The sequence below is a fragment of the Propionibacterium australiense genome (genome assembly GCF_003666605.1).
Classification (GTDB): domain Bacteria; phylum Actinomycetota; class Actinomycetes; order Propionibacteriales; family Propionibacteriaceae; genus Propionibacterium; species Propionibacterium australiense.
On record NZ_RCIV01000006.1, the window covers coordinates 54,668 to 138,977 of the forward strand.

An 84,310-nucleotide genomic window follows, 5' to 3' on the forward strand; every position below is an offset into this window, starting at 1 on the left:
TGGTGCTGGAAGCGTTCGGTGGGCAGCCGGCTGTAGGTGTCCCAGCCGTTCGGGTCGGACTCGGTCATCCACGAGTCGCCGATGTGGGTGAAGATGATGATCTCGTTCTCCAGGTCGAGCGAGAGCACCCGGACGAGTTGCGGGATGGCGCGGTGGCTCATGCCGGAGTGGCACATCGGGCCGTCGTTGGTCTTCCAGGTGACTTGCAGGATGCCGTCCTCGCGGTACAGGTCCGCGAAGTCCTTGAACCACTCGCTGTACTCCTCGATGCCGGGGAGCTTGACGTACGGGGCCAACGGCTTCTTGTCTTCGGACATGGAGATCACTTCCTTCGGTTGAGAGATGTTCTGTGTGCGCACCGGCTGGTGCGCGTGAGGTTCAGGCCGCCCGCTCCATGAGGCGCCGTACGCCGCCGAGCCGCCACGAGGCGACGACCAGCACGACCATGAGGGCGCAGGAGAGGGCGAGGGCGAGGGTGGGCAGCTCCCAGGACGAGGCGCCGTCCCCGGCGAGCGAGACGAGTACGGGGGTGCACAGCAGCGCCCCGAGGTAGAAGCAGGCGGAGAGGAGGCCGCTCGCCTGCCCCACGTACGCCGGACGCTCGGCGAGTCGCGGGGCGATGACGAACATCGCCGTGACGCCGATGCCGCCGGCGAAGAACGCCGTGCCCAGGATGCAGGCGACGTAGACCGCGCTCGGCACGTGGGCGAGCGCCGCGCAGACCAGGCCGGCCCCCACGCCACCCACGATGGCGCAGACGTACGGGCGGCCGCTCTTCGCCACGATGGCGCCCGAGACGAGCCCGATGGGGATGCCGAAGAGGCCGTTCAGGCTCGAGTAGAAGTTCGCGGTGCCGGGCTCGATCCCGAACGAGACGAAGATCTGTGCGTAGCAGGTCACCAGGCCCTGGACCACGAACGAGAGGAAGACCATCGCCAGGCAGGCGCAGATGAGCGCCGGGTTCTGGAAGGCGCGCAGGGCGAAGGCCGGCTCGGAGCGCTCCGCCGCGCCGTCCGTGGTCGCGCTGTCGCCCACGGTGAGGAAGAGGGCGACGAGCACGAGGCAGACGACGGCGATCGCGGCGAGGCCCCACCAGACGGCCCTCATGGTGCCCGTCGCCTCGGTGATGGCCGGCGCCGCGTTCATGACGATGAAATTGGCGCCGGGCGTGGCCACCATGAAGCAACCGGTCGCGATGCTCGCCTGCTCCCGGTTGAAGAGCTGGGCGATGAAGGTGAGGCCCACCGGGAGGATGAGCGTGCACGACAGGCCCTCGATGATGCGCGAGAGCATCATGACCTCGAAGCCCGGGGCGACCGCGCCAAGGATGTTGCCGGCGGTCAGGGCGACGAGCAGCAGCATGAGCATCCGTTTGAGGCCCACCCGGGCCATGAGCGCGACCCCCGGGATGGCGAGGACGACGCCGGCGATGTTGAAGATGCTCGTGAGCAGCGCCGTCTGCTCGGGTTCGGCGTGCAGCGTCGCGGAGACCTGGGCGAAGAGCGCGGGAACCTTGAGCTGGGAGATGTTGATGGACAGGGCCGCGACCATGAGGAGGGCGAACATCGCCCAGCTCCTCAGGCCGCCTCGCGGCGTGTTCTCGGCGGGTGCCGGGTTCGCGGCCGGGGCGCTGCGCGTCTCGTCGGCCGCCCTTGCCGGGCGGTGATCTGAGGACATGGGCGTCTCCTTTCTGCGTCCATGGGGCTCAGGGCGGGCGGCGGGGCCGGCCGGCCCCGCCCTCGCGTCGTCCGCGCGAGGGGATGGGGGCCTGGGCCGGGCGCGATGGCCGTGGGCGCCGGTGCCGCGCCGTCCGCCGGTGGTTCAGAGGCGCTCGACGGTGCCTTCCCAGAAGTCCAACTTCTTCGCCGGCTTGGCGCCCTCTGCGAACCAGTGGGTCGTCACCGTGGTCGCACGGGTGTAGAAGCGGTAGCCGTCGATGCCGAGGACGTGCTGGTCGCCGAAGAAGGAGTCCTTGTTGCCCGAGAACGGGTAGTAGGCCGAGGGCACGGGGATGCCCACGTTGATGCCGACCATGCCGCCGTCGGTCTCCATCTGGAAGCGGCGGGCGAAGTAGCCGTCCTGGGTGAAGATGCTGGATCCGTTGGCGAAGGGGTTCGCGTTCATGATCGCGATGCCCTCGTCGAAGTCCTTGACGCGCTTGATGGACAGGACCGGCCCGAAGATCTCGTCGTGGCCGATGGTCATGTCCTCGGTCACGTTGTCGAAGACGGTGGCGCCGATGAAGTAGCCGTTCTCGCAGCCCTCGGGGACCTCTGGGTTGCGTCCGTCGAGTGCGAGCGTGGCGCCCTCGTCGATGCCCTTCTGGATCCAGCCCTCGACGCGCTCCTTGTGCGCAGCGGAGACGACGGGGCCGAGTTCGGTGTCGGGGTCGTAGGCGCGGCCGATTCGCAGGGCGGCGGCCTTCTTCACGACCATGTCGACGAGCTCGTCGGCGATCTCCTCCTGGACACAGACCGCGGGCAGCGCCATGCAGCGCTCCCCCGCGCAGCCGAAGGCGGAGTTGACGATGGCCGAGGTGGTGGCGTCGAGATCGCAGTCGGCGAGCACGAGGGCGTGGTTCTTGGCCTCGGTCTGGGCCTGGACGCGCTTGCCGTTGACGCCGGCCTGGGCGTAGATCTGCTTGCCGACCCGGGTGGTGCCGACGAATGTGACGGCCTTGACCCGCGGATCGGTGAGCAACAACTCCGACTCGTTGTGGGTGCAGGTGACCAGGTTGACGACGCCCTTGGGGAAACCGGCCTCCTCGTAGAAGAGCTCGAGGATGCGCATGGCGGTGAGCGGGGTGGGCGTGGCTGCCTTGAGCACGACGGTGTTGCCGCAGGCGATGGCCAGGGGCACCATCCAGCCCCAGGGGATCATGGCGGGGAAGTTGAAGGGCACGATGCCGCCGATGACGCCGAGCGGTTTGCGGTACGTGGTGCAGTCGAAGCCGGTGGTCACCTGGAGGGCTCCCGAGCCCTGGATGGCCAGCGGCAGTGAGCAGGCGAGCTCGGTGGGCTCGATGGCCTTGAGGATGTCGCCGCGCGACTCGTTCATGTTCTTGCCGTGCTCGCGGGCGCAGAGCTCGGTGAGCTCGTCGAGGTGTTCGACGAGCACGTCGCGCCAGGTGAACATGTACTGCACGCGCTTTGAGAGGGACTGCCCGGACCAGGACCCGAACGCCTCCTGGGCGCTCGTGATGGCCTCCTCGACCTCCTGCCTGGTGCAGCGGGGGACCTCGGCGATGACCTCGCCGGTCGAGGAGTCGGTCACCGGGATGTAGGTGTCGGTCGTGGACTCGCGCCACTTCCCGTCGACGCAGTACTTCTTGCGTTCGGCCATGGGGATGGCTCCTTTCTCGCGGCCGGGGCGTGCCGGCCTGCGGCTAGCGCAGGCGGTACACGTGGTTGTAATCGGTCGGGTCGTTGTAACGGGAGAACTGCGCGCCCACCCAGCGCCGGACCGGCAGGCCGGCGAGCGCCGCCGGGATATGCCAGTACATGGGCATCTGCCACGGCTCGGGCGCGTGGAAGTGGGCCGTGCCCGAGCAGAAGTGCGTCTCGGGCTCCATGAGCTCGAAGGGGTAGTCCTCGGGCAGGCCGGGCGACTTGGGGTTGAAGGTGGGATAGCTCGCGTCGGCCCCCGCCTCGTGGTACTGGTGCCCCTTCTCCGGTGTCGCCTGGATGTACTTGTAGTTGAACTTGCCCTGGCTCTCGGCGGCGAGCCGCCTCATGAGCTCCTCGTCGGCGGGGCCGCCCTCGAGATCGAGCTCGACGTCGAGGAAGGTGAAGCCCCAGTCGCCCGCGGAGGTGCGGACGTGTCGTCCGTCCTTGGCGAACCGGGGGATGTCGGCGTAGGCCTTCGCGTATCCCATGAGGTCACGCCCGCCCAGGATCGGGTCGGCGTGGTTCTCGTACATGACGAGGACGAGATCGCCGCGCAGGTGGTCGCGGTCGCCGTCGAAGCTCACGGGCACCGAGACGTTGACGAGGTAGTACGTGTTCCCGCTGAAGTTGCCCAGTGTGCCGAACTCGCAGGCCGCGACCGAGAGCACCGGGGCCGCGAGAGTGAAGCCCTTCGGCAGGAAGGCCTCGAGCCTGTCGGGGTCCGTCTCGAACACGACCGTGGCCGCCTCGACGGTGGCCGGCTTGTTGAGCCGGTAGACCCCGTTCTCGTCGGGGTTCTTGGTGCCGGGGGACGGCCCGAAGAAGACCGGCATCTCGTAGACCCGGTCGGGACGGATGATGAGTCCCATGGCGCGCTCCTCAGCCGACCGCGGTGAGGCCGCCATCGGGGTAGATGGTGGAGCCGGTGACGAAGTCGGAGGCGGCGGAGGCCAGGAAGATCGCCGGGCCCTTGCAGTCCGCCGGGTAGCCGATGCGCTGGGCGGGCATCGCCTTGGCGATGTCGTTGCGGGTGGCCTCGTCGTCGGGCAGCAGGCCGACCATCATCGGCGTGTAGGTGATGGTGGGGCCGATGGCGTTGACCTGCACGGCGGGGCCGAGGTCTGAGGCGTAGGCCTTGGTGAGCATCTCGACCGCGCCCTTGGTGGCGCAGTAGCCGACGTTGCCCATCCCGCCGTTGCCCACGGCGCGGATGCCGCGGACCGAGCTCACGTTGATGATCTTGCCGTGGACTTCGTTGTCCTTGAAGTACTTGCCGAAGTGCTTGCAGGTGAGCATGAGCGACTTGACGTTGGCGTCGAACATGGCGTCCCAGTCCTCGACGGGGAACTCGGTGCCGGGGTGCTTGCGGTTGAATCCCTGGGAGTTCACGAGGATGTCGACGGCGCCCATCCGCCCCACCGCGTCGGCGAGGAGGGCCTCGACGTCCTCCTCCTTTGCCGCGTCGCCGGCGTGGATGAGGACGTCGGCCCCGCAGTTGGCCCTGATCTCGCCCTGCGCGCGTTCGAGTGAGGGCTGCTTGCGACTGGAGATCATGACTTGGGCGCCGGCCTCGGCGAGGCCTTCCGCTATCGCCTGGCCGATACCGCCGGCGCCGCCGACGACGACCGCCTTCTTGCCGGTGAGATCGAAGAGATCAGTCATGGTTGGTCCTGCCTTTCTCGTGGTCGTTGGGCCGTGCGTCACGCCTGCTGCGGAGGGAGCAGCACGACGAGCATCTGCGTGGTGATCGGCCCGTTGTTCTGGATGCCTTTCGCGGTGTTGGGGCCGCAGTGGAACGAGTCGCCGGCGTGCAGGGTGGTCTTGGTCCCGTCATCGCACTCGATGTCGATCTCGCCCTCGACGATGTAGTAGATGCTCTCGAGGGGATTGGCGCCGTATTCACAGCCGCCGCCGGGCAGGAAATGAGAGAGCCCCATGATGATCCTGCCGTCGTTGACGTCCTCGGGATTGTGCAGCCGCGTCGGCCGCATGTCGTAGTGCCCCGGGGCCTCGTAGAAAGTGGCCTCATTCTTCCGGACGATCTTGTAACTCATCGCGCCCGCTCCTTTCATCCCCCACCGGCACCAATAGCCCGCGGATGCCGTGACGAGAGCTCGATTCAACTGCGTTTCACCTGGTCAGAGCGTGATGAAAAAGACGCCGACGGTGCGCCTTCACATACCCATCCTCACGCCCGGGGAAAAATCATCAGAAATTCTGCGAAATGCAGTCGACGTACGCCCCGATGCGCTCGCCCTGCCCTTGTTCTGGCACCATTATTGCGACGCCCCGGTATCCGTGTGAAATACTTTGTTCCGATCGTGACGCGCCCGACGATCGATGTCATCGATGGTCCACGGGAGGGCTTTGTTCACACCCCGGACGCCGCTCGCATTCCTGCGCCGTGGATGCCCGGCCGGTGCCGCCGGGGCGAGTGTCCCGGACGGGCCGCACTCGATGGCACGAGTGACCCCGGACCCGGATCGGCAGCGCGCCGTGAAGGACCGCGGTCAACGTCCGTAGTGGTAGCGACAGGCAGCGACGAGGATGCGTTCACCGTCGATCCTGTAGACGAGCCGGTGCTCGTCGGTGATCCGCCGCGACCAGTAGCCGGCGAGGCCGTGCCGCAGTGCCTCGGGCTTGCCGATGCCCTCGTTGCCGTTGCGCGCCACGTCGACGATGAGACGGTTGATGCGCTTGAGCCCCGTGCGGTCCTGGGCCCGCCACCACAGATAGTCGTCCCAGGCGTTCTCGTCCCAGACGAGGAGCACGTTCAGTCCCCGGGGAGGAGCTCGTGCGGGCGCCCGCCACCGGACTCGAGACGTTCCACCGCGTCGAGCAGCCGCCTGGAGTTCTCCGGGGAACGCATCAGACAGGCCGTCTCGCGCAGCGATTCGTAATCGGCGAGCGAGATCATGACGACTGGCTCGTGCCCGGCCCGGGTGATGATGACCTCCTCGCGGTTGTCGGTGACCGCATCAAGCACCTCGGCGTACCGCGCCCGTGATTCGGTGTAGCTGATCGTCTTCATCGCGGCCTCCTGTACGGAAAAGTGTACAGGCATGTCGTCGCGCACGTCGCTCCGCCGCCGGGCCCCTTCGGCGGCTGCACCCCTGTCGCCGTTCTCGCCTCGCCCGCTCACCGCGACCCGAGGGCGACCCGGGTCAGGTCCGGCGTGATCGCCCACGGCCCGGGAGATGAGGGATGGGGCCGCCCGCAGTGGGAGCGCACATGTCCGGCGACCCGCACCGACGGGAATGAGCGGGGGTGCCGCCCCTGGTGGGACGGCACCCCCTGTCAGCGGGATGGGTCAGTTCCTCAGGCGGCCTGCTGGTCGGCCGCCTCGTCGGCCGGTTCGGGCACGTAGGTGGGCCGCAGGCCGGCCCAGACCAGGAAGACCGCGCCGACGACGATGAGGGCGATGCCGCCGATCAGGTTGGCGTTGACGCCACCGGTCTTGTCGAGGGCCTTGTCGGCGAAGAAACCCATGAGGGTGAGGATGACGCCGTAGACGCCCAGCAGGATGCCGATGACGTTGCGAATGTCGAACAGGCCCGCGGTGTGGCGGCGTGTCTGGGTGGATTCACTCATGTCCGACTCCTCCTCAGAAGGCGATGTTGAGAACGATGACCAGGACCAGGGCGATGAGCGCCAGCGGGACGGGCCGCTTCAGCAGGGGCAGCTTGTGCTCGTCCGGGTCACGGAAATGGGACTTGGGCGTCTCGGAGTAGACGAAGCCGACGAGCTCGGAGGACGGCTTCGGCTTGGTGTACAGCGAGACGACGATGCTCACCAGGATGTCCACGACGAAGCCGGTGGAGGCCGCCACGAACGCCGTGCCCTGGCCGGGCAGGGTCACGATGTCGACCAGGCTGAGCAGCCAGACGACGACCGCCGAGAACGTGCCGGCCAGCAGGCCGCTCCAGCCTGCGGCAGGGCTCATGCGCTTCCAGAACATGCCGAGGATGAAGGTGGCGAACAGGGGCGCGTTGAAGAAGCCGAACAGCGTCTGCAGGTAGTCCATGATGTTCGAGAACTGGCCTGCGATGAGGGCGGTGAAGATGGCGATGACGGTCGCGCCCAGGGTGGCCGCGCGGCCGACCTTGACGTAGTAGGCGTCATCGCGGTCCTTGACGACGTAGGTCTGCCACAGGTCGACCGAGACGACCGTGTTGAACGCCGAGATGTTGGCGGCCATCCCGGCCATGAACGCCGCGAGCAGGCCGGTGATGGCCAGGCCCAGCAGGCCGTTGGGCAGCAGATCGCGCATGAGCAGGATGATCGAGTCGTTGTACTTCACGTCGCCCGAGGCACCGCCGGCGACCTCCATGCCCGACTTCACCTGCATGATCTCGGGCACCAGGACGGCGGCGAGCATGCCCGGCAGGATCGTGATGAACGGCACGAACATCTTCGGGAAGGCGCCGACGATCGGGGTCTTGCGGGCCGCGGTGATCGACTCGGAGGCCATGGCGCGCTGCACCTCGACGAAGTTCGTCGTCCAGTAGCCGAAGGAGAGCACGAAGCCGAGGCCGAAGACGATGCCGATGACCGACAGCACCGGGCTGTTGAACCCGGACAGCGCCTGGCCGGGCCAGGAGTGCAGCTGCTGGGAGGCGGTGGCCACCTCGGCGCCGGCGGGGGCGGTGTCGGCGAACTCGGTGATCCTGGCCTTCAGGCCGTTCCAGCCACCGACGCGATGCAGGCCGATGAGGGTCAGCGGCAGCAGCGAGGCGACGATGACGAAGAACTGCAGCACCTCGTTGTAGATCGCCGCGGACAGGCCGCCGAAGCTGATGTAGGCGAAGACGATGACGGCGGCGACGACGAGCGCGACCCACAGCGGCCAGCCGAGCAGGGCGTGGACGATGGAGCCGAGCAGGTACAGGTTGATGCCGGCGATGAGCAGCTGGGCCAGCGCGAACGACAGGGCGTTGACCAGGTGGGCGCCGGTACCGAATCGCTTGCGCATGAACTCCGGCACCGACCGCACCTTGGAGCCGTAGTAGAAGGGCATCATGACGACGCCCAGGAAGAGCATGGCCGGCACTGCGCCGATCCAGAAGTAGTGGACCGTCGGGATGCCGATCTGCGCGCCGTTGGCCGACATGCCCATGATCTCGACCGCACCGAGGTTGGCCGATACGAAGGCCAGGCCCGTCACCCAGGCCGGCAGTGACCGGCCGGACAGGAAGAACCCGATGGTGTCGGATGCCTGCCGGCGGGCCGCCAGTCCGATGCTCAGGACGGCGGCGAAGTAGATCGCGATGATCAGATAGTCCACGAAGTTCGCATGGATGATGGTGTCCATCGTCCCTGATGTCCTCTCTCGCAGGAGACGCCACCCCGAATCCACTCGCCGCGATCCGGGATGTTTACGCCACCATGTAATTTGACGCCAGTCTGCTCGTAGCATTGCCTCTCTGTCAAGGGGTACAGAGAGGCTTGCAAAAAGGAAATGTTTACGTCACCATGTTGTTGTGCGGTCACCCTGACCGCTCGAAGGAGACGCAACGATGACGTACGAGATCTCTTCCTGGCCCGAGGCCGAGGGGGCCGCCAGGGCCACGGCACTGTTCACCGGCGCTTTCGACGCCGCACCGGCAGGGGTGTGGGCCTCACCGGGGCGCGTCAACCTGATCGGGGAGCACCTGGACTACAACGGCGGCTCGTGCGTGCCGATCGCCCTGCCGCACGCCACCTATGTGGCGTTGAGCCCTCGTGAGGACGACCGGGTGCGCATCACCTCGGCCGGCGCCGATCCCGAACTGTGGACCGGCACCCTGGCCGACATCCGCCCCGGCGGCGGGCAACCGACCTGGGTGAGTTACGCACTCGGTGTCGCCTGGGCGCTGGCCCGGGCCGGCCACGAACTGCGCGGCGTCGACGCCGCGGTCGTCTCGTGCGTGCCCACCAGCGCCGGGCTGTCGAGCTCGGCGGCCATCGAGTGCGCCGTCGGTCTCGCCCTGGTCGACACGTTCGACCTGCCCCTCACCCGCCCCGAGCTGGTCCTGGCGTGCCAGCAGGCGGAGAACGACGTGGTGGGCGCGCCCACCGGGACGATGGACCAGTCGGCCTCGCTGCTCGCCGATGAGGGCCGGGCGCTGGCGCTCAACACCCTGGACGGCTCGACCGAGCTCGTCCCCTTCGACCTGACGGCGCACGGCCTGAGCCTGCTGGTCATCGACACTCGCGCCTCGCACGCCCTCGTCGACGGCCAGTACGCGTCCCGCCGCACGACCTGCGAGACCGTCGCCGCCCGCGAGGGTGTACGGCTGCTCGGCGAGGTCACCGACGCCGACGAGCTGCTGGGACGCCTGGACGACCCGGTCGAGTTCAAACGGGTACGCCATGTGATGACCGAGATCGGCCGCGTCGAACGGTTCATCGAGCTGGTCAGAGCCGGGGACTACGACCGGATCGGCCCGCTGCTGGACGCCTCGCACGCCTCACTGCGCGACGACTACGAGGTGAGCTGCCCCGAACTGGACGCGGCCGTCGAGGCCGCCCGCGCCGCCGGGGCGCTCGGCGCGCGGATGACCGGCGGCGGTTTCGGCGGCTCGGCGATCGCGCTGGTGCCCACCGAGCTGCTCGCCCAGGTCGAGCAGGCCGTCGAACAGGCCTACGCCGAGCACGGCTGGGCCGAGCCGCGGTTCATCCCCGCCGTCGCCGCCAAGGCAGGAAGGAAGGTGCGGTGATGAGCGCCCAGGGTCTCGCCCGCGCCGCGGAGCGCATGGCACAGGCCGGCCTCCCCCGGCTCGCCATCGACGTCTTCAGCGACTACTACCACCAGCTGGAGCAGGGCCGCACCGGCCTGATCGGCGAGGACACCATCACCCCGATCACCCGGGTCGACGACCTCGCCGACGCCGAGTTCAGCGCCGAGGAGCAGGCCCGGGCGCTGAGCCGGACCGTCTTCATCAGGCTCAACGGCGGCCTGGGCACCTCCATGGGCATGGACCGCGCGAAATCGCTGCTCCCGGTGCGCGACGGCCTGAGCTTCCTCGACATCATCGTCCGCCAGCTCCAGGCCGTGCGCGCCGGCACCGGGGTGCAGGCGCCGCTGATCCTCATGAACTCGTTCCGTACGAGGGATGACAGCCTCGAGCTGCTGTCCGGCTACCCGCGGCTCAACCCCGACGGCATCCCCGCCGACTTCTGCCAGCACCGCGAGCCGAAGCTGCTCGTCGACTCGCTGGAACCGGTGGACTGGCCGGCCGACCCCGAACTCGAGTGGTGCCCGCCGGGTCACGGCGACATCTACGTCGCACTGCAGACCACCGGCATCCTGGACGCGCTCATCGCCGGCGGCTACCGCTACGCGAACACGGCGAACGCCGACAACCTGGGGGCCGCCCCCGACGGGCGGCTCGCCGCATGGTTCGCCGCCTCCGGCGCGCCCTACTCCCCCGAGGTCTGCCTGCGCACCCCGGCTGACCGCAAGGGCGGCCACCTGGCCATCCGCACGAGTGACGGCCGCATGATCCTGCGCGACACGGCGCAGACCCCCGAGGCCGACATGCGCTGGTTCACCGACGAGCACCGCCACCGCTTCTTCCACACGAACAACCTGTGGTTCGACCTGGTCGCCCTGCGGGACGCCCTGGCGGCGCGCGGCGGCCTGCCCGGGCTGCCGCTCATCCGCAACCGCAAGCACGTCGACCCGTCGGACCCGGCCTCCCCCGAGGTCTTCCAGATCGAGTCGGCGCTCGGCGCGATCGTCGAGGTCTTCGACGGGGCCCGCCCGGTGCTCGTGCCCCGTGAGCGCTTCCTGCCGGTCAAGACGACCGACGATCTGGCCCTGGTGCGCTCGGACGTCTACGAGCTGGGCGCCGACTACCGGCTGCGCAGGAGGACCGAGAGCACCCCGCTGGTGCGTCTCGACCCGCAGCACTACAAGCTGATCGCCGATTTCGAGGCCCGCTTCCCCTCCGGGGTGCCGTCGCTGCGGGAGGCCACGAGCCTGACGGTGCAGGGCGACTGGACCTTCGGGGCCGGTGTCGTCGCACGCGGCGACGTCGTGCTCGGCCCGACGACCCGCCCCATGCGGGTCGAGGACGGGGCACGGCTGTGAGCAGCGAGCTGATCCTCACCCGCGGGCACCAGCAGGCGGTCGTGGCCGGCCGGGGCGGCGCTCTGCGCGCCTACCGGGTGGCCGGACGCGACGTCATCGTCCCCCTCGGCCCCGGCCTGCCGAACTCGGGACTGCACGGCGCCGTCCTGGCCCCCTGGCCGAACCGCCTGGACGGCGGCCGCTACGTCTTCGACGGCGTGCAGCACCGGGTCCCGGTCAACGAGCCGGCGCGCGACAACGCCAACCATGGCTTCGTCCACGACATGGACTGGCACCTGACCCGGGCCGGGGAGGACACGGCGACGGCGACGGTCCTGCTCGAGACGCCCCCCGGCTACCCGTTCACGATCGAGCTGGCCGTCCGCTACGCGCTCGCCGAGGACGGCCTGACGGCCACGACGACCGTCACCAACCGGGGCGGCACACACGCCCCGTTCGGCATCGGTTTCCACCCGTGGCTGTCGCCCGGGGACGCCGGCGTCGACGACTGCGAGCTGAGCATCGACGCGTCCGGCTGGATCGAGACCGACGAGCGGCTGCTGCCGGTGGTCGCCCGACCGGTTCCCGCCGAACTGGACTTCACGAGGCCCCGACCCGTGGGCACCGTGGTGATGGACGACGGTTTCACCGGCGCCACCCGCGACGAGGACGGCCGTTCCTGGGTGCGCCTGGCCTCGCCGGACGGGTACGCCGCGGCCATCTGGTCACGGGCCCCGCTGGACTTCTGGCAGGTCACCACCGGGGACTTCCCCGATCTGGGGCCGCTGCGGCGTGCCGGTGTCGCCGCCGAACCCATGTCGTGCCCGGCCAACGCCCTGGCCAGCGGCGATCACCTGATCCGACTCCGCCCGGGACAGGAACTGGCCTTATCGTGGGGACTGTGCCTGAACCGGATCGCATGAGCGCGCGGCGCCCCAGGGCGTCGATGCGGGACGTCGCGCGGCTGGCCGGCGTCTCGGCGCAGACGGTCTCGCGCGTCGCGCGCGGTGAGGACACGGTTCGTCCCGCCACGACCGAGAAGGTCCGTGCGGCGATGCGCCAGCTCGGCTATGCGCCGAACCGCGCCGCGCAGGCGCTGCGCAGCGGCGCCTTCAACACCGTCGGCGTGATCGGCCACCGGCTCGCCCGGACCGGCGAGGCCCACATCACCGATGCCGTGACCGCGGCGCTGCGCACCGAGGGTTTCGGCGCCATGTTCGTGGACGCCCCGTCCAACAGCGTCGAGGACTTCATCGAGGCGCTCAACGCCCTGTCGCAGTCGGTGGACGGGGTCATCGTACTGAGCCTCGAGACGCCGAACGCCTCGACGGTGAGCCTGCCCGACGGCATCCCCCTCGTCGTGGGCGACTTCCGCTACACCGACCGGTACACGGCCGTCGGCGCGGACCAGGCGACCGGCACCCGCGACGCGGTGCGCCACCTGCTCGATCTCGGGCACGAGACCGTGCACCACATCGCCGGCCCGGCCACCTCGGTGCAGGCCAAGGCCCGCGAGGAGGCGTGGATCGCGGCCCTGTGGGAGCACGGGCGCGCCGTGCCGCCGCTGGCGCGGGGCGACTGGTCGCCCCGGTCCGGCTACGAGGCCGGTCTGCGGCTGCTCGAGGATCCCGGTGTGACGGCCGTCTTCAGCGCCAACGACGAGATGGCCCTCGGCCTCATCAGGGCCTGCCACGAGACGGGCCGGCGCATCCCCGAGGACGTCTCGATCGTCGGTTTCGACGACATCATGGCCGAGTGGATGTGGCCGCCGCTGACCACCGTCGCCCAGGACTTCACGACGATCGGCACCGAGCTCGTGGCCGCCCTGCTGCCCCAGTTGCGGGGCGAGTCCGATGAACCCCGCGGGGTCCTGGTGCCCGCTCCCCTCGTCGTCCGGCGCAGCACGACGGTGCCGCACGGCACCTGACCGCGCGGCACCGCCGGACGGGGTGGGTAGTTCAGTCGCGTCTGCGCCGCCTGGTCACCAGGGATGCGGCGGTGCCGACGGCGACCATGGCCGCACCGACGAAGGACATGATGGTGCCGCCGGTGCGCGGCAGACCCCAGGGACGACTGGCGGGCTCCTCCGAGCCGGGCTTCGGGGCCTCCGCGTCGTCCCCGGCAGGATCGGCGGGCAGGGCCTCATCGGTCCCGGCGGGCTCGGTGGCCTGGGTCGAGCTGGGCTCGGCGGTCGGCGCCGGCCCGGGTACGGCGGACGTCGTCTCCGAGGACGGCTCCTGGCCGGTGCCCGCCGACTCGTCGGGGGACGTCTCCTCCGTGGTGACGGCGTAGGGGCGGGCGACGAACGAGAGATCGTCCCGCAGCGAGGCCGAGAAGTCCTCCTCGACCACCCCGGCGCCCGATTCGGGGCCGTAGGAGTGAATGATCCGGCCGTCCCCGACGTAGAGGGCCACATGGTAGATGTTCGCGAACTGGTTCGGTTCGGTGCTCGGTGTGGGGCTGCTGTCACCGCTGACGGACTGCTGGGAGAAGAACAGGACGTCGCCCGGCTGGTACTGGCTAGAGCCGTCGTCCAGCCAGGTCCGGCCATGAGCGTGGAACCAGCGGGCGAGGTTGGCGGCGCCCGACAGCTCGCCGCTCTGCGCGGCAGAACCGAAGTCGACGCCCTCGCCCACCCGGGTGTTCTCGTCCGCGACGTAGGTGGTGTGCTCGTAGTCCCAGCCCATGAGGACCATGTTGACGAACGAGGAACAGGTCACGGCGTAGGGCTTCGTGTCGGTGGCGTGGATGACCTTCCCGGACAGCGGGGTGATCCGCGAGCTGTCCCAGATCAGGTCGGTTCCGGCTGCCGCGAAGCTCTGCGCGCGGGCGAGTTCCTGCTCGACGGCCGAGTCGTCGGCCGGAGCGTCGGGCTGCTCGTCCAGGCCCTGGGGCACGGCCCAGCTGCCGTCGGCGAGAGGCACCGCGATGTCCCCGTAGGCGCCCTGCGGCTGGGCGGCGGCGACCGTGTAGGTCATGGCGCCGCCGTCACCGGCTTCGGCGTAGCCGGCGGTTCGCACGGTGCCGCTCAGACCGCTCGCCTCGCTCATCTCCTCAACGGTCTGGAACTGCCTGACATCGTCCCCGCTGGAAGGGTTCGCGTAGGCGGTGCCCGGGATGAGCAGCGCGATCGCGCTGATCAGTACGGCGGGTATGGCACGCTTCTTCACAGGTGCTGCTCCTCGGTTGGGGGTTCTACTGGGGGTGAACCTGACTAGGTTCGCACAGAATCGGACCGGATGCCGAATCTGGAAGCCACCGAGAAATCCCTGAGATTCGCGGTGGCTCCTGCCGCCGCGGACGGCGCGTGGCTGCCCGGCACACCGTGAACCTGGGGCTGACCAGGGAGATCGCCGAGAGCAGTGCGAGATGGCCGCTCGTGGCGCGCGGGTCGTTCTCGGGTGGGATCGGACCCGGAGTACGTGGCGGGGCCGACGATGGAGCCAACTGCGGGAATCGAACCCGCGACCTACGCTTTACGAGAGCGTCGCTCTACCGACTGAGCTAAGTTGGCATGCCGCCCGCGAGGGACGGCGCGTTCACTATACCGGGCGAATCGGGCTGGGACGAATCGGCTGGCCGGAGCATCGGGCGGGACGGGCCGGTGCGCTGCTCAGCGGCGGGCCGGGAGAACGGGCCGGCGCGGATGAGGGCGGGCGCCCGTCCAAAGCACCCGCCCTCGATGGTGCCGGCCTTGAGTGGATGGATGAGTGGTCACCGGCACCTGTTGAGCCGCTCCGTGGCTCAAGTCTCTGCGCGCGGACAGCTCCGCGGTGTCCCGCGGGTCTGTCCGCACCGCCGGGGCCGCGCAGGGGGCCGTGCGGCGAACCGGCTCAATAAGCCTAGGCTGGGATGCCCGCCCGCGCCGAGGGCGGCAGGAGCCGTGACCCTCTCACTCGGCCGGTTCCGTCCTGCGCCGTTCCGGGCGTGCGGCCAGGGGGTTCAGTCGGTGCAGACCAGGCCGTCCCGGGGCACCGTGCCGTCGTTGAGGAAGGCGGTGACGGCGCCGTCGAGGCAGCTGCTGCCCCGGCCGAAGGCGCCGTGCCCTTCGCTCTCCCGGCTGACGAGCACCGTGGTGGGCATCTGCTGACGCATCCAGTGCGCGTACTCGTGGGGCGTGGCCGAGTCGCCCGTGTTCGAGACGATGAGGATCGTCGGGGCCCGCGCGGCGGTGATCTTGATCTGGGGCGCCGGCCGGGCCGCCCAGGTGGGGCAGCTCAGCTCCAGGCCCAGGGCCCGACCGAGCACGGGGGTGCTGGCGAAGTCGTCGCTGCGCCAGTCGCTGATGGCCTGCTGCACACCGTCGTCGGTGGCGTCCGCGCAGCCGATGGCCGGGAACGAGTAGGTGAGCTGCGCATAGCCCTCGTCGCTGCGCCCGGTCATCGCGTCGGCGACCCGGAGCAGGTACGCGCCGGACCCGGACCTGGCCAGCATGATGGCCTGACTGAGGTCGGTGTAGGCGCTGGAGTCCTGGTAGAGGAACAGCAGGATGCCGTTGACGGCCAGGCTCTGGGTGAGTTCGCGCTCACCCACGGCCAGTGGCTGGGAGTCGAGGCCGTCGAGGAAGGACGAGATCGTTCCGAGCACCTCCGACCGGCTGTCGCCGAGCCGGCAGGCGGTGTCGTCGCCGCACCACTGCGCGAAGGCGCCGAGGGCCTGCTCGAAGCCGTCGGCCTGCCGGACACTGTCCCGGTCGGTGACGTTGACGGCCGAGTCGAGCACCATGCGGCCGACGTGCTCCGGGTAGAGCTCGGCGTAGACGGCGCCCAGCCAGGTGCCGTAGCTGACGCCGTACCAGTTGAGCTCGTCCTGGCCGAGCAGCGCCCGGACGAGGTCCATGTCGTGGGCGGTGTCGATCGAGCTGATGTGGTCGAGCAGCGCCCCGGAGTTCCGGCGGCACTGGGCGGCGAAGTCACGGGCCGCAGCGACGAGGGCGTCGGTCTCCGACTGGTCGTCGGGCGACCAGTCGGAGACCTTGAAAGCATCGGTCTGCTCCAGGTCGCCGCAGACGACCGGCGTGGACTCGCCCGAACCGCGCGGGTCGACACCGACGATGTTGTAGTCCTCGAGTCCGGTGGTCTCGACGTAGGTGACGAAGTCCTGGGCGCTGGCGCCGGGGCCGCCGGGGTTGATGAACAGGTACTGGTCGGACTCGCCGCCGGCGGCCGGGCGCATGCGCAGGGCTAGGGTGATCGCCTGCCCGTCGGGATCGCGCCAGTCGAGGGGGGCGATGACGGTGGCGCACCGGTCATCGGCCGCCTCCCGCTGCTCGTCCGCGTCGGCGTCCTCGAGCGGGGCGCACTCGCCCCAGTCGATCCGCTGGTCCGCGTAGCGTTGCAGGCCCCGGCCGCTGGGGGCGTCGGTGAAGCCCGGCACGTCCGGCTGGACAACGTCGATCCGTTGCCGGTCCGGGGCCGTCCCCAGCCCCTCCCAGGTGGCCGAGGGCGTGGGCAGCTGCCGGCTGTCGCCCGGGGAGGGCGTCGGCGACGGGGACCGGGGCGACGGGCTGCCGCCGCAGCCGGCCAGCAGCAGAGCACAGGCCAGGACGATCGAGCAGAGGCGGGGGCGGGAAGCACCCATCATCCCTCCTGAACGTCGTGGCGCTGGATCCGTCGGCGCGCCGGGCCCCGGCGGGCAGCGGCGTCCCGGGGCCGGACCGGGCAGACCGTCCCGAGCGGGCAGCTGCGGCGCTCACCACCGGCGCCCGCCACGACGACCGCGTCGAGCGGCACCTGATAGCCCACGACACGTCCCTGCCCTCCTGGCGTGGTCACAGCCGAGTCGAGACGCGGGGCGCGGGCATGGAAGTCCTCGTAGACGTCCTGCTCGTAGTGCAGGCAGCAGGCCGGCCTGCCGCAGACGCCGATGCACTGGGTGCCGTTCGCCGCGAGGTCCTGGGTCCGGGCCAGGCGCAGCGAGACGGGGTCGAGCGTACGCAGGTGACTGGCGCAGCACAGGGGACGCCCGCACATGCCGACACCGCCGAGCAGCCGCGTCGCGTCACGATCGCCCACCTGACGCAGGTCGATGCGGGTGCGCAGCACTCGGACCAGGTCGCCGAGCAGCGCCCGGAAGTCGACCCGGTCGGGCGCCTGGTAGTAGAGGACGGTGAGCCGATTGCCCTCGCCGTCATCGTCCATGTAGTCGGTGGCGAGCAGCTTCATGTCCAGCCCGTGCCGCTCGATGAGAGCCCGCGCGACCTCCGCGGCGCGGGCACGGCGCCGCTGATGCTCCTCGTCACGGGCCAGATCGGCTTCCGTGGCGGGGCCCGCGCAGGTGGGCACGCCCGCACCGAGGTCCGCTTGCCCGCACCAGACGACGGTGGCCACCTCGAGGCCCCCCGCTGTGGGGTAGAGGACCTTGTCGCCGGGCGCACAGTCCTGCCCGGCGGCAGCCAGGAAGTGCAGCTGCCCGTACGGCTCGAAACTCACGGCCAGGGCCTTTGTCATGCCTGCACGATACAGCGGGCCACCGTAGGCCCCGTGCCGCTGCGGCCGCGCGCGCGGCACGACGGTTCAGGGCGGGCACGAGAAAACCCGCCCGGCACGCCATGGGCCGGGCGGGATGGTCGGGACGGACGGCTCAGACCTTGGCCCTGGCCCGGGCCTTCTTCCTGGCGCGGGAACGCCGCAGGCCGCCGTCGATCGACCAGCCGCCGGCGCCGAGGAACAGGAAGCACAGGCCGATGCCGGCCAGCAGGAACTCGATGTCGCCGGAGAAACCGGCCTGGCCGGCGACGAACGGGTTGAACCTGCCCCAGCGGAAGAACGCCAGGGTGGCCCCGGTCAGCGCGACGAGCAGGGCGGCGGCGATGCGGGTGCCCAATCCGAACAGGAGCATCACTGCGATGGCCAGGCCGAGGACGCCGACCCCCATCGAGACCATGTCGGCCTGCGGTACGCCGATGCCCTGCAGGGCCTTGATGACCGGACCGGACTCGGTGACGATCTGGAAGCCGAGGGCGCCGACGGTGGCAGCGGCGACGACGCGCAGGAAGAGCAGCCCCAATGAGCCGGCGAACTTGTCGGTGGTGCGCTTGGCCGGGGGCTTGGCGGTGGCGGTGGCCGCGGCAGCGGGTGCCGCGGCAGGTGCGACGGTGCCGAGGCGACGATCACGCTCGGCCTTCTGGCGGGCCCGGGCGGCGGCCTCGGCCTGCTGGGCGCGAACCTCGGCCTCGCGGGCGGCGCGTTCGGATGCCTCGGAGGCCGCCTTGCCGGTCTCCTCCGTGGCGGCCTCGTCGCCGCCGGTCTCGGCCTGGCCCGGCGCGTCGTCCTCCTCGGCGGCGGGCAGGTCCAGGGAGACGGTCCTGTCGGCGGCGGGCAGATCCAAGGAGACCGTCCTGTCGACGGTCGGGGGCGCGAGAAGAGCGGTCTGCTCCGCCTCGTCCTCCTCGGGAAGCCCAAGGACCTGCGTGGCATCGGCCTCCTCGGCGGGCTGGGGCTCGTCGGCGACGATCTCGTCGAGTTCGTCCAGCGCGGCGGTCTCCTCGTCCTCGGCGGCGCGAGCCGCCCCGCGCGGCTCGCCGAAGCCACCAGCGACGGCCGCGTTCGCCTCGTGCGTGGCGCCGACGCTCTGGTGAGGCTGATCGGTGGGCGTGCTCACGCTGTCATACAGACCCTCGTTCTGGTCACTCACGGGCTTGGTCCTCTCGCTGCTGATGCGCTGCACCCGCCAGGCACATGGATGCATGATCAATCTTCGCGGAGGCCCCGGTGAACGTACCGGTTCAACACGCCCGACAGGCTGATTCATCCATGGGAGAGCAAGGCCGTTCAGCGTCCGGGGGCGCTGAGCTGAACGAGCATCGCCTCCACGGCGAGGACCTCGGCGACGTTGTGCATGAGGGCCTCGCGGCAGGCCAGGATCGCGTCGATGCAGGCCAGCGTGCGCTCGGGTGTCGAGGCGGCGGCAGCGGCCCGGACCTCGTCGCGCATGTCGATGTTGATGAGGCCGGGGAGCTGCTCGCCCGCACCGGCCGCCGCCGCACCGCCGGAGTCGACGGCGCCGGTCTGCACCGCCAGGACGTCGCGGTACCACGTGGTGAGTTCGGTGAGGCTGCGGTCGAGGGCGTCGCGGCGCAGGCGCTTGGCGCGCGCCGTCTGCTGGTCGGTGAGCGACTTGAGGGCCGCTGCGGCGTTCCGCGGGCGGGCGCCCTTGGTGCCGTAGCCGAGAGCATCCTGGAATTCCTTCTTCTCGCGCTCATCGAGGGCGTCGGTGACCTTCTTGGCCTCGTCGGCGGCGGTGTCGACGAGTTCGGCGGCGATCGACAGGGCGGCGGTGAGATCGGTCAGGCGCGAGGGCACCTTCAGGACCGCCCGGCGGGCGGCACGGGCCTCCTCGCTGCGGGCGAGCGCCTTGGCGCGGCCGATGTGGCCCTGGGCGGCGCGAGCGGCGTACTCGGCCATGGCCGGATCGACACCATCGCGGCCGATGAGCAGACGCACGACGTCGGCGTCGGCGGGCGTGCGCATGCCCACCTGGCGGCAGCGCGAGCGGATGGTGACGATGACGTCGTCGGCGGTGGGCGCGCACAGGATCCAGACCGTCCGGGCCGGGGGCTCCTCGATGCTCTTGAGGAGCGCGTCGGCGCCCTGGACGGTGATGCGGTCGGCGTCCTCGACGACGATGACCTGGTAGCGCCCCATCGTGGGGCTCATGGCGCCCTTGCGGACGAGATCGCGCACCTCGTCGACGCCGATGGACAGCTTCTCGGTGCGCACGAGGGTCACGTCCGGGTGGGCGCCCGACAGGGCCGAGCGGCACTCGCGGCAGCTGCCGCAGCCGCCGTCGGGACACTGCAGCGCGGCCGCGAAGGCGCGGGCGGCATTGGAGCGGCCCGAGCCGGGCGGCCCGGTGACGAGCCAGGCATGGGTCATGGCGTGCAGGCCGCCGGCGACGGCCCGGCGCAGGATGGTGACGGCTTCGGACTGGCCGACCAGGTCGGCCCAGACCCCGGTGAGCGGGCCGGACTGGGGCTCGGGCGCAGCAGGGGCCGCTGGCTGCCCCGATGGTGACTGCGTCATGGCCCTCCCCTGAAGTGTCCGTTGTGCCGTCACGTCGCGTTGGACGTCACCATCCATACTGCCAGCAGGCACCGGCGATTCCTGGTTCTTCCCGTGCCCGAGCGCACCGACACGGCACGGGCGGTGGATCTCACGTGATCGTCCTCGACACGAACGTCGTCTCGGAAACTCTCCGCCCCCACCCGAACGCGAGGATCGTCGCATGGCTGGAAGGACTCACAGACGACGTCGCCATCACCACCATCACACTCGCCGAGCTGCTCGCCGACGTGTGAAGACTTCCCGCCGTCCGACGACGGACAGCGTTGACCGCGATGATCGAGGAAGTGCTCGAGCCGCACCGCGGGACCCGCGCCATCGTGCCATTCGACGAGCCCGCAGCCGAGCAGTACGCCGAGGTCCTTGCCGCCGGTGAGCGCGCGGGATCACCGATCCACACCGCGGACGCCCAGATCGCAGCGATCTGCCGGGTGCACCGGGCGATCTGCGCCACCCGTCACACGGAGGACTTCGCCGACACCGGGATAGACCTCGTCAACCCCTGGCCGCCATGACCGGTTGGCGTCACCGATGATCTCCGTCGTGTCGCTCCGTCGCCGTCCGGCGTCGATCGAATCGGCGGCCTTCGACCCTGCCAGGCGATCGGATGTCCCGGATCGTCAGGGCCGCGCACACGGTCATGGCGACTGCTGCGATGAGGGAGACGATGTTCGCCCCATGATCCAGCCCGCGGGCCACGGCCCAGATGGCCTGCAGCACCGCGATGACCAGCACTGCCGAAGAACCCGCCAGGGCGAGCCTCGGGCTCGTGGCCGAACTCCCCATCACACCTCCACTTCCAACCGTTTCTGCGCGGTAACAAGGCATGACGACACGGCGTCAAGGGCGATCGACCCTGCCGGGTGCCCCATTCCGGCTCACCGGCCCCGGCCCTGATGAGCTCGGGGAGGAGGCTGCCGTCGCCCTGGCGACCCTGCGGGAGTGCCAGATGTTGAACGCCAGCGAGACGAGGCAGCAGCCGAAGAGCACGCTCTCGGTGAGGACGAGCGCCGAGGGGTTCGAGCGGAGAACGATCATGCAGACCAGGGCGACACCACTGACCCCGACGAGGTCGACCCTCGCCAGATGCAGGGCCGCCTCGTACCCGGCCTGGCGCGCGTCCCGCGAGTCCGGGCCCGCCGTGCCGGACCGCCCGGTGGAGCCGGCCGCCGGGCGGCTCCTGCGGTAGAAGATCGTCGTGGCCACCACCGGCACCACGACGTCGGCGGCGAACATCACCCATGCGATGACTGGGATTCCTGACATGACATCACTTCCCTGGATTCTCGAACTTTCCTGTCCCCTTGCGCCCCCTGGGCCGGACCGCCGTGATCGCGGCGAGAAAAATGGCGAACCGGTCAACCTCGCCGGAGGCGATGATTCCCCAGGCGGCCATGAAGATGACCCGCCTCGTCGCCACGATCCCACCCCGCCCGCAGCGAGTATCCGGCGGTTCAGAAGACGAACATCTGCCTGCTCCATCTCGTCATTCGGCACGGTGACCCGGCTCATCAGAGCCTTGGAGCAGCCCAGCCCGCTGATCTCCCAAAACGTGGATCACTGGTGAACAGACCGGAGCGGTCCGTCCTGTTGAGCGTCAACCATGGCCCTCGCCACCTTGCAGGCATGCCGGGCATTGAGCCCGAGCGGAATGAGATAGCCACCGAAGAGAATGCTCTCGGCGAGCACCAGATGCCACGACCGAAGAACGAGCAGGCAGACCACCGCGGTCCCGCAGAAACCGATGAGGATGAACTTCTCCCATCGCAGGGCGGCCCGGTGCGCAGCCCGCCACACCTCCGGGGAACTCGCCACCACCCTGATCCTAATACCAGCCCACCGATTGGGCTTGGCGTTGGGGCGGCTCTGGGCACAATAAGTCACAAAGCCAGCCATTGGAAGAGTAATGGCCCCCACAAACATTATCCATCCAGTAGTCGTGATGCCAGTCATCGCATCACCACCCTTCATTCCTGTCAATTCCTACATGACCTGCCCGCCGCGTCCAGCGACCCGACCGCCTCGGCCGCCTTGACGGCGTGCCACGTGTTCAGTGCGAGCGAGACGAGGCAGCAGGCGTAGAGAACACACTCGGCCAAGACGAGCCACCGCGCCCGAAGAAGGAGCAGGCAGATCAGGGCGGCACCGCAGACACCGATGAGATCGAATCTCGACCACCGGAAGGCTGCCCGGTGCGCAACCCGCCACGCAGCTGGGGATCTCATCGTCGCCGCGACACGAATACCGGCCCAGTGAGTGGGTTTGGCCTTCGGGCGGCTTTGAACCAAGCTTGTCACAGCGACTGACACCGGTGTCACGATGTTGAGCCCGAACATCACCCAAGCTGTAACGGATACTCCAGTCATCTTGTTGCTCCTCGCATCCTTCAGCCCGTGTCTGGTCATACGGCGTACCAGCCGGAATGCACCCGAGGGTGCTCAGCACGGGCATCAAGGACGTTGACGGACCCGGGTGATTCCCCGATGCTCGTCATGAAGAAGAAGATCACCTTGCGAGCCCCCATATCCGCGTAACCTTGAGCAACCTGGCGAGCCCGCTCCTCGAGAGAGGGCTGCGTGACCGCCGAACCCTCGAAACCGAGTGATGCGGCGGCAATGGCCCTGTTCCAGCCACTGTCAGCCCCCCGTATCCTGCTCGGCCGTCGGGGTGAGCCCAATCCGTAGATGGAGTCGTCGTGCGCTGGCTTGCAGCGTGTCCAGCGCGAGCGGGGACTCATCGCCGGCCGCAGCGACCCCGAGGGTACGAGCGACGCCCGGAGCAGAAGCACCTGTTCATTTCAAAAAGACACCCGACCAAGCACCCATGTCAAGGCAGTGAAATGATTTCGCGAGGCCTCTTCCGGTGCACGAGCGTGTCCTTCAGGGGGATCCCGGGGAAACAAGACATGTCCCCTGAAGGGAAACCTGAATACCAAGTTCACTCAGGATAGGCACACCTTTATTCTTGAATCTTGACATGACCTGATGTGGCGGGATCATCGACCGCACACCTGTGGGGAATACCGGTTGCGAACGTCCTGCCCGCCCGGACGATGGGGCGGCCCCTTGATCATGGGCCGGCTTGGTGGCGCCGGGGCGGGTCAAGTCGGATGCCACACCGGTGCCGGCGGGACCGGATCAGCCTGTCACGCGGCATCGCCAGCCGATCCCCGGGGCATCTCTCAGATCCGCGGCGACGGCGACGAGGATCATGCGTACTGCCGTGGCAGCGGAGGCAACGAGGAAACGGGCCTCACCCCGGGCCGCCGGGCGAGCAGTCGTCGCGGCTCCGCGGGCGGTCAGCCCCGAAGGCCGTCGACGCCGAGCTCGACGAGGCGCTGCCTGATCCGCCTCGCCAGCTGCTCGCGGCCGGTGCGGGCCGGCAGCACGAGATAGCGTTCGGGGGCCTTGGCGGCCAGGTCGAGGAAACCCTGGCGCACACGCCGGTGGAAGCCGTCGCCGGCCTGCTCCAGACGGTCCCTGCCCCGCTTGACGCCGACGGCCCGCGCCGGGTCCATGTCGAGCAGGACGGTCAGGTCGGGGACGAGCCCGCCCGTGGCCCACGCCCCGATGGCGGCGACGTCGTCGACGTCGAGGACGCGACCGGCCCCCTGGTAGGCGAGCATCGAGTCCATGTAGCGGTCGCACAGCACCACCGCCCCCCGGTCGAGGGCCGGGCGCACCACCTGGTGCAGGTGCTGGGCCTTGTCGGCCGCGTACAGCAGGGCCTCGGCGCGCGGCGCGACATCACCGGTGGCGGGGTCGAGCAGCAGCGCGCGCAGCGCCTCCCCGAGCCTGGTGTCGCCGGGTTCGCGGGTGACGATGTGCTCGACGCCGGCCTCGTGCAGGGCACGCGCGGCGAGCTGCACCTGCGTCGACTTGCCGACCCCGTCGCCCCCCTCGAAGACGACGAACCAGCCCGGGTGGGGGCGCGCGGGTGCGGTCATGGCTAGCCCTGACGCCCGAGCTCGGTGATGGCCTCCATGACCCGGGACGGGCTGGGCAGCGGCGTCTTGGTCACGCCGGACGCCTGCGGCAGGTCCTCACGCAGACCGGGCCAGTCCTCGCCGAAGGCGGCGCGGGCGGCCGCGGCCCTGGCGCCGGCGCGCTCGTCGGCACGGCCGACCTGGTAGGCCTGCTCCGGGGTGAGCTCGGCGATCGGCCGGCGGGGATGTCCGGGACCCTGCGCCTCGGCGAGGGCGGCGGCGACACGGCCGAGCAGCTTGGCCGTGCGCTTGGCCCTGGGAACCGCGGGCCGGGCGATGCGGGCGAGGTCGAGGGCGCGTTCGGCGCCGACCAGTGCCCGGGCCCAGGCCGCGTCGTCACCGGGGTGCTCGATCGCGGAGTCCGCGTCGACGCGCACCGCGGCGATCTCGGTGAGCAGTTGGGCGCCGAGGGCCTCGGCGGCCTCCTCCGCAGCGTTCTCGTCGACCCGCGGGATGCGGGCGGCCAGGTCGAGGGCGTCGAGCAGCTGGTCGTACTCGGCCCGCCCGATGATGGTGGCGGGCTCAGCCCCTTGGAGGGCGTCGAGGCGGCCGAGCTGGTCGGCGCGCCAGGACTCGTCGACGATACCGCGCAGGGCGCCCAGCTCGCCGCGGAACTCGTCGAGCCGCTCGGCCAGAAGAGCAGGGTCGGTGGCCTCGCCGCTCCGCAGCGTGAGATCGGCGGCGAGGATCGACCGGTGGCGGCGGGCCAGCAGCCAGGACAGGAAGCCTGCCGTCGTCTGGTCCGCGGGTTTCTTACCGGCATGGACCGGTTCGGGGACCACCTCGCCGACCCGGGTGAACAGGTCCCGGAAGCCGTCGACGCGGACCGCGCCGATCTGGGCCATCTGCTCGGCGATGAAGGCCCGCTGGTGGGAATTGAGGCGGGACACGTCGAAGGTGGACTCCCGGAAGCGGCCGGTGGCGATGCCGCCGCGCCTCATGGTGATGCGGTCATCGGTGAGCACGGCCAGGATCTCGCCGGACTCGTCGAGCATGCCGTAGCGGGAGCGCACCCGCGTGCAGCTGACGACGGGGCTGAGGATCGCCCCGCGGCGGAAGGGCGCGAGCAGTTCGTCGACCTCATCGGGCAGCTCCGCGTCGGTGTCGCTGGCGATCGGTTCGGTGTGCTCGCCAGGCAGCCAGGGCTCCCACGAGGGAGCCCAGACGAACCACTCCCCGAGCTCGCCGACGGCCCGCTGGGCGAGCATGACGCCCGAGTGCAGCAGGCGCTCGGTGGGGGTGTCCAGGACGGTCACCGTCACCTGGCCGGCCGCACCGTTGTCGAGCAGGACGACGCGGTCGATGGCCAGCGCCGTGCTGGTGAGCTCGGGTGCGTGCACGTGCCAGGGCGTCTCGAAGAACCAGTTCCTGCTCTGCTGTGCGCTCATGCCCGCTCCTCGGATCGGTGGTCGGCCCGGTGCCGTCGTGTCGTGCCCTCTTCTCGGTCCTTGATCGCGCCCGGCGGCCGGGTCATTCGGTGGTGTTCGCGGCAGAAGCCGGCTTCGAGGCGGCCCTCGCCCCCGAGGCCGGTTTCGCGCCCGACGACTTCTTGGTGGTGGTCTTCCCCGCACCGGTCTTCTTCGTCGTGGTCTTCCTCGCCGACGACGTGCGCGTGGTGCGGCGTCTGGGGGCCGGGCCCTTGGCTCGTTTCTCGGCGAGCAGCTCAGCCGCGCGCTCCAGGGTCATGGCCTCGACGGAGTCCGTCCTGCGCAGGGTCGCGTTGGTCTCGCCGTCGGTGACGTAGGGGCCGAACCTGCCGTCCTTGACGACGATCGGCTTGCCGTTGGCCGGGTCCTCGCCGAGCTCCTTCAGCGGTGCCGTGGAGGAACGGCCCCGGCGCTTGGGCTGGGCGAAGAGCTCGTTGGCCTCCTCCAGGGTCGTGGTGAAGATGGCCTCCTCACTGGGCAGCGAGCGTGTGTCGCTGCCCTTCTTGAGATACGGGCCGTAGCGGCCGTTCTGGGCGGTGATGACGTCGTCGCCCTCGCCACCGATGACGCGCGGCAGGCTGAGCAGCCGGAGGGCGTCCTCCAGGGTGACGGTGGCCGGATCCATCGAGCGGAAGAGGCTGGCCGTGCGGGGCTTGGCCTTCTTGCCGCCCCTGGCCGGTTCCTCGTCCTCCGGCAGGACCTCCGTGACGTACGGCCCGTAGCGCCCGCTCCGCACCGCGATCGCCAGGTGGGTCTCGGGGTCGAGACCCAGTTCCCGGTCACCGCTGCTGGTCCTGGCCAGCAGCTCGCGGGCGGTCTCGACGGTCAGTTCGTCGGGGGCCATGTCCTCGGGCACGTTGGCCCGGTGCGAGTCCTCGTCCTCGACGTAGGTGCCGTAGCGTCCGACACGGACGTCGATGCCGGAGTCGAGGTCACCGATGTGGAAGGTCGACAGGGCCCGCGCGTCGATGTCGCCCAGCGCGGTGGTCAGCTCGTGCAGGCCCTCCCGGACCGTCTGCCCCGAGGTCTGGGACTGCTCGCCCCGCGGCCCGAAGTAGAAGTCGCGCAGGACCTCGAGTCGGTCTGCCTGGCCCTTTGCGATCGAGTCGAGCTGCTCCTCCAGGTCGGCGGTGAAGTCGTAGTCGACGAGCGCGGTGAAGTGCTCCTCGAGCAGGCGGGTCACGGCGAACGCCAGCCAGGTCGGCACGAGCGCGGTGCCCTTCTTGAAGACGTAGTCGCGGCTCGTGATGGTGCGGATGATCGACGCATAGGTCGAGGGGCGGCCGATGTCGAGTTCCTCGAGCTTGGCGACCAGGCTCGGCTCGGTGAAACGCGCCGGGGGTTTCGTGGTGTGCCCCTCGGCGGCGACCCTGACCGGGTCGAGTGGCTGGTCGGCCGCGAGCTCGGGCAGGCGCGCCGACTTCTCGGCGGGGTCGTCGGTGGACTCGACGTAGGCCTTGAGGAAGCCGGGGAAGGTGATGGTGCGGCCCGAGGCGGTGAACTGGGCGGCCCGCACCGCCGGGGCCTGCTCGCCGAGATCGACCGGCAGGGCGCAGGTGCCCTCGATGCGCACGCTCACCTGCTGGCCGACCGCGTCGGCCATCTGCGAGGCGACGGTGCGCTGCCAGACGAGCTCGTACAGGCGGAACTTGTCGCCTTCGAGGCCGGACTGGGCCGGGGTGCGGAAGTCGGCGCCGGCCGGGCGGATGGCCTCGTGGGCCTCCTGGGCGTTCTTGACCTTGCTGGCGTAGACGCGTGGCTTGTCGGACAGGTAGTCGGGGCCGTAGAGGACCCTTACTGCGTCGCGTGCGGCGCTGACGGCCTGGTCCGAGAGCGTGACCGAGTCGGTACGCATGTAAGTGATCCAGCCGCCCTCGTACAGCTCCTGGGCGACGCGCATCGTGCGGTCGGTGGTGAAGCCGAGCTTGCGGCCGGCCTCCTGCTGCAGTGTCGTGGTGCGGAAGGGGGCGGCCGGGCGGCGGGTGTAGGGCTTGGCCTCGACGGCGGTGACGGCGAACGGGGCCTTCTCGAGGGCCGCGGTGAGGCGGGCGGCCGCGTCCTCGTCGAGGACGATGACCCCGCTCTTGGCCCTGCCGAGGGCGTCGAAGCTGCTGCCCTGGGCGATCCGGCGGCCGTCGAGTCCGACCAGGCGGGCGGTGAACTGGCGCGGGTCGGCGCCGGCCCCCGCATCGAGGGTGGCCTCCAGGTCCCAGTAGGAGGCGGACCGGAACGCCATGCGTTCGCGCTCGCGGTCGACGATCAGCCGGGTGGCGACGGACTGCACCCGGCCGGCCGACAGCCGCGGCATGACCTTCTTCCACAGCACGGGGCTGACCTCGTAGCCGTAGAGCCGGTCGAGGATCCGGCGGGTCTCCTGGGCCTGGACGAGGTCCTCGTCGAGTTCGCGCGGGTGGGCGACGGCCTCCTGGATGGCGTCCTTGGTGATCTCGTTGAAGACCATGCGCTTGACCGGAACCTTCGGTTTGAGTTCCTGCAGCAGGTGCCAGGCGATGGCCTCACCCTCGCGGTCACCGTCGGTGGCCAGGTAGAGCTCGTCGGAGTCCTTGAGATCGGCCTTGAGCTGGCGGATGGTGGCCTTCTTGTCGGCGCTCACCACGTAGATCGGCGCGAAGTCGGCGTCGACGTTGACTCCCGTGCGCGCCCAGGGCTGGCCCTTGTACTTGGCGGGCACCTCGGCAGCGCTGGTCGGCAGGTCGCGCACGTGTCCCCGGCTCGACTCGACGACGTAGCCGGTGCCGAGATAATCGGCGATCTTGGTCGCCTTTGTTGGTGACTCGACGATGACGAGTCGGCGCGGAGTGTCTGCCACAGTGATCCTTTGCATGAGTCCGGGTCCCGGAGTCGGGCCGACGTCCGCCCGTTCGGGAACGGCCGGACGCCCAGATCGTAGCGCCCGGCGGGTCGGGTACCAGCCGGGCAGACAGGGGATCCGGCCGCGCCGGACACCCTGCGAGGCTCACCATAACTCCCCCGAAGAGGGAACAACGAACCGTCCACGCTGGGGCGTTGTTCCAGGTGGCTGCACACGGCACCGGCGAGCCGCCGACACCGGGGCCCGTCGCCGTGCGCACGGGGCCGGGCTGGCCGTCAGCCCTGAGCGGTGACGGTGATGAATCCGTCGGCGAGGGCGTCGCGCAGCCCGGGGGCGAGTTCTGAGCGCAGCCTGCCGGGTTCGGCGTCGAGCAGGCCGGCGACCGCGTCGACGATCCGGCCCAGGCTGAGCTCGCCGTCGCAGGCGCCGAGCACGCCGCCCAGGGCGGCGTCCACCTCGATCGCCCTGCGCAGACCGGTGCCCTGACGCAGGACGACATGGCTGGGCTCGGCGGCGCCCGGGACGCCCATGGTCTCCTGGACGACGTCGGGACTGAGCACGCAGTGCGCGGCGAAGAGCTCGTCATCGCTCACCGCGCGGGCGCCGAGCGCCCGCCATCCCGATGACAGGGCCGGCCCGACGGGCTGGCCGATCTCGTACGGCCACTGCTCAAGACGCAGCCGCGGGCGAGCGGAGCCGCTGTTGCGCAGCATGATCCAGCCCATGCCGACCCCGGTGACGCCCAGCTGCTCGAAGTAGCCGAGCCATTCGCGGTAGCGGGGCACCCACTGCCGGCTGCCGGCCAGGCCGGCGTCGGTGAGCCACATCTCGACGTACTCGTAGACGTCGAGGTGCTCACGCTCGACGACCCACAGATCACAGCCCGTTCCCGCCACCCATTCGGACAGCCGGTCACGCCAGTCGGTGCCGCGGATGTCGGCCCAGTTGGCGAGGACCTGGAGCAGTCCGCCCGCGGTGAGGTGGCCCGGTGCCCCGCGGACGATCCGTTCCACCAGCCCGTCGCCGGTGAAGGAGCCCTCACGGTAGACGAGGCGTTCACCGTCGCTGCTGGGCGGGCTCATGACGTAGGGCGGGTTGGTGACGATGAGATCGAAACGCTCCGCCGCGACCGGCTCGTAGAGGCTGCCGGCGCGCACCTCGACCCGGTCGAGGCCGTTGAGCGCCATGGTGAGCCCGGCGAGTTCGCAGGCGCGCGGGTTGAGGTCGGTGGCGACGACACGGCCGGCGTGGCGGGCCAGGTGCAGGCTCTGCACGCCGCACCCGGTGCCGAGGTCGAGCGCGGAGCCCACCTCGTCGGGCACGCTCAGCTGCGCGAGCGAGGTCGATGCGGGGCTGACGCCGAGCACGTAGTCGGGGCGGGTCGGGGTGACCATCGTGTCCAGGCCGGGGACGGGGTCGGCCACGACCCAGCCCGACCACTGGCCGGTGGCGTCCTCGAAACCGTAGGGACGGATGTCGACGGCCGCCTCGACGAGCGAGGCACCATCGACCCCAGCCCCTGCGGTCGTGGCGCTGCCGGGGGCGCCCTCGCGCAGGATGCCGGCGCGCAGGAGCGCGGCCACGTCGAGCGGCCCGCCGGTGGCCGCGTCGACCACCGCGCGGGGCAGGGCCTGCTGGAGCGGGAACAGCCGGATCAGCACGCCCTGGGCGTCCTCGGCCGCGCCCAGGGCGTGCAGCGCCGGTATCGTCGCGTTGCGCGCCAGACCGGCCCGGCCGGCGGCGCCGATCCGTTCGAGCACGGCGTCGAGGGTGTAATCGGCGTCGAGGAGGGCTCTGCGGAGCACGTCGATGTCCTGGCTGCTGAGCATGCCCCCACTGTGGCACACCGGCCGAGGCCGGCGGGCCCGGACAGGTGCCGGGCGGCGCGGGCCGGCACGCTGGGCACAATGGGGCCATGGCAGTCCCGGAGTGGTTGAGCGCGGACCCCAGCGCGATCCTCGTCGACCATCGCGACGCCGTACCCGGCAGGCGCGGGCGGTGGCCGTCCTGGTTCGGCGACGAGCACCGGCGCAGGCTCGCCGAGCACGGCATCGAGTCGCCATGGGAGCACCAGGCGCTGGTCGCCGAGCACATGCACGCCGGCCGCCACGTGGCCGTCTCGACGCCGACCGCATCGGGCAAGACCCTGGCCTATCTGACGGCGATCATCGCCGACACGGCCTCCTCGGAATCGGCCGCGGGCCGGGTGGCACGGCCGGGCGGCGCGCCCCCTGGCGGGCGGGGCGCCGTCCGGGCAGGACACGCGGCGACCACCTCGGCCGCCCGCTCACTGCTGGGCATCGGCCGCGAGCCGACCGCCCTGTACCTCGCGCCGACGAAGGCCCTGGCCCACGACCAGCGCCGTGCTGCGCGCGAACTGGGCCCGGCGCACTGGCGGATCGCCGTCGTGGACGGCGACTCGGACGCCGCGGCACGCCGCTTCGCCCGCGAGCACGCCGGCTACGTCCTGACGAATCCCGACATGCTGCACCACGCGATCCTGCCCCGGCACGGACGCTGGGCCCGCCTGCTCGGCGGCCTGAGGTACGTGGTGGTCGACGAGGGCCACCGCTACCGCGGTGTCTTCGGCGCGCAGGTGGCCGGCGTCCTGCGTCGCCTGCGACGGCTGTGCCGGGCCTACGGATCCGACCCGGTGTTCGTCGTCACCTCGGCCGGCTCGGCGGCGGCCGGCGAATCGGCCGCCCGCCTCATCGGCGAGTCCGAGGCGATCGCCGAGGTGACCCTGGACGGCGCACCGCACCCGGCCCGCGACGTGGTGCTGTGGCGGCCCGAGGGCGATGTCTACGCCGACACCGCGATGCTGCTCGCCCGGCTCGTCGACTCGGGGCGGCAGACGATCGCCTTCGTGCCGAGCCGTGCGCAGTCGGAGCTGGTGGCCGAACGGGCCGCGGGGCAGCTGCACACCCGGCGACGGGTCCTCGCCTACCGGGCCGGCTACCTCGCCCGTGACCGGCGGGAGATCGAGCGCGGGCTGACCAGCGGTGAACTGGCCGGCGTGGCGGCCACGAACGCCCTCGAGCTGGGCGTGGACATCGCGGGCATGGACGCGGTGCTGGTCTGCGGCTTCCCCGGCACCATGGCGTCGCTGTGGCAGCAGGCCGGGCGCGCCGGACGGGCCGACCGTGACGCCCTGGTCGTGCTGCTGGCGAGCCAGAACCCGCTCGACGCCTATCTGTTCGCGCACCCGGAGCTGATCTTCGACGCCCCGGTGGAGCGCACCGTGCTGAACCCCGAGAACCCGCACGTGCTCGGCCCGCAGCTCGCCGCGGCCGCCCAGGAGATGCCGCTCCAGCAGGCCGACGAACGCTGGTTCGGTACGGCGATGAGCGCCCTGGCCGATCAGCTCACCGCGGCCGGCCTGCTGCGGCACCGCCCGAACGGCTGGTTCTGGCCCCGCCCGGAGCGGGCGGTCGACGCCATCGACCTGCGTGGCCTGGGCGGGCGGCCGATGGACATCGTGGAGTCCGACTCGGGGCGGGTCCTCGGCCAGGTCGACGTGGAGGCCGCGGACCGCAGCGTGTTCCCGGGCGCGGTCTACCTGCACCAGGGCGAGCAGTACGTGGTGGACGAGTACGCGCCGGAGCGCCGCGAGGCGCTCGTGCACAGGCAGCGGCCGGGCTATCACACGCAGCCCCTGTCCACGACGCAGGCACGTATCCTGCGCGAGGACGACCACAAGCGTTTCGGCGTGACGCAGGTGTCCACCGGCGACATCGAGCTGGTCACTCAGGTGATCGGCTATCTGAGGCGGGACGAGCTGACCGGCCAGGTGTGGGACGAGACCCCGCTCGACCTCGAGGAGCACCGCATGGTGACCAGGGCGACGTGGTGGACCGTGCCGCCGGCCGTCGCCGAGGAGCTGGGCTTCTCGGCGGTCAGGCTGGGCAATGCGGCGCATGCGGTGGAACACACCGCGATCGGTCTGCTGCCGGCGTTCGCCCCGTGCGACCGCTGGGACATCGGCGGGGTGTCGATGGTGGTGCACCCCGACACCGAGTTGTGCACGATCATCGTCCACGACGGCGTGGCCGGCGGTGCCGGTTTCGCGGCCCGCGGCTACGCGGCGGCCGACGAGTGGGGGCGGGCGACGCTCGAACGCCTGCTGGGCTGCACCTGCCTCGACGGCTGCCCGGCGTGCATCGTCTCACCGAAGTGCGGCAACGCGAACCAGCACCTCGACAAGCAGGCGGCCGGCCGGCTGCTGGCCGCCCTCATGGTTCGTCCGGGCCGGGCCGGCCGGAGCCGCCCGGGCTGTTCGTTGGGTCCTCGTCGGGGATGAGGAAGCCGGCGCGGGCCTTCTCGCTCACAGCGGCCGGGGCCCCTGGAAGCGCGGGCCTCAGCTCCACCTGCACCTCGACGTGGACGATGTACTCACCCGTCCCGGTGCTGACATCGCAGTCGGCGAGTTCGCCGCCGTTGCGCCGGGCGTACTCGCCGGCGGCCTCGCAGGCCGGCGCCCCCTGTGCGTGGGCGTGGGCGCCGGCTAGCGCCGCCAGGTCCGCGGCCTGCCTGGCACGCTGGTCGCTGGCGATCCACCCGGCCAGGACCAGTGTCCAGAAGGCTGCGCCGCACACGAGGACGATGATCGCCGCCACCGGTGACGCGCCGGTGCCTCGCTCGTCACCGCGGGCGACCCGGCTGCCATCAAGGCCGCTGCATGCGATGGTGCTCATGGTCGCTGCCCCGCCGCGTGCGGTTCCCTGGTGACAGTGGCCCTGCCGCTGACGGCGACCGGACCGAGACGTCCCCAGCTGAGTTCGTCGTCGACGACGACCTGGACGACGTCACCGTCGTAGCTGACCTGGACGCTGCTGCCGGAGGGCACGGACGCCCGGGCGCGCTGGGCGCCGGCCTCGTCGCCGCGAGCGAGTTGACGGGCGATGGCCATCGCCGAGTCCTGACAACGGATCTGGGTGCCGACCACCCCGATGACCCAGCACAGGGCAGCGACGATGAGAGCTGCCGTGAGGATCGAGACGGCCAGTTCGACAGTGACCATGCCCCGTTCACGGCGGCCGGCGGGCGCCGGCGCCGCCGGACGAGGTGAGGCCCCGGTCATGCCCCGCCCAGGACGCTCTGTGCAGCGTACGCGGGGTGAGCGGCCGGTGCTCGGCCGGGGCATGGGCGATGCCGTACCGGCCGCCCGGGCGGTGGCGCTGTGGATGATCCTCATGCGGGTCTCCTGTCCGGTGACGATGGTGGTGACGACGAGCCGCTACCGGCGGTGGCACGCCGGAGGGCCGGCCGGCGCGCCACCGGGCGGCACATCAGGAGCCGATCATCGGGGCGATCTTCCCGATGAGGTCGACCACGAACTTGAGCATCTTCTGGAAGAACGAGTTGTCGGTGAAGACGTGCAGTAGGACGAGGGCCAGGGCGGCTGCCGCGAGGATGCCGACGGCGTACTCCGCGGTGGCCATGCCCCGTTCGTAGGCGCGCCGCAGAGGACCGGGCAGCGGCTCGTCGGCGACGACCGGGACGTCGGCGAACGCGGCAGAGCCGTCCGCGTCCACCAGGCCGCTGGCGACGCCCTCATGAGGATGCAGGGGAATGATCTGCGCAGTCATGATGGTTCCCTTCTGTCGTGGGCCCGGCTGCCGGGCCCTGATCTGTCGTGGGCCCGGCCGTCGGGTCCACGAGATTCACCGGGCGGCCTCGTTGCCGCCAGGCATCTGCAGTGTGTGCGGCGCCGGCCCGGGACGGTCAGCTGGACAACACCCCCGTCTGACGGACAACACCCTGTGAGCCCGCGGTCAGAAGTGGATCGTGGCCAGCACGCCGGCGATGATCGGTACGACGCCCGACAGGATGAAGGCGGGCAGGAAGCAACCCATCATGGGGCCGACGGACTTGACGCCGACGGTCCGGGCGCGCTCGGCCAGGTGGTTGCGTCGTGTCCGCCGGGCAAGATCGGCGTGCATGTCGAGGGTCTCGGCGAGGGCCTCGCCGGTACGGGCCCCGCGCGCCAGGTCTCGGCTGGCCGGCCCCCAGACTGGGTGACCGCGCAGGCTGTCCCAGGCCCCGGCCTCACTGAAACCGACGGCCAGGTGGGACTCGACGTCGCGCAGCAGTGCCGCACTCGGTTCTGGCGCAACGGCTGCCACCTCGCTCGTGGCGGTGCGCAGCGCAGCGCCGGCCTGCAGGGACGAGGCCATGAGTTCGAGCACCTCGGGCTGCTGGAGCATCAGCTGCTCACGGCGCCTGCGCGCATCGCCAGGCTCGAGACGGGCGATGAGGAACCACGCCGCGATCCCTGCGGCGACGCTGACCGGCACGGCTGTCACCAGCGGGCCGGGGAACAGCACCAGGAGCACGGTCGTCAGTGAGACGGCGCCTGCTCCCCGCACCCGGTTGGGGAGCACGGCGGTCCGCTCACCGGGGTCGGGCACCAGGCCGGGGCTGGTCCGTGCGGAGGCCAGCCGTGCGACGCCACCATCGGGGGCGAGGAGGAGACCGCACACCACCACGCAGGCACCGGCCGCCGCGGCCTGGGCGATCATGGTCCGACCTCCTGCGCGCGACGGGCGAGCAGTTCGGTCCAGACGAGCCCTGCGCAGGCCAGGACGACGGCGGCTGCCAGGCAGATCGTGCCGGCCCGGGTCGTCGTGAGAAAACTGATCGGATTGCCACCGGCGAGGAAACCCATGGCGATCCCGGCCGCCGGCAGGGCGCACAGCAGCCGGCCGGTGAGCCGGGCCACCGCCAGCTCACCGGAGATCTCGGCGCGCATCTGGGCCTCTGCCGAGACGTTCTCCGCGACGCGCTGCGCAACCGGCGCCAGGGGCGCCCCGGCACGTTCGCACAGTTCCCAGGCCCGCCCCAGGCTGGCCAGCCCGGAGCATCCTGGACGCTCGCCCGCCGCGAGCAGCGCTGCCGCGACCTCGCCACCGACTCGCTGGGCGCCGAGTACCCCGTCGAGGGCCGGGCACTCCTCGGCGGCGACCGCGAGGGCCTGATGGGGTGCCTGCCCGATGCGCAACTGGGAGGAGATGACCCGGCAGGCCTGCGCAACCGATTCGGCCCGGGCGAGCGCCTGTTTCTCCCACCGGTGCCCCCACAGCACCCAGGCGAACGTGCCGCCCAGGGCGGCGGCGATGAGGATCCACGCCAGGGCCCAGGGCATGATCGCGGCAGCCACGAGGCAGCCGGCCGCGAAGGCGAACACCCCGAGCCGTCCCGCTGTCGGGCGGCGAGGTCTGCGGATGGTCTCGTCGACGCTCCGCAGCCTGCCTGCACCGGACGGCCCGACCAGGCAGCCGAGCGCGAGGGCGAGCATCACAGCGGCGAGGACGTTCATGAGCCGGCCCCCGTCAACGCCGACAGCAGCCCCCACGCGGCGGCCGGCCCCGAGCGTCCGTGGGCGTCGACGGTCAGCGCCTCGGTGATGCTGACACGCCCGTCCCGGCCGGTGCACACGACGCCGATCTGCCCGACCCCGCGTTGACCGCCCGCCCCGCGCCGCACGTGGACGACTGCGTCGAGCGCGGCACCCATCTGGGCGTGGCAGGCCTCTCCGCTCATCCCGCCGAGCGCGGCCAGGGCCTCGAGGCGCGCCGGCACGTCGGCGACGCTGTTGGCGTGGACCGTGCCGCACCCGCCCTCATGCCCGGTGTTCATGGCGGTGAGCAGATCGCACAGCTCGGGGCCGCGCACCTCGCCGACGACGAGCCGGTCGGGCCGCATGCGCAGCGCCTGCTTCACGAGATCGGTCATGGTCACGGCCCCGGCCCCCTCGGCGTTGGCCGGGCGGCACTCCATGCGCACCACATGGGGATGATCGGGGTTGAGTTCGCGGGAGTCCTCGACGATGACGATGCGCTGATCGTCGGGGATGAGCGAGAGCAGCACCCCGAGCAGCGTCGTCTTGCCCGAACCCGTGCCGCCGGTGACGAGGAAGGCGGCCTTGTTCGCCACCAGCCCGGTGAGGACGGCGGCGGTGCGCTCGTCGATGCTGCCGCTTGACCGGAGCTGCTCGAGGGTCATCGAACGGCGTGCCGGGACGCGCAGCGAGATGCAGGTGCCGGGTTCGGCGAGGCAGGCCAGCACGGCATGCAGACGAGTGCCGTCGGGCAGCCGGGCGTCGACCCACGGGGCCGCGTCGTCGAGACGGCGGCCGGCCGCGGCGGCGAGCCGGGCGGCCAGGCGACGCACCTCGTCGTCGGAGGAGAACGCGACCGGCATGCGCTCCAGACCCGCACCGCGATCGATGAAGACGTCCCTGGCGCCGTTGACGAGGACGTCGGTGACGCCGTCGAGGTTGAGCAGCCCCTCGAGCGGCCCCGCGCCGACACTGGTACGGCGCAACGCATCGGTGGCGGCGAGCACGGATGCGTCGGAGACGACCATGCCGAGCCGGTCGAGTCCCTGGGCGACCTCGTGGGGCCCCCAGCTGCGCCCGCGAGCGGCCAGCCAGCCGCGCAGCAGTTCGAGTTCGTCGTCACGCATCGGCGATCACCGTCTCGACGAGGGCGTCGACCTGACGCAGATAGCGGCGCCCGGCGGCCCGGGCCGGTGGCTCCCCGACGCGGGAGGCGGCGGGCAGCCGCGAGTCGGAGGCGACGACACCGGCGACCGGGAGGCCGAGCGAGTCGGCCACCGCGTCAGGGGCGAGCGGGAAGTCCCTGCCGGTGCGCACGACGGCCTGGGCGTCCTGCCAGCCGTGGCGGGCCACGCGGGCCCGGGCGGACATGACCGACCGCACCTCGGCCGCCACGACGACCAGCCGCACGGCGTCCTCGACCCCGGGCAGTTCGACGGGGGCGGGGTCGTCGAGCACCATGACCTGGTGCGAGCGGGCCAATGCGTCGAGGACGGCCCGTACCGCAGCAGGCCCGGGGAATCCCCGGGCCTGCTCGCCCCGGCCCCGCGCGGTGGCGAGCAGGTCGACGCCGCACATCTGCGGCAGCCGCCCGCTCAGCTCCCCGACCGTTCCGGAGGCCGAGACGAGATCGCTCCAGCGCCAGCCCGGCTCGTGCTCGGCGCCGAAGAGCAGATCGGCTCCCCCGCTGCACGGGTCGAGGTCGACGAGCACCGACGACAGTCCTGCCTCGACGCAGCGCTGCGCGAGGGCACCGGCGAGCGTGGAGGCGCCGACTCCGCCACTGCCGCCCATGACGTCGACGATGGCGGCGGTGCAGGTGCGGCCGTCCCTGGCCCGGGTGAGCAGCGCGGGCAGGTAGCCGGAGTGCTCGGGCAGGACGAGCGCCGAGGCCCCCAGCGGCACCGACCATGCCGCGGCCGAGTCCGAGTCCGCACCGACGATGTGCACGTCCGTGCGCACGAGGAGCCCCATGCCGGCCACCCGCGGGGCCATGTCGGCTCCGACCAGGACGAGCGGCGCCCGGCCCCAGTACCGCCGGATCTGCGCGCTCTCGCACGCCACGACCGGTTCGCTTCCGCACGAGGCGGCAGCCGCCTGGATCGCGTCGAGGAGACGGGTGTCGCGTGTGACGACGAGCACCGAAGAGGACCCGCCCTGCCGGGCGCCGCGGGGCCCTCGCCCGCGCCCGCCCTGCGGGCGGGGACGCTCCCCCTCTGCAGCCGCCAGCGGTTTCGGGCCGGCAGCCCCTGGGCGGCCCCGGCGCCGCCGGCCTCCCCCGCGCCGGGGCCAGGGCCGATCAGCCGAACCCTCGCCGGCGGATCGTTCCGCCCCGGCACTCCTCTCGACGGACCGGCGCTCCACGGCCAGCCGATGCTCTGGCCGGAGGCCCTCGCCCCGCCGGTCCCCGGCCCTGTCCTCACCGGCGATGGACTGCACTCGTACCGCTCTCATGACCGCAGTGTGTTCAGCGAGCCGCGAATTCTCCGGCGGGCGCTCTCATGTGGACAACTGCCCCGGCCCGTGTCGTGGGGCACTGGGCTGGTGCGCCGCCCTAGGATGGGCGCCATGTCGCCCTCCGGTCCCCGTTTCCCAGCCCAGGCCATGAGCTGGCTCACTGGTGACCGCACCGACAGCAGGGTCCTGACCCTGTCGAACACGGCCGGCCTGCCCCGCCGGATCGCCGCCTCCGGCAATCGCGTCTGGTGCCTCGGAAGCAGCCCTGACAAGCTGCGTCGTCTCAGCACCGTGCCTGGTGTCGATCCTCTGGCGGCCACCACGGCAGCGCTCCCCTTCGAGGCCTGCCAGTTCGACGTCGTGCTGGCCCACCAGATGCTCCACCTGCTCACCGAGAAACCGCACGTCTTCGAGATGGCCCGGGTCCTGCGCCCGGGCGGCTGGGTCTCCGCGTCCTATCTCGTCCGTGACGACTCGGTGCCGTGGGTCCGTCGGCTCATCGCGCTGATGCGCAGCGTCGACCCCTCGGCGATGAGCGCCGATCTGGGGGTCGGCTCGATCGAGACCCTCATCGACCACAAGTACTTCCCGCGCTGCGAGCAGCGCGACTTCAGGATCTGGGTTCCGGTGACCCGTCCCGCGCTCATCGCCATGGCGGCCGAGCTGCCCGCCGTTGCCGCGCTGGCCGAGCGCGAACGTCAGCGCGTCCTGCACGGCGTGGGCGCCATCTACGACGGGGCCTCGGCCGGCAGCGAACTGCGCCTGCCGTACCACCTGACCTGCCTGCGCGCGTACGTCGATCACGCCGAGATGACCACGCCGATCCAGCTCGGCGAGGACGCCCTGGTCATCCGTCTCTGAGCCCCGGACCAACGGGCGGGCCACCGCCCGGGACAGGTCTTCCTGTCGTCGCCGCGCAGCCGGACACGGCGTACACGCTAAAATCTCTCGAAGGTGTGTCGGGAAGTCTGGTCGACGACAGGGCCCGACCAGTGTCACCGAAAGTTTCCACATGAAGAAGATCTCACCGCCGATGGCGCGCCGAGCGCGCCAGATCAACCCGGACAACCTTCACCTCGGAGAGGTCCTGCGCGCCAACACCACTGGCGGCGTCCTCATGCTGATCGCCACGGTCATCGCGCTGGCGTGGGCGTTCCTCAGCCAGCACAGCTACGAGGCCTTCGTCGAGTACCCGGTCGGCCCGCACACGGTCGCCGAGTGGGCCTCCGACGGCCTGCTGACCATCTTCTTCTTCATCTCCGGTCTGGAGCTGAAACGAGAGTTCACCGAGGGAAGCCTGCGCCGGCCGGCCGACGCCATGGTCCCGATCGTCGCCGCGGTCTGCGGCATGGCGGGGCCGGCCCTGGTCTACATTGCGATCAACACGATGGAGGGCGGCATCACCACGGGCTGGGCCGTCCCGGTCGCCACCGACATCGCGTTCGCCCTCGCGATCCTCGCGGTGGCGGGCAAGCACCTGCCCCCCTCACTGCGCGCCTTCATGCTCACCCTGGCCATCGCCGACGACCTCGGCGGCATCATCGTCATCGCCGTCGTCTTCAGCACCGATCTGTCGCTGCTGTGGCTGGCCGGCGCGGCCGCCTGCATGCTCGTGTGGTGGATCCTCCAGCGCCGGCACGTCGACAACGGCTGGATCTACCTGCCGATCTTCCTGGCCTGCTGGTACTGCATGCTCAACTCGGGCGTGCACGCGACGATCGCCGGTGTCGGGCTGGGCCTGCTCACCCGCAACACCCGCGAGGCCCTCAACGAGCCGCTCGACCGCTGGCAGCACGCGATCGACCCCTGGTCGGCCGGGCTCGTCGTGCCCATCTTCGCCCTGACGAACGCCGGCGTGCACGTCGACGGGCCGCTGCTCTCATCGCTGTGGGCCGACCCGGTTCCGCTGGGCATCATCGGCGGCCTGGTCGTCGGCAAGTTCATCGGCATCTTCGCCGGCAGCTGGCTGACCGTCCGCCTGTCGAAGGCCAAGCTCGGCGACAACCTGACCTGGGGCGACATGGTGGCCGTCGCGGAGCTCGGCGGCGTAGGGCTGACCGTCTCGCTGCTCATCGCCCACCTGAGCTTCATCGACAACCCTCATGTCTACGACGAGGCGAAGGCCGGCGTCCTGGTCGGCAGCCTCATCTCAGCGCTCATCGCCGTCGCCCTGCTGCAATGGCGCACCGCCGCCCGCAAGCGCCGCCGCCGCGAGAAGGCCCGCGTCGAGCAGCGTGCCAGGCAGCAATCGGCCGCCGCTGCCGCTCCGGCTCAGGATGCCCTGGGCGAGGCCGGGCAGACCAGCGCCCCGACCACCGGGTCCGGCCTGTGATCGGCCGGGCGCCGAACACTAATGCCGACCTCGTTCAGCGCAGGGGCCGGTGACCCGTTACGCTCTTGTCTAGCGAGCATCATCGTCACAGTTCGGAGGAAACCATGGCTGAGCGTTCCCGCCTCGGGGATTACATCTCCACCATCCGGAGCGGTGTTCCGCGCATGCTCTCGGGCATCGGGGAACTGGCCAGGGCAGAACTCGTCCCCTCCGCCAAACACGCCGGGATCGGCGGCCTCGGTCTGGGCGTCGTAGCGGCCTTAGGGCTGTTCCTGCTGCACTGCCTGCTGTGGGCCGCGGTCTTCGGCATCGCGATCTTCTTCCACGCCGTCGTCGGCTTCGGATGGCTCGGTTCGATGGCCTTCGCGTTCCTCACCCTGGCCCTCATCTCGCTGATCCTCGTCATCGTCTTCGGGATCGTGGCCTTCGCCCAGCTCCGCCAGGTCAAGGCCCCGACCGCGACCATCGCCGAGGCCAAGGCCTCCATCAGTTCGTTGTCGAACGCCGTCGCCGAGGGCGTCTCCGAGGCCAGGCGCGGTGTCATCACCCGCAGCCCCGACGACCCCAGCACCTACGTCGGCTGAGCACCGCGACATCCGCACGGCGTGTGGGGCCGCACCCTTCGTCTCGGGTGCGGCCCCACACGCCGTCAGCTGCTCGACGGGGCGACTGCCTCAGGCGTCGAGATCCTGCTCGATGAGCGCGGCGATCGCCTCGACGGCGGCGGCGTCATCGGACTCGACGCGAACGGTGGCGCCCTGACCGGCGCCGAGAGTCATGATCATGAGCGGGGAGGCAGCGTCGACGCCCTCCTCGTCGCTGCCCGCGATCGACAGCAGGATCTCATCGTCGAACTCGCCGGCCTTCTCGGCTATCAGTGCCGCAGGACGGGCATGCAGACCGACCGAGGAACCGACGACTGCGTCTTTGCTGGCCATGGGACGTTCCCTTCCTTAGTAGGACAGATACGTGAGGAATTCTCCCACACCAGCGGACGATTCATGAATCCTCCCAGCCCAGAAGCTGGGCATCCTGCGCGACGACGACAGGACGTGCGAGACTGAGACCGTTCATCTACCCCTTGTGGCCGCGCAGACGCGGTTCACGGCCCCGGCGGGGCGTGCAGGAGGAAGTCATGGCCCAGGCAGAATCACTGACAATCACCGGAACCGGCGTCGTGTCCGGCGTCGCCTACGCGCCGGTCAGCCGCGTGCAGCCGCGCCCGCAGCTGCCCACGCACGGCACGATCGAGGAGAGCGAGCAACAGGCCGAGATCGACCACTTCGCCGAAGCCGTCGTGGCGGTGCAGGACAACCTGCTCGACAGGGCCGAGCACGCCACCGGCAACGCGGCCGAGGTGCTGCGCGCGACCGCCGAGCTCACCGCCGACCGCGGCCTGTCCCGCGCGGTGAAGAAGCTCATCAAGCAGAACGAGAGCGCCGAGTGGGCGGTCGTCCAGGCCGTCGACAACCTGGTCACCCAGTTCGAGCGCCTCGGCGGCCTGTACGCCGAACGCACCACCGACCTCAAGGACATCCGTGACCGGGTCATCGCCGAACTCCGCGGCGAACCGGCGCCGGGCGTCCCCGAACCGACCCGTCCCATCGTCCTGGTGGCCGAGGACCTCGCCCCCGCCGACACCGCCGGACTGAACCCCGAACTCACCGTCGCGCTGGTCACCGAGGCGGGCGGCAAGACGAGCCACACCGCCATCATCGCCCGCCAGCTGGGCATCCCGTGCATCGTCGGCACCGGCAAGGCCATCCGCCAGATCAAGAACGACACGCCCGTGCTCGTCGACGGCAAGGCCGGCACGGTCATCTCCAACCCGGACCCCGACAAGGCCGAAGCGGCCGTCGCCGAATCGACCGCCTATCTCAACCGCGTCCGCGCCTGGAAGGGCCCGGGGCGTACGAGTGACGGCTACGGCGTCGAGCTGCTCGCCAATGTGGGCAACGGCGAGGCCGCCGCCAAGGCCGCGGCCGGTGAGAGCGAGGGCGTCGGCCTGTTCCGCACCGAGCTGTGCTTCCTGTCGGCCCCGACCGAGCCGAGCATCGAGGACCAGGCCGCGATCTACCGCGAGGTCCTCGAGCCGTACGCGGGCCGCGGCGGGCACACGCACGTCGTCATCCGCACCCTGGACGCCGGCTCGGACAAGCCACTGGCCTTCGCGAACTTCGAGACCGAGGAGAACCCGGCGCTCGGCGTCCGCGGCCTGCGGCTGGCCACCGACAACCCGGAGCTACTGGCCCACCAGCTCGACGCGATCGCCGCCGCCAAGGCAGGCCTCGACATCGACGTCTGGGTGATGGCCCCGATGGTCGCCACCGTCGCCGAGGCCCGTGACTTCGCCAAGTCCTGCCGCGACCGCGGCCTGTGGCCAGGAGTCATGGTCGAGGTGCCTGCCGTCGCGCTGAACGCCGACCAGGTGCTCGCCGAGGTCGAGTTCTTCTCGATCGGCACGAACGACCTGACGCAGTACGCCATGGCATCGGACCGGCTGTCACCGCACCTGGCGGCGCTGAACGACCCATGGCAGCCGGCGGTCCTCAGGCTCATCCAGATGGCCGCGCAGGCCGGCCTGCGCGCCAACAAGCCGGTCGGCGTCTGCGGCGAGGCCGCCGCCGACCCGCTGCTGGCCTGCGTGCTCGCCGGTCTCGGCGTCACCTCGCTGTCGATGGCCGCCCCCGCCCTGCCGGCCGTCGGCGTCCAGCTCGGCGACGTGACGATCGAGCAGTGCCGTCAGGCGGCCCAGGCCGCTGTCGCCGCCCCCGACGCGGTGAGCGCCAAGGCGAAGGCCGCCGCGATCCTCGGCGCCTGAGGACGTCCCCGCCACGGGGCCGCTGGGCTGTTCCGGGCTCAGCGGCCCCGTAGTCTCTCGATCTCGCGGCGTTCCTTCTTCGTCGGCCGGCCCGAACCCTTGTCGCGCCGCGCCACCGGGTTGGCCAGGTAGGCGGGTCGCTCGGGGGACAGGTCACGGTAGGCGGTCTGGGCGATCTTGGCCCCGACGCGTTTGTCGAGCAGCTGGACGACCTCGAAGGTGCGGTCCCAGCCGGGCGTGCGGACCGTGACGATGTCGCCGGGGCTGATCCGCTGGGCCGGTTTGATCGGCGCATCGTTGAGCCGGACGTGACCGCCCTTGACCGCCTGGGTGGCCAGGCTGCGGGTCTTGTAGATCCGGACGCTCCACAGCCACACGTCGATCCTCGTCATGGCTCCACAGTGACGCCTCGCGGGGGCTCAGTCAACACGCGGGGGACGCGCTCAGCGCCGATCAGACCTGAACCGCTCGGGCACCTCGACGAGACGGCCTGCGTCCCACGGCTGCTCCCATCCGCCGATGCGCAGCAGCAGATCGGTGAGGAAGGCCGTGAAGCCCCACACGAACAGGTCACCGAACTGCCAGGCCGGACCGATCGTCCGCCCGGGGTGGCGGGCGCTGACGCGCCTGCCCGGGTCGGCGAGGGCACTGACCGGCCAGGCGTGGACGCTGGCGACCTCGCGGGGGTCCCCGGGGGTGAGCGCGGACTCGGCGCTGCGCCAGCCGACGACGGGGACGACGTCGAACCCGGTGACGGACAGGTTCACGGCGGGCATCGTGCCGAGCACGTGCACCTCGTCCGGTCCGAGGCCGATCTCCTCGTTCGCCTCGCGCAGCGCGGTGGCGACAGCACCCTCGTCCCCTCGGTCCGCGCGGCCACCGGGGAACGAGACCTGCCCGCCGTGGTCGCGCAGCCCGCCGGCTCGCTCGGTGTAGACCAGGTTCGGGTCGGGGCCGTCCGAGAGCAGCAGGAGCACCGCCGAGGGGCTCCCCAGCCCGTGGGCCCGCCACCGCGCGGGCAGCAGGCCGACGGTCGCGGGATCGGCGAGAGCGGCCGACAGCTCAGCCAGCGCCGGCGGCACCCACAGGCCGTCGTCCGCGCTGGGGGCCGGGCTCGTCAGCGACTGTCCGCTCATACGCGGGCGACCAGCTCGACCTCGACCGAGGCGTTCTTGGGCAGCACCGCGACACCGACGGCGCTGCGGATGTGGCGGCCGTCGGCGCCGAAGATCTCGGCGAGGACGTCGGAGGCGCCGTTGGCCACGGCCGCCTGCTCGGTGAAACCGGGCGCGCTGGCCACGAAGACGGTGACCTTGGCGATGCCCTTGATGGCGTCGACGCCGCCTGCCACCTCGGCGGCGGCGGCCAGGGCGTTGAGGACCGAGACCCGGGCGGCGGCCAGGGCCGCCGCGGTGTCGATCTCGTCCCCGACGAGCCCGGTGACGAGGCCGTCGGGCGTGAAGGGGATCTGCCCGGAGGTCTGGACGGTGTCACCCAGGCGAACGGCCGGGACGTAGGAGCCGACGGGAGTGGCGACCGGCGGCAGGGTGATGCCGAGTTCTGCGAGCCGCTGGGAGGGGGTGCTCATGACCTCACCGGCCTCTTGAAGAAACCGACGTAGTTCACGGCGGCCGGCAGGCCGTCGTCGGCCGCTGCCGCCTCGGGGCCGGGGACGAGCTGGACGAGTTCCCAGCCGTCCGCGCCGAAGTTGTTGAGTATCTGCTGGGCGACGTGGCTCAGGACAGGAGCCGTGAAGTACTCCCACCTCGTCACGTCAGCGGTGCCGTTGTCAGGCATTGAGGTCCCCTGTTCTGCGGAGCGCCGGGCTGGTGCCGGGCGCGACTCGTGGCGGGTGCCCGGACTCTCTGGCCGGGCACCGTCCCCGGGCGGCCTGCCTGCGGTGGGCCCTCACGGGAACATCGTCCAAGCTACCCCAGGGCGCCGCCGGCCCCGGGCCCTGTCCGGCCCCGGGCCACGCCCCGTCCTCGGCACCACTCCTCCGGTCGCGCGTCGCGGCGGGCACCACCATGGCCCATGTCGGCTCTGCGGCAGGCGCAGCGAGCACGCCTGCCCAGGCGGAAAGGCAGTTAGGCTTGAACGCATGAGTGATCGACAGTCGGGTGCCAGAGTCAACTCGATGCTGACATTCCTTCTCGTCAGCGTCGTGTGCGGCGTCGTCGTGGCGGGCATGTGGATGCCCTTCGCCGGTGTCGCCTCGGCCGGGACCAAGACGGTGGCGGCCAATCTGCAGAACGTGCCCGCCGACCTCACCGTCCCGCAGCAGGCCGAGGGCTCCAAGGTGCTGCTGGCCGACGGCTCGACGCTCGCCGAGTTCTACGACCAGAACCGTGAGTACGTCGCGCTCGACCAGATCTCCCCCATGATGCAGAAGGCGCAGCTGGCCGTCGAGGACCACCGCTTCTACTCGCACGGCGCCATCGACCTGCAGGGCGTGCTGCGTGCCTTCGCCGGCAATGTCGCCGGCGGTGACATCAGCGGCGGCGGCTCGACGCTCAGCCAGCAGTACATCAAGCAGGTGCGCATCCAGCTGGCCCAGGAGAAGAACGACGCCGAGGCCGAGGCGGCCGCCCAGGAGGCCACCTTGAGCCGCAAGATCCTCGAGATGCGCTACGCCGTGGCGCTCGAGGAGCAGCTCACCAGCCAGCTCGGCTCCCTCAAGGCCGCCAAGGACCAGATCCTCGAGCGCTATCTCAACATCAGCTACTACGGGGACGGCGCCTACGGGGTCCAGGCCGCGGCCCAACACTACTTCGGCATCGACGCCTCCGAGCTCAACCTCGAGCAGTCGGCCATGCTCGCCGGTCTCGTCCAGAGCCCGAGCCAGACCGACCCGGTCAACAACACCAAGGCGGGCATCGAACGCCGCAACGTCGTACTCGACCAGATACTCCGGTGGGACCAGGAGGGCGTCTGGTTCGAGGGCCTCGACCAGCTCACCCAGGAGCAGGTCGACGCCGCCAAGGCCACCGGCTTCGACCCGAGCAGGGTCGTCGAGGACTCCAGCGGCTGCACGGCGGCCCGCTACCCCTTCATCTGCCAGTACGTCGAGAACGTGCTGCTGTCCGATGAGATGTCCGAGCTCGGGGCAACCCGCGATGACCGCCAGCGCACGCTCTACCGCGGCGGCCTGACCATCCAGACGGTCATCAACCCCGCCACCCAGGACGCCGCCCAGAACGCCATCAGCAACCTGGTGAGCCCGACCGACCCGGCCGTCTCGGTGGCCGTCATGACCGACCCGAAGACCGGCCTCATCAAGGCGATGGCACAGTCCCGCCCGGTGATGGGCGACAACGCCGAGGCCGGTGAGACCTACTACAACTACGCGGTCGACGAGTCCATGGGCGGCGCCGATGGCTACCAGGCCGGCTCGACCTTCAAGGCATTCGTCGCGGCCGCCGCCATCGACCAGGGATTCATTCCCGACCGGACGATCTACAACGCGCCGGCCACCAAGAACTGGGCCGGCACCACCTTCCGGGGCTGCAACGGCGACTTCTCCCTGGTCGACTCCTGGCAGGTCTCGAACTCGTGGAAGACCGGTTCGATGAATCTCAACACGGCGATGGCCTACTCGGTGAACAACTACTTCGTGGCCCTCGAACGCGACGCCGGCGTCTGCGCCTCGGTGCGGATGGCCGAGAAGGTCGGCATGAAGCTGGCCAGCAACGACGGCACCACGCTGGAGGACTACGGCGACGTGGCCTCGTTCACGCTCGGCGCCCTCAACGTGACACCGCTGTCGATGGCCGAGGCATACGCCACCTTCGCCAACCGCGGCGTGCACTGCGATCCGATCATCCTGTCGTCCATCAAGACCGAGAACGGCACCGAGGTGCCCGTGCCGAGCGCCAACTGCCAGCAGGTGATCGACGAGAACACCGCGGACGGGGTGAACTCGGTCCTCAAGTCCGTGCTGCAGTCCGGCGGCACGGGCTACTCCCAGCGCCTGTCGGGCGACTACGACCAGGCGGGCAAGACCGGTACCGCGGGTTCCACCGCCACCGAGTCGGCCGTGTGGTTCAACGCCTACACGCCCGATCTCGAGGGCGTCGCGATGATCTCCGTCGACTCCGGCGACGACTACTGGACGGGCCGCAGCAAGACCCTGACCGGCCTGCAGCTGGCCAACGGCACCTACCTGTCGGGCAACTCGACCACCGAGTCGGGTGGCATCTGGCGGTCCATGATGTCGGCCGAGATCGGCACCATCACCAACCCGTCCAGCTTCGCCGGCTACACGCCGAAGAGTTCCACCCAGTCCGAGCTCTACACCGGGAGGTGACCCGATGCCGACCCCTGCCCGAGCGATCGCCGCAGCACTTGGCGGCACGACCGCGTTCGGCGCCTGCATGATCGGCGGCGCCCTCGTCGAGGCGCACGCATTCGTCACCCACCACGTCGACGTCCCGGTGCTCGCGCCGGGCGCCGCCCCGATCCGCGTGCTCCACGTCTCGGACATCCACCTCATGGCCCGCCAGGGCGACAAGATGGCCTTCCTGCGCCGCCTCGCCGACGAGGAACCGGACCTGGTCATCAGCACCGGCGACCACATCAGCCAGGGACAGGCCATCGTCCCCCTCATGGAGTCGCTCATGCCCTTCAAGGGGCTGCCCGGCGCCTTCGTCTTCGGCTCGAACGACTACGAGGCACCGCGCTGGCGCAACCCGGCCGCCTATCTGTGGCGCAGCACCGCGGGTGAGGCCGAGCCCGCCCGCGTCGCGCTGCCCACCGGCCATCTGCGGGAGCGGCTGCTGGACCTGGGCTGGGCCGATCTCAACGACGCCACGGCCCGTGTCCAGGTGGCCGGGCGGACGGTCGACCTGCGCGGCACCGGTGACCCGCACATCCGTCTCGACCACTACGAGCAGGTGGCCGGTCCCCCGTCGCCCGACGCGGAGCTGACGATCGGCGTCACCCACGCCCCCTACCGGCGCGTCCTCGACGCGATGATCGACGATGGGTTGCCGCTCGTCGTGGCCGGCCACACGCACGGCGGCCAGATCTGTCTGCCGAACGGCCGGGCGATCATCACGAACTGCGACATCGACCCCGGGCGCGCCAGGGGCCTGCACCGCTGGGAGCACGACGGCAACGAGGGCTGGCTGCACGTGAGCAACGGCATGGGTTCCTCGCCGTTCGCGCCGTACCGCCTGTTCTGCAGGCCGTCGGCGACGCTGCTGCGGCTCGTGCCCGCCGAGTGAGCGGCCCGCTCCGGTCTCGATTCGTCTTCGGACGGATTGGTGGGCTACACTGGCCGCTGGCCAGAGCCACGGGGTGTGGCGCAGTTTGGTAGCGCGCTTCGTTCGGGACGAAGAGGTCGCAGGTTCAAATCCTGTCACCCCGACCACGACAGGGGGGCGGGGCACCTCATGGTGCCCCGCCCCCCTGTGGTGTGCCCCGGCCCGCCCTGCGGCCCTCGCGTGTCCTCGTCACGAGAACCGAAGGAACGAACCGGGGGCAGGTTTCAGGAGTAGTCCTCCTCGAAGCGCCGCTCCAGGGCCTCCAGCGTCTGACCGAAGGTCTCCGGCAGGAAGCGCCAGTAGAACAGCAGCGAACAGATGTTCACCACGGCGAAGATGAAGAACACATTGCCCTGCACCGCCTCGATGAGGTTCGGGAAGGTGAAGGAGACGATGACATTGCCCAGCCAGTTGCAGAGCACGGCGACGCCGTTGGCGATGCCGCGCACGCGCATCGGGAAGATCTCCGAGAGCATGAGCCAGAAGGTCACACCGATGAAGCACTGCATGAAGAACAAGAAGCTCAGCATGAACAGCAGCACCAGGTAGCTGCGCACCGTCGACTCGGGCAGCAGGAAGACCAGGCCGAGGACGATGAGCGAGCCGACGACCCCGCTCTGGCCGGTGAGCATCATCCGGCGGCGCGGGAACCGGTTCAGGAAGAACCTGATGCCGATGTACACCGCGATGACCGACACCACGCCATTGGCGATCGTCGCCACGATGGAGGCCTGCGTCGCCAGACCGGTGGAGATGAGGATCGTCGGAGCGTAGTACATGATGCCGTTGACGCCGGTGAGCTGGGAGAAGAAGGCCAGCACGATGCCGATGATGGTGATCCTGCGGATCCACGGGATGCGCAGATCGGCCCAGCTGCCCCGCCCGATGGAGCGCTCCTCCTCGACGCGGCGGATGATGTCCTGGCCCTCGTCCTCGACCTCCTCGGCCAGGCGCACCTCGTTGAGGACCGCCCACATGTCCTGGACTCGGCCCTTGTTGGCGAGCCAGCGCGGGGACTCGGGGAGCAGGTGGATGCCGATCCACAGGCCGATGGCCGGCAGGGTCGCGATGGCGAGCATCCACCGCCACATGTGGGCCTGCGGCCAGATGGTCGCGATGATCGCATTGCAGGTGTAGGCGGCCAGCTGACCCGTGACGATCATGAGTTCGTTGCGCGAGACCATGGTGCCGCGGATCTTCACCGGCGACATCTCGGACAGGTAGACGGGCACGGTGGCCGAGGCGCCGCCGACGGCCAGTCCGAGGATGAACCTGAAGAGGATGAGCATCTCCCGGTTGGGGGCGAGGGCGCAGCCGAGGGCGCCGACGAGGAAGATGACGGCCACCGTCATGATGTTTCTCTTGCGTCCGAAGCGGTCGGACAGGCGGCCGCCGATGAGCGCGCCGAAGGCGGCGCCGACGGTCAGCCCGGTCGTGACGAGGGACTCGTCGAAGGCGGACAGTCCGAAGCCGCCGGCCTCGGGCGACTCCTTGAGGAACGGCAGGGCGCCGGAGATCACGCCGGTGTCGTAGCCGAAGAGCAGGCCGCCGAGGGTGGCGATGGACCGGATGGTGAACAGGCGCCGGTCGACCTTCCGCTGGTCGCCGGCGGACGCCACGGCTCCACTCATGCCTGGGCTCCTTCCGAGAACGCGGCGACGAAGTCGTCGAGGGCGGCCTCGGAGTCCCCGGAGGCGAAGGCCTCCATCGCGACGACGCCCTCGTAGCCCATCGCGCGCAGGGCCCGGGCGACGCTTGCGTAGTTGATCTCGCCGGTGCCGGGCTGGCAGCGGCCGGGGACGTCGGCCACCTGGATCTCACCGATCCAGGGCAGCGACTCGCGGCAGGTCTCGATGAGGTTCCCCTCGCCGATCTGGCAGTGGTAGAGGTCGAGGTTCATCCTCAGGTGGGGCGAGTCGACCGCCTTGACGAGCGCGCGGGTGTCCTTCGCCAGGGCGAAGGGGGTGCCGGCGTGGTCGACGGGCAGGTTGAGGTTCTCCAGGGTGAAGACCCGGCCCGCGGCACGGCCGATCTCGGCGAGCCGGGCCAGGGTGTCCCGCGCCGTGAGCCACATGTCGGGCGTGACCACCTCGACGGGGCGGACGGGGTGGCCGTCGCCGTCGAGACCGGTGCCGTGCACGTTGAGGCGCGGGCTGTCGATGATCTCGGCGGCCGCGACCGAGCGGCGGGCCGACTCGAGGAACTCGTCGATGGCGTCGGCGTCGGTGAGATTGCCGGAGACGTACCCGGTCATGGACGAGAAGGTGGCCCCGGTGGCGGCCAGTTCCTTCAGGTCCTTGGTGGTCCAGTTCCACATCTCGACCTGGAGTCCGCGGGCGGCGATCTTCTCGACGCGCTGGACGAACGGCAGGTCGGTGAAGATCATCTCGGCGCAGGCGGCCAGGGTCAGGGTGCTCATCGGGTGACCTCCTCGATGGTGACGGAGCGGTTCTCCTGCACCGAGACGATCGCGGCGCGGGCGATGGCGAGGGCGTTGAAGCCGTCCTCGCCGGTGGGGACGTCGGCGTTCTCGCCACGGATCGCGGCGACGAAGGCGCGGAACTCGCCGACGTAGGCGCTGTGCAGCAGGTCGGTGTCGGCGCGCGAGGTGTCGGCGCTGAGCCCGGCCGGGCCGTAGTAGGTCATGTCGGTGCTGCGGCCGTCACCCGCGGTGACCATGCCGCCGGAGCCGAACACCTCGCCGCGCACGTCGTAGCCGTAGCTGGCGCTGAAGGAGGCCTCGGCGGTGGCGAAGGCGCCGTTGTCGAAGGTGAGCGTGACCACCGAGGTGTCGAGGAAGCCGTCGGCCTTGGCATCGGGGCGCACCAGCGCGTCGGCGAGCGCGGTCACCTGGACGACCGAGGCGCCCGGGTTGAGCCACAGCAGCGTGTCGAAGTCGTGGATGAGGGTCTCGAGGAAGATCGTCCAGGCCGGGGTGCGGGCGGGGTCGCCGCTGTAGGGGCCGGGGTCGCGGGTCAGCGAGCGCAGCAGCTGCGGCGTGCCGACCCGGCCGTCGTCGATGGCGGCGCGGGCGGCGGCGAATCCGGGGGCGAAGCGGCGGTTGAAGCCGACCTGCAGGGTGACGCCGGCCGCCCTGGCGGCCTCGATGCACTCGGTGGCCTCCGGCAGGGTCGTGGTGATCGGCTTCTCGGTGAAGACGTGTTTGCCGGCCGTGGCCGCGTCGACGATGAGATCGCGGTGGAGCGCGGCCGGGGTGGTGACGACGACGCCGTCGATGGACGGGTCGGTCAGGACGGCGGAGGCGTCGGGCGCGGGCGCGGCGCCGAGCTCATCGGCAAGGGCCGTGGCTGCGTCGATGCGCGGGTCGATGACGGCGGCAAGTTCGGCGCCGGGCACCTCGCGGGCGATGGCCCGGGCGTGGTGGGTGCCGATGCGCCCCGAGCCGACGAGGGCGAGACGGATGGGTGGGACAGTCACGTGAACTCCTTCGTTCGTGTTCATGCTGTACTGCCCGTTAAGCTAACACGTTCTAGTTATCTGCTGGAAGATGACAGGACAAACTTTTTGTGATTGATTTATAATGCCTAGTAAACAGGCAATTAATCTTGCCCGTCTCTCGAAAGAGAGACTAGAACGTTCTAGCAATTGAAGGGTCAACACGCGGATGTCGGGTGATGCTCTAGGCTTGCCTGCACGAGGCAGGAGTCGTGGGAGGACACGATGGCAGGCAGCAGGCGCAGCAGGCAGAGCCCGACGCTCGTCGAGCTCGCCGAGGCCGCAGGATGCTCCACCTCGCTCGCCTCGATCGTCATGCGCGGGGCGCCGGGGGCCTCCGACGCCACCCGCAAACGGGTCATGGACGCGGCCGAGCGCATCGGTTACCGACCCGACGAGCGGGCCAGGAGCCTGCGGCGGAACAACTCGGGACTCATCGGTGTCGCCTATCACGTCGCCGAACCGTTCCACGCCGACCTCGTCGAGGGGCTCTACGGGGCCGAGGGGGACGGTTTCGACCTCGTCCTCGGCGCCATGGTGCCCGGACGTGACGTCGAGAAGACGATCGAGCCGCTACTGCGTCAGCGCTGCGAGGCGATCATCCTCATCGGCAGCATGCTGCCCGTGGCACGGCTGCGCCGCATCAGCGAGGAGTCACCCCTCGTCCTCGTCGCCCGACAGGTTCGCGCGACCGGGGTCGACGTGGTCCGCACGGACGACCGGGGCGGCCAGCGTCTGGCGACGGAGCATCTCATCGGCCTCGGGCACCGGGCGATCGCCTACCTGGACGGCGGCCAGCACCCCGGGGCAGCCGCGAGGCGGCGGTCCTTCCGGGACACGATGGCCGCGCACGGCCTGAGCGACCACGCCCGGGTGGTGTCGGGCGGCAACACCGAGGAGGAGGGCATCCGGGCCACTCGCCGGCTCCTCGAGGAGGGTGAGCGGCCGACGGCGATCGCGGCGTTCAACGACCGGGCGGCCACCGGGGTGCTCACCATGCTCATCCGCGCCGGCCTGCGGGTGCCCGAGGACGTCTCGGTCATCGGTTTCGACGACGCGCGCATCGCCCGCACGGCCCTCACCCCGCTCACCACGATCCGCCAGGACACGACTCTCATGGCCAAGGTCGCGCGTGAACGCGCGGCCGGACTCGCACATCAGCGTTTCGTGGCCGGGGAACAGGTACTCGTGCCGGAACTCACCGAACGAGAGAGCACGGGCCCGGCGCCGACCGGCCGCTGACCGGGCGGCGCGGCCTCCGGCCGCCGGTACCGATTCGGCTCGCGATGCTGTGGCCGCATCCGGCGAGTGGACCGCACGGCCCCGCAGGCAAGCGGCCGCTCCTCGCACCGGGGGCTGCGAACCAGAGACCCTTGGGTCGTGCACTCGGGCGAGGACCCTCGGCTCCGCCGCGGCCGGCTTCGTGGTCGCCTCAGCCCGCGCACTCACCGACGAGAGCCCAGGGTGAACACGACCCCCGGATGTGACCGCCCGGAGATCGGGGTGGGGTCCGTGACGGCCGGGAACCGGCGGCGACTGGTCAGCCGGCCAGCTGTCTTCTCTTCGCGTCGGCGGCCTTCTCGGCCTCGGCGCACACCCGGTCGAGGTCGCGGCCGATGGTCGCCGCCGAGTAGGCGGCGAACAGGCCCTCTACGAGCGGGGCGGCCAGCAGCCTGGTGCGCTCGGCCACCTCGGGGTCGAGGAATTCAATGGCGGTCTGGGCGCTCATCACGGCACTGCCCAGGTCCATGAGCACGACGACGCCCTCGCCGTCATCGGCCCGCCCGATGGCCTCGACGATTGCCATGGCGTCGGTGCCGGGCGTCCCCTCGGCGGTGCCGGCAGCGGTCTCCAGCCGCACCTCCGACGGCGGCATGAGGCCCCTGGCCAGGCTGACCGCGGCGTCGGCCAGCTCGGGAGAGTGCGAGACGACGACGATACCGATCATGCGCTCTCACCCGCGGTCGCCCGCGCCAGGGCGTCGAGGAGCAGCGCCGTCGAGGCGGCGCCCGGGTCGATGTGCCCCACCGAGCGCTCCCCCAGGTAGGAGGCGCGGCCCTTGGTCGCGACCATCGACTCGGTGGCGTCGCGGCCGGCGGCGGCCGCCTCGGCAGCGGCCCTGGTGGCCTCGGCCACGTCGTCCGGGTGCGCCTTGAGGGCCTCGAGCGCCGGGTACCAGGCGTCGAGCATCGTCTTCTCGCCGGCGGCGGCCTTGCCCCGCTGGACGAGCCCGCCGATACCCGCCTCCACGGCAGCGGCGAGGGCGGCCGCGTCGATCTCGTCCTTGCCGGCCAGGGCGCCGCCCATGCGCAGGAAGAACGTGCCGTACAACGGGCCCGAGGCGCCGCCGACGGTGGACACGAGCGTCATGCCCACCTTCTTGAGCATCGCGTCGGCCGTGGTGAACTGGCCGGCGGCGACGGCCTCGACCGCGGCCGCCATGCCGCGTTTCATGTTCGTGCCGTGGTCCGCGTCGCCGATGGCCGCGTCGAGCTGGGTCAGCTCATCGGCGTGCTCGGCGATCACCGCGTCGGCCAGTTCGAGCCAGGCGACGAGGCCCTTCAGGTCGGTCGTGGCGGCCATGCTCACGCTCCCCAGCGCAGACCGGGCGTGTTGACCGGGGCGTCCCACAGCCGCAGCAGCTCGTCGTCGGCGCGCAGCAGCGTGAGCGAGCAGCCGGCCATGTCGAGGCTGGTGATGTAGTTGCCGACCAGCGAGCGCTCGACGGTGATGCCGGCGGCCTCGAGGATCTTGGCGACCTCGCCGTACATGAGGTAGAGCTCGAGCAGCGGGCTGGCGCCCATGCCGTTGAGGAAGGCGATGACGCCGCGCCCGTCACCGGCGGGCAGTTCGGCGAGGATCGGCTCGGTGAGGCGGGCGGCGATCTCGGACGCCGGGGCGATCTTCTCGCGGTGCCGGCCGGGCTCGCCGTGGATGCCGATGCCGATCTCCATCTCGTCCTCGGGCAGGTCGAACGAGGGCTTGCCGTTGGCGGGGACGGTGCAGCTGGTCAGGGCCATGCCCATGGAGCGGCCGTTGGCGTTGACGCGGGTGGCGATCTCGGCGACCTGGGCCAGGGACTGGCCCTCCTCGGCGGCGGCGCCGGCGATCTTCTCGGCGAGGACCGTGATGCCCACGCCCCGGCGGCCGGCCGTGTAGAGGGAGTCCTCGACCGCCACGTCGTCGTTGGTGACGACCGAGGCCACCTCGATGCCGTCGGCGGCGACGATCTCGGCGGCCATCTCGAAGTTCATGACGTCGCCGGTGTAGTTCTTCACCAGGTGCAGCACGCCGGCGCCGCGGTCGACGGCGGCGGTGGCGGCAACGATCTGGTCGGGAACGGGTGAGGTGAAGATCTCTCCGGCGCAGGCGGCGTCGAGCATCCCGGCGCCGACGAATCCGCCGTGCAGCGGCTCGTGGCCGCTGCCACCACCGGAGACGATGGCCACCTTGCCCTGCTCCTTGGCCTGTGCGCGGTAGACGATGTGCTGATCGGTGTCGACGCGGAGGGCATCCGGGTGCGCCGCGGCCATGCCGACGAGGGCATCCGTGACCACGGTGTCGACGGAGTTGATGAGTTTCTTCATGACACGAAGCTACCCCCGGGCGACTCACCATTCATCAACAGGACACGAGGTCGGGAGCATCCTCACCCCGGACACCACACCGTCGCACGTTCGTGCTCGCCTCGCCGGGCCGGTCGGCGTGCTGGCATGGGCGGGCGCGGACCGCTCCCGAACTACTCTCGACACCATGTTCGATGCCCTCACGCACCTGCCAGCCGCCGAGCGCCCCGAGCTGCTCGGCGAACCCGTCCGCCGGCTCATCCACCTGCTGCCCGAGGCCCGGGTCTTCACCATCGACCCGGCCCTGTCCGACACCGAGGCGCTGTGCCGGGCCTACGGCGAGGACGAGTCGACCTGCGCCAACTGCGTCATCGTGCGCGGTCGGCGCGGCGAGGTCGAGCGCACGGCGGCCTGCCTGGCCCTGGCCACGACCCGCGTCGACGTCAACCGGCTCGTCCGCAGGCGTCTGGACGTGCGCAAGTGCTCCTTCGCCCCAATGGAGGACGCCGTCGCCGAGTCCGGCATGGAGTACGGCGCCATCACCCCCATCGGCCTGCCCGAGAACTGGCCGATCTGGATCGACACCGCCGTGGCCGCCGCCGAGCAGGTCTGCATCGGGGCCGGCACCCGGTCCGCCAAGCTCATCGTCCCCGGCCGCTCACTGCTGGCCCTGCCGGGCGCCGAACTCGTCGAGCACCTGGCGGCCTGAATTCATCCGTCCGATCGGCGCCACCGCATCACCTAGGGGAGAAACAGGGCTCTGACATGGGTTTTCTGGCTGCCAACCCTAGCCCCGCCGCTCAGGGTTTCACTAAGCTGCTACCCAGGCGATGGGCGGAGGAACGACATGAGCGAACGCGCTGGACAACCACCGCGTACCGATTCACTGGACTACGCCCGAGCAGAGGCGGAACTGCAGGGCAGCGGCCAGGTCGACTACGGCAACTGGGTGCCCGCCGTGCTCATGCGCGCCCTGCTCATGCTCTCCGGCGCCCTGCTGCTGGTCCTCGCCCTGCTGCTCATCACATGGGCGAACCTGGTCGTCCTGACCGTCGTCGCCGTCGCGTGTCTTGTCTCGCTGGCCCTCACCGGCTACCTGGGGTTGTGCCGCAGACGCTTCGCCTTCGACGGCGGCGGCCTCATGGGCGCCATGCACCAGCTGGTCGTCGACAACCTCGACTGGGACGGCCGGGGCGGCCTGCTCGACATCGGGTGCGGCGCCGGCGCACTCACCATCCGCTGCGCCAAGACCTTCCCCGGCGGCCGGTTCACCGGCGTCGACCAGTGGGGATCCAGGTGGAGCTACGCCAAGCAGCAGTGCGAACGCAACGCCCGCGCCGAGAACGTCAGCGACTCGGTGACCTTCGCCGCCGACGACGCGGCCCGGCTCGATTTCCCGGACGGCGCCTTCGACGCCGCGGTAAGCAACTTCGTCTTCCACGAGGTACGTTCCGAGCCCGACAAGCGGGCGCTCGTCCGTGAGGCCCTGAGGGTGCTCCGCCCCGGTGGCGTCTTCAGCTTTCAGGACATGTTCGGCCACCGCAGGCTCTACGGCGACATGGACGCCTTCGTCCAGGAACTGCGTGACGGAGGCATCACGCAGGTCGAGTACGTCCCGCACACCGAGAGCATCGTCGGTGCACCCGCCTGGATCAGGACCCCCTGGATGCTCCGGGGCGCCGGCATCATCCACGGACGCAAGTGAGGAATCGGGAACCGTCCTCGATGTTGGTGGACGCCCGGCGCGACGGGGCCTTCTCGCCTAGAGTGGGACCATGCGCGTAGTGGTGTGCGGCGAAGCACTCATCGATCTCATCCCCGACAACTCCGTTCCCAGCACGACGCAGTCGAGCCTGTGGCAGGCTCACTCGGCGGGCGGACCCCTCAACACGGCCATCGCCCTGGCACGGCTCGGCCTGCCCGCCCAGTTCCTGGGCCGGCTCGGCAATGATGGTTTCGGCGCCCAGCTGCGCAGCCATCTGGCCGTCAACGGCGTCGGCCTGGACGTGGCGGTGCAGACCGAGTCCGAGCCCACGTCGCTGGCGATCGTCAGCGTCGACTCGGCGGGCCAGGCCTCCTACACCTTCCATCTGGTGGGCACCGCCAACTTCAACTGGACCGCCGCGGAGTTCCCCCGCCTGGAGGCCGACGACTGGCTGCACACCGGCTCCCTGGTGGCGGTCGTCGAACCGGGCCGCAGCGCCCTGCTCGACTACCTGGCCACGACGCCGGCCAGGTTGTCGTTCGACCTGAATGTGCGGCCCACCGTGCAGCCGGACCGCGAACGCTACGCCGAACTGCTCGCCCCCTTCCTGCGGGTGCTCGGCGAGCGTGGCGGCATCGTCCGGGCCAGCGACGAGGACCTGCGCTGGCTCGATCCCTCGGGCGAGTCCTCGGCGCAGGAGATCGCCGCGGGTCTGGCCCGCGAGCACGGACTTGACCTGGTCGTCGTCACGACCGGCGGCGAGGGCGCCTTCGCCGTCGGCGTCGACCGCGAGCCCGTGCTGGTGCCGGGCGTGCCGACCGCCGTCGTCGACACGGTCGGGGCCGGGGACACCTTCACCGCCGGTTTCCTCGCGGCATGGCTGGATGGCCAGGACCTCACCCGGGCGCTGCGCACCGGTTGCGCGGCCGCCTCGATCACCTGCTCGCGCACCGGAGCCAACCCGCCGAACGCCGACGAGGTGCAGGCGCTGCTCTCCCGCTCCTGACCGGCTGGAGGAACCGCCCGGTCCCTGGCCCCACGTGGGGCCGCTCTCGCGCGCCGCGCCCCGGGCGACGAACCGCCGCCGCTGCCCCGCGCCCCCGCTCGTGCACTCCCCCGGGCCGGGCGATTGCACGGCCCCGGCCGCAACGGCATGCCGGGCTCAGCCGCGCTTGAGGTGCAGCCTGCGCAGGATCGAGTCGAGGAAGGTCTGGAACTCGCGGACCCGGAAGATCCGCACGCCGATGAGGAGGAAGACGACGAAGACGACCCCCCCGACGAGATCGGCCGCGTACTGGCTGATGAGCCTGTCGTGCATGGTCCAGACGATGAACGAGCCGACGAGGTAGGCGGGCACGCCGCCGATGATCGAGGCACCGAGCATCCGCAGGTAGAGACTGAGGACGCCGCGCAGATTGAGCCCGCCCATCTGGCGGCGGGCGTAAGCCGTGAAGACGACGGCCAGCACCGTGTTGCCGGTGAACATGCCCAGGCAGATCGTCACGACGCCGACGCTGGCCGGCACCGACAGCGCCACCAACGCGAAGGCCACCTGCAGGCCGGTGACGAGGCACTGCATCCACAGGTTCGTGCCGCCCTGCTCGGTGGCGAAGCAGTACTGCTGCTGCAACGTCACGATCGTGTACGCGAGGGTCGAGGCGACCATGACAGCGAGCACCCAGGCGGTGGCGGTGGCCTCTTCGGGGGTCAGGCCCCAGTAGATGCCGCGCACGACAGGACGGGCGAGCGCGATGAGCAGGACGCTCGTCGGGATGATGCCGACCATCGGCAGGGTCAGGCCCTTGTAGAGCAGTTCCTGCATGTCGCCCAGGCCGGCCGCCTCGTCGCGCCGCTGCCAGGCGCGGGCCAGCTGCGGGAACAGGGCCGTGAGGATCGAGAAGGCGATGAGCGAGTAGGGCATCTGGAAGAGCGTGTTGGCGTTCTGGTAGGCGGCGTAGCCGGCGACGTAGCGGCCCTCGGGGGCGCGGTCGATCATGCCGGTGGCGACGTTCAGGATGAACAGGCCGCCGCCCTGGGCGATGCACAGCGCCAGGAAGGTGAGGCCGGCGAACCGTCCGATCTGACCGAGCCCGTAGCCGCGCAGACCCCAGCGCGGCCGCCAGCGGAAGCCGGTGTGGATGAGCACAGGCACCAGGACGAGGGCCTGGGCGAGGATGCCGAGCGTGGCCGTGCCGGCCAGCACCCAGACCATCGGCGTCGTCCAGGTGGTCGGGTCGGCCTGCTGACCCCACATCCGGAGGAAGAGCAGCTCGCCGCCGATCGCCACGACATTGTTGAGCACGGGCGCCCAGCCGTACGGGCCGAAGGAGCCGCGTGCGTTGAGCAGATTGCCGAAGACGGCGAAGATCCCGTAGAAGAGCACCTGCGGCATGCAGAGATAGGCGAATTCCATCGCCAGGTGCAGGGCCGGGCCCTGCAGCCGGGTGATGCGCATGAGCAGGCCGGCGCCGACGGTGCAGAGCAGGGCCACCCCCAGGATGAGGGCGAAGGTGATGGTCAGGAGCCGATCGACGAATTCCCTGCCGCCGTCGGGGCGTTTCATCGCCTTGGTGATCTGCGGCAGCAGGACGGCGTTGAGGATACCGCCGGAGAGCAGCACGAGGATGTAGTTCGGCAGCGAGTTGGCCGAGCGGAAGGCGTCAGCGGCGAGGGTCTGGCCGACGACCTTCACCAGCAGCATGGCGTTGACCATCCCGAGCACCCGCGACACGAGGGTGCCGGAGGCCATGAGGACCGAGTTGCGGCCCAGATTCCGCCGGTCGCGGTCGTCGATCGCCGCCTGGTCGATCCGCTCGTCCGTGACCGGCTGGTCCTGGTCGGACGGGGCGCCGCGGCGCGGGCCCGCGACGGGCCGTTGATCCTCGGGCGCCCGGCGCGCCGGCCCCGGAGGGCGCGCCACCGGTGCACCCGGGCCGCTCTGGCCCGGATGGATCCGTAGCCCAGCCCCCGGGAAGGCGGGCGCCAAGGCCTCGAGCTCGACGCGCGGGATGATGCGCGTCGGCTCGTCGTCGCCGTACGGATCCGCCGGCGGCACGTCGGCCCTGCGGGGGCGATAGCTCAACGCCCGGTACCCGCGTAGACGACAGCCTCGCCGTCGGCGTCGAGACCGAAGGCGGTGTGGGCGGCACGGACTGCCCTGTCGAGCAGATCGGCCCGGACCACGACGGAGATGCGGATCTCGGAGGTGGAGATCATGTCGATGTTGATGTCCTCCTCGGCCAGGGCGTCGAAGAAGCGGGCGGTGACACCGGGATGGGTGCGCATGCCGACGCCGATGACCGAGATCTTGCCGATCTGGTCGTCGTAGAGCAGCTTCTCGAAGCCGATCTCCTCCTGGTTGGCGGTGAGGGCGTCGATCGCCTTCTTGCCGTCGCTCATCGGCAGGGTGAAGGAGATGTCGGTGCGGCCGCCGGCGGCCGAGACGTTCTGCACGATGACGTCGATGTTGATCTCGGCCTCGGCGATGACGTCGAAGATCTTGGCGGCCTTGCCGATCTGGTCGGGCACACCAACGATCGTGACCTTCGCCTCACCGCGGTCGGACGCGATGCCGGTGATCATTGCCTGTTCCATCTCATTGCCCTTCTTCATGTCGGTGTGTCCGGTGACCCAGGTGCCCGGCTTGTCGTTGAACGAACTGCGCACGTGCACGGGGATGTTCTCGCGGCGCGCGTACTCGACGCAGCGCAGGTGCAGCACCTTGGAGCCGCAGGCCGCCATCTCCATCATTTCCTCGTAGGTGATCTCGGGGATCTGGGCGGCGGCGGGGGCGATGCGCGGGTCGGCGGTGAAGACGCCGTCGACGTCGGTGTAGATCTCGCAGTACTCGGCGCCGAGGGCGGCGGCCAGGGCGACCGCCGTGGTGTCCGAGGCGCCGCGGCCGAGCGTGGTGACGTCCTTGGTGTCCTGGCTGACGCCCTGGAAACCGGCGACGATGGTGACATTGCCGTGCTCGAGGGACGCGTTGATGCGGCCGGGGGTGATGTCGATGATGCGGGCGTTGCCGTGCAGGCCCGTGGTGATGACCCCGGCCTGGCTGCCGGTGTAGCTGCGGGCGGGCACGCCCAAGTCGTTGAGGGCCATCGCCAGCAGGGCCGCGCTCTGGCGCTCGCCGGTGGTGAGCAGCATGTCGAGTTCGCGCGGCTGCGGCTGCGGGCTCACCTCGAGCGCGAGGTCCATCAGCTCATCGGTGGTATCACCCATCGCCGAGATGACGACGACGACATCGTCGCCACCACGCCGTGCCCGTGCGATGCGTCGCGCGACGCGTTTGATGGATGCGGCATCCGCAACGGATGATCCGCCGTACTTCTGGACGATCCTTGCCATGGCTTCCCCTCGTGGACTGACGAGCCCAACTCTAGCCGTCCGGCCATGGCCTGTGGGAATAGCATTGGGCGCGTGGACAAGCCCTTCCTGCGCATCGGCGACGTCGAGCGGGACGCCGCGCTCGAGCTCCTGCAGAGCCACTATGCCGCCGGCCGACTCGACACCGAGGAGTTCGAGGAACGCATGACGGCGGCGCTCGCCGCGCACCACCAGGACGAGCTCGACGCGTTGTTCACCGATCTGCCGGAGGACCCGCAGGCCCGTTTCTTCGACGAGTCCGGCCCGATCGGGCACGCCGCGCGCCCCAGCGAGCTGACGCCCTGGCGGGCATCCGTCCCGGCGGTCCGGGACCGGGAGGGGCGAAGGGCGCTGTCCACCGCCCTCGGTCTCGTCAGCGGCCTGGTCTGGCCGGTGGCCCTCATCGGCGTCCTCTTCTTCGGCGCACCGTGGCGGGTCCTGCTCATGGCGCTGATGGTCTCGATCGTCACCGGGACGATCCAGCAGAATCTTCGTGACAACAAGGCGCTGCCCCCCGGCGAGGACGACGACTAGGTCTTGCGAGACACGCCGCGCCGACGCGGGCATGGGCGTGAAGGGGCGTGTGCCCGACCGGACGGGTGACGCCCAAACCGTCCGCCGCGCCCGGAGGGCCCGCCCCTTGAGCGCTCGCACCGACTCAACCGCTGCCCATCGGTGCACGCCACCGAGGCGGGCAGCCGTCGCCTGGGTGACGGCACCACCGGCTCGCCCCTGAATCCGCCGCGTCCGGCACGCGAGGTCTGTTCACCCGGCGGGCCGGGAATCTAGTCTTCAGTACATGAGCATTCGATGGGGAATCGCTGGGCCGGGGCGTGTGGCACGCATCATCGCGTCAGAGTTCAAGGCGGTCGAGGACGCGGAGGTGGTCGCCGTCGGATCGCGCAGCACCGAGCGGGCGCGGGCCTTCGCCGCCGAGTTCGACATACCGCACGTGCACGGCAGCTACGAGGAACTCATCGCCGACCCGGACGTCGACGCGCTGTACATCGGTACCCCGAACGCCCAGCACTACCCGCTGGCGCTGGCGGCGATCAGTGCCGGCAAGGCGGTTCTCGTCGAGAAGTCGATGTGCTGTCAGGACGAGCACACCCGCCAGCTGATCCGCGCGGCCCGCGAGCGCCACGTCTTCCTCATGGAGGGCATGTGGACGCGCTTCCTGCCGGCCGTGCGCGCCGCCCACAGCGTCGTGCTGTCGGGACGCATCGGCCGGGTGCGGGCGCTGCAGGGCGATCTGTTCTCCTACCGCGACTTCGACCCGACGGACCGGCTGTTCGCGCCCGAGCTGGGCGGCGGCTCGATGCTCGACCTGGGCGTCTACCTGCTGCACTTCGCGCAGGACTTCCTGGGCACCCCCACCGACATGCAGTGCACCGGCCGCTGCTACAGCAATGGGGTGGACGCCGACGTGGCACTCCAGTTGCGCTACGGCGACGGCTCGTTCGCGCAGCTGTGCTGCTCGCTGGCCTGCCACGGCCCGGGGCGCATGACGATCATCGGCACGAGCGGTTTCATCGAGGTCGGCCCGCGGTTCCACCACCCCTCGTACATCACCGTGCACACCCCGGAGAACCACACCGAGGCCGAGGTGATCAGCGAACCGTTCGAGGGCGCCGGGTACCGCCTCGAACTGCAGTCGGCCACGGACGCGATCGCCGCCGGGGCCACCGAGCACGAGCTGGTGCCGCTGTCGGACTCGCTGGCCGTCTCGCAGACGATGACCGAGGCGCTCGACCAGTTCGGCTACCGTCCGCACGACCGGCTGAGCCTGTGACATCCTGGGCCCTGACCCGGACGGAAGGAACACGATGACAATGGCGACGACAGTGGGGTTCATCGGGGCGAACGGCCTCATGGGGCACGGGATGGCGAAGAACATCGCCAAGGCCGGGTTCGACCTGGTCTACACGGTGCACCGCAGTGCCCCGGCCGATCTGGAGGCGATGGGCGCCCGCCGCGTCGCCAGCAACGCCGAGCTGGGGGCCCAGTGCGAGATCGTCGTCATCTGCATCACGACCGCCCAGGACGTGCAGCAGGTCGTCGCCGGGCCGGACGGGCTGCTCACCGATCCGCGTGAGGGTCTGGTGATCGTCGACGCGGCGACGAGCGAGCCGGCCGTCACCCGTGAGCTGGCCGCACGGGCCGCGGCCGCCGGGGTCGCCTACGCCGACGCGCCCCTCACCCGCGGCCCGGCCGAGGCCGAGCAGGGCCGCCTCAACACGCTCGTCGGGGCGGACGACGAGGTCTTCGCCCGGATCGAGCCGGTGCTGGCGAGCTACTGCGAGAACATCCTGCGCGCGGGCCCGGTGGGCGCCGGACACACGGTCAAGCTGCTCAACAACTTCTGCCTCCAGGCCGCCACGACGGCCCTGGCCGAGTCGTTCACCGTGGCGCGCGCCGCGGGCGCCGACCCGCAGACCCTCGTCGACGTGTTGGGCAAGGGCATGTTCGACAACCAGCTGCTCGCCATCATGGGCGCCACCCTGGGCGGCGACTACGAGCGCCAGCAGTTCGCGCTGGGCAACGCCCGCAAGGACGTGCGCTACTACACGCGGCTGGCCGGTGACGTGCAGGTGGCCCCGGTGGTGGGCGACGGCGTCCACGAAGCGCTCTCTCTGGCGTGCTCGGCCGGCTACGCCGGGCACAACGTGCCGTGGGTGGCGCAGGCGACGGACCGGATCAACGGCCTGACCGGGCAGACCTGCTGACCGGCCCCCACCGAATCGGCGGCCGGCCGGGGCTCCTGCAGACGGCACGTCCCCGCCGCTTGCACGGGTCGCGCGGGCGGCGGGGACGAGGGGCGTGGCTGCGGCTCAGGCCCTGGTGACCCTCACCTGGAGGCGGAGGTCGTCGTCCTCGCGCCAGTCGCCGGCGGCTTCGGCGCGGTGCATGCTCGTGGCGAGCACCTCGGCGGCGATCAGCTCGGCGTGGGTCTCGATGGCTGCCGCCAGCTCGGCGTCATCGCTCGCCCAGGCCAGGTCGATGCGGTCCGAGACGTCGAGGCCGGCGGCCTTGCGGGAGTCCTGCACGAACCTGATGACCTCGCGGGCCCGGCCGGCGCTGACGAGCTCGGGGGTGAGCGTGAGGTCGAGGGCGATGGTGTCGCCCTGGACGTCGGCCACCGACCAGCCCTCGCGGGGGCGCTCGGTGATGAAGACGTCGTCGGCCCCCAGCTCGACGGGCCCGACCCCGGTGACGTCGAGCGTCACCGTGCCGCCGTCGGCCAGGCCCGCGGCGATCGCCGCCGCGTCGGCCTCGGCGATCGCCGCGGCGACGACGGGCGTCTGCTTGCCGTAGCGCCTGCCGAGGGCACGGAAGTTGGCCTTGGCGGTGTGGACGACGACGTCGCCGGCGGAGCTGAACGAGTCGAGGCGTTCGATGTTCAGCTCGGCGGTGATCTCGTCGACGAGTTCGGCGGGCAGCCGGTCGATGGCGGCCGAGTTGACGAGCGCCCGGCCCAGCGGCTGGCGGGTCTTCACCTTGGCCTCGGCACGGGCGGAACGGCCCACCTCGACGAGCCGGCGGGCCAGGTCCATGGCCTCGCCCAGCCCGGTGTCGATGAGCGCGGTGTCGGCCTGCGGCCAGCCGGTCAGGTGCACCGACTCCGGGGCGCCGGGCAGCGTCGGGCGGAAGAGGTCCTGCCAGACCCGCTCGGTGATGAACGAGGCGAGCGGGGCCATGAGCCGGGTGAGGGTGGCCAGGGTCTCGTGCAGCGTCCACAGCGCGCCGGCGTCGCCGTCCCAGAAGCGGCGGCGCGAGCGCCGCACGTACCAGTTCGACAGCTCGTCGATGAAGGCCGCGATGAGCGTGCCGTAGCGCTGGGAGTCGAACGCCTCCAGGGCCTCGGTGACGTCCACGACGAGCTGGTTGACGGCGCTGACCAGCCAGCGGTCCAGCACGTGCCGCCCGGCGATGGCCGGCGCCTGCCCGGTGGGCGCCCAGTCGTTGGCGCGGGCGTACAGGCTGTGGAAGGCGACCGTGTTCCAGTAGGTCAGCATGACCTTGCGGACGACTTCCTGCAGCGTCGTGTCCCCGACCCGGCGGGCCGACCACGGGGAGCCGGAGGAGGCCATGAACCAGCGGACCGCGTCGGCGCCGTGGCGGTCCATGAGCGGGATCGGCAGCAGGATGTTGCCGAAGTGCTTGCTCATCTTGCGGCCGTCCTCGGCGAGGATGTGGCCCAGGCAGAGCACGTTCTTGTAGCTGGACTCGCCGAAGACGAGGGTCGGCACCGTCATCATCGTGTAGAACCAGCCGCGGGTCTGGTCGATGGCCTCGCAGATGAAGTCGGCCGGGAAGTGCTCGGCGAACTTCTCCTTCGAACCCTCGACCCACGGGTAGCCCCACTGGGCGAAGGACATCGAACCGGAGTCGAACCAGGCGTCGATGACCTCGGGCACGCGGCGGTAGGTGCCGGGCTCGCCGGGCAGGGTGAAGGTCACATCGTCGACGAACGGGCGGTGCGGGTCCATGTCCGCCAGCTCGGGCCGGCCGGCCAGCTCGGCGAGCTCGGCGCGCGAGCCGACGCAGCGGAGCCTGGACGGGTCCTCGTCGTTGCGCCAGATGGGCAGCGGCGTGCCCCAGTAGCGGGTGCGTGACAGCGCCCAGTCGATGTTGTTGCGCAGCCAGTCGCCGTAGCGGCCCCACTTGATGTTGTCGGGGTACCAGGTGGTCTTCTCGTTCTGGGCGAGCAGTTCGTCCTTGCACTGGGTGGTGCGGATGTACCAGCTGGGCTGGGCGTAGTAGATCAGCGGGGTGCCGCAGCGCCAGCAGTGCGGGTAGGAATGGGTGTGGTCCTCGGAGCGGAACAGGATGCCGCGCCGGTCCAGGTCGGCGACGATCGCGGGATCGGCGTCCTTGAAGAACAGGCCACCGACGAGCGGCAGGCCCTCCTCGAAGGTGCCGTCGGGGCGGATCGGGTTGATGACCGGCAGGTCGTTGGCGCGGCCGACGGCCATGTCGTCGGCGCCGAAGGCGGGTGCCTGGTGGACGAGGCCGGAGCCGTCCCCGGTGGTGACGTAGTCGGCCAGCACGATGAAGTTGGCGCGCTTGTCGAAGGGCACGAGCTCGTAGGGGCGCTCGTAGTCCCAGCCGGCCATGTCAGCGCCGGTGACGGTCTCGAGCACCGTCCAGACCCGCTCGCCGTCCTCGCCGGTCTGCCCCAGCACCGTGTCGAAGAGGGGTTCTGCGAGCACGAGCTGCTGCGTGCCGTCGGTGGCGAGCACGTAGGTGACCTCGGGGTGCACGGCGACGGCCGTGTTCGAGACGAGGGTCCAGGGGGTCGTCGTCCACACGAGCAGCCTGGCGTCCCGGTCGGCCCACGGCCCGCTGGTCAGCGGGAGCGCGACGAAGATCGAGGGCTCGGTGACGTCCTTGTAGCCCTGGGAGACCTCGTGGTCGGACAGCGCGGTCTCGTCCTTGGGGCAGTACGGCGTGACACGGTAGTCCTGCACCAGCAGGCCGTCGTCGAAGATCTTCTGCAGCGCCCACCACTCGGAGTCCACGTACTCGGGGGCCATCGTCCAGTAGGCGTCGTCCATGGTGACCCAGTAGCCCATGCGGCGGGTCAGCTCGACGAACTCGTCGACGTGCTCGCTGACCGAGGCCCGGCACCTCGTGTTGAACCGCTCGATGCCGTACTCCTCGATCTGGCTCTTGGAGTCGATGCCGAGTTCCTTCTCGACGGCCAGTTCGACGGGCAGGCCGTGGCAGTCCCAGCCGGCCTTGCGGTCGACGCGGTAGCCCTGCATCGTCTTGAAGCGCGGGAAGAAGTCCTTGAAGACGCGCGCCTCGATGTGGTGGGTGCCGGGCTGGCCATTGGCGGTGGGCGGGCCCTCGTAGAAGTTCCAGCGCGGCCCGCCCTCAGTGGCCCGCCAGCTCTTGGCGAAGGTGTCGTTGGCCTCCCAGAAGGCGATGATCTCGTGGTCCATCGCGGGAAGGTCGATCTGGGCGGGAACCGCCCGGTACCGGTTCGTGGCGGGCTCGGTGGGTGTCATCGTTCCTCTTCGCTGTCGACGTCTCTGACGCTGCGAAGGGACGAGAGACCCGGCCGTCCTGAGGCCGGGGCGGCCCGCGGTACCACCCTTCTTGGAGCGCCCGGGGCACCCCCTCTTACTTGCTCGCCGCTGCCGGTTCTAGTGAGCAGGATGCCCTGCCGTTCTTCCGGCGACTCCGAAGTGATGGCTCCATCAACGCCTGCGACCCGCCCATTGTAGACGAGGGGGTCAACGGGCTGGGCGCTGTTCGCAGACCGATCGCACCCCGCCGCACCGGAACAACCCTGAATTGATCCTGTGAAACATTATTGACTACTTGGCTAGGTAAAATATGATTCTTTCTTAACTCTTGCTAAGCTGGCCGAGTTCACCTCCACGGCGGGGTCCGCCGTCCCCGTCTCACCGAAACCGAATCGGAGCCATTGCATGGGAGTGCCCGAGGGTTACCGCGAGTTCGTCGCGGAGCACACCCCTGCGCTCTTCCGCATCGCCTTCCTTCTCAGCCATGACCGCGAGGCCGCCGAGAACCTGCTTAACCGCACCGCGAGGTCGCTGCTCAAGCAGTACAAGCACCGTGCGAGCGACGCGGAGTGCGCCGAGTGGGCCACGCTCTGCGTCTACCGACTCTTCCTCGAGGACGCCGGCAAGGACGGTTTCGAGGACGCCCCGCCGGCCAACGCGGGTGAGCAGAGCGGTGAGGCCTTCATCGCGCGCCGCCTGGCCGCCCTCGCGCCCCTCGACCGGGCGATCGCCGTGCACGCCGTGCTCGACGATTGCAGCAGCCAGAAGGTCGCCACGGATCTGGGGTGCACCACGGCAGAGGTCCGCAGCGCCCTGGCCACCTTCAGCGCGCTGAGCAGTACGCCGCCCGTCCAGGACGACGAGGGAGACATCCCCACCGTCGTCATGCCGGCCGCCGGGAACGACGCCGGCCCCCACGAGCGGGAGCAGGGTCTGATCCCGCTGAAGACGCAGCCCAGGAAGAGGAAACTCGGTTCGATCGTGGAGATCCGCCGCCATCTCGACGCGAAGGCTCGCCGCAAGAGCGCCGCCGAGGCGGCCGCGGAGAACTCGTCCGTCGGATCGGCCGCGCAGATCGGTTTCACCTGGGTCCAAGGCGAAGAGCCAGGATCACGAGGTAGAGTCTACAGCGGCGATCCTGCGCTCGCGGTGCCGGATCGCCGTGTCGGCGACCGTCCGGCAGACAATGATGATGACGCTTCCACACGTTCCGGTGGTCCGGCTCGTGTGATGCAGAACGCCCCCGATGATGACCGGCCGCAGGGCTCCTCGCCCCGCAGACTGGCCACAGGTTGAAGGAAATTCTGTGGGTATCAGCGACGAGCTGCGCAATCTGGCAGCCACGCCTCCCGAAGCCACCGCGATGAGCGCCTCCTTGGCGGATCAGGCGGTCGGCTTCGCGATCAAGGCGCGCCGTGTTGCGCGCATGAAGATCGCTGCGGGAGTGACCGCTGGCGCCATTGCCGCGACCGGTGTCGGTGTCGGCTTGGCCAACTCGAACAAAAACAGTGACCTGCCGGCAACCACCCCGGTCGTGACGATCACCCCGAGTTCCTCGACGCCGCCGCAGTCCCCCTCTGCCTCGCCGCCCCAGTCCCCGTCCTCGGAGCAGAGCTCGTCGGCCCCCGAGGACTCGCCCTCCCCCGTCCTGGTGCAGCCCTCCCAGCCGGAACTGGAACCCATCGGCCCGGGCACCGACCAGAACATCCTCGAGCAGATCCTCGAGACCCTGCAGTCGCTGCCCGAGCGGATCCTCGACGCCCTCAACCCGAACTCTCCTGTCAACCCGGAGCCCGGCAGCACCGAGCCGTCCACTGACGAGACCCCGGCCCCCACGTCTGAGGAGCCCAGCGAGGCTCCCGACCCACACACCCCATCAGCCGATCCGAGTTCATCCAGCTCCCCGTCAGCGTCTCAGAGCAGCCCCGAGCAGACACCCACGACAGCCACGCCGAGTGTGCCAATGCGGTGCCAGATGGAGATCGTGTGGAAGAACAAGAGCGGCGATGTCACTGGAAAGGTCACCTACACCTTCTCGTGCGAGGAGGGCGCCGAACTCAAGAAGGCCTTGGAGGAAGATCCTTCAACCGCCGATGAGCACCGGGCCTGCACACTGATCAGCCGCCCCGAGGGGAAGTACGAAGAGAAGGCCACTCGCGAGGCCGTCAAGTGCCCGGACCTGCAGGCGTGATCTGCCAATGTCGGGCGACACTACTCCGTGGTTTCGCCGCCTACCACGTCCTGTCCTGCGCGCGGGCATGAGTGGTACGGGCAGCGGGCTGCCCCGACCCGTCTCTACTCCCCGTCGCCCACGTAGCGGCGGCCGTTGAATGCCCGGCCGAGGGTGACGTCGTCGGCGTACTCGAGGTCGCCGCCGACGGGCAGGCCCGAGGCGAGTTTGCTGACCCGGATGCCCGGGGTGTCACCGAGCAGACGTGAGATGTAGGTTGCGGTCGCCTCGCCCTCGAGGTTCGGGTTGGTGGCCAGGATGACCTCCTCGACCGTCGTGTCGGACAGGCGACGCACCAGCTCGGCGATCCGCAGGTCGCCCGGGCCGCGCCCGTCGATGGGGCTGATCGAGCCGCCGAGCACGTGGTAGAGGCCGTGGAACTCGCGGGTGCGTTCGATGGCGACGACGTCCTTCGACTCCTCGACGACGCAGATGAGCGAGCGGTCACGGCGGGGATCGCGGCAGATGCGGCAGGTCTCGGCGTCGGTGACGTTGAAGCACACCGCGCACATGTGGGTGTGCTCCTTGACGGTCATGAGCACGTTCGCCAGCCGCTCGATGTCGGCCTGCGGCTGCTCCAGCATCCAGAAGGCGATGCGCTGGGCGCTCTTGGGGCCCACCCCGGGCAGGCGCCCCAGTTCGTCGATGAGTTCCTGGACCGGTCCGTCGTACACGTCACAGACCCAGCTGACCGAGATCGGGGACCGCCTTCCGGGCGGCGGCCGAGGCCTTCGTCGAGGCGTCGCGCACCGCGGCCAGGACGAGGTCGGCCAGTCCCTCGGCGTCGGAGGGGTCGATGGCCTCGGGCTTGATGACCAGGCCGATGAGTTCGCCGTTGCCCCGGACGGTGGCCTCGACGAGTTCACCACCGGCGGTACCGGTGAAGCTCGTGGCCTCAAGATCGCGCTGGGCCGCCTGGAGCTGGGCCTGCACCTGCTGGGCCTGCTCGAGCAGGGCGTTCACATCCATACCCTCAGGAAACATGGTCTGCCTTTCAGGACGATTGGCCGGTACGGGCGCGGCCGTCGACGGTCGGCCACCGATCATCAATGGTACGTTGCGCCCGGCTCAGGACCGGGGCTCGTTCGGGACCTCCTCGATCAGCTCGGCGCCCAGCTCGTCGATGAGCAGTTGGGTGGCTGACTTGTCGGAGTCCTCGATCATCACGTCGTCCATGCTCACGTCGGCGTCGGGATCGTACTCCTGGTCCTCGGCCTCCTGCGGTGCGGGAACGACGTGGTGGCGCACCGCCGCCGGTGCGGTTTCCTCCTGGGCCGGGGCGGGCTGCGAGGGCGGCGCCGGGTCGGCGGGGCCCGGCTGGACGGCCCACGGGTCATGGACCGGCGGGTCATCGGGGGCGTCTGCGGGATCGGTGGGCTGCTGCCCGGCCTGCGCAGACGCCGGTTCAAAAGGGCGTGGATCGCCACCACCGGGGGGCGGGCCGCCCCGCTGCTGCAGATCGTTGACAGCGGCCTGCCCCTCGATGACCGTGTCGATCTCGAGATCGGCGCCGAGCGTGGCGACGAGTGCATCGTGCAGCACGTCGGCGCCGCCGTGCGAGACGAAGGACTCACGGGCCCCCGGGTTGTTGAAGGCCAGCGTGAGGCGGCCGGCGTTGACGTCGAGGACCTGGGCGTTGGGGCCGAGGATCATCCAGGCGAAGCGGCGCCGGCCCTTGACCGCCTCGAGCACCTGCGGCCACATCTGGCGCAGCTGGCCCGTGGTGACCTGGGCGATGCCGGCCTGCGGCGCGGACGCCGGCTGATCGGGGGCCTGCGGGGCCGGCCGGCCGGCTGGGGCAGGCGAACCCGCGGGGGGCTGGCCCGCCGGCCGCTGACCTGCTGGACGCTGGGCAGCCGGGGGCTGCGTCGCCGGAGCCTGGCCGGCGGGACGCCGGGGGTCCTGGGCCTGGCCGGGGGCCGGCGGCCGGCCGTGTCCGGCCGCGGGCCCCTGAGCGGGCGGCTGCTGGGGGGCTGGTGGACGCGCGGTCTCCTGCGGAGCGGGCGCGGGGGGCCGGGACGGGGCCTGGGCGGGGACGGGCGAGGTCTGCTGCCGGGCCGGGGCCTGGGCGGGCGGTTCGCCGCCGGCGGCGGGGACGCCGAGGCGCCGCTCAAGACGATCGAGGCGGGCCGTGATGCCGCCCTCGGAGGCGTCGGCACCCGGCACGAGCACCCGCGCGCACATGAGCTCGAGGTAGAGCCGGGGGGCGGTCGTGCCGCGCATCTGGGTGAGCCCCTGCGCGATGACCTGGGCGGCCCGCGTCAGCTCGCCGGCGCCGAACCGCACGGCCTGCTGGTTGAGCCGGTCGGCCAGGTCGGGCGCGACGTCGATGAGGCCCGAACTGAGGGCGTCGGGCACCTGGGCGATGATGACCAGGTCGCGCAGCCGCGAGAGCAGGTCCTCGGCGAAGCGGCGGGGATCCTGGCCGATCTCGATGACCCTGTCGACCGTGCCGAAGACGCCCCTGCCGTCACCGGCGGCGAAGGCGTCGACCATCTCGTCGAGCAGGGCGTCGGGCGTGTGGCCGAGCAGGGCGGCGGCCTGCCGGTAGCCGACGCCGTCCTCGCCTGCCGCGCCGAGCAGCTGGTCGAGCACCGACAGCGAGTCGCGCACCGAGCCGGCGCCGGCCTGCACGACGAGCGGCAGCACGCCGGACTCGACCCGCACGTGTTCCTCGTCGCAGATCCTCTGCAGGTAGCCGGTGAGCACCTTCGGCGGCACGAGCCGGAACGGGTAGTGGTGGGTGCGCGAGCGGATGGTGCCGATGACCTTGTCGGGCTCGGTGGTGGCGAAGATGAACTTCACGTGCGCCGGGGGCTCCTCGACCACCTTGAGCAGGGCGTTGAAGCCGGCCGGGGTGACCATGTGGGCCTCGTCGATGATGTAGATCTTGTGGCGCGAGTGCACGGGCGCGAAGTAGACGCCCTCACGCAGGTCGCGGGCGTCGTCGACGCCACCGTGGGAGGCGGCGTCGATCTCGATGACGTCGATGCTGCCCGGGCCGCCGGTGGCCAGGTCACGGCAGCTGCGGCAGTGCCCGCACGGGGTGGGCGTGGGGCCCTGCTCGCAGTTGAGGCAGCGGGCGAGGATCCGGGCACTGGTGGTCTTGCCGCAGCCGCGCGGCCCGCTGAACAGGTAGGCGTGGTGGACGCGGCCATTGGCGATGGCGCGCATGAGCGGCTCGGTGACGTGCTCCTGGCCGATCACCTCGGCGAAGGTGTCGGGGCGGTAGCGGCGGTAGAGCGCCAGCTGGGCCTGGGACGCCTCCTGCTCGGCACGCCGCTCGAGCTCCGCCTCCTCGTCGGGGCCCGGGGCGAAGACGGGCTCGGTGATCTCGGCCACCGGACCCTCGCCGTCGTCGGCGTCGTCGTCGGGTTCACCGAGTGCCGGGTCGTCGGGGTCGAAGCCCTCCTCGATGCTGGCCTCGACCGATTCGGCCTCGTCCAGCTCGGTGTCGACCAGCGGCTCGCCGATCATGGCGGGCGCGGGCACGAGCGGTTCGTCGTCGCCGAAGAGGCTCGGGCCGGTCTGCGCGAAGAAGCCCTCATCGACGGCGTCGACGGGCTCGACGTCTTCTTCTGGATCGCTCACGGGACCAGACTATTAGCCATGGCCGGCATTTCCCGAGCCGCGCCCGACGACTCCGGGCGGGCCGGGGCCCGGGCGGAGAGGGCCACGAAGGCGCCGCGGGACGCCGCCGACTACGGGCAGGCCGGGATCCGGGCGGGCCACCCGGGCCCGACGCCGGCGCGAGTCGGCCGACTCCGGGCGCGCCAAGGGCCCGGCCGGGTCCGTCCCGCGGCGGCCGTGGCGTGACGCGCGGGCCGGGGCGGGTCTCAGCGCGCGGTGACCTCGAGGACCCCGTGCGCGCCCTTCTCGGCGTACGAGAAGGAGTGGTTCACGAAGCTGTAGTGACCCGGCTCGTTGACGACGAGTTCGACGAAACCGCCCTCGGCGGCGCCCAGCGAGAGCACCTGCGAGCCGCCGGTACCGGTGCGGGGGCACGAGGCGTCCACCGAGGCGGCCGGCTGCTGGCCGCACTCAAGGGTGTAGGCGCCCTCCTTCCACACGGTGTCGAACTGGGCTCCGACGACGTGGAAGTTGAGCTGCTCGTTCGGCCCGGCGTCGAGCACCCAGAACCGCACCCGCTCCCCCACTGTTGCCGGCAGCGGGTGCGTGTCGTACTGGAAGGCGTAGCCGTTGAACATGACGGCGTCGGGTTCGGTCTCGCCGAGCCGGTCGGCGTCCGCGCTGTCGCCCTGGGCGCCGAACCAGGCCTCGGACTCGATGAGGACGTACTCGCGGTCGACCTCGGGCAGCCCCTCGGGGTCGATGATGACGGCGCCGAACATGCCGTTGGCCAGGTGCAGGGACATCGGGGCGGTCGAGCAGTGGTACAGCCAGATCCCCGAGCGGCGGGCGGTGAAGGTGTAGACGAGGCTCTCGCCGGGCGGGATCGTGCGCATCGGCTCGTCCGGTGAGATGTCGCCGGCGTGGAAGTCGAGGGAGTGCCCCATCGTGCCCGAGTTGGTGAGAGTCACGACGAAGGTGTCGCCGACGTGCCCGCGCAGGATCGGGGCCGGGGTCTGGCCGTTGTACATGTAGCGCAGCTGCCGCACGCCGGGTGCGACCTCGACGACCTCCTCGGTGACCTCCATGTGGACCTCGTGGACGGTCCGGTCCGTGGCCGGTGCCAGTGCGGCGTCGAAGGCGCCGACGCTCATCGTCGCATTCGGGTCGAGCGCCGCGTGCTCGCCGGACGCGCCGTGGTCGTCCCCGGAGGAGCCGGCCGGTGCGGCGGTGCCGTCCACGACGATCTGCAGCACCATGCCCATCTGGCGGTGCCCCGCCACCGAGCACCAGGCCTCCTGGGACTCGGTGATGACACCGGCGTCGACCTCGGCGCTGGCGCCGGGCGCGAGCAGGCCGGTGCCGGCGCCGCCGGCGAAGGTCAGGTCGTGCACCTGGCCGCCGGTGTCCTCGTTGGTGAGGGCGACGACGAGGCGGGTGCCCGAGGGCACCGAGATCCGGTTCGGCGTGAACGCCATGTCGGCGCTGGTGACCTGGACGCGCTGGACGGGCGCGTCCGAGAGGTCGGCGCCGGCCCCGGCGCCGGCGTCGAGGCCGCCGACCATCGTCGACGGAGAGACGGCGGTGGCGACCGCCATGGCCAGCGCCACGACGCCCGCGCCGAGGATCCAGGCGAACCGGCGGCCGCGCTCGGCGAGCGTGTCGTCGGCGCTGATGCCCAGCGGCCGCCTGGCCAGGGCGCAGCGCAGGATCGTCACGAGGAGGAACAGGACGTTGGCGGCCAGGACGGCCAGGGCCGCGACGCGCCCGGCGGGCGGCAGCGGGGCGAGCAGGGCCAGGCCGGCGGTGTTCGCGCTGATGAGCCGGGCGTCCGAGCCGGCGTCCATGATGGCGTTGCGGCGACGCACCCTGCCGGGGCCGCCACCGAAGACGACCGGCAGCAGATGGGACAGGGAACCGACGACCAGCTGGGCCGCGAAGCCACCCAGGAGGGGCCAGGCCAGGTGCGGCAGGCGCCCCAGCATCTGCTGGCGGCCGGCGCTGGTGGCCATGAGAGCGACAGCTGCCACGAGTGTGCCGACGAGCCAGGCGAGGCCGCAGATCACCGAGCGGGAGGCGTAGCCGGCGGGGCGTTTCACCTTCGCCGCGGCCCACATGGCGTTGATCCCCACACCGACGCAGGCGGTGTAGCCGAGCAGCCCGAGCGCCGAGATCCAGCCGCGCCCGGTGACCCCGCCGAGGCCGGTCACCGCGATGGCGAGGCAGAACAGGGGCAGGACGCGGCGGGCGTTGGTCTCGGCGCCGGGCACCATGCGAGTGCGCAGCATCGTCGGCCACAGCGTGAGCAGGGTGCCCATGACGGCCATCCCGAGCCAGCCGAGCACGCCGGCGGCGATGTGCGGGAGCATGAAGACATCGAGGCGGCTGCCCCCGGCGGCGGTCATGAGGTGGCCGAGCACGCCGCAGGCGACGAACCAGAAGCCGCAGACCAGGTAGTAGGCGAGCACGGTCCGGCCCAGGCCGGTGGTGAGCGCCCCCGCGGAGCGCGCGCCCAGCATGATGGCGTGGGCGATGACGGCGGCGACGCACAGCAGCGCACCGGCGGTCTGCAGCGGCTCGCGGCCGGTCTCGGTGCCGGCCATGAGGGCGAGGATGCCGGCGTTGAGCACCGACAGGACCGTGACCTGGGGCGCCCGGCGCCTCGAGGGGCTGCGCATGAGGGCGGCGGTGAAGTAGTCGCTCCACACGACGACCGCGTTGGTGGCGACGCCGAGCGCCGCGGCGTGCAGCCCGAGCCAGCCGAGGCCGGGGCGCCAGCGCTGACCGATCGTGCCGGCGACGGCCACGAGCGCCCAGGCGCAGACGAGGACGGCCGTCACGCGGTGCCAGACGCGCCGCGAGGCCAGCCCGCGGGGCCGCTCACGGACCGGCCCGGAGCCTCGACGGGTGGTCGTGGGGCTCTCGATGTTCATGCGTTGGTCCTCGGTGTCGTCGTGGTGGCCGGGATGCCGGGGCCGCCCTGGGCGGCGGGGCGTGGGGGCTGCTGCCCGGTCTCGGCCGGGTCCTTCGTCACCGCCGACCAGATGGCCACGGCGACGAGGCCGAGCAGCGCGGCGACGTTGCCCAGGCCACCCATCCGACGCCAGGACTCGGAGCCGGCCAGGTCGGCGGTGACGCGCACGGCCAGGCTCACGTGCAGCACCAGGCCGACGCCCCAGAACCCGGGGACGAAACGCATCCGGATGCCCAGCAGGCCGGGCAGGATCGTCGAGGCGTGGGCCGCGACCATCGACATGATGAAGCCGAGGAAGACGGCGTGCAGCGTCGCGTCGTAGCGCAGGCCGGACAGGGCGGGGCGCAGCAGCATCAGGCCCGTGACGGCGAGCCAGCCGTAGTCGGCCAGGATCATGACCGACATGAACCGGTTGGGGCCGGGCACCGTGATGCCGCGGCGCGCCACGTCACCCGAGGCGGACTGCACCGCCAGGGCGATGAGGACGAGCCCGTAGCCGGGCAGGGCGGCGGCGGGCCACAGCACCGTCGCCGGACCGGCCAGGACCGCCAGCACGGCGAGGAGCACGAGCGCGTCCTCGTGCAGCAGGCGGCGCCGCGGCGTCCAGGCGAGCTGGCCGATGCGTGACAGGTCGAGGCGTTCGGCGATGACCGTCAGCGCCAGGAACGAGATGAGCAGGGCGATGAAGCCGGGGATCGCCACGCCGCCGAACCAGACGACCGCCCCGCACAGCGCCGAGATGCCGCCGCCGATCTGGACGGCGACGAGCGGTTCGCGGTTGCGCCGCCACAGCACGACGTAGTTCGCGCACATGGCGAGGCAGCCGGCGACCATGACGGCCCTGTCGGCCCGCACCGGCAGCGGCGCGACGAGGGTGAGCAGGCAGCCGAGGGCCATGGCGACCGGCGCGGCGTAGGCCCACCAGCGCCTGATCGACACCGAGCGCTCCAGGCTCACGAGGGCGCCGACGAAACCGATCACCATGAGCATGCCGTGGCCGCTCGTGAACCGTTCGCCGCTGAGCGGGGCGGGCAGGTCGAGCAGGGCCAGCGCGGCGTCCAGGCCCATGAGCATGGACAGCCCGCAGGGGACGAGGAACAGGACGCGGCGCAGCCGGCCGGTGGGGGCGGGCCCCGGCCTCGATGCGGTCGCTGGTGTGGACGGGGCGTTCGGCATGGCGCCCTTTCGCGGGTCGCGGACGGACGGGATCCGTGGCGTTTCCTCAGCGGCCGGCCCGGCAGCAGGTGAGCGTGCACCGGCCGGGCGAACTGCGCGGCGTCAGCTCGGCCACCCGCCAGGTGTCGCCGAGCCGTTCGAGCACGCCGGCGGCGATGCCGCGGTGCGCCGGGCAGACGAGCTCGGGCAGCTGCTCGACCTCGTGGCTGAACGGGCAGGTGCACAGTTCGACGGTCCGTTCCCCGTCGGGGCCATCGCCGAGGACCGGCGAGAAACCCCAGGTGTCGAACAGTTCCACCAGACGCGCCACGTCGTCGCCGCCGGGGGCGCCGGGCTGCTCGTCCAGCGCACGCCCGGCCCACTCGCGGCCGGCCTGCTCGGCGGCCGCGGCGAGCGCGCCGGTGTGCAGGCGGGCGAAGTGGTGCATGAACACGTCGGCGAGCAGCCGGTCGTTCTGCGGGCCGGCGCTGAAGGCCCTGTCGGTCGCCGTGTAGAGCATGCGGGGGCGGCCGCGCCCGGCCGAGGAGGCCCTGGCGGCCTCGACGATCCCCTCGCCGGCGAGCCGGTTGAGGTGGAAACGCACCGTGTTGGGGTGCACGTCCAGGCTCGCGGCGATGTCGTCGATGGACAGCGGTCCGCCGGCCCGCACGAGAGCCGACAGGACGCGCTCGCGCACCGCGCCAAGATCCCGTTCGGGTCCGGCGGCGCGGCCGGCGCGAGGCTCGTCACTCATGCCGGTCAGGCCTGGCGGGTGAAGCGGATCTTCCAGACGTCGGGGCCCTCCTGGACGTACTCGCGGGCGAAGACGCCCGGCCAGGCGTTGTCGATCTGGGCGAGCAGCGGCAGCGGGTCGTGCGGGGCGGCGAGGATCATCGAGCCGCCCACGCCCAGGCCCTGCAGGGCACCGAGGATGGCGGCGTGGCGGATCTCGTGGGGAATCCGGGTGGCGTCGAGCTCGGGCTCGTGGTCGTGTGTCTCGACGATCGGCGGGTCTGCCATGGCGGGCTCCTTCCGTGGGGCGGCCGGGGCACCACGAACGATTAATTACAAGTCGATTGTAACAATCATGGAGCGCCGGACGGCCCCACACCAGGACACTCCCGGACCGCACCTGCTCTCACCTCGCCGTTCGGCCTCACGCAGACACGACGACGGCGAATGAGACGACCGGAGCATCTCGGCTCGTGGACGTCTGTTTGTTGTGGGTGGGTGGTGTTAGTGTGCTTGGTTGTACGCGGTTTTGCTGTTCCATTCCTGGTCTGGTTGGGGCGGGCGTGGTCGGGTCTGGTTGTCTGCGGGCCCGGGTGGTCCTGCTGGTGGGCCGGGGCTCACCCCTTGGAGGCGATGTTCGTGAGGGTCGATGAGGCCAATGTTGACAGTTTGAAGGGCATGCCGGATGTCGACTATGACTTCGGCGTGTCGGCGTCGTTGGAGTCGGCGTTCCGCGGCGCGGCTTCGAAGCTGGAGGGCCAGCGGGGGAGTCGTCAGGGTTACCGGTCTACTGGCTCGACTGATTTCGAGGGCTATTACGCGAGGTTGTTCGGTCAGAACGGTGCGACGCAGCTGAGCGACTTGGACGAGATCGCGCGGGTTCTGCGTCAGGTGGCTTTGGGTGTGGAGGATCTGGACGAGAAGGCGCGGGCCGAGAACAACCGGCGTCGGCAGGCCCGGGAGTGGGCGCAGCGTCAGGCCGACCGGAGTCAGGCTGACAAGTTCATCGACAAGATCTTCGGTGGTGAGGAGCCGCCGTTTGCGGAGATTTCTGATGCTGAGAAGAGTGGTTCGGCGTCGAAGACGGTGGCGGCTGCGAGTCCTGCTGTGCGTCAGGAGTTGACCGGGACGGGGTCTTCTGGTGGGGTGACGAGCGGGTCTCCTGCGAATCTGCGGTCGTTCGCGGCCAGTTCCCGGGCGGCCGATGGTGAGTTGTCGGGGTTGTCGGGCTCGTTGACGGGGCATTGTGATGATTTCGCGGCGAGTTGTTCGTGGGCGACGTTGGACGCGTCGAGTGTGATCGCGGCGTTGGGTTCGTGGTTGGAGCAGAACGAGAACGACGCTCGTTGGGCTGATGTGGTGGCTGGCGCGTTCGAGGATGCCGGTGCTGGTGATGGTGTGGCGGGCGTGCCGGACTCGGCGCTTGGGGCGATGCTGGCGGCTGCGGGGGTGCGGGCCGGCCGGGAGGATCTGCGGGTGGATCCGCCGACGGCCTATGGTTCGCCTCCGACGACCGGGTACGCGGATGACCCGGTGAACGCGTTCACCGGTAATTTCGTGGAGGTCGAGGACGACCTGGGGTTCACGGGCCTGGCCGGGGTGTTGTCGTGGCGGCGGTCGTATAGTGCGTTGAACCCGGAGGCGGGCGCGTTCGGGCCGGGCTGGTCGTCGTGGTGCGAGGCCGGGCTGACGGTTGACGGGGAGGGTGCCAGGCTGCGGTTGTTCGATGGCCGGGTCGTGGTGTTCCCCCGTGTGGGCGAGGGCTGGGGCCGGGCGATCGGTGAGAACCTGTGGCTGGAGGCGCTGGCGGCTGGCGGCTGGCGGGTGACCTCGTCGTGGGGCCTGGTGTGGCGGGTCGATGCGGCCGGGCGGGTGCGCGGCACCAGTGAGGGCGATGGCACCGGTGTGGAGTTGTCGTACGACGCCGGCGGGCGCCTGGTGCGGATGGAACACGTGTGGGGCCGGGGCCTGGGGCTGGTGTGGTCCGGTGACGGGCGGCGTGTCGTGGCTGTGGTGGCCGATGACGGGCGGCGTGTCGATTACGGCTATGACGGGTCCGGGCGTCTGGTGGAGGCTCGTGGTGGCGGCGGGGCGCGCCGTTACCGGTGGGGTGAGGCCGGGCTGATCGAGGCGGTCATCGATGCCGATGGTGTGGTGGAGGTCACCAACAGTTATGACGAGCGGGGTCGGGTGTCCAGGCAGCGGTCCGCGTTCGGGCGCGTCACCCGGTATGCGTATCTGTCGGGTGGTGTCACCGCGACCAGTGATGAGGACGGTTCGCGGGGCAATACGTGGATTCATGACCGCAATGGCCGGTTGATCGGGCTGGTGGACGCCGATGGGCGTCGTCAGTCGACCGGTTATGACCGGCACGGGAACCCGGTGTGGGTGCGTGAGCGTGACGGGGCCGAGACGGTGTCGGTGTATGACGCCAGGGGTCGTTTGGTGACGCGGCGGCTGGCGTCGGGGGCCAGGGTCGACCAGGAGTGGGACGGGCTGGACCGGCTCGTGCGGACCAGTGTGTCCGACATCGACGCTGATGGCAGCGGTGCCGGTGGTGCCGGTCGGGTGGCTGTCACCAGTTATGAGTACGAGGCGGGCCAGCGCCGGCCGTGTCGGGTGGTGGATGCTGAGGGCGGTGTCACGTCGATGCTGTGGCGTGACGGTGTGCTGTTGGAGATCACCGATCCTGCTGGTGTGCGGGTGTGTTTCGGTTACGACGAGCACGGTGACCTGGTGTCGTCGACGAACGCTGCCGGTGACACGGCCCGGTTGGAGCGCGATGAGGCGGGGCGTGTTGTTGCTGCCGTGACGCCGCTGGGGCACAGGACCGAGTACGTCTATGACCCGGGCACCGGGGCGTTGGCGTGCCGGGTCGATCCTGATGGGGCCCGGACGCGTTTCGAGTACACGGCGGCCGGGCGTTTGACGGCGGTCGTCGACCCGGAGGGCGGGCGCACGCTGATGGAGCATGGCGGCCATGGTGAGCGGGAACGCACCATCGATCCGCTGGGCCGTGTCGTGGCCCAGCGCTACGACGACCTGGGGAACCTGGCGGGCGTGGAGCTGCCGGACGGGTCGTGCTGGGAGTTCAGCTATGACGGGTTGTCGCGTCTGACTGGTATGCGTGATACCGGTGGCGGGGTGTGGCAGATGGGCTATGGGCCCGACGGCATGCTGGCCGGCACGACCGACCCCACCGGGGTCAGTAGGAGCGTGACCCGCGGTGACTTCGGCGCCCCGGTGCGGGTTAGTGATGGTGGTGATGACGCGACCGCGGTGTGGGACCGGTTGGGCAGGCTCGTCTCGACCACGGGGCCCGATGGTGGTACCCGGGTGAATCGTTACGACCTGTGCGGGCGGCTGGTCGAGACGGTGGACGCCGCTGGGGCGAGGACCAGGTTCGGTAGGGACGCGGCCGGCCGGGTGGTCGAGGTGACCCAGCCCACCGGGCGGACGTACCGGTACGAGTACGACCAGTGCGGCCGCTGGGCGACCACGATCAGTACCGGCGGGGACCGTTACGAGATGGTCTATGACGCCGACTCGCGGATCTGCGGGGAACTGTGGCCGACCGGCGAGAGTGTGTCCACCCGGTTCGATGCGTGCGGGCGGATCGTTGAACGCCGCCAGCCCGGCCGCGGAGTGGTGCGGTTCGGCTACGACAGGTGCGGGCGGATCACCAGTGTGCGTGACCGGTGGAACGGGCACCGCCGGTTCGGTTACGACAAGGCCGGACAGCTCGTCTGGGCGGCCGACGCACTGGGTCAGGTCACCCGGTTCGAGTACAACGAGGCGGGCCGGCAGGTCGCTGTCACCGACACGACCGGGGCCCGCACCGAACGCGTCTTCGACCAGATGGGCCGGCTGGTCTCCCAGACAGACCCGCTGGGCAGGACCACCAGGTACAGCTACGACCAGGCCGGGCGCCTGACCGAGCGCACTGATGCGGGCGGGCGGGGCATGCAGTGGTGCTACGACCGGTCCGGCCGGCCAGAAAGCACCTGGGCCGACGGGCGCCTGCTCACCCGCACCGAACGGGACTTCGCCGCCGGAACCCTCACCCAGATCGGCGCCGGCGGTGAGCGGGTCGAGACCGCCTGGGACACCCGCGGCAACCTCGTCCACCGGCTCCGTGACGGCGTCGGCGTGTCCTACAGCTACGACATCGGCGGGCGGCGCACCAGCATGCACACCCCCGACGGCAGCTCCACCGGCTACGAGTACGACGCCAACAACCGGCTGTCCGCGATCAGCCGGCCAGGGCTCGGCCGGGTGAGGATCGACCGTGACCGGCTGGGCCGGGTCACCGGCGTGCACGGGCCCGGGCTGGACGCCACCTGGACCTGGCACGACGGCGCCGTGGTCGCCCACCGGGTGAACCGGCGTGGTTTCATCCAACAAACCCGTATCGAACGTGACAGCAGCGGGCGCGTGGTCGCGGAGATCCGTGACGGGCTGCGCACCGACTACACCTATGACCGGGCCGGGCAGCTGACCGGCGCGGTCACCAGCGAGGGCACCCGCACCGCCTACGAGTGGGACGCCGGCGGCCGGCTGGTCACCGAGACCACCGACGGCCAGAGGACCCGGCACGGCTACGACAAGGCCGGGCAGCTGGTCTGGACCCTGCTGCCCGACGGCACTCGTCTGAGTTACGACTACGACCCGTCCGGGCGCCGGGTCCGTGAGACCGGGCCCGATGGTGAACGCCTCTTCGCCTGGGACCCCCGCGGTTTCCTCACCCGCATCACCCGCATCACCCGCCACGGCGACCAGGTCCGGGCCCACGACACCCTGCTCCACGTCGACGCCGGAGGCCAACTCGCCGCCGCGGGCGACCAGCCCGTCTACTGGGACGCCGCCGCGGCGCTGCCCACACTCGCCCAGATCGGCGCACGCCACATCACCGACGCCCTCACCACAACCGCCCTCACCACCACGGCAGACCACGATGACGAGGACACGGTATGGCTCGTCCCCGACACCGACGGCCCCGCCGCCCAGACCACCACCCTGCTGGCCGGCCTCGACGCCCTCCACAACCGCCTCCGACACACCGGCCCCACCACACCCGCAACAGCGCCGGCACCCCCAACACAAACCGGGGCGGCCAACATCGGAGTCGGCGCCGACGGCACCCTGCAAGCCGCCGGCCTGGACTGGATGGGCGCCCGCGTCTACGACCCCGCCACCAGGGCATTCCTCTCAACCGACCCCCTCGAACCGGTCACCGGCGCCGCCTGGGCGGCGAACCCGTACTCGTACGCCGGTAACGACCCAGTCGGCATGGCAGACCCCCTCGGCCTGCGGCCCGTCTCCGAGGAAGACCTACGCGCATACCAGCAGGCGTCCAACGGCATGCTGCAGAACGCCGCCGGTGCGGTGACCGGCTGGGTGAGCGAGAACTGGGAATACATCGCCGCCGGGGCCATGGTGGTGGCCGGTTTCGCGGTCATGTGCACCGGTGTCGGCGGGCCCATCGGCGCGGCGATGATGGCCGGCGCCCTGACCAGCGCCGGTGGGAGTATCTGGTCGCAGAAGTCCTCCAACGGGAGCG

At 70.8% G+C, this 84,310-nt stretch carries 73 protein-coding genes, 2 tRNA genes and 1 pseudogene (1 of these 76 only partly in view); 25 read left to right on the plus strand and 51 right to left on the minus strand.

Features of this window, described 5'->3' with window-relative positions; all coding sequences use genetic code 11:
- The 10 genes from D9T14_RS06430 to D9T14_RS06475 form a co-directional block, all read right to left on the minus strand.
- A protein-coding gene (locus D9T14_RS06430; RefSeq protein WP_119161591.1) for an enoyl-CoA hydratase/isomerase family protein crosses the window boundary here: on the minus strand, positions 1-317 show its start. Its footprint begins 706 nt before the window's first position; 317 of the gene's 1,023 nt are visible here — the first part of the coding sequence; the start codon lies at positions 315-317; the stop codon falls past the left edge of the window.
- A gap of 61 nt (positions 318-378) precedes the next feature.
- Positions 379-1,677, minus strand: coding sequence for an MFS transporter (locus D9T14_RS06435; protein ID WP_119161592.1), 1,299 nt, complete (start codon positions 1,675-1,677; stop codon positions 379-381).
- Positions 1,678-1,821: 144 nt separating this feature from the next.
- Positions 1,822-3,342 (minus strand): CoA-acylating methylmalonate-semialdehyde dehydrogenase, encoded by a 1,521-nt coding sequence (locus D9T14_RS06440; protein ID WP_119161593.1) that lies wholly within the window; start codon positions 3,340-3,342, stop codon positions 1,822-1,824.
- A 43-nt stretch (positions 3,343-3,385) separates the two neighbouring features.
- Complete coding sequence (locus D9T14_RS06445) at positions 3,386-4,255, minus strand: acetoacetate decarboxylase family protein (protein ID WP_170175648.1); 870 nt, start codon at positions 4,253-4,255, stop codon at positions 3,386-3,388.
- A 10-nt stretch (positions 4,256-4,265) separates the two neighbouring features.
- Positions 4,266-5,048 carry an SDR family NAD(P)-dependent oxidoreductase gene (locus D9T14_RS06450; RefSeq protein WP_119161595.1) on the minus strand — a complete coding sequence of 261 codons (783 nt, stop codon included), beginning with the start codon at positions 5,046-5,048 and terminating at the stop codon, positions 4,266-4,268.
- Between the two features lie 38 nt (positions 5,049-5,086).
- The gene (locus D9T14_RS06455; protein WP_119161596.1) at positions 5,087-5,440 is read right to left on the minus strand and encodes a cupin domain-containing protein; all 354 of its coding nucleotides are present in this window, start codon (positions 5,438-5,440) and stop codon (positions 5,087-5,089) included.
- 456 nt (positions 5,441-5,896) lie between these two features.
- The gene (locus D9T14_RS06460) at positions 5,897-6,157 is read right to left on the minus strand and encodes a Txe/YoeB family addiction module toxin (RefSeq protein ID WP_119161597.1); all 261 of its coding nucleotides are present in this window, start codon (positions 6,155-6,157) and stop codon (positions 5,897-5,899) included.
- A gap of 2 nt (positions 6,158-6,159) precedes the next feature.
- On the minus strand, positions 6,160-6,417 hold the full coding sequence (locus D9T14_RS06465; protein WP_119161598.1) for a type II toxin-antitoxin system Phd/YefM family antitoxin: 258 nt from the start codon (positions 6,415-6,417) through the stop codon (positions 6,160-6,162).
- A 287-nt stretch (positions 6,418-6,704) separates the two neighbouring features.
- Entirely contained in the window at positions 6,705-6,977 is a 273-nt protein-coding gene (locus D9T14_RS06470) for a hypothetical protein (protein ID WP_119161599.1), read from the minus strand.
- 13 nt (positions 6,978-6,990) lie between these two features.
- On the minus strand, positions 6,991-8,697 hold the full coding sequence (locus D9T14_RS06475; RefSeq protein WP_119161600.1) for a sodium:solute symporter family protein: 1,707 nt from the start codon (positions 8,695-8,697) through the stop codon (positions 6,991-6,993).
- A gap of 205 nt (positions 8,698-8,902) precedes the next feature.
- Between D9T14_RS06475 and galK the strand changes: the two genes are divergently transcribed.
- The 4 genes from galK to D9T14_RS06495 are packed head-to-tail and all read left to right on the plus strand — an operon-like array spanning position 8,903 to position 13,366.
- Positions 8,903-10,084: a galactokinase gene (gene galK, locus D9T14_RS06480; protein WP_119161601.1), complete on the plus strand. Its 1,182-nt coding sequence runs from the start codon at positions 8,903-8,905 to the stop codon at positions 10,082-10,084.
- Positions 10,084-11,460, plus strand: a complete 1,377-nt coding sequence (locus tag D9T14_RS06485) for a UTP--glucose-1-phosphate uridylyltransferase (protein ID WP_119161602.1) — start codon at positions 10,084-10,086, stop codon at positions 11,458-11,460. The genes galK and D9T14_RS06485 overlap by 1 nt, the downstream gene beginning before the upstream one ends.
- Positions 11,457-12,362, plus strand: coding sequence for an aldose 1-epimerase family protein (locus D9T14_RS06490; RefSeq protein WP_170175647.1), 906 nt, complete (start codon positions 11,457-11,459; stop codon positions 12,360-12,362). The genes D9T14_RS06485 and D9T14_RS06490 overlap by 4 nt, the downstream gene beginning before the upstream one ends.
- The gene (locus tag D9T14_RS06495; RefSeq protein ID WP_232012455.1) at positions 12,341-13,366 is read left to right on the plus strand and encodes a LacI family DNA-binding transcriptional regulator; all 1,026 of its coding nucleotides are present in this window, start codon (positions 12,341-12,343) and stop codon (positions 13,364-13,366) included. The genes D9T14_RS06490 and D9T14_RS06495 overlap by 22 nt, the downstream gene beginning before the upstream one ends.
- 31 nt (positions 13,367-13,397) lie before the next feature.
- Here the strand turns inward: D9T14_RS06495 and D9T14_RS06500 are convergent, their stop codons facing one another.
- The 6 genes from D9T14_RS06500 to D9T14_RS06525 form a co-directional block, all read right to left on the minus strand.
- Positions 13,398-14,609: an LPXTG cell wall anchor domain-containing protein gene (locus D9T14_RS06500; RefSeq protein WP_119161605.1), complete on the minus strand. Its 1,212-nt coding sequence runs from the start codon at positions 14,607-14,609 to the stop codon at positions 13,398-13,400.
- A gap of 268 nt (positions 14,610-14,877) precedes the next feature.
- Positions 14,878-14,953, minus strand: a tRNA-Thr gene (locus D9T14_RS06505).
- 428 nt (positions 14,954-15,381) lie between these two features.
- Positions 15,382-17,019 carry an alpha/beta hydrolase gene (locus D9T14_RS06510; RefSeq protein WP_119161606.1) on the minus strand — a complete coding sequence of 546 codons (1,638 nt, stop codon included), beginning with the start codon at positions 17,017-17,019 and terminating at the stop codon, positions 15,382-15,384.
- Positions 17,019-17,888, minus strand: coding sequence for a PSP1 domain-containing protein (locus D9T14_RS06515; RefSeq protein WP_119161607.1), 870 nt, complete (start codon positions 17,886-17,888; stop codon positions 17,019-17,021). The genes D9T14_RS06510 and D9T14_RS06515 overlap by 1 nt, the downstream gene beginning before the upstream one ends.
- 133 nt (positions 17,889-18,021) lie before the next feature.
- On the minus strand, positions 18,022-19,074 hold the full coding sequence (locus D9T14_RS14360) for a DoxX family protein (RefSeq protein WP_126464173.1): 1,053 nt from the start codon (positions 19,072-19,074) through the stop codon (positions 18,022-18,024).
- Between the two features lie 137 nt (positions 19,075-19,211).
- Positions 19,212-20,462, minus strand: a complete 1,251-nt coding sequence (locus D9T14_RS06525) for a DNA polymerase III subunit delta' (protein WP_119161609.1) — start codon at positions 20,460-20,462, stop codon at positions 19,212-19,214.
- A gap of 134 nt (positions 20,463-20,596) precedes the next feature.
- On the opposite strand from D9T14_RS06525, the gene D9T14_RS13895 reads away from it, so the two are divergent.
- Both D9T14_RS13895 and D9T14_RS13900 read left to right on the plus strand, forming a co-directional pair.
- A complete protein-coding gene (locus tag D9T14_RS13895) occupies positions 20,597-20,737 on the plus strand; it encodes a PIN domain-containing protein (protein WP_197720635.1) in 141 nt (46 codons plus the stop codon).
- A gap of 39 nt (positions 20,738-20,776) precedes the next feature.
- The gene (locus tag D9T14_RS13900) at positions 20,777-21,016 is read left to right on the plus strand and encodes a PIN domain-containing protein (protein WP_197720634.1); all 240 of its coding nucleotides are present in this window, start codon (positions 20,777-20,779) and stop codon (positions 21,014-21,016) included.
- A gap of 325 nt (positions 21,017-21,341) precedes the next feature.
- Here D9T14_RS13900 and D9T14_RS06540 read toward each other — a convergent pair whose 3' ends face one another.
- The 7 genes from D9T14_RS06540 to D9T14_RS06570 all read right to left on the minus strand — a co-directional run bounded on the left by D9T14_RS06540 (position 21,342) and on the right by D9T14_RS06570 (position 30,575).
- On the minus strand, positions 21,342-21,767 hold the full coding sequence (locus tag D9T14_RS06540) for a hypothetical protein (RefSeq protein WP_126464172.1): 426 nt from the start codon (positions 21,765-21,767) through the stop codon (positions 21,342-21,344).
- A 291-nt stretch (positions 21,768-22,058) separates the two neighbouring features.
- The gene (locus D9T14_RS13625; protein WP_119161612.1) at positions 22,059-22,472 is read right to left on the minus strand and encodes an SdpI family protein; all 414 of its coding nucleotides are present in this window, start codon (positions 22,470-22,472) and stop codon (positions 22,059-22,061) included.
- 5 nt (positions 22,473-22,477) lie between these two features.
- Entirely contained in the window at positions 22,478-22,906 is a 429-nt protein-coding gene (locus D9T14_RS06550) for an SdpI family protein (protein ID WP_119161613.1), read from the minus strand.
- Positions 22,907-23,799: 893 nt separating this feature from the next.
- Positions 23,800-24,447, minus strand: coding sequence for a dTMP kinase (gene tmk / locus D9T14_RS06555; protein WP_119161614.1), 648 nt, complete (start codon positions 24,445-24,447; stop codon positions 23,800-23,802).
- Between the two features lie 2 nt (positions 24,448-24,449).
- Positions 24,450-25,874: a hypothetical protein gene (locus D9T14_RS06560; RefSeq protein WP_119161615.1), complete on the minus strand. Its 1,425-nt coding sequence runs from the start codon at positions 25,872-25,874 to the stop codon at positions 24,450-24,452.
- Between the two features lie 82 nt (positions 25,875-25,956).
- On the minus strand, positions 25,957-28,743 hold the full coding sequence (gene topA / locus D9T14_RS06565; RefSeq protein ID WP_232012453.1) for a type I DNA topoisomerase: 2,787 nt from the start codon (positions 28,741-28,743) through the stop codon (positions 25,957-25,959).
- A 278-nt stretch (positions 28,744-29,021) separates the two neighbouring features.
- Positions 29,022-30,575 (minus strand): methyltransferase, encoded by a 1,554-nt coding sequence (locus tag D9T14_RS06570; protein ID WP_119161617.1) that lies wholly within the window; start codon positions 30,573-30,575, stop codon positions 29,022-29,024.
- 86 nt (positions 30,576-30,661) lie between these two features.
- Here D9T14_RS06570 and sftH point away from each other — a divergent pair, with 86 nt between their 5' ends.
- Entirely contained in the window at positions 30,662-33,046 is a 2,385-nt protein-coding gene (gene sftH / locus D9T14_RS06575) for a DNA 3'-5' helicase SftH (RefSeq protein ID WP_119161618.1), read from the plus strand.
- Here sftH and D9T14_RS06580 read toward each other — a convergent pair.
- From D9T14_RS06580 to ssd, 7 genes are all read right to left on the minus strand, one after another.
- Positions 32,979-33,440, minus strand: a complete 462-nt coding sequence (locus D9T14_RS06580) for an Rv3654c family TadE-like protein (protein ID WP_119161619.1) — start codon at positions 33,438-33,440, stop codon at positions 32,979-32,981. The genes sftH and D9T14_RS06580 overlap by 68 nt on opposite strands.
- Positions 33,437-33,940: a TadE family type IV pilus minor pilin gene (locus tag D9T14_RS06585; protein WP_259340972.1), complete on the minus strand. Its 504-nt coding sequence runs from the start codon at positions 33,938-33,940 to the stop codon at positions 33,437-33,439. The genes D9T14_RS06580 and D9T14_RS06585 overlap by 4 nt, the downstream gene beginning before the upstream one ends.
- Before the next feature lie 94 nt (positions 33,941-34,034).
- Positions 34,035-34,334: a DUF4244 domain-containing protein gene (locus D9T14_RS06590; RefSeq protein WP_119161621.1), complete on the minus strand. Its 300-nt coding sequence runs from the start codon at positions 34,332-34,334 to the stop codon at positions 34,035-34,037.
- 186 nt (positions 34,335-34,520) lie between these two features.
- Entirely contained in the window at positions 34,521-35,267 is a 747-nt protein-coding gene (locus D9T14_RS06595) for a type II secretion system F family protein (protein ID WP_119161622.1), read from the minus strand.
- Entirely contained in the window at positions 35,264-36,064 is an 801-nt protein-coding gene (locus D9T14_RS06600) for a type II secretion system F family protein (RefSeq protein WP_119161623.1), read from the minus strand. Before D9T14_RS06600 ends, D9T14_RS06595 begins: the two co-directional genes overlap by 4 nt.
- A complete protein-coding gene (locus tag D9T14_RS06605; protein ID WP_119161624.1) occupies positions 36,061-37,212 on the minus strand; it encodes a TadA family conjugal transfer-associated ATPase in 1,152 nt (383 codons plus the stop codon). Before D9T14_RS06605 ends, D9T14_RS06600 begins: the two co-directional genes overlap by 4 nt.
- Positions 37,205-38,539, minus strand: coding sequence for a septum site-determining protein Ssd (gene ssd / locus D9T14_RS06610; protein WP_119161625.1), 1,335 nt, complete (start codon positions 38,537-38,539; stop codon positions 37,205-37,207). The genes D9T14_RS06605 and ssd overlap by 8 nt, the downstream gene beginning before the upstream one ends.
- Before the next feature lie 114 nt (positions 38,540-38,653).
- Between ssd and D9T14_RS06615 the strand changes: the two genes are divergently transcribed.
- The 3 genes and pseudogenes from D9T14_RS06615 (at position 38,654) to D9T14_RS06625 (ending at position 41,458) form a co-directional block, all read left to right on the plus strand.
- A complete protein-coding gene (locus D9T14_RS06615) occupies positions 38,654-39,403 on the plus strand; it encodes a class I SAM-dependent methyltransferase (RefSeq protein WP_119161626.1) in 750 nt (249 codons plus the stop codon).
- A gap of 151 nt (positions 39,404-39,554) precedes the next feature.
- Positions 39,555-40,751 (plus strand): annotated as a pseudogene (nhaA, locus tag D9T14_RS06620) (Na+/H+ antiporter NhaA); the annotation flags it as partial.
- A gap of 227 nt (positions 40,752-40,978) precedes the next feature.
- The gene (locus D9T14_RS06625; protein WP_119161628.1) at positions 40,979-41,458 is read left to right on the plus strand and encodes a phage holin family protein; all 480 of its coding nucleotides are present in this window, start codon (positions 40,979-40,981) and stop codon (positions 41,456-41,458) included.
- A gap of 90 nt (positions 41,459-41,548) precedes the next feature.
- Here the strand turns inward: D9T14_RS06625 and D9T14_RS06630 are convergent, their stop codons facing one another.
- Positions 41,549-41,812, minus strand: a complete 264-nt coding sequence (locus D9T14_RS06630; RefSeq protein ID WP_119161629.1) for an HPr family phosphocarrier protein — start codon at positions 41,810-41,812, stop codon at positions 41,549-41,551.
- A gap of 197 nt (positions 41,813-42,009) precedes the next feature.
- Here D9T14_RS06630 and ptsP point away from each other — a divergent pair, with 197 nt between their 5' ends.
- Positions 42,010-43,695 (plus strand): phosphoenolpyruvate--protein phosphotransferase, encoded by a 1,686-nt coding sequence (gene ptsP / locus D9T14_RS06635; protein WP_119161630.1) that lies wholly within the window; start codon positions 42,010-42,012, stop codon positions 43,693-43,695.
- 38 nt (positions 43,696-43,733) lie between these two features.
- Here the strand turns inward: ptsP and D9T14_RS06640 are convergent, their stop codons facing one another.
- From D9T14_RS06640 to sp36, 4 genes are read right to left on the minus strand one after another with little or no spacing between them, the layout of a single operon-like run.
- Positions 43,734-44,087: an Hsp15 family ribosome-associated heat shock protein gene (locus D9T14_RS06640; RefSeq protein WP_119161631.1), complete on the minus strand. Its 354-nt coding sequence runs from the start codon at positions 44,085-44,087 to the stop codon at positions 43,734-43,736.
- Between the two features lie 51 nt (positions 44,088-44,138).
- Entirely contained in the window at positions 44,139-44,831 is a 693-nt protein-coding gene (locus tag D9T14_RS06645) for an NUDIX hydrolase (protein ID WP_119161632.1), read from the minus strand.
- Positions 44,828-45,283 carry a RidA family protein gene (locus D9T14_RS06650; protein ID WP_119161633.1) on the minus strand — a complete coding sequence of 152 codons (456 nt, stop codon included), beginning with the start codon at positions 45,281-45,283 and terminating at the stop codon, positions 44,828-44,830. The genes D9T14_RS06645 and D9T14_RS06650 overlap by 4 nt, the downstream gene beginning before the upstream one ends.
- Entirely contained in the window at positions 45,280-45,468 is a 189-nt protein-coding gene (gene sp36, locus D9T14_RS14190) for a Sp36 family protein (RefSeq protein ID WP_232012517.1), read from the minus strand. The genes D9T14_RS06650 and sp36 overlap by 4 nt, the downstream gene beginning before the upstream one ends.
- Before the next feature lie 328 nt (positions 45,469-45,796).
- On the opposite strand from sp36, the gene D9T14_RS06660 reads away from it, so the two are divergent.
- The 3 genes from D9T14_RS06660 to D9T14_RS06670 all read left to right on the plus strand — a co-directional run bounded on the left by D9T14_RS06660 (position 45,797) and on the right by D9T14_RS06670 (position 49,066).
- On the plus strand, positions 45,797-48,001 hold the full coding sequence (locus tag D9T14_RS06660; RefSeq protein WP_119161635.1) for a transglycosylase domain-containing protein: 2,205 nt from the start codon (positions 45,797-45,799) through the stop codon (positions 47,999-48,001).
- Between the two features lie 4 nt (positions 48,002-48,005).
- A complete protein-coding gene (locus D9T14_RS06665) occupies positions 48,006-48,920 on the plus strand; it encodes a metallophosphoesterase (RefSeq protein ID WP_119161636.1) in 915 nt (304 codons plus the stop codon).
- Positions 48,921-48,989: 69 nt separating this feature from the next.
- Positions 48,990-49,066 (plus strand) — tRNA-Pro (locus D9T14_RS06670).
- A 117-nt stretch (positions 49,067-49,183) separates the two neighbouring features.
- On the opposite strand, the gene D9T14_RS06675 is transcribed toward D9T14_RS06670, so the two are convergent.
- From D9T14_RS06675 to D9T14_RS06685, 3 genes are read right to left on the minus strand one after another with little or no spacing between them, the layout of a single operon-like run.
- On the minus strand, positions 49,184-50,590 hold the full coding sequence (locus tag D9T14_RS06675) for a sugar porter family MFS transporter (protein ID WP_119161637.1): 1,407 nt from the start codon (positions 50,588-50,590) through the stop codon (positions 49,184-49,186).
- On the minus strand, positions 50,587-51,378 hold the full coding sequence (locus D9T14_RS06680; protein ID WP_119161638.1) for a TIM barrel protein: 792 nt from the start codon (positions 51,376-51,378) through the stop codon (positions 50,587-50,589). The genes D9T14_RS06675 and D9T14_RS06680 overlap by 4 nt, the downstream gene beginning before the upstream one ends.
- Positions 51,375-52,397, minus strand: a complete 1,023-nt coding sequence (locus D9T14_RS06685) for a Gfo/Idh/MocA family oxidoreductase (RefSeq protein WP_232012451.1) — start codon at positions 52,395-52,397, stop codon at positions 51,375-51,377. The genes D9T14_RS06680 and D9T14_RS06685 overlap by 4 nt, the downstream gene beginning before the upstream one ends.
- A 243-nt stretch (positions 52,398-52,640) precedes the next feature.
- On the opposite strand from D9T14_RS06685, the gene D9T14_RS06690 reads away from it, so the two are divergent.
- Positions 52,641-53,657 (plus strand): LacI family DNA-binding transcriptional regulator, encoded by a 1,017-nt coding sequence (locus D9T14_RS06690; RefSeq protein WP_119161640.1) that lies wholly within the window; start codon positions 52,641-52,643, stop codon positions 53,655-53,657.
- Between the two features lie 298 nt (positions 53,658-53,955).
- Here D9T14_RS06690 and dhaM read toward each other — a convergent pair whose 3' ends face one another.
- From dhaM to dhaK, 3 genes are read right to left on the minus strand one after another with little or no spacing between them, the layout of a single operon-like run.
- Positions 53,956-54,363: a dihydroxyacetone kinase phosphoryl donor subunit DhaM gene (gene dhaM / locus D9T14_RS06695; RefSeq protein WP_119161641.1), complete on the minus strand. Its 408-nt coding sequence runs from the start codon at positions 54,361-54,363 to the stop codon at positions 53,956-53,958.
- Positions 54,360-54,998, minus strand: a complete 639-nt coding sequence (dhaL, locus tag D9T14_RS06700; RefSeq protein WP_119161642.1) for a dihydroxyacetone kinase subunit DhaL — start codon at positions 54,996-54,998, stop codon at positions 54,360-54,362. The genes dhaM and dhaL overlap by 4 nt, the downstream gene beginning before the upstream one ends.
- Positions 54,999-55,000: 2 nt before the next feature.
- Entirely contained in the window at positions 55,001-56,002 is a 1,002-nt protein-coding gene (gene dhaK, locus D9T14_RS06705) for a dihydroxyacetone kinase subunit DhaK (RefSeq protein WP_119161643.1), read from the minus strand.
- A 166-nt stretch (positions 56,003-56,168) separates the two neighbouring features.
- Between dhaK and D9T14_RS06710 the strand changes: the two genes are divergently transcribed.
- The 3 genes from D9T14_RS06710 (at position 56,169) to D9T14_RS06720 (ending at position 58,692) form a co-directional block, all read left to right on the plus strand.
- Positions 56,169-56,690: a YbaK/EbsC family protein gene (locus D9T14_RS06710; RefSeq protein ID WP_119161644.1), complete on the plus strand. Its 522-nt coding sequence runs from the start codon at positions 56,169-56,171 to the stop codon at positions 56,688-56,690.
- 138 nt (positions 56,691-56,828) lie between these two features.
- A complete protein-coding gene (locus D9T14_RS06715; RefSeq protein WP_119161645.1) occupies positions 56,829-57,686 on the plus strand; it encodes a class I SAM-dependent methyltransferase in 858 nt (285 codons plus the stop codon).
- Positions 57,687-57,756: 70 nt separating this feature from the next.
- The gene (locus tag D9T14_RS06720) at positions 57,757-58,692 is read left to right on the plus strand and encodes a carbohydrate kinase family protein (protein ID WP_119161646.1); all 936 of its coding nucleotides are present in this window, start codon (positions 57,757-57,759) and stop codon (positions 58,690-58,692) included.
- A gap of 156 nt (positions 58,693-58,848) precedes the next feature.
- Here the strand turns inward: D9T14_RS06720 and murJ are convergent, their stop codons facing one another.
- Together murJ and D9T14_RS06730 are read right to left on the minus strand one after the other, a co-directional pair.
- Positions 58,849-60,768 (minus strand): lipid II flippase MurJ, encoded by a 1,920-nt coding sequence (gene murJ / locus D9T14_RS06725; protein ID WP_232012449.1) that lies wholly within the window; start codon positions 60,766-60,768, stop codon positions 58,849-58,851.
- A complete protein-coding gene (locus D9T14_RS06730) occupies positions 60,765-62,036 on the minus strand; it encodes an aspartate kinase (protein WP_119161647.1) in 1,272 nt (423 codons plus the stop codon). Before D9T14_RS06730 ends, murJ begins: the two co-directional genes overlap by 4 nt.
- Before the next feature lie 72 nt (positions 62,037-62,108).
- On the opposite strand from D9T14_RS06730, the gene D9T14_RS06735 reads away from it, so the two are divergent.
- The 3 genes from D9T14_RS06735 (at position 62,109) to D9T14_RS06745 (ending at position 64,780) form a co-directional block, all read left to right on the plus strand.
- Positions 62,109-62,588, plus strand: coding sequence for a DUF1707 SHOCT-like domain-containing protein (locus D9T14_RS06735; protein ID WP_170175643.1), 480 nt, complete (start codon positions 62,109-62,111; stop codon positions 62,586-62,588).
- A 265-nt stretch (positions 62,589-62,853) separates the two neighbouring features.
- Positions 62,854-63,846 (plus strand): Gfo/Idh/MocA family protein, encoded by a 993-nt coding sequence (locus D9T14_RS06740; RefSeq protein WP_119161649.1) that lies wholly within the window; start codon positions 62,854-62,856, stop codon positions 63,844-63,846.
- Positions 63,847-63,886: 40 nt separating this feature from the next.
- Complete coding sequence (locus tag D9T14_RS06745; RefSeq protein ID WP_119161650.1) at positions 63,887-64,780, plus strand: NAD(P)-dependent oxidoreductase; 894 nt, start codon at positions 63,887-63,889, stop codon at positions 64,778-64,780.
- 105 nt (positions 64,781-64,885) lie between these two features.
- On the opposite strand, the gene ileS is transcribed toward D9T14_RS06745, so the two are convergent.
- Positions 64,886-68,068, minus strand: a complete 3,183-nt coding sequence (gene ileS / locus D9T14_RS06750) for an isoleucine--tRNA ligase (RefSeq protein WP_119161651.1) — start codon at positions 68,066-68,068, stop codon at positions 64,886-64,888.
- A 426-nt stretch (positions 68,069-68,494) separates the two neighbouring features.
- Here ileS and D9T14_RS06755 point away from each other — a divergent pair, with 426 nt between their 5' ends.
- Together D9T14_RS06755 and D9T14_RS06760 are read left to right on the plus strand one after the other, a co-directional pair.
- The gene (locus D9T14_RS06755) at positions 68,495-69,385 is read left to right on the plus strand and encodes a sigma-70 RNA polymerase sigma factor region 4 domain-containing protein (RefSeq protein ID WP_126464171.1); all 891 of its coding nucleotides are present in this window, start codon (positions 68,495-68,497) and stop codon (positions 69,383-69,385) included.
- Positions 69,386-69,395: 10 nt separating this feature from the next.
- Entirely contained in the window at positions 69,396-70,280 is an 885-nt protein-coding gene (locus D9T14_RS06760; protein ID WP_119161653.1) for a hypothetical protein, read from the plus strand.
- 104 nt (positions 70,281-70,384) lie between these two features.
- On the opposite strand, the gene recR is transcribed toward D9T14_RS06760, so the two are convergent.
- The 3 genes from recR to D9T14_RS06775 form a co-directional block, all read right to left on the minus strand.
- Positions 70,385-70,993: a recombination mediator RecR gene (gene recR, locus D9T14_RS06765; protein ID WP_119161654.1), complete on the minus strand. Its 609-nt coding sequence runs from the start codon at positions 70,991-70,993 to the stop codon at positions 70,385-70,387.
- A 1-nt stretch (position 70,994) separates the two neighbouring features.
- Positions 70,995-71,303: a YbaB/EbfC family nucleoid-associated protein gene (locus tag D9T14_RS06770; RefSeq protein ID WP_119161655.1), complete on the minus strand. Its 309-nt coding sequence runs from the start codon at positions 71,301-71,303 to the stop codon at positions 70,995-70,997.
- Positions 71,304-71,387: 84 nt separating this feature from the next.
- Entirely contained in the window at positions 71,388-73,796 is a 2,409-nt protein-coding gene (locus tag D9T14_RS06775) for a DNA polymerase III subunit gamma and tau (protein ID WP_119161666.1), read from the minus strand.
- Positions 73,797-73,928: 132 nt separating this feature from the next.
- On the opposite strand from D9T14_RS06775, the gene D9T14_RS06780 reads away from it, so the two are divergent.
- Entirely contained in the window at positions 73,929-74,135 is a 207-nt protein-coding gene (locus D9T14_RS06780) for a hypothetical protein (protein ID WP_119161656.1), read from the plus strand.
- 20 nt (positions 74,136-74,155) lie between these two features.
- Here D9T14_RS06780 and D9T14_RS13630 read toward each other — a convergent pair whose 3' ends face one another.
- From D9T14_RS13630 to D9T14_RS06805, 4 genes are read right to left on the minus strand one after another with little or no spacing between them, the layout of a single operon-like run.
- The gene (locus D9T14_RS13630; protein WP_170175642.1) at positions 74,156-76,822 is read right to left on the minus strand and encodes a multicopper oxidase domain-containing protein; all 2,667 of its coding nucleotides are present in this window, start codon (positions 76,820-76,822) and stop codon (positions 74,156-74,158) included.
- Positions 76,819-78,039 carry a DUF8744 domain-containing protein gene (locus D9T14_RS06795; RefSeq protein ID WP_119161657.1) on the minus strand — a complete coding sequence of 407 codons (1,221 nt, stop codon included), beginning with the start codon at positions 78,037-78,039 and terminating at the stop codon, positions 76,819-76,821. Before D9T14_RS06795 ends, D9T14_RS13630 begins: the two co-directional genes overlap by 4 nt.
- A 46-nt stretch (positions 78,040-78,085) precedes the next feature.
- The gene (locus tag D9T14_RS13635; RefSeq protein ID WP_182482060.1) at positions 78,086-78,772 is read right to left on the minus strand and encodes a helix-turn-helix transcriptional regulator; all 687 of its coding nucleotides are present in this window, start codon (positions 78,770-78,772) and stop codon (positions 78,086-78,088) included.
- Positions 78,773-78,777: 5 nt separating this feature from the next.
- A complete protein-coding gene (locus tag D9T14_RS06805; protein ID WP_119161658.1) occupies positions 78,778-79,038 on the minus strand; it encodes a DUF2249 domain-containing protein in 261 nt (86 codons plus the stop codon).
- A 351-nt stretch (positions 79,039-79,389) separates the two neighbouring features.
- On the opposite strand from D9T14_RS06805, the gene D9T14_RS06810 reads away from it, so the two are divergent.
- The coding region (locus tag D9T14_RS06810) for a DUF6531 domain-containing protein (RefSeq protein ID WP_147434116.1) at positions 79,390-84,310 on the plus strand (4,921 nt) is incomplete at its 3' end.

Coding starts and splice junctions, on each gene's coding strand:
- D9T14_RS06455 (WP_119161596.1), bottom strand. CDS start 5,440: ATGAGTTACAAGATCGTCCGGAAGAATGAGGCCACTTTCTACGAGGCC.
- D9T14_RS13635 (WP_182482060.1), bottom strand. CDS start 78,772: ATGAGTGACGAGCCTCGCGCCGGCCGCGCCGCCGGACCCGAACGGGAT.
- D9T14_RS06645 (WP_119161632.1), bottom strand. CDS start 44,831: ATGAGCGGACAGTCGCTGACGAGCCCGGCCCCCAGCGCGGACGACGGC.
- D9T14_RS06525 (WP_119161609.1), bottom strand. CDS start 20,462: ATGACGCAGTCACCATCGGGGCAGCCAGCGGCCCCTGCTGCGCCCGAG.
- ptsP (WP_119161630.1), top strand. CDS start 42,010: ATGGCCCAGGCAGAATCACTGACAATCACCGGAACCGGCGTCGTGTCC.
- ileS (WP_119161651.1), bottom strand. CDS start 68,068: ATGACACCCACCGAGCCCGCCACGAACCGGTACCGGGCGGTTCCCGCC.
- D9T14_RS06650 (WP_119161633.1), bottom strand. CDS start 45,283: ATGAGCACCCCCTCCCAGCGGCTCGCAGAACTCGGCATCACCCTGCCG.
- D9T14_RS06605 (WP_119161624.1), bottom strand. CDS start 37,212: ATGCGTGACGACGAACTCGAACTGCTGCGCGGCTGGCTGGCCGCTCGC.
- D9T14_RS06590 (WP_119161621.1), bottom strand. CDS start 34,334: ATGACTGCGCAGATCATTCCCCTGCATCCTCATGAGGGCGTCGCCAGC.
- D9T14_RS06795 (WP_119161657.1), bottom strand. CDS start 78,039: ATGCCGAACGCCCCGTCCACACCAGCGACCGCATCGAGGCCGGGGCCC.
- D9T14_RS06690 (WP_119161640.1), top strand. CDS start 52,641: ATGGCAGGCAGCAGGCGCAGCAGGCAGAGCCCGACGCTCGTCGAGCTC.
- D9T14_RS06600 (WP_119161623.1), bottom strand. CDS start 36,064: ATGAACGTCCTCGCCGCTGTGATGCTCGCCCTCGCGCTCGGCTGCCTG.
- D9T14_RS06675 (WP_119161637.1), bottom strand. CDS start 50,590: ATGAGTGGAGCCGTGGCGTCCGCCGGCGACCAGCGGAAGGTCGACCGG.
- D9T14_RS06640 (WP_119161631.1), bottom strand. CDS start 44,087: ATGACGAGGATCGACGTGTGGCTGTGGAGCGTCCGGATCTACAAGACC.
- dhaK (WP_119161643.1), bottom strand. CDS start 56,002: ATGAAGAAACTCATCAACTCCGTCGACACCGTGGTCACGGATGCCCTC.
- D9T14_RS06560 (WP_119161615.1), bottom strand. CDS start 25,874: ATGAGCGCACAGCAGAGCAGGAACTGGTTCTTCGAGACGCCCTGGCAC.
- D9T14_RS06550 (WP_119161613.1), bottom strand. CDS start 22,906: ATGACCAGACACGGGCTGAAGGATGCGAGGAGCAACAAGATGACTGGA.
- D9T14_RS06440 (WP_119161593.1), bottom strand. CDS start 3,342: ATGGCCGAACGCAAGAAGTACTGCGTCGACGGGAAGTGGCGCGAGTCC.
- D9T14_RS06680 (WP_119161638.1), bottom strand. CDS start 51,378: ATGAGCACCCTGACCCTGGCCGCCTGCGCCGAGATGATCTTCACCGAC.
- D9T14_RS06580 (WP_119161619.1), bottom strand. CDS start 33,440: ATGAGCACCATCGCATGCAGCGGCCTTGATGGCAGCCGGGTCGCCCGC.
- dhaM (WP_119161641.1), bottom strand. CDS start 54,363: ATGATCGGTATCGTCGTCGTCTCGCACTCTCCCGAGCTGGCCGACGCC.
- D9T14_RS06775 (WP_119161666.1), bottom strand. CDS start 73,796: ATGATCGGCGAGCCGCTGGTCGACACCGAGCTGGACGAGGCCGAATCG.
- D9T14_RS06730 (WP_119161647.1), bottom strand. CDS start 62,036: ATGGCAAGGATCGTCCAGAAGTACGGCGGATCATCCGTTGCGGATGCC.
- galK (WP_119161601.1), top strand. CDS start 8,903: ATGACGTACGAGATCTCTTCCTGGCCCGAGGCCGAGGGGGCCGCCAGG.
- D9T14_RS06570 (WP_119161617.1), bottom strand. CDS start 30,575: ATGCTCAGCAGCCAGGACATCGACGTGCTCCGCAGAGCCCTCCTCGAC.
- tmk (WP_119161614.1), bottom strand. CDS start 24,447: ATGACCGCACCCGCGCGCCCCCACCCGGGCTGGTTCGTCGTCTTCGAG.
- D9T14_RS06615 (WP_119161626.1), top strand. CDS start 38,654: ATGTCGCCCTCCGGTCCCCGTTTCCCAGCCCAGGCCATGAGCTGGCTC.
- D9T14_RS06770 (WP_119161655.1), bottom strand. CDS start 71,303: ATGTTTCCTGAGGGTATGGATGTGAACGCCCTGCTCGAGCAGGCCCAG.
- D9T14_RS06435 (WP_119161592.1), bottom strand. CDS start 1,677: ATGTCCTCAGATCACCGCCCGGCAAGGGCGGCCGACGAGACGCGCAGC.
- D9T14_RS06510 (WP_119161606.1), bottom strand. CDS start 17,019: ATGGGTGCTTCCCGCCCCCGCCTCTGCTCGATCGTCCTGGCCTGTGCT.
- D9T14_RS06755 (WP_126464171.1), top strand. CDS start 68,495: ATGGGAGTGCCCGAGGGTTACCGCGAGTTCGTCGCGGAGCACACCCCT.
- D9T14_RS06720 (WP_119161646.1), top strand. CDS start 57,757: ATGCGCGTAGTGGTGTGCGGCGAAGCACTCATCGATCTCATCCCCGAC.
- D9T14_RS06515 (WP_119161607.1), bottom strand. CDS start 17,888: ATGACAAAGGCCCTGGCCGTGAGTTTCGAGCCGTACGGGCAGCTGCAC.
- D9T14_RS06660 (WP_119161635.1), top strand. CDS start 45,797: ATGAGTGATCGACAGTCGGGTGCCAGAGTCAACTCGATGCTGACATTC.
- D9T14_RS06450 (WP_119161595.1), bottom strand. CDS start 5,048: ATGACTGATCTCTTCGATCTCACCGGCAAGAAGGCGGTCGTCGTCGGC.
- D9T14_RS06715 (WP_119161645.1), top strand. CDS start 56,829: ATGAGCGAACGCGCTGGACAACCACCGCGTACCGATTCACTGGACTAC.
- D9T14_RS13625 (WP_119161612.1), bottom strand. CDS start 22,472: ATGAAGGGTGGTGATGCGATGACTGGCATCACGACTACTGGATGGATA.
- D9T14_RS06470 (WP_119161599.1), bottom strand. CDS start 6,977: ATGAGTGAATCCACCCAGACACGCCGCCACACCGCGGGCCTGTTCGAC.
- ssd (WP_119161625.1), bottom strand. CDS start 38,539: ATGAGAGCGGTACGAGTGCAGTCCATCGCCGGTGAGGACAGGGCCGGG.
- D9T14_RS06630 (WP_119161629.1), bottom strand. CDS start 41,812: ATGGCCAGCAAAGACGCAGTCGTCGGTTCCTCGGTCGGTCTGCATGCC.
- sftH (WP_119161618.1), top strand. CDS start 30,662: ATGGCAGTCCCGGAGTGGTTGAGCGCGGACCCCAGCGCGATCCTCGTC.
- D9T14_RS06585 (WP_259340972.1), bottom strand. CDS start 33,940: ATGAGGATCATCCACAGCGCCACCGCCCGGGCGGCCGGTACGGCATCG.
- D9T14_RS06740 (WP_119161649.1), top strand. CDS start 62,854: ATGAGCATTCGATGGGGAATCGCTGGGCCGGGGCGTGTGGCACGCATC.
- D9T14_RS06475 (WP_119161600.1), bottom strand. CDS start 8,697: ATGGACACCATCATCCATGCGAACTTCGTGGACTATCTGATCATCGCG.
- D9T14_RS06745 (WP_119161650.1), top strand. CDS start 63,887: ATGGCGACGACAGTGGGGTTCATCGGGGCGAACGGCCTCATGGGGCAC.
- D9T14_RS06665 (WP_119161636.1), top strand. CDS start 48,006: ATGCCGACCCCTGCCCGAGCGATCGCCGCAGCACTTGGCGGCACGACC.
- D9T14_RS06595 (WP_119161622.1), bottom strand. CDS start 35,267: ATGATCGCCCAGGCCGCGGCGGCCGGTGCCTGCGTGGTGGTGTGCGGT.
- D9T14_RS13630 (WP_170175642.1), bottom strand. CDS start 76,822: ATGAACATCGAGAGCCCCACGACCACCCGTCGAGGCTCCGGGCCGGTC.
- D9T14_RS06625 (WP_119161628.1), top strand. CDS start 40,979: ATGGCTGAGCGTTCCCGCCTCGGGGATTACATCTCCACCATCCGGAGC.
- dhaL (WP_119161642.1), bottom strand. CDS start 54,998: ATGGCCGCCACGACCGACCTGAAGGGCCTCGTCGCCTGGCTCGAACTG.
- D9T14_RS06485 (WP_119161602.1), top strand. CDS start 10,084: ATGAGCGCCCAGGGTCTCGCCCGCGCCGCGGAGCGCATGGCACAGGCC.
- D9T14_RS06805 (WP_119161658.1), bottom strand. CDS start 79,038: ATGGCAGACCCGCCGATCGTCGAGACACACGACCACGAGCCCGAGCTC.
- D9T14_RS06540 (WP_126464172.1), bottom strand. CDS start 21,767: ATGTCAGGAATCCCAGTCATCGCATGGGTGATGTTCGCCGCCGACGTC.
- D9T14_RS06780 (WP_119161656.1), top strand. CDS start 73,929: ATGGCCGGCATTTCCCGAGCCGCGCCCGACGACTCCGGGCGGGCCGGG.
- D9T14_RS06465 (WP_119161598.1), bottom strand. CDS start 6,417: ATGAAGACGATCAGCTACACCGAATCACGGGCGCGGTACGCCGAGGTG.
- D9T14_RS06445 (WP_170175648.1), bottom strand. CDS start 4,255: ATGGGACTCATCATCCGTCCCGACCGGGTCTACGAGATGCCGGTCTTC.
- D9T14_RS13900 (WP_197720634.1), top strand. CDS start 20,777: ATGATCGAGGAAGTGCTCGAGCCGCACCGCGGGACCCGCGCCATCGTG.
- D9T14_RS06710 (WP_119161644.1), top strand. CDS start 56,169: ATGTTCGATGCCCTCACGCACCTGCCAGCCGCCGAGCGCCCCGAGCTG.